At 53.3% G+C, this 115,343-nt stretch carries 102 protein-coding genes and 3 pseudogenes (2 of these 105 cut by a window edge); 76 read left to right on the top strand and 29 right to left on the bottom strand.

What is annotated here, in order from left to right:
- From JOE25_RS10325 to JOE25_RS10315, 3 genes are all read right to left on the bottom strand, one after another.
- Positions 1–1,272 carry the 5' portion of an APC family permease gene (locus tag JOE25_RS10325; RefSeq protein ID WP_209634811.1) on the bottom strand. Its footprint begins 222 nt before the window's first position, so only the first 1,272 of its 1,494 coding nucleotides appear in the window; the start codon lies at positions 1,270–1,272; the stop codon falls past the left edge of the window.
- A gap of 132 nt (positions 1,273–1,404) precedes the next feature.
- Positions 1,405–2,589, bottom strand: a complete 1,185-nt coding sequence (locus JOE25_RS10320; RefSeq protein WP_209634808.1) for an anaerobic sulfatase maturase — start codon at positions 2,587–2,589, stop codon at positions 1,405–1,407.
- Positions 2,586–4,298, bottom strand: a complete 1,713-nt coding sequence (locus tag JOE25_RS10315) for an arylsulfatase (RefSeq protein ID WP_209635289.1) — start codon at positions 4,296–4,298, stop codon at positions 2,586–2,588. Before JOE25_RS10315 ends, JOE25_RS10320 begins: the two co-directional genes overlap by 4 nt.
- A 567-nt stretch (positions 4,299–4,865) precedes the next feature.
- Here JOE25_RS10315 and JOE25_RS10310 point away from each other — a divergent pair.
- From JOE25_RS10310 to JOE25_RS10295, 4 genes are all read left to right on the top strand, one after another.
- Positions 4,866–5,513, top strand: a complete 648-nt coding sequence (locus tag JOE25_RS10310; protein WP_209634805.1) for a LuxR C-terminal-related transcriptional regulator — start codon at positions 4,866–4,868, stop codon at positions 5,511–5,513.
- 145 nt (positions 5,514–5,658) lie between these two features.
- Positions 5,659–6,831: an MFS transporter gene (locus tag JOE25_RS10305; RefSeq protein ID WP_209634802.1), complete on the top strand. Its 1,173-nt coding sequence runs from the start codon at positions 5,659–5,661 to the stop codon at positions 6,829–6,831.
- 13 nt (positions 6,832–6,844) lie between these two features.
- Complete coding sequence (locus tag JOE25_RS10300; protein WP_209634800.1) at positions 6,845–7,957, top strand: class II histone deacetylase; 1,113 nt, start codon at positions 6,845–6,847, stop codon at positions 7,955–7,957.
- A gap of 98 nt (positions 7,958–8,055) precedes the next feature.
- Positions 8,056–8,862 carry an alpha/beta hydrolase gene (locus JOE25_RS10295; protein ID WP_209634797.1) on the top strand — a complete coding sequence of 269 codons (807 nt, stop codon included), beginning with the start codon at positions 8,056–8,058 and terminating at the stop codon, positions 8,860–8,862.
- A 41-nt stretch (positions 8,863–8,903) separates the two neighbouring features.
- Here JOE25_RS10295 and JOE25_RS10290 read toward each other — a convergent pair whose 3' ends face one another.
- The 3 genes from JOE25_RS10290 to JOE25_RS10280 form a co-directional block, all read right to left on the bottom strand.
- Positions 8,904–9,269: a cupin domain-containing protein gene (locus JOE25_RS10290; RefSeq protein ID WP_209634794.1), complete on the bottom strand. Its 366-nt coding sequence runs from the start codon at positions 9,267–9,269 to the stop codon at positions 8,904–8,906.
- Between the two features lie 21 nt (positions 9,270–9,290).
- Positions 9,291–10,592, bottom strand: coding sequence for an FAD-binding oxidoreductase (locus JOE25_RS10285; RefSeq protein WP_209634791.1), 1,302 nt, complete (start codon positions 10,590–10,592; stop codon positions 9,291–9,293).
- A 101-nt stretch (positions 10,593–10,693) separates the two neighbouring features.
- Positions 10,694–11,452, bottom strand: a complete 759-nt coding sequence (locus tag JOE25_RS10280; protein ID WP_209634787.1) for a response regulator transcription factor — start codon at positions 11,450–11,452, stop codon at positions 10,694–10,696.
- A gap of 265 nt (positions 11,453–11,717) precedes the next feature.
- Between JOE25_RS10280 and JOE25_RS10275 the strand changes: the two genes are divergently transcribed.
- On the top strand, positions 11,718–12,845 hold the full coding sequence (locus tag JOE25_RS10275; RefSeq protein ID WP_209634784.1) for an iron-containing alcohol dehydrogenase: 1,128 nt from the start codon (positions 11,718–11,720) through the stop codon (positions 12,843–12,845).
- Positions 12,846–12,978: 133 nt separating this feature from the next.
- On the opposite strand, the gene JOE25_RS10270 is transcribed toward JOE25_RS10275, so the two are convergent.
- On the bottom strand, positions 12,979–13,908 hold the full coding sequence (locus JOE25_RS10270) for a LysR family transcriptional regulator (protein ID WP_209634781.1): 930 nt from the start codon (positions 13,906–13,908) through the stop codon (positions 12,979–12,981).
- 133 nt (positions 13,909–14,041) lie between these two features.
- Between JOE25_RS10270 and JOE25_RS10265 the strand changes: the two genes are divergently transcribed.
- From JOE25_RS10265 to JOE25_RS10250, 4 genes are all read left to right on the top strand, one after another.
- Complete coding sequence (locus tag JOE25_RS10265; protein ID WP_209634776.1) at positions 14,042–15,382, top strand: aspartate aminotransferase family protein; 1,341 nt, start codon at positions 14,042–14,044, stop codon at positions 15,380–15,382.
- A gap of 12 nt (positions 15,383–15,394) precedes the next feature.
- Positions 15,395–16,903: a CoA-acylating methylmalonate-semialdehyde dehydrogenase gene (locus tag JOE25_RS10260; protein ID WP_209634773.1), complete on the top strand. Its 1,509-nt coding sequence runs from the start codon at positions 15,395–15,397 to the stop codon at positions 16,901–16,903.
- Positions 16,904–17,067: 164 nt separating this feature from the next.
- Positions 17,068–18,444, top strand: coding sequence for an APC family permease (locus JOE25_RS10255; RefSeq protein ID WP_209634770.1), 1,377 nt, complete (start codon positions 17,068–17,070; stop codon positions 18,442–18,444).
- A 2-nt stretch (positions 18,445–18,446) separates the two neighbouring features.
- Positions 18,447–19,556, top strand: coding sequence for a P1 family peptidase (locus JOE25_RS10250; RefSeq protein ID WP_209634768.1), 1,110 nt, complete (start codon positions 18,447–18,449; stop codon positions 19,554–19,556).
- A 102-nt stretch (positions 19,557–19,658) separates the two neighbouring features.
- Here the strand turns inward: JOE25_RS10250 and JOE25_RS10245 are convergent, their stop codons facing one another.
- From JOE25_RS10245 to JOE25_RS10210, 8 genes are all read right to left on the bottom strand, one after another.
- Positions 19,659–20,909 carry a phospholipase D-like domain-containing protein gene (locus JOE25_RS10245; RefSeq protein ID WP_209634765.1) on the bottom strand — a complete coding sequence of 417 codons (1,251 nt, stop codon included), beginning with the start codon at positions 20,907–20,909 and terminating at the stop codon, positions 19,659–19,661.
- Positions 20,902–21,552, bottom strand: coding sequence for a MotA/TolQ/ExbB proton channel family protein (locus tag JOE25_RS10240; RefSeq protein WP_209634762.1), 651 nt, complete (start codon positions 21,550–21,552; stop codon positions 20,902–20,904). Before JOE25_RS10240 ends, JOE25_RS10245 begins: the two co-directional genes overlap by 8 nt.
- 77 nt (positions 21,553–21,629) lie before the next feature.
- The gene (locus JOE25_RS10235) at positions 21,630–23,876 is read right to left on the bottom strand and encodes a TonB-dependent receptor (protein ID WP_209634759.1); all 2,247 of its coding nucleotides are present in this window, start codon (positions 23,874–23,876) and stop codon (positions 21,630–21,632) included.
- A gap of 39 nt (positions 23,877–23,915) precedes the next feature.
- The gene (locus tag JOE25_RS10230; RefSeq protein ID WP_209634757.1) at positions 23,916–24,656 is read right to left on the bottom strand and encodes an energy transducer TonB; all 741 of its coding nucleotides are present in this window, start codon (positions 24,654–24,656) and stop codon (positions 23,916–23,918) included.
- A 1-nt stretch (position 24,657) separates the two neighbouring features.
- The gene (locus JOE25_RS10225) at positions 24,658–25,065 is read right to left on the bottom strand and encodes a biopolymer transporter ExbD (protein WP_209634754.1); all 408 of its coding nucleotides are present in this window, start codon (positions 25,063–25,065) and stop codon (positions 24,658–24,660) included.
- Between the two features lie 333 nt (positions 25,066–25,398).
- Entirely contained in the window at positions 25,399–26,319 is a 921-nt protein-coding gene (locus tag JOE25_RS10220) for a L,D-transpeptidase family protein (RefSeq protein ID WP_209634751.1), read from the bottom strand.
- A gap of 297 nt (positions 26,320–26,616) precedes the next feature.
- A complete protein-coding gene (locus JOE25_RS10215; RefSeq protein ID WP_209634749.1) occupies positions 26,617–27,495 on the bottom strand; it encodes a helix-turn-helix domain-containing protein in 879 nt (292 codons plus the stop codon).
- Positions 27,496–27,512: 17 nt separating this feature from the next.
- Complete coding sequence (locus tag JOE25_RS10210; RefSeq protein ID WP_209634747.1) at positions 27,513–27,899, bottom strand: hypothetical protein; 387 nt, start codon at positions 27,897–27,899, stop codon at positions 27,513–27,515.
- A 116-nt stretch (positions 27,900–28,015) separates the two neighbouring features.
- Between JOE25_RS10210 and JOE25_RS10205 the strand changes: the two genes are divergently transcribed.
- The gene (locus JOE25_RS10205; protein WP_245209817.1) at positions 28,016–28,834 is read left to right on the top strand and encodes a helix-turn-helix transcriptional regulator; all 819 of its coding nucleotides are present in this window, start codon (positions 28,016–28,018) and stop codon (positions 28,832–28,834) included.
- Positions 28,835–29,157: 323 nt separating this feature from the next.
- Positions 29,158–30,177, top strand: coding sequence for a YncE family protein (locus JOE25_RS10200; protein ID WP_245209838.1), 1,020 nt, complete (start codon positions 29,158–29,160; stop codon positions 30,175–30,177).
- A gap of 34 nt (positions 30,178–30,211) precedes the next feature.
- Here the strand turns inward: JOE25_RS10200 and JOE25_RS10195 are convergent, their stop codons facing one another.
- The 3 genes and pseudogenes from JOE25_RS10195 to JOE25_RS10185 form a co-directional block, all read right to left on the bottom strand.
- Positions 30,212–30,511 carry a helix-turn-helix transcriptional regulator gene (locus tag JOE25_RS10195; protein ID WP_209634740.1) on the bottom strand — a complete coding sequence of 100 codons (300 nt, stop codon included), beginning with the start codon at positions 30,509–30,511 and terminating at the stop codon, positions 30,212–30,214.
- A 3-nt stretch (positions 30,512–30,514) separates the two neighbouring features.
- Positions 30,515–30,865: pseudogene (locus JOE25_RS10190) on the bottom strand (type II toxin-antitoxin system RelE/ParE family toxin).
- 101 nt (positions 30,866–30,966) lie between these two features.
- Positions 30,967–31,281 (bottom strand): hypothetical protein, encoded by a 315-nt coding sequence (locus tag JOE25_RS10185; RefSeq protein ID WP_209634737.1) that lies wholly within the window; start codon positions 31,279–31,281, stop codon positions 30,967–30,969.
- Between the two features lie 258 nt (positions 31,282–31,539).
- On the opposite strand from JOE25_RS10185, the gene JOE25_RS10180 reads away from it, so the two are divergent.
- From JOE25_RS10180 to yjiA, 11 genes are all read left to right on the top strand, one after another.
- Entirely contained in the window at positions 31,540–32,919 is a 1,380-nt protein-coding gene (locus tag JOE25_RS10180; protein WP_209634734.1) for a glutamine synthetase family protein, read from the top strand.
- A 91-nt stretch (positions 32,920–33,010) separates the two neighbouring features.
- Positions 33,011–33,469, top strand: a complete 459-nt coding sequence (locus tag JOE25_RS10175; RefSeq protein WP_209634732.1) for a GNAT family N-acetyltransferase — start codon at positions 33,011–33,013, stop codon at positions 33,467–33,469.
- A 95-nt stretch (positions 33,470–33,564) separates the two neighbouring features.
- Positions 33,565–34,275, top strand: coding sequence for a trehalose-6-phosphate synthase (locus tag JOE25_RS10170; protein WP_209634729.1), 711 nt, complete (start codon positions 33,565–33,567; stop codon positions 34,273–34,275).
- A 530-nt stretch (positions 34,276–34,805) separates the two neighbouring features.
- Positions 34,806–36,527, top strand: coding sequence for an ABC transporter permease subunit (locus JOE25_RS10165; RefSeq protein WP_245209816.1), 1,722 nt, complete (start codon positions 34,806–34,808; stop codon positions 36,525–36,527).
- Between the two features lie 11 nt (positions 36,528–36,538).
- Positions 36,539–37,330, top strand: a complete 792-nt coding sequence (locus JOE25_RS10160) for an ABC transporter ATP-binding protein (RefSeq protein WP_209634710.1) — start codon at positions 36,539–36,541, stop codon at positions 37,328–37,330.
- Positions 37,331–38,005: 675 nt separating this feature from the next.
- Positions 38,006–38,788: an ABC transporter ATP-binding protein gene (locus JOE25_RS10155; RefSeq protein WP_209634707.1), complete on the top strand. Its 783-nt coding sequence runs from the start codon at positions 38,006–38,008 to the stop codon at positions 38,786–38,788.
- Between the two features lie 113 nt (positions 38,789–38,901).
- Positions 38,902–39,594 (top strand): MgtC/SapB family protein, encoded by a 693-nt coding sequence (locus tag JOE25_RS10150; RefSeq protein WP_209634702.1) that lies wholly within the window; start codon positions 38,902–38,904, stop codon positions 39,592–39,594.
- A 59-nt stretch (positions 39,595–39,653) separates the two neighbouring features.
- Positions 39,654–40,538, top strand: coding sequence for a LysR family transcriptional regulator (locus JOE25_RS10145; RefSeq protein ID WP_209634699.1), 885 nt, complete (start codon positions 39,654–39,656; stop codon positions 40,536–40,538).
- 380 nt (positions 40,539–40,918) lie between these two features.
- Entirely contained in the window at positions 40,919–43,099 is a 2,181-nt protein-coding gene (locus JOE25_RS10140; protein ID WP_209634696.1) for a carbon starvation CstA family protein, read from the top strand.
- A gap of 264 nt (positions 43,100–43,363) precedes the next feature.
- Positions 43,364–43,567 (top strand): YbdD/YjiX family protein, encoded by a 204-nt coding sequence (locus tag JOE25_RS10135; protein WP_004953088.1) that lies wholly within the window; start codon positions 43,364–43,366, stop codon positions 43,565–43,567.
- 15 nt (positions 43,568–43,582) lie between these two features.
- Positions 43,583–44,545, top strand: a complete 963-nt coding sequence (yjiA, locus tag JOE25_RS10130; protein ID WP_209634694.1) for a GTPase — start codon at positions 43,583–43,585, stop codon at positions 44,543–44,545.
- 50 nt (positions 44,546–44,595) lie between these two features.
- Here the strand turns inward: yjiA and JOE25_RS10125 are convergent, their stop codons facing one another.
- On the bottom strand, positions 44,596–45,618 hold the full coding sequence (locus JOE25_RS10125; RefSeq protein ID WP_209634691.1) for a LacI family DNA-binding transcriptional regulator: 1,023 nt from the start codon (positions 45,616–45,618) through the stop codon (positions 44,596–44,598).
- A gap of 285 nt (positions 45,619–45,903) precedes the next feature.
- On the opposite strand from JOE25_RS10125, the gene ascF reads away from it, so the two are divergent.
- The 4 genes from ascF to JOE25_RS10105 all read left to right on the top strand — a co-directional run bounded on the left by ascF (position 45,904) and on the right by JOE25_RS10105 (position 50,864).
- Positions 45,904–47,355 (top strand): PTS cellobiose/arbutin/salicin transporter subunit IIBC, encoded by a 1,452-nt coding sequence (gene ascF, locus JOE25_RS10120; protein WP_209634689.1) that lies wholly within the window; start codon positions 45,904–45,906, stop codon positions 47,353–47,355.
- A 27-nt stretch (positions 47,356–47,382) separates the two neighbouring features.
- On the top strand, positions 47,383–48,813 hold the full coding sequence (locus JOE25_RS10115) for a 6-phospho-beta-glucosidase (RefSeq protein WP_209634686.1): 1,431 nt from the start codon (positions 47,383–47,385) through the stop codon (positions 48,811–48,813).
- 345 nt (positions 48,814–49,158) lie between these two features.
- On the top strand, positions 49,159–49,491 hold the full coding sequence (locus tag JOE25_RS10110) for a hypothetical protein (protein ID WP_245209815.1): 333 nt from the start codon (positions 49,159–49,161) through the stop codon (positions 49,489–49,491).
- A gap of 254 nt (positions 49,492–49,745) precedes the next feature.
- Entirely contained in the window at positions 49,746–50,864 is a 1,119-nt protein-coding gene (locus JOE25_RS10105) for an HNH endonuclease signature motif containing protein (protein ID WP_209634682.1), read from the top strand.
- Between the two features lie 224 nt (positions 50,865–51,088).
- Here the strand turns inward: JOE25_RS10105 and JOE25_RS10100 are convergent, their stop codons facing one another.
- The gene (locus JOE25_RS10100; protein ID WP_012005022.1) at positions 51,089–51,724 is read right to left on the bottom strand and encodes a carbonic anhydrase; all 636 of its coding nucleotides are present in this window, start codon (positions 51,722–51,724) and stop codon (positions 51,089–51,091) included.
- Between the two features lie 332 nt (positions 51,725–52,056).
- On the opposite strand from JOE25_RS10100, the gene JOE25_RS10095 reads away from it, so the two are divergent.
- The 5 genes and pseudogenes from JOE25_RS10095 to JOE25_RS10075 all read left to right on the top strand — a co-directional run bounded on the left by JOE25_RS10095 (position 52,057) and on the right by JOE25_RS10075 (position 58,093).
- On the top strand, positions 52,057–53,028 hold the full coding sequence (locus tag JOE25_RS10095) for a phosphoethanolamine transferase (RefSeq protein WP_209634679.1): 972 nt from the start codon (positions 52,057–52,059) through the stop codon (positions 53,026–53,028).
- A gap of 171 nt (positions 53,029–53,199) precedes the next feature.
- The gene (locus JOE25_RS10090) at positions 53,200–54,108 is read left to right on the top strand and encodes a WYL domain-containing protein (RefSeq protein WP_209634677.1); all 909 of its coding nucleotides are present in this window, start codon (positions 53,200–53,202) and stop codon (positions 54,106–54,108) included.
- Between the two features lie 3 nt (positions 54,109–54,111).
- The gene (locus JOE25_RS10085; RefSeq protein ID WP_050946000.1) at positions 54,112–54,957 is read left to right on the top strand and encodes a hypothetical protein; all 846 of its coding nucleotides are present in this window, start codon (positions 54,112–54,114) and stop codon (positions 54,955–54,957) included.
- Positions 54,957–56,408 (top strand): hypothetical protein, encoded by a 1,452-nt coding sequence (locus tag JOE25_RS10080; protein WP_209634674.1) that lies wholly within the window; start codon positions 54,957–54,959, stop codon positions 56,406–56,408. Before JOE25_RS10085 ends, JOE25_RS10080 begins: the two co-directional genes overlap by 1 nt.
- Before the next feature lie 39 nt (positions 56,409–56,447).
- A pseudogene (locus JOE25_RS10075) lies at positions 56,448–58,093 on the top strand (hypothetical protein).
- A 160-nt stretch (positions 58,094–58,253) separates the two neighbouring features.
- Here JOE25_RS10075 and JOE25_RS10070 read toward each other — a convergent pair.
- A complete protein-coding gene (locus JOE25_RS10070) occupies positions 58,254–59,060 on the bottom strand; it encodes a S24 family peptidase (RefSeq protein ID WP_209634671.1) in 807 nt (268 codons plus the stop codon).
- Positions 59,061–59,222: 162 nt separating this feature from the next.
- Here JOE25_RS10070 and JOE25_RS10065 point away from each other — a divergent pair, with 162 nt between their 5' ends.
- From JOE25_RS10065 to JOE25_RS09845, 45 genes and pseudogenes are all read left to right on the top strand, one after another.
- On the top strand, positions 59,223–59,450 hold the full coding sequence (locus JOE25_RS10065; RefSeq protein WP_209635283.1) for a helix-turn-helix transcriptional regulator: 228 nt from the start codon (positions 59,223–59,225) through the stop codon (positions 59,448–59,450).
- Between the two features lie 5 nt (positions 59,451–59,455).
- On the top strand, positions 59,456–61,441 hold the full coding sequence (locus JOE25_RS10060) for a transposase domain-containing protein (protein WP_245209814.1): 1,986 nt from the start codon (positions 59,456–59,458) through the stop codon (positions 61,439–61,441).
- 12 nt (positions 61,442–61,453) lie between these two features.
- The gene (locus JOE25_RS10055; protein WP_209634669.1) at positions 61,454–62,410 is read left to right on the top strand and encodes an AAA family ATPase; all 957 of its coding nucleotides are present in this window, start codon (positions 61,454–61,456) and stop codon (positions 62,408–62,410) included.
- Positions 62,407–62,604, top strand: coding sequence for a hypothetical protein (locus tag JOE25_RS10050; RefSeq protein WP_142105760.1), 198 nt, complete (start codon positions 62,407–62,409; stop codon positions 62,602–62,604). The genes JOE25_RS10055 and JOE25_RS10050 overlap by 4 nt, the downstream gene beginning before the upstream one ends.
- 20 nt (positions 62,605–62,624) lie before the next feature.
- Entirely contained in the window at positions 62,625–62,819 is a 195-nt protein-coding gene (locus JOE25_RS10045; RefSeq protein ID WP_209634667.1) for a hypothetical protein, read from the top strand.
- Between the two features lie 7 nt (positions 62,820–62,826).
- On the top strand, positions 62,827–63,441 hold the full coding sequence (locus JOE25_RS10040) for a DUF3164 family protein (RefSeq protein WP_209634665.1): 615 nt from the start codon (positions 62,827–62,829) through the stop codon (positions 63,439–63,441).
- 1 nt (position 63,442) lies between these two features.
- Complete coding sequence (locus JOE25_RS10035) at positions 63,443–63,640, top strand: hypothetical protein (protein WP_245209813.1); 198 nt, start codon at positions 63,443–63,445, stop codon at positions 63,638–63,640.
- Between the two features lie 77 nt (positions 63,641–63,717).
- Positions 63,718–64,272 carry a regulatory protein GemA gene (locus JOE25_RS10030; RefSeq protein ID WP_209634662.1) on the top strand — a complete coding sequence of 185 codons (555 nt, stop codon included), beginning with the start codon at positions 63,718–63,720 and terminating at the stop codon, positions 64,270–64,272.
- The gene (locus JOE25_RS10025) at positions 64,269–64,796 is read left to right on the top strand and encodes a hypothetical protein (RefSeq protein ID WP_209634659.1); all 528 of its coding nucleotides are present in this window, start codon (positions 64,269–64,271) and stop codon (positions 64,794–64,796) included. The genes JOE25_RS10030 and JOE25_RS10025 overlap by 4 nt, the downstream gene beginning before the upstream one ends.
- Complete coding sequence (locus JOE25_RS10020) at positions 64,789–65,190, top strand: Mor transcription activator family protein (protein WP_209634656.1); 402 nt, start codon at positions 64,789–64,791, stop codon at positions 65,188–65,190. Before JOE25_RS10025 ends, JOE25_RS10020 begins: the two co-directional genes overlap by 8 nt.
- Positions 65,191–65,193: 3 nt before the next feature.
- Positions 65,194–65,709 carry a hypothetical protein gene (locus JOE25_RS10015; protein ID WP_209634654.1) on the top strand — a complete coding sequence of 172 codons (516 nt, stop codon included), beginning with the start codon at positions 65,194–65,196 and terminating at the stop codon, positions 65,707–65,709.
- Positions 65,710–65,817: 108 nt separating this feature from the next.
- On the top strand, positions 65,818–66,399 hold the full coding sequence (locus JOE25_RS10010; protein WP_209634652.1) for an N-acetylmuramidase: 582 nt from the start codon (positions 65,818–65,820) through the stop codon (positions 66,397–66,399).
- 2 nt (positions 66,400–66,401) lie between these two features.
- Positions 66,402–66,629, top strand: coding sequence for a hypothetical protein (locus JOE25_RS10005; RefSeq protein ID WP_209634647.1), 228 nt, complete (start codon positions 66,402–66,404; stop codon positions 66,627–66,629).
- Positions 66,613–66,960, top strand: a complete 348-nt coding sequence (locus JOE25_RS10000) for a hypothetical protein (RefSeq protein ID WP_209634645.1) — start codon at positions 66,613–66,615, stop codon at positions 66,958–66,960. Before JOE25_RS10005 ends, JOE25_RS10000 begins: the two co-directional genes overlap by 17 nt.
- Positions 66,948–67,553: a hypothetical protein gene (locus JOE25_RS09995; protein ID WP_209634642.1), complete on the top strand. Its 606-nt coding sequence runs from the start codon at positions 66,948–66,950 to the stop codon at positions 67,551–67,553. The genes JOE25_RS10000 and JOE25_RS09995 overlap by 13 nt, the downstream gene beginning before the upstream one ends.
- Positions 67,553–67,792 (top strand): TraR/DksA family transcriptional regulator, encoded by a 240-nt coding sequence (locus JOE25_RS09990; RefSeq protein ID WP_209634639.1) that lies wholly within the window; start codon positions 67,553–67,555, stop codon positions 67,790–67,792. Before JOE25_RS09995 ends, JOE25_RS09990 begins: the two co-directional genes overlap by 1 nt.
- On the top strand, positions 67,767–68,069 hold the full coding sequence (locus JOE25_RS09985) for a DUF2730 domain-containing protein (protein WP_209634636.1): 303 nt from the start codon (positions 67,767–67,769) through the stop codon (positions 68,067–68,069). Before JOE25_RS09990 ends, JOE25_RS09985 begins: the two co-directional genes overlap by 26 nt.
- A 10-nt stretch (positions 68,070–68,079) precedes the next feature.
- The gene (locus JOE25_RS09980; protein ID WP_209635279.1) at positions 68,080–68,367 is read left to right on the top strand and encodes an ArsR family transcriptional regulator; all 288 of its coding nucleotides are present in this window, start codon (positions 68,080–68,082) and stop codon (positions 68,365–68,367) included.
- A 2-nt stretch (positions 68,368–68,369) separates the two neighbouring features.
- Positions 68,370–68,654 (top strand): hypothetical protein, encoded by a 285-nt coding sequence (locus JOE25_RS09975; RefSeq protein ID WP_209634634.1) that lies wholly within the window; start codon positions 68,370–68,372, stop codon positions 68,652–68,654.
- The gene (locus JOE25_RS09970) at positions 68,644–69,219 is read left to right on the top strand and encodes a DUF3486 family protein (RefSeq protein ID WP_164146117.1); all 576 of its coding nucleotides are present in this window, start codon (positions 68,644–68,646) and stop codon (positions 69,217–69,219) included. Before JOE25_RS09975 ends, JOE25_RS09970 begins: the two co-directional genes overlap by 11 nt.
- Positions 69,219–70,790: a hypothetical protein gene (locus JOE25_RS09965; RefSeq protein ID WP_209634631.1), complete on the top strand. Its 1,572-nt coding sequence runs from the start codon at positions 69,219–69,221 to the stop codon at positions 70,788–70,790. Before JOE25_RS09970 ends, JOE25_RS09965 begins: the two co-directional genes overlap by 1 nt.
- A complete protein-coding gene (locus JOE25_RS09960; RefSeq protein ID WP_209634628.1) occupies positions 70,790–72,367 on the top strand; it encodes a DUF935 domain-containing protein in 1,578 nt (525 codons plus the stop codon). The genes JOE25_RS09965 and JOE25_RS09960 overlap by 1 nt, the downstream gene beginning before the upstream one ends.
- Positions 72,360–72,797, top strand: a complete 438-nt coding sequence (locus JOE25_RS09955) for a hypothetical protein (protein ID WP_245209812.1) — start codon at positions 72,360–72,362, stop codon at positions 72,795–72,797. Before JOE25_RS09960 ends, JOE25_RS09955 begins: the two co-directional genes overlap by 8 nt.
- Positions 72,790–73,632 carry a phage minor head protein gene (locus JOE25_RS09950; RefSeq protein WP_209634622.1) on the top strand — a complete coding sequence of 281 codons (843 nt, stop codon included), beginning with the start codon at positions 72,790–72,792 and terminating at the stop codon, positions 73,630–73,632. The genes JOE25_RS09955 and JOE25_RS09950 overlap by 8 nt, the downstream gene beginning before the upstream one ends.
- 212 nt (positions 73,633–73,844) lie before the next feature.
- Complete coding sequence (locus JOE25_RS09945) at positions 73,845–74,801, top strand: phage protease (protein WP_209634620.1); 957 nt, start codon at positions 73,845–73,847, stop codon at positions 74,799–74,801.
- 5 nt (positions 74,802–74,806) lie between these two features.
- A complete protein-coding gene (locus JOE25_RS09940; protein WP_209634618.1) occupies positions 74,807–75,724 on the top strand; it encodes a Mu-like prophage major head subunit gpT family protein in 918 nt (305 codons plus the stop codon).
- 77 nt (positions 75,725–75,801) lie between these two features.
- The gene (locus JOE25_RS09935; RefSeq protein WP_209634615.1) at positions 75,802–76,335 is read left to right on the top strand and encodes a hypothetical protein; all 534 of its coding nucleotides are present in this window, start codon (positions 75,802–75,804) and stop codon (positions 76,333–76,335) included.
- Positions 76,335–76,769 (top strand): DUF1320 domain-containing protein, encoded by a 435-nt coding sequence (locus JOE25_RS09930; protein ID WP_209634612.1) that lies wholly within the window; start codon positions 76,335–76,337, stop codon positions 76,767–76,769. Before JOE25_RS09935 ends, JOE25_RS09930 begins: the two co-directional genes overlap by 1 nt.
- Positions 76,769–77,311, top strand: coding sequence for a phage virion morphogenesis protein (locus JOE25_RS09925; RefSeq protein WP_209634609.1), 543 nt, complete (start codon positions 76,769–76,771; stop codon positions 77,309–77,311). The genes JOE25_RS09930 and JOE25_RS09925 overlap by 1 nt, the downstream gene beginning before the upstream one ends.
- Positions 77,308–77,928 carry a hypothetical protein gene (locus JOE25_RS09920; protein ID WP_209634605.1) on the top strand — a complete coding sequence of 207 codons (621 nt, stop codon included), beginning with the start codon at positions 77,308–77,310 and terminating at the stop codon, positions 77,926–77,928. The genes JOE25_RS09925 and JOE25_RS09920 overlap by 4 nt, the downstream gene beginning before the upstream one ends.
- Positions 77,909–78,172: a DUF2635 domain-containing protein gene (locus tag JOE25_RS09915; RefSeq protein WP_209634600.1), complete on the top strand. Its 264-nt coding sequence runs from the start codon at positions 77,909–77,911 to the stop codon at positions 78,170–78,172. The genes JOE25_RS09920 and JOE25_RS09915 overlap by 20 nt, the downstream gene beginning before the upstream one ends.
- A 3-nt stretch (positions 78,173–78,175) precedes the next feature.
- On the top strand, positions 78,176–79,645 hold the full coding sequence (locus JOE25_RS09910; protein ID WP_209634597.1) for a phage tail sheath subtilisin-like domain-containing protein: 1,470 nt from the start codon (positions 78,176–78,178) through the stop codon (positions 79,643–79,645).
- A gap of 9 nt (positions 79,646–79,654) precedes the next feature.
- Complete coding sequence (locus JOE25_RS09905; RefSeq protein WP_209634594.1) at positions 79,655–80,005, top strand: phage tail tube protein; 351 nt, start codon at positions 79,655–79,657, stop codon at positions 80,003–80,005.
- A gap of 2 nt (positions 80,006–80,007) precedes the next feature.
- Positions 80,008–80,391: a phage tail assembly protein gene (locus tag JOE25_RS09900; RefSeq protein ID WP_209634591.1), complete on the top strand. Its 384-nt coding sequence runs from the start codon at positions 80,008–80,010 to the stop codon at positions 80,389–80,391.
- Between the two features lie 98 nt (positions 80,392–80,489).
- Positions 80,490–82,262, top strand: a complete 1,773-nt coding sequence (locus JOE25_RS09895) for a phage tail tape measure protein (protein WP_209634588.1) — start codon at positions 80,490–80,492, stop codon at positions 82,260–82,262.
- Complete coding sequence (locus JOE25_RS09890; protein ID WP_209634585.1) at positions 82,262–83,521, top strand: DNA circularization N-terminal domain-containing protein; 1,260 nt, start codon at positions 82,262–82,264, stop codon at positions 83,519–83,521. Before JOE25_RS09895 ends, JOE25_RS09890 begins: the two co-directional genes overlap by 1 nt.
- The gene (locus JOE25_RS09885) at positions 83,514–84,599 is read left to right on the top strand and encodes a phage baseplate assembly protein (protein WP_209634582.1); all 1,086 of its coding nucleotides are present in this window, start codon (positions 83,514–83,516) and stop codon (positions 84,597–84,599) included. The genes JOE25_RS09890 and JOE25_RS09885 overlap by 8 nt, the downstream gene beginning before the upstream one ends.
- Positions 84,590–85,129 (top strand): phage baseplate assembly protein V, encoded by a 540-nt coding sequence (locus JOE25_RS09880; RefSeq protein ID WP_209634579.1) that lies wholly within the window; start codon positions 84,590–84,592, stop codon positions 85,127–85,129. Before JOE25_RS09885 ends, JOE25_RS09880 begins: the two co-directional genes overlap by 10 nt.
- On the top strand, positions 85,126–85,575 hold the full coding sequence (locus JOE25_RS09875; protein ID WP_209634576.1) for a phage GP46 family protein: 450 nt from the start codon (positions 85,126–85,128) through the stop codon (positions 85,573–85,575). The genes JOE25_RS09880 and JOE25_RS09875 overlap by 4 nt, the downstream gene beginning before the upstream one ends.
- The gene (locus JOE25_RS09870; RefSeq protein WP_209634573.1) at positions 85,565–86,638 is read left to right on the top strand and encodes a baseplate J/gp47 family protein; all 1,074 of its coding nucleotides are present in this window, start codon (positions 85,565–85,567) and stop codon (positions 86,636–86,638) included. Before JOE25_RS09875 ends, JOE25_RS09870 begins: the two co-directional genes overlap by 11 nt.
- On the top strand, positions 86,623–87,207 hold the full coding sequence (locus tag JOE25_RS09865; RefSeq protein ID WP_209634570.1) for a YmfQ family protein: 585 nt from the start codon (positions 86,623–86,625) through the stop codon (positions 87,205–87,207). The genes JOE25_RS09870 and JOE25_RS09865 overlap by 16 nt, the downstream gene beginning before the upstream one ends.
- Before the next feature lie 2 nt (positions 87,208–87,209).
- Positions 87,210–87,962, top strand: coding sequence for a phage tail protein (locus JOE25_RS09860; RefSeq protein ID WP_209634566.1), 753 nt, complete (start codon positions 87,210–87,212; stop codon positions 87,960–87,962).
- A complete protein-coding gene (locus tag JOE25_RS09855; RefSeq protein ID WP_209634563.1) occupies positions 87,962–88,837 on the top strand; it encodes a tail fiber assembly protein in 876 nt (291 codons plus the stop codon). Before JOE25_RS09860 ends, JOE25_RS09855 begins: the two co-directional genes overlap by 1 nt.
- Positions 88,838–88,847: 10 nt before the next feature.
- Positions 88,848–91,013, top strand: coding sequence for a tail fiber domain-containing protein (locus JOE25_RS09850; protein ID WP_209634560.1), 2,166 nt, complete (start codon positions 88,848–88,850; stop codon positions 91,011–91,013).
- Between the two features lie 96 nt (positions 91,014–91,109).
- A pseudogene (locus tag JOE25_RS09845) lies at positions 91,110–92,057 on the top strand (hypothetical protein); the annotation flags it as partial.
- 149 nt (positions 92,058–92,206) lie between these two features.
- Here JOE25_RS09845 and JOE25_RS09840 read toward each other — a convergent pair.
- The 8 genes from JOE25_RS09840 to JOE25_RS09805 form a co-directional block, all read right to left on the bottom strand.
- The gene (locus tag JOE25_RS09840) at positions 92,207–94,864 is read right to left on the bottom strand and encodes a DEAD/DEAH box helicase (protein WP_209634557.1); all 2,658 of its coding nucleotides are present in this window, start codon (positions 94,862–94,864) and stop codon (positions 92,207–92,209) included.
- On the bottom strand, positions 94,854–96,755 hold the full coding sequence (locus JOE25_RS09835; protein WP_209634554.1) for a hypothetical protein: 1,902 nt from the start codon (positions 96,753–96,755) through the stop codon (positions 94,854–94,856). The genes JOE25_RS09840 and JOE25_RS09835 overlap by 11 nt, the downstream gene beginning before the upstream one ends.
- Positions 96,752–98,140 carry a hypothetical protein gene (locus tag JOE25_RS09830; protein ID WP_209634551.1) on the bottom strand — a complete coding sequence of 463 codons (1,389 nt, stop codon included), beginning with the start codon at positions 98,138–98,140 and terminating at the stop codon, positions 96,752–96,754. The genes JOE25_RS09835 and JOE25_RS09830 overlap by 4 nt, the downstream gene beginning before the upstream one ends.
- Before the next feature lie 180 nt (positions 98,141–98,320).
- Positions 98,321–100,444 (bottom strand): ATP-dependent helicase, encoded by a 2,124-nt coding sequence (locus tag JOE25_RS09825; RefSeq protein ID WP_209634549.1) that lies wholly within the window; start codon positions 100,442–100,444, stop codon positions 98,321–98,323.
- Complete coding sequence (locus JOE25_RS09820) at positions 100,441–106,788, bottom strand: DEAD/DEAH box helicase (protein WP_209634546.1); 6,348 nt, start codon at positions 106,786–106,788, stop codon at positions 100,441–100,443. The genes JOE25_RS09825 and JOE25_RS09820 overlap by 4 nt, the downstream gene beginning before the upstream one ends.
- Positions 106,788–111,701, bottom strand: a complete 4,914-nt coding sequence (locus JOE25_RS09815) for a class I SAM-dependent DNA methyltransferase (RefSeq protein ID WP_209634543.1) — start codon at positions 111,699–111,701, stop codon at positions 106,788–106,790. Before JOE25_RS09815 ends, JOE25_RS09820 begins: the two co-directional genes overlap by 1 nt.
- Before the next feature lie 2 nt (positions 111,702–111,703).
- Entirely contained in the window at positions 111,704–114,568 is a 2,865-nt protein-coding gene (locus tag JOE25_RS09810) for a DEAD/DEAH box helicase (protein ID WP_209634539.1), read from the bottom strand.
- A gap of 223 nt (positions 114,569–114,791) precedes the next feature.
- Positions 114,792–115,343: the end of a DEAD/DEAH box helicase gene (locus JOE25_RS09805; protein WP_209634536.1), read on the bottom strand. 5,778 nt of this gene lie beyond the right edge of the window; 552 of the gene's 6,330 nt are visible here — the last part of the coding sequence; its start codon lies beyond the right edge, outside the window — the gene reads right to left on this strand; the stop codon is at positions 114,792–114,794.

The following is a 115,343-nucleotide window of genomic DNA, read 5'->3' as shown; positions in this document are numbered from 1 at the left end:
CAGCACGATGCCCACACTGGAAATGATTTGTGGCAGCGGGAACCACGGCGATTTATACGCGCGTGGCAAGTCTGGACGACGAATACGCAGGATCACCACCGAACAGGTCACCAGCAGGTAAGCCACGCCCCAGGCGCAGACCGCTGCCAGCACCAAGGGAATAATGCGATCGAGATTGCCCTGAATGGCAAAGGCGTGAATACAGGGGATCAGCACCGCCACCAAAATCCCCACCACCGGGGTTTTAAAACGCGGGTGCAGATAGGCGAAGATACGCGGCAGTGCGCCGTCCAGCGCCATGCCGTAAAGAATGCGCGGTACCGCCGCCATCAGCGTATTAATGGTGGCCGCGCCAGCCAGCAACAGCCCGACGCCCAGCCAGTATTTGCCGAACTCCCCCATTACCTGGCCGGCAAAGGCCGGGATCGCCATCGGCGTATCCAGCAGGTGAACGCCATTGGCGGCATCCACGACCACGTTTTCCACCTGATGACTGAGTGCCGCACCGTATAGCGCCATGCAAACCGCCACGCCGCACAACCCCAGCGACATTGCACGCGGGATCACACTGGCGGAACGTTTGATCTCCGGCGCCATCGGCGTGACCAGCTCACAGCCAACGAACATGAACATCGCCATGCCAATCAGGCTAAATACCGCGAACGGATCGCTCAGGCTCAACGTGCTGCCAAACCAGCCTTCCAGAGGAACCGCATGCGGCGACAGCAGCCCGGCAATGCCAAAGATCACCAGCGTGCTCCACATCGCGAAGGTCAGCACGATTTCCGCTTTGCCGAACGCCTCAATACCGAATGCGTTAAGCAACCCGAACACAATCACCAACCCAACCCCCACCATCCAGGACGCATTATGGGTTTCCATCAGGGTGTTAAGGTGTTCAAAATTCACCAGCGCCATAATGCCGGACAGAATGGTTTCTGCAGTACCGGCAAAGATATGCACGATCAGGTAGGCTGACAGCGCGCCGGTGATGGCAAAAAAGCGCCCCATGCCACAGGCGATATAATCGTATACCGAGCCGGACGTCGGCAATATCGCCGCTGCCTCGGAGAACGTGGTGAGCTGGGCCTGCATCATAATAAAAGCGATCAGCATCGCCAGCGCGAAGGTGTCGCCGCCGATACCAAAACCACTGGTGACAGTGAGGATCACCGGACTGGCCATAATCACCCCGACCGAGCTGGCCAGCGTGGTGGGGAATCCGACCTTACCCCGCTCAAGGTGGGCGTGAAGCCGCGACGACAGGTTCATGGTTATTTCCTCTTATAGTTTTATCGTTTTGCCCTGATGGTGCATTTGCAGGTTTTACGTCGCCAGTGGCGGCAATATCACTATAGAGAGGAATCGAAAATGCTGACTATCGTCCTAAAGGACGAGAGGGGCTCAAGCTGTGCTGCCGCTCACAGCACTGCGCCATTGCATGGCGCCCTGGGGGCTACGCGGGTAAGCACGCAGCGGCTCAAGCAGCGCAGAAAAGAAGGCGTAATAGCCCGCACACAGCCGGTTATAGCGATCCGCACCGATGTGCGCCGGGCAGCCGCCCTGGCAGACAGTTTTCACGCTGCAGCTCTGGCATTCGCGGCGCAGGCTTTTGACCCGGCCGAAGTCCATGGCCGTTGCCGCCGATACCGCGTCCGCGAAGGGCGTATGTTGATCGAAATGCCCCAGATAATGCTGCGCGTCCATCAGATGATCGCAGGCGTAGAGCCGACCATCCGGCTCCATCACCAAATTGCCGCCGCAGCGTTCGGCATGCACGCAGCTGGGGCTGACCTGGGTGAAGTACTGCGCGTAAACATGTTCGATGTTCATCACAAACACCTTGCCCCAATGCCTCTGTGCGCGCCAGCGACGGTAAATCGCTAGCATAAAGCGCCCCCAGTTGGCGGCGCTCAATCCGTAGCCGGCATCCGGGGCGTCACCTTCCAGCATCAGGGGCTGAAATTGCAGGTAACGTGCACCGAGCGCAACAAAATGGTCGTACATCGCCTGCGCTCGATCCACCACACCGTCATGCACCACCACCAGCAGGTTGAACGCGATGTGATGCCGATGCAGCAGCGCAATACCGCGCAGCGCATCGTCATAGCTACTGCCACCCCGCTTATCCGGACGGTGTGCGTCCTGGATCTGCCGGTCGCCGTCAAGGCTGACGCCAATAATGAAATCATGCTGTTTGAACCACCGGCACCAGGCGGCGTTCAGCAACGTGCCGTTGGTCTGAAGACTGTTGCTGATCCTAACGCCCGGTGGCGCATATTTTTGTTGCAGCGCCAGCGCTCGCTTGTAAAAACCGATACCTGCCAGCAGCGGCTCGCCCCCCTGCCAAACAAAGTTGATCTCGCGGCTGTAGCGCGGCTGGGCGGCGATATAGCGACGGATAAAATCCTCCAGCAGCCCGTCGTCCATTTTTTGCGGTCGCTCGCCCTGTCGCTGCGGGTAATAGCAATAGTTGCAGGCCAGATTACAACCAGCCCCGATAGGTTTGACCAACAGATGGAAAGGCACCGCGGCACGCGGTTCGACGGCAACCGGGATCTGCTGCGCGCGCAGCTGAGTCAGGTTCATTCTGCCGCCTGCGGCAAGGGCTTATGGGTAATGGGATCGAGGCCAATATAGTTGCCGGTTTTGCCGTCCACCCCAAGGTAATCAATCGCTTCGCCTTTGGCTTCTATCACCATGCCTTTGTCAGCGTACTCCTGGTATTCCTTACTCAGCTGCTTAACCCGCTCGGGGTTGGCGGCAGCCACATCCTGTGTTTCGAGGGGATCGTCCTGCAGATTGAACAGCCCCCAGGGTGCCATTTGCGCCGTAGGCCCGGCTTTCACCAGCCGTCGCAGCTTCCAGATGCCATCCACGTAGGCGGCCTGATTGTGCAGCTCAACGCCGTAGGTTGAGCGCGGCACGCTGTCGGCATCGCCGCTGAAATACCGCTTGAAGCTGACGCCAACCATCGGCAACGTCGGTTTTCCCTTCAGTTGCTTACGGGCATCAATACCGGCGTAGTCGTACAGCGTCGGTGCGATGTCATACACCGCCATGGGCGTTTTATCGATGCCGCCCCGGCCTTTTAACTGCGGCGCAGAGATGATGAAATCAGTATTGATCCCCCCCTGCGCGCTGGTGGTTTTATGGTAGTTAGCGTACGGCGCATTGCTGACGTTAGCCCAGTGTGGGCCGTAAGAGATAAAGGACCCTTTGCGGCCAATATTGGCGTAACTGTTATCAAACTGCTGCCAATACTCCGGCTTAGATCCGTAGTAAAAGCCGCTGGCCGGGTTAGCGCCATTGTCGGTGGCAAAAATGATCACCGTGTTTTTATCACGCCCGGTCTGTTTTAGCGTCCTTAGCACCCCACCGACCTGATCGTCCATATAGGCGATCATCGCCGCATACACCTGCATGGTTTTTGCCGCGTATTTCTGTTGCTCCGGCGTCATGTCCTGCCAGGCTTTATCGAGCGCCAACGTCGGCATGGGCGTGTTATCAGAAATGATCCCCAATGCCTTCAGCCGCTGAATGCGTTGCTGATAGGCCTGCTGGTAACCAGCATCATACTTGCCGTCAAATTTTGCGATCCAGTCGTCCGGTGCCTGCAAGGGATCGTGCGGTGCGGTGAAAGCCAGGTAGGCGAAGATAGGCTTATCCTTCGGCGTATCGCTGATCCACTGCGCCATTTGGGTAGCGTAGGCCTTGCTGGAATAGAAATCCTGTGGCAGCGAGACGCGCTTGCCGTTCAGGGTGTAGAAAGTATGGAAGGCTTCGACCGTGCCCAGCGGTTTTGCATCGTCGAAATGGCTGGTACCGCCCCCCATAAAAGCAAAAGCGCGTTCGAAACCGCGATCGGTCGGTTTCGCCCCCTCGGCATAGCCCAGGTGCCATTTACCCGCCATCATGGTGGCATAGCCAGCGTCCCGGAAACGTTCAGGCATCGTGGTCACCCGGTCGGTCAGGCGCATTTCGTAACCCGGCTGCGCCGCCGTACTTTCGTACCACCACATGCCACCCATGCCGGCCTGTTGGTTGGTGTTGCCCGTCATCAGCATCGATCGCGCCGGGGCAGACATCGGCGAAGTATAATACTGGCTCATGCGCACCCCTCGCTCGGCCAGCGCCTGCAGGTTGGGCGTGGGGATCTCACTGCCGAACGGGCTGATGTCGGAATAGCCCATATCATCCACCAGAATGATCAGCACGTTGGGGCGTTCGGCGTCTGCCGCATGTGCTATCCCCGACAATGCGCTACCCAGCGCCACCGCCAGCGTTTTCTTCTTCATCATCACCTCATCCCCTGCATTGTCATTCGGGTTGAACAACCAAACGCCTCAGCCCGAGAAAGGTCATAGTTTTTTCGTCTTATCCTTTTGCCGCCGGCTGCCGTTATCTTCAAGGCATAGCCAGAGCGGTTTTTTGCAGTGTAGGAAGCAATAGAAAAGCCTGGCTATCGTTCTTAAGAACGAGGCGCCGCAACGAAGAAGCCGAGATGTAGCACGCAGAACGCAAAACTGTCCGCGCCACGGAAAGCGCGAAAACCGCTGTAAATTCAGCGGCAAAACGTCATAAAGATTTCATTAATGTATTAATGAAACAGGCTGGAAATCGAGTGCAGGCAAGGATGAGGAGCCAAGTGGCATCTTGTTATTTATGTATTTTATTGCAATCAGGCTCACGTTGTTAATATGTTTTTATTGTGTTGCGAAATTGCTACAACTATGCTTGTATCGTTCATATTGTATACAGATGCGCGTACCGTCCCAGTACCAGAATGACATACCCAGTGAATTTAACGTTGCCGCTCATCACGCTGCGGTTTAAAGACGACGGGTAAAGGGAGGAAATGAATCATGCACACTGCACCACCTGATGCCTTTATCACTAGCTGCCTGGCCACCATCGCGCACCTGATCCCGGTGTCCGCTGGGGTATTTTATTTAGTGAATTCCGATCTGCGGCCAGATCACTATATTTTGCATGGCATTTCCGATAAAACCCACCAGCAGTATTTGAACCATTTTCAGCAGATCGATCCGCTCAAACCGGCCAATTTCCACCATCAGGATATCAATATGGTCGGGATGAGCCCGATGGCGATAGCCAATAATCGTCATTATTATCATGATTTTATGCTACCCAATGACATGCGCGACATGACCGAGATTTTTATCCGGCAACGTAAACGCATCGTCGCTGGCGTGTCGCTGATCCGCGATACCCCCTTTACTGAATTGGAGCGTGGTCGCTTGCGGGCGGTCATGCCGTTGATCGAACTGGCGACCCGCGATCTGCTGCCCGAGGGGGAAGCCCAATTACTGACGGCCAAAGAGCAAGAAATCGTGAATATGGTACGCGAAGGAGCCAGCAATAAACGCATTGCGCTGAAATTAGGCATTTCACTTTCAACCGTGAAAACCCACATGCGGAATATATTTGCCAAAACCGACGTGGTAAATCGTACCGAATTAGTCGCCAGCAGCTTTATTGCCCACGGCTAATAAATAAATCGAGTCATAGCAAGGAGTTATAGCGTTGGTCATACAACGCGTTAATTATTCGCCATCCTTGGCGCGGTGTCCGCCTGCCTAAAATCCGGCATCGCGGCTATATCTGATTCAGACTTAACCTGCGGGGATAATTATTATGTCCAGCGATTCCGTTTCTGTGCCCGCTGCCGGGGCGGCTCTCCCCTGCCCGCCACGGCTGTTGACTGCCATTATTATCTTTGCCGCCATTGCGCCGGGCATCCTGATGACAGCCCCAGCGGTAGCGGCGCAATTGGCCAGCCAATGGCACCTCACCCCAGCACAAATCGGGCATTTGTTTTCCACCGAACTGGGCGCAATGAGCCTGGCGACGCTGCCCGCCTGGTGGTGGATTGGGCGCGCTAACTGGCGCCAGATCGCGGCGCTGGCGGCAGCCGTATTTATTGCCGGGAACCTGGCCTCAGCGCTGGTCAGTGATTTTAGCCTGTTATTGGGGCTACGCTTTGTCGCTTCGTTGGCGGGCGGTACGCTGATGATCCTGTGTATCACCTGCGCCGCCGGCACCGCCAACCCCAGCCGAGTCTACGCCCTGTGGGTGCTGGGCCAACTGGTACTGGGAACCGTCGGGCTGCTGGTACTGCCGCCGCTGTTCGCCCATGTTGGCCTGATGGCGGTTTATCTGATCCTGGCAGCCATCATGCTGTGTTGCCTGCCACTGATCCGCGCCTTCCCCAGCGGGTTTCACCCGGCGCAAACCACAACCCAATCCGCAGCGATTCCGTGGATCCGTAAAGCCTTCGCCGTACTGTCCGTGCTGACCTTTTATATCAGCCTGAGCGCAGTCTGGACCTTTATCGGCAGCATCGCCGCCGCCGCCGGGCTTTCGCCGGTCAACAGCGGTCAGGTACTGGCCGCCGCCACGCTGTTTGGCATCGTCGGTGCCGGCGGTGCCGCGTTAATCAGTGCGCGCCGTAGCGGCAATGTACTGATTTGGCTGGGCTACGCGTTGTTGATCGCCGGTATTGGGCTGTTGTTCAGGGAACCCCTATTGCTGCGTTTTGCTGCGGCCGCCGTGCTGTTCAAGTTCACTTGGACCTTTGTACTGCCGTTTATTTTGGCCCGCGTTGCCGGCCTGGATAACAACGGCAAACTCATGAACAACATCAATCTGGTGATTGGCGGTGGTATGGCGATAGGCCCAACGCTGGCCGGTTATCTGATCGAATCTTTCGGTGGCTTCGACGCACTGTTGGTCGGCGCACTGGGCAGTGCGCTGCTGTCGCTGCTGTTGATTTTGTTGGCTTCACAGCGCGTTCGCCGCGCCGTTTAACAGGAGTAAAAAGGTGAAAAGAAAAACCGGTTTCTTGTTTGATGAACGCTGTTTCTGGCACAGCACCGGCCTGCACGCCACCACGCTACCGGTTGGCGGTTGGGTACAACCCCCCTCGGGGGCGGGCCATGCCGAATCGCCGGAAACCAAACGGCGCATGAAAAACCTGATGGACGTGTCAGGTCTGTCGCGCCAGCTCACCCTGCTGAGCGCGGAACTGGCGTCGGATGAAGACCTGCTGCGCATTCATCCGGCCCACTATTTACAACGCTTCAAACAGTTAAGCGACAACGGCGGCGGCATGCTGGGTGAGGAGGCGCCGCTCGGCCCCGGCAGTTACGAGATCGCCAAGTTGTCCGCCGGGCTAGCCTGCGCGGCAGTCGAGGCGGTGCTGCAGGGCGATCTGGACAACGCCTACGCACTGTCACGCCCACCGGGCCACCACTGTCTGCCGGATCAGTCGATGGGCTTTTGCTTTTTGGCCAATATCCCCATAGCCATAGAACGTGCCAAAGCGAAATACGGTCTGGGCAAGGTGGCGGTGCTCGACTGGGACGTTCATCACGGCAATGGTACCCAGCATATCTACTGGCAGCGGGATGACGTGTTAACGCTGTCGCTGCACCAGGATGGTTGCTTCCCTGCAGGATACTCCGGTGAGCAGGATCGCGGGGCCGGTGCGGGCGAAGGCTATAACATCAATATTCCGTTGCTGGCCGGGGCCGGTGACGACGGTTATCTGCATGCCATGCGCCAAATTGTCATTCCGGCACTGGAACAATTCCAACCAGAAATGATCATTGTCGCCTGCGGTTACGATGCTAATGCCCTCGATCCGCTGGCGCGTATGCAGCTGCACAGCGACAGTTTCCGTCACATGACGGCGTTGGTGCAGGACGCCGCCGATCGCCTGTGCGGTGGCAAATTGGTGATGGTACATGAAGGCGGTTATGCCGAATCCTACGTCCCCTTCTGCGGCCTGGCGGTGATGGAAGAGCTCAGCGGTATCCGTACCGAGGTACAGGATCCCCTGCTGGCCTTTATCCAACAACAGCAGCCGCGTGAAGCCTTCAACCAGTTCCAGCGCCAGGCTATCGATCGCCTGGCACAGCAATTCATTCGCTAATCGCCTCGGGGCGCAGCATCTTGCGCCCCTACCAATTCCTCGCTTTGCCGCTACGCTCAATAGGGTTTCCGTTTATCCCTACCGATGAGAAAAATAATATGTCTGAACAGAAAATTACCTTTATCAAAGGTGTCCAGGGCGATATCGCGGTACATGATTGGGGCCATGACCGGCCGCGCTTTCTGGCGCTGTTGGTACACGGTTACGGTGAGCATCTCGGTCGCTATCAGTACGTCGCGCGCACGCTGGAGGCGCAAGGTGCGCGAGTCTTTGGCCCCGACCACATTGGCCACGGTTTGTCGCAGGGTGAGCGCGTATTAATTGAAGATTATGACGCCGTCGTCGACGACGTTCACCACGTGGCGGCACATTTCCAGCAATGGCATCCGGGGGTACCCCTGGTGATTATTGGCCATTCCATGGGCGGCATGATCGCCACCCGCTACGTTCAACGCTATGGTGATAACGTGCGTGCGCTGGTGCTTTCCGGCCCGTTGATTGGCGAAAGAACCCAGATTTCCGATCTGCTGAATTTACCGAAGATCCCGGACACGCCACTTGATACCGCGACGCTGTCGCGCGATCCGGCCGTCGGCGTTGCCTACCAGGCCGACCCGCTGGTGTGGCACGGCCCATTCAAACGCCCGACGCTGCATGGCATGCAGCACATGCTGGCCAAAATCAACGCAGGGCCGGGCTTTGGTGCCTTGCCCACGTTATGGATACACGGTGATGATGACCGGCTGGTGCTCATGGCGCAGTCGCAAACCGCCATCAACATGCTGAAGGGCAACGATTTTGAATCTATGGTGAACCCAGGTGGGCGTCATGAGAGCTTTAACGAAACCAACAAAGATCAGATCCTGAGGCGGATCGGCAGTTTTATTGAGCGGGTGCTGGGATAAGCGGTTTCCCCTCTCCTGCAGGAGAGGGGATTACAATAGGATCAGCCTTCGACAATGGCCAGATAGTGTTTTACAAAACGATCGGAGGTGATTTCCCAGCGAACCGGCGTGCCCTTCTCGACAAACCACGAGTCACCAGCCTGGTACTGCACAGATTTACCGGTGTTCTCATCAGTCAGCGTGGCCGTGCCTTCCCATACGGTGGCATGTTCGGCGAACGGGTATTCCATCACGAAGGTACCGCGCGTACAGCTAAAAATGCCGCAGTTCAGGTTATCGGTTGGCTCACCGAAAATAGTCGCGACGCCCACGTTCGGCTCCCCGGCGATCACTTTGGCACCCAGGTTGCTGACGCTGCCAATTTCCAGCAATTCAGGCAGCGGTTGCTTAAGCAGTAATGGTTTCATGTCTCTCTCCTCTCATAAGAATTAACGGCGGCCTTTCCAGTAGCCGGATGTCTGGTGCCAAACTTTGCCGGCAGTGGTCATCACCCGCCGCAGTTTGTCCTTGCCGAAGATATTGACGTGCGGAATCGAACTCATCAGATCGTAACGATCCGATCCTTCGCTCATGCCCTCCGCCAGCACCTTGCAGACGATATGACTCGGCGTGACGCCAAAGCCGGAGTAACCCTGTACGTAGAACACGTTATCGTGCTGTGGCAAGGTACCAATCTGCGGGAACAGGTTGGCGCTACAGCACAGCGGGCCGCCCCAGGCCAGGTCGATTTTGACGTCATGCAGATAGGGGAACACCTTCAACATCAGATTACGGTTCCAGGCTTTGAGATCTGCCGGAATGTATTCGATCAACCGGGTCGCACTGCCGAACAGCAGCCGGTTTTCATTGGTCACCCGGTAGTAGTCGATCACCGGGCGAATATCGCTGTAGGCGCCGCGGATCGGGCTGATCTGCCGGATCAACGCGTCAGGGAGCGGTTCGGTCGCCAATTGGAAAGCATAGGTATTGATGGTTTTGTTGTAGATGAACGGCTCCATGCCGTTGAGAAAACCGTTGCAGGCCCACAGCATCTTATTGGCGCGTACCGATCCCATGGCGGTGCGTACCTTAATGCGCGAACCGTACTCCACGCCCAGCACGCTGCTGTTCTCGAAAATTTTCACACCGTAGTCGCTCAGCGCTTTGGCCTCGCCCAGCAGCAGGTTAAGTGAATGCACATGCCCACCGCCCATGTGTTTCAACGCGCAGGTATAAGCGTCCGATCCCACCACCTGCTTCACTTCCGCACCGGTATAAAGTTCGATCTCTTCGTCAGGCGATACCGCTTTAAATTCCTTCAGCCAGCTGCGCAGGGTTTTTTCCTGGCGCGCGTTGCTGCCGAGGTAGCCGTAGCCAAAGCAAAAATCGGCGTCGATTTGGTATTTTTTGATGCGTTCGCGAATAATCCCGGCGCCGAGGTTGCTGATTTTAAAGATGGTTTCCAGCCCGGCAGGACCGACGTGGCGTTTGATCTTTTCCAGGTCATGGCCGATCCCCGCCATCACCTGCCCACCGTTGCGGCCGGTGCCACCGTAGCCCAGATGACGTCCTTCAAGAATGGCGATATTGGTGATGCCCCGCTCCGCCAGCTCCAGGGCAGTATTAATGCCGGAGAAGCCGCCACCGATAATGACGACGTCAACGTCCAGATCTTCTTCCAACGTCGGGAAGCGCAGATCGTACTTTTTGGTTGCCGCGTAGTAGGTTAAGGATTCGATATTATTATTCACTGCCGCACTCCCGATGACCTTGGCTCTATCATCGGATTATCGGCAAGCGACCCGGCGGCCACCATATCCCCTTAGGGACATTCGCAACAAATAATTAACACTCAGGCGCTGCGACGCAGCGGGGTGGCTAACAGCAAGCTGAACAGTTCAGCCTGTGAGCCGATATTCAGCTTGCTGTAGATGTTCTTGCGGTGATTTTTCACCGTGCCCAAGCTAATAAACAGCCGGTCGGCAATCTGCTGTGAGCCGCAACCCTCAAGGATCAGATCCACAATCTCGCGTTCGCGGGGCGTCAGCAGATAACGCGCCTGCACGGCCTTGTCCATTACCTTTTCCGGCGTAGCGGGGGCGGCAATCACTTCCCCATGCAGACGAGCGACGCTTTTCAATAGCGTCAGCGCATCGCGTAAATCCGCCAGTTGGGGGGAGCGTACCCCGACCGATTGACGCGCCGACCCGAAGAACACCCCCAGCCCGCGTTCCGCCGTCAGGGGCAGCAGCACGCCAGCTTCGTCATGCCAGCCGGTCTTGCGGTAAAAATTACGGTAATAATCAGTATGGTAGAAACCGCAGGGCGCGAGCTGGCGCAGCGTTAGCACGTCGCCCCCAGCGCCGCCGTTCAGCGCCTGATAAAACGGATCCTGGAGATAGGCGCCCTGTTGGTAAAGTTGGTTAACCGCGTCGCTGTTTTCCTTCTCGGTTTTTATCAGGCAGCGCGGCGCCTGGCCGCGTTCAAAGGCGTAGACAATGGCATTATCAAAAGCGAAAAAGCCTTCCAGCCAGGCCAACAAGCCAGGATAAAAGCCTGGGGTCGCCACCGCGTCGATCACCGCTGATAATCGTTCGACCTGAATAGTCATCTCTGCCCGCCATCATTAATAAATTAACAATCACTGTGCTCCGGCTTCATCCTGGCCTGCTTGTTATAAAAAACACTCAATGGCGCCAAATGCAATCCCTGAATTGTTTACATGTTAAACAAATCACACCTTCGCAAGATTATTGCGCCCTGCCACAATCATGCTGGGTTAACATATTAATGGAATGTCATTCAGGCAGTGAAAAGCAGTGGTTCGGCCGCTGAGGCTGGCTTATGCTGTGGTTTTCGTGTGCCAAGGAGAGACTATGACAACCAGCCTGACGATCGCCAACCGCCATACCTGGTTCGGCCACGGCAGTATCAGCCAACTGATCCCGCTACTGAACGCAGAACCGCAGCCGACGCTGCTGTTTAGCTGCCGCTCATTCCTCAATGGCGCGGTGTATTCTTCGCTGGCGGACACGTTGACGCCGCTGCTTATCGGCACTGAGATCGTCAGCCACGAGGCGTCACCGCACGAGATCGACGCCTGGGTAGCGCGCTGGCGCGGCAAGGCTCAGCGGGTGGTGGCGATCGGCGGCGGCAGCGTGCTGGATGCCGCCAAGGCCTTTGCCGCCCTGGTTGAGCACCCACTGCCAACCCTGCGCTATATGGAAAAAGTCGGCGACACTAAAATCAGTGGGGCCACCTTGCCGCTGATTGCCATCCCGACCACGGCCGGTACCGGCAGCGAAGTCACCCAGAATGCGGTCATCACAGATACCCAGTTCAGTAAGGTGAAAGCCTCGCTGCGGCATAACAATTTTGTCCCTCATACCGCTATTCTGGACCCGCAACTGCTACAGGGTGCGCCGGATAAGGTCCTGGCTTACTGCGCCATCGATGCCTTCACCCATTTGTTCGAGGCCTACCTGTCCAAAACCGCCAATGCCATGACGCGAGAGATGTCACTGACCGGTATCCGCCACTTCCTGCAAGCCTGGCCCAGGCTCAACCGCAGCGATCAGGCACGTGAGGACATCATGCAGGCTTCCTACTTAGGTGGGCTGACGCTGAGTGCCGCAGGACTGGGTGTGATCCACGGTATTGCAGGTGAAATTGGCGCATTGCGCGATTATCACCACGGACAGGTCTGCGGCCGTCTGCTGCTGCCTTTCCTCGAGCTGCTGGCTCAAAGTGAACAACCGCAGCAGCGGGCACTGATGGCCGACCTCGCCACTCGCCTGTTCCCCGAACAACATGACAGCCCGGAACGCTACCTGATCGACTTCATTACCCGCAACGCCATCGCCACGTTTTGGCAGGACGATCTGCCCCTGTCCGCCGACGAACTGGCCGTGACGCTGGCTAAATCCAACAGCAAGAACGCGCTGATCGACTACAGTGCGCCGCAGCGTCAGCTGATGATCGAAGGCGCATTCCGCGTCGAATGATTATAGAATGAGATCAACGTAATAGCGGGGGATCGGAAATGGGTATCATCAGCTGGATTTTCACCGGCATCGCGATTGGCATACTGGTCGGTGTGCTGCTCAAAATTTTCAGCAAGAAGAAAGATCAGTAACATCAAGCTGTTCCATGAGCCGCCAGCAGGCACTCGTGGAACAGCTTCACGACCCGTTGCGGGCTGGGTGAACGCCGTAATACGCTGGAATACTCACAGTGGTAACAGAACAGCGACGGTTTGATCGCCCGCATCATATTCTGCGCGACAAAAAATGCCGCATAGTGGTCGGGAAGAAAACCGACGTACTTGCCGGAAAGGATCAGCGTCGCGATCGACTCCTGAGCAAATCCGGTCGCTTTACGCTGCAAATGCTGTTGCAGGCTCAGCTCCATATTCGGTGAATGGTAGCCTAAACCGGCAAAGGCATAATGGTGCAACAGATCCCAATTCAGCGTTTCATGATTAACAGAAAATAATTCATGCTGCGCACCACAATATAAGAACATCCTCTCATTAAATAACGAACTATAAGATAAACTTTCTGCACTACGGTGCATGGGAATAATACCCACCTGGAATTGGCCATCAATAACGCCACGCTCAATGGTATTTATTGGTTCCACATACATTTGCAAAGACACGTCCGGTGCCTGCTCGCTAAATAACGCAATCGCCCGGCCGATGTGTGCCTGAGGATTACTGACGGTGTGATCAAATATCGCCACATGCAGTTGCCCCCCCAAACGCTGGTGCACATCATCCACCCCACGGCGGAAAGCTTCGGTCGCCGCCAAGAGATTGATGGTTTCCTGATAAATCAACAGCCCTTCGTCAGTGACTGCAAACCCCTCACGCCCGCGATGGCAGAGCGTCAGCCCCAAACGCTGCTCCAGATCCTTGATATGCTTGCTGATGGTCGACAGGCTGATATTCAGTTCCAGCTCAGCCGCACTCATGCCGCCGCAGTCAACCACGGCCTTAAACACTCGCAGCAACCGTAAATCCATATCCGCTAACTGCCCCAAAAGTGCGCGCTTTTTTACTTGCATAAAACCTTAAGTAAGTTTCGATATATGATTATTCACATTAGTGAAGAAGCAGAACATAGTCAATTTCAAGCAACAATTCATTAACACGAAAGATAATTTAATAAACCTACCTATTCTCCCCCCGGAGGGAAAAATGGCTGATTTAAATCACCCTGAAAATAAGCCCGAACGTGAATGGTTAGAAGCACATTGGATGCCGTTTACCGGTAACCGTAATTTTAAAGCCAACCCGCGAATCATCAGCCACGCTGAAGGCGTTTATTATACCAGCCAGGATGGGCGTAAAATCTTTGACGGTTTATCCGGGTTATGGTGCTGCGGATTAGGTCATGGCCGTCAGGAAATAGCCGACGCGGCCTATAAACAACTTTCCCAACTGGATTACTCCCCGGCATTCCAATTCGGCCATGCCTTATCATTCGAGTTGGCGAATAAAATTAAAGCCATGACACCGGCCGGGCTGGATTATGTCTTTTTCACCGGCTCCGGCTCCGAAGCGGCAGACACGTCATTAAAAATGGCGCGGGCCTATTGGCGAGCCAAAGGTCAGGCAGGAAAAACCTGCTTTATCGGCCGCGAAAAAGGCTATCACGGCGTCAACTTTGGCGGGATTGCCGTGGGCGGGATTGCCGGTAACCGCAAAGCCTTTGGCACCAGTGCCGAGGCAGACCACCTGCCGCATACCTTGCTGGCGGAAAACGCCTTTTCGCGCGGGATGCCTGCGCAAGGTGCCGATCTGGCAGAAGAACTGAACCGGATCATCGCGCTGCGTGATGCGTCGACCATCGCTGCCGTCATTATCGAACCCTTTTCCGGTTCCGCTGGCGTTATTGTCCCCCCGGTCGGCTATCTGCAACGTATCCGTGAGATCTGCACCCAACACAATATTCTGCTGATCTTTGACGAAGTGATCACCGCCTTCGGTCGTTGCGGCGCCTTGACCGGCGCTGAAGCCTTCGGTGTCACGCCAGATATGATGAATATCGCCAAACAGGTGACCAACGGTGCGCAACCCATGGGCGCAGTCGTGGTTCGCCCAGAGATTTATCAGGCCTTTATGGCCACCGATGACCCCGAGTATTTGCTCGAATTCCCGCACGGCTACACCTATTCCGCCCACCCGGTTAGCTGTGCCGTCGGGTTGGCGACGCTGGATATCATTGAGCGCGAGCAGATGATTGAGCGGGTTCAGGCGCTGACGCCGTATTTTGAGCAGGCCGTGCACGGATTGCAAAGCTGCCGCCACGTTACCGACATTCGCAATTTTGGCCTGGCGGCGGGCATCACGCTGGCGGCACGACCGGGCGAAGCGGCACGCAGGCCGTATGAAGTGGCGATGCGCTGTTGGGAAAGTGGGTTTTATGTCCGCTACGGCGGCGACACCCTGCAACTGGCACCGCCGTTTATCAGCAGCGAAGCGCAGATTGATTCGTTAATCAACGCCTTGGGCGACGCCATCAACGCCACAGAATAAGGAACGAATACCATGCCAATTGCACATTGGATCAACGGCCAGTCCGCCACTGGCGGTACTCGCAGCCAACCGGTCTTCGATCCGGCGACCGGGCTGTCACATCAGGCGGTCTTGCTGGCTGACCGCGCCACCGTGGAAAGTGCCATAGACGCCGCCGAACGGGCCTATCCAGCCTGGCGAGATACACCGCCGTTGAAGCGTGCCAGGATCATGATTCGTCTTAAAGCGCTGCTGGAACAGCACGCCGATCACATCTGCCAACTGATTACCGCCGAACACGGCAAAGTCCTCAGCGACGCCATGGGAGAACTCCAACGCGGGATCGAAAATATTGAGTACGCCAGCTATGCGCCGGAACTGCTAAAAGGCGAACACAGCAAGGACGCCGGACCGGGTATCGACAGCTGGAGTGAGTTTCAGCCGCTGGGTGTGGTGGCCGGTATCACCCCCTTTAACTTCCCGGCGATGGTCCCCTTGTGGATGTGGCCAATGGCCGTGGTATGCGGCAACACCTTTGTATTGAAGCCGTCAGAACGCGTGCCTTCCTCCACGCTGTATATCGCTCAACTGGCATCGGAGGCCGGCTTACCCCCCGGCGTACTGAATCTGGTCAACGGCGACCGCGAAGCCGTAGACACTCTGCTGCACGATCCACGCGTTAAGGCGGTGAGCTTTGTCGGCTCCACGCCCGTGGCTGAACACATCTATCACACCGGCTGTGGCCAGAATAAGCGGGTACAGGCGTTGGGCGGCGCGAAAAACCACGCTGTAGTGTTGCCGGATGCTGACATCGCCGGTAGCGTCAGCGCACTGATGGGCGCGGCATTCGGCTCCTGTGGGCAACGTTGCATGGCAATCCCGCTGGTTGTCGCGGTGGGGGATGATACCGCCGACGCCCTGATCGCCGGCTTGCAACAGCAAATGGCCAACATGCGAATTGGCGCGGGTAATGATAACCGCAACGATATGGGGCCTTTGGTTACCCAGCAACATTTTCAAAAGGTAAAAAGCTACATCGATCAGGGTGTTGAAGAAGGCGCCCGCCTGGTAGTCGACGGCCGTGAACTGAAGGTACAAGGCGACAACGGGCAATTGAGCCAGGGGTATTTCCTTGGCCCAACGCTGTTTGACCACGTGCAACCGGGGATGCGGATTTATCAGGAGGAGATCTTCGGCCCCGTGTTAGGCGTTGTGCGGGTCGGCTCATTGAAAGACGCGATGGCAATGATTGACGCCCATGAATACGGTAACGGCACCTGTCTGTTCACCCGTGACGGCGAGGCGGCGCGTTACTTCTCCAGCCATATTCAGGTCGGCATGGTGGGGATCAACGTTGCACTTCCGGTACCGGTGGCGTACCACTCATTTGGGGGCTGGAAACGTTCACTGTTTGGCGACTTACACGCTTACGGCCCGGATGCCGTCAGGTTTTACACCAAGCGCAAAACCATTACCCAGCGCTGGCCTTCGTCCCATGACGCCCAATATGCCAGCTTCAGCTTCCCGTCCGGGCAAGGGTAATTTCATTATAGAAATAACGATATTACAGGGGCGAAGACATTCGCCCTCTTTTTCCACGCGTTCCATTTAATCAAGCCCGGGCGACGACATGCCATCGCAATGATCTACTGCATGAATCGCCGCCCGCAACATCACTCACTTACGCGTTGTTCATGGGGTATTGAATGAAAGAGCCCACACCAGAACATAAATTCAAAGGCAATCTCAGCGTCCTCGACGTGGTGATGATCACTGCCTCCGGCGTCACACCGGCCAGCTCTATCTTTGTCATTGCCCCACTGGCGATTGCCAGCGCCGGCAGCGGTGCCTTTATTTCATTCCTGATCGCCGCCTTTATCGCCGCCACCATTGCATTGTGCTACGCCGAGCTGGGCGCAGCGCACCCCAGCGCAGGCGGCGAATACAGCATCATCAAGCGGCTGTTCGGCACCCTATGTGGGCTCCAAACTTACCTGTTTATCCTCAGCGCCGCGCTGTTTGTCCCGGCAGTGCTGGCCACTGGCGCGGTGCCCTATTTAAATACCGCACTGGGCACGCAATTTGACGCCTCTACGGCAGGTATGATCACCATCCTGATCGGCGGTGCCTGCGCCATTTTCAATATCAAGGCCAATGCCCTGCTGACCGGCACCTTTCTGGTGGTCGAGATCGCGGTGTTGGGCTTAATCGCCTGGCTGGGATTCAGCAATCCGCACCAAAGCGCAGACATACTCACCGCACCGGTGATACTCAACCCCGAAGGGGGGCTGTCGCCGGTCTCCGTGCCGTTGATCGTCACCATGGTTGGCGTCGCGCTGTTTTCCTACAACGGCTATGGCGCGGCGGTATACATGGCAGAGGACATGCGTGAACAGGGCAAACCGATGGCGACCGCCATCATGTTAACGCTGGTCATCGTGGTGCTGGTCGAATTGCTGCCCTTCACCGCGCTGTTGATCGGCGCACCGTCTTTGGTTGAAATGGCCAAACAGGCGGATCCCGTCGGCTACGTGGTCAGCCAGTTGGGCGGGCCGACGCTGGCGCGGGTGGTCAGCGGGGCAATTTATCTCTCCGTGTTTAACGCCATCATCGCCATCGTGGCACAGTTCAGCCGGATGATGTTCTCCAGTGGGCGTGATGGTTTCTGGCTACCGCAGATAAACCGGGCACTGAAAAAGATCCACCCGCGTTTTGGTACCCCGTGGATCGCCACCCTGCTGTTCGGCATTCCCTCCGCGCTACTGGCCTTTTGCTCCAACCTCGGCGATCTGACCTCCTTTACCGTGATCCTGCTGTTGCTGGTGTACATCATCATGGCCATCGCCGCGCTGATCAGCCGCCGCCGTGTGCATTTCCATCACCCGTACCTGATGCCACTGTGGCCATTGCCGGTAGTGATTGCACTGCTTGGCTGCCTGTACGTGCTGTGGACAATTTTGATCGCCAGCAGCCTGAAAGACTTTATTATCATTGCCGGTATCCTCTGTTTTGGCCTGGTGCTGAGTTACATGCACACCCGTCAAACCGTCCCGCTCGTAGAACCCTCAATTGAAGGAGAATAACCATGTCGCAGCGCGCTCAGGATTTGGGCATTAAGATCGGCCACGGCGTTGCCGGCCCGCTGAACGCCATTACCGATGTGCCCGGCGTCCGCGTTGGCCACGCCAGCCTCCACGCCGATCTGGCCGACGGCCGCAGCGTGCGCACCGGCGTTACGGTGATTGAACCCCGTGCCGGCCAGGCCCGGCAATCCCCCTGCTTTGCCGGTGTGCATGTCCTCAACGGCAACGGTGACGCCACGGGGCTGGAATGGATCCGCGAAGCCGGTCTGCTCACCAGCCCAATTGCCTTCACCAATACCCACAGCGTCGGGGTAGTGCGTGACAGCCTGATTGCCCTGGAACGCGAAGCCCTGCCCGCCGGCGACAATGCGGTGTACTGGAATATGCCGGTAGTGATGGAAACCTTCGACGGCCTGCTCAACGACATTAACGGATTTCACGTCAAGCCGGAGCACGTACGGCAGGCACTGCAAGCGGCGCACAGCGGATTACCTCAGGAAGGTGCGGTCGGTGGCGGCAGCGGCATGATTTGTCATGAGTTCAAAGGGGGAAGCGGTACGGCATCCCGTCGCCTGCCCGCCGATAGCGGGGGTTGGACGGTGGGTGCCATCGTGCAGGCCAACCACGGCAAACGCGCGTCGCTGCTAGTGGGCGGATACCCGGTGGGTCGCCATCTTGGGCATATTCACTCGCCATTCACGCCGCAACTGCCACATCCCGGCATGGGATCGATCGTTGTTACGCTCGCGACCGATGCGCCGTTGTTGCCGCACCAATGTACACGACTGGCCCAGCGTGCCAGCATCGGCATTGCCCGCACCGGCGGCGGCACCGAAGACTCCAGCGGCGATATCTTTATCGCTTTCGCCACGGGCAACGACGGGCTGCCGCCTGCCGACTACGCCAACAAAGGGGCATTCACCACCCCACTGCGCATGGTCAATAACGATTACATTTCTGAGTTGTTTGAGGCAGCGGCGGAGGCGGTGGAAGAAGCGATTATCAACGCCCTGCTGGCGGCCGATACCGTTTCGGGCAATGGCCACCGGGCAGAAGGGTTGAGCGCGGAGCAATTGCTGACGGCATTGGAAGAAAGCGGCTGGCGGAAATAAGGCCAGAGGCACTGCATACTGCGCCCAATGCCAGAATCAAAGCGTTAAATCGGGCCTACCCTGGTCGACCCGATTTAACACGACGTGAGCCGGTCCGCAATCTCAGGACTCGCCGCCCGGTTTAGGCGTCGGATAGTCATAATCCAGCTTAAGCGGTTCGGCGTAAACGCTGTTCCACAGCTGGCTGTAGAGCTTATCCACGCGCTGGCTCATCAGCGGGTTGTGCAACACCAGTTCCAGATTACGCGAGTTATCCAAATAACCGCCGGTCCAGTTGCTGGTGCCGATCCACGCCGTTTCCCCATCGATGGTCATGATCTTGCTGTGGATCACCCGTGCAAACGGAATGAACCCGCTGCTTGCCGGGGGGATCGTGACGATCTTTATCTGCACATTCGGCACCACGGACAAACTTTTCAGCCAGGCAATATCCGGTTTTTTGGTGTTCCAGTTGGCGACCATCAGCTCGATCTTCACGCCGCGTGCAGCGGCGCTGCGCAGGGCGTTGTCGATCACGGCATAGTAAGGCCGGCTGCGCTCCGGGCCATAGGACAGCGGCGCATAATCCATCACCTGCACCCGAACCTGCTGCTTGGCGGTCGCCAACAGGCGCGGCAGCTCAACCTGCGAGTCAATCACGCCAGCCGGATTGTAAGCGCGTGGGCTGGCAACCAAATAGTTGCCCTGCGGCGTGTCGGCATTGGGCTGGTACGGCAGTGGTGGCACCGGTTTATCCGCGGCCAACAAGGCCTGTGCTTGCCAGTCCTGCTCGAAGATCGCCTGGATTTGCCCAACAACCCCGGCATCGCTGATGCGCAATCCCGTTTCGTGGATATGCGCCAGCGCCCGCCAGTCAAAGTTTTGGCTGCCGACAAATGCCTGTTCACCGTCCACCAGCAGGTATTTAGCATGCAAAATACCGCCGCTTAGGCGCTGATAAGGGATAATGCGCAGTTCCAGGTTCGGGATCGCCTTAAGCTGCTCCAGCGTCTCAGGGGTGGAAATGCGAATGCCCTTCTCTTCCATCAGAAAACGGATTTTCACCCCGCGTTCGCCCGCGGCTTTCAGGTGCTGTAATACACCGTCCAACAACGATCCCTGTTCATTCGCCACGTAGAACTGGCCCAGATCGATACGGGTTTTCGCCGCATCAAACATCTGCTGCCACACTTGCGCAGTGTTGCGCAGGTCATCTGCCTGCAACGCAGTTTCTACCGGCGCGGTATACACCAGCTCGTAGCCGGGGATCTCAAAACGTGCCGCCGCACTCTGGCTCAACATCAACAGACAGCTACCCCATAACGCAGTGTAAAGGCGGCCCAGCGGCCGCCGTGGTTGACGACCATTAGGCATAGCGTGGTGCCTCACTGTCAACCCATTGCTCACGGCTGCCGTTTTCCGGGCGGCTGGTCGGCGCACCGGCGCGGATCAACAGCACTTTCAACAGTTCGTTTATCCGTTCCATGCGGCTTTGCAGATAGTTGTTCCCGACCAGGCACAGCAGCGCGATGGCGATACCCAGCCCGGTCGCATACAACGCGGTGCCCATGCCGGCAGAAACCAGGCTCGGCTCAGACACGCCAGAGGCAGCCAGCGCCTTAAAGGTTTCGATAATCCCCATGACCGTGCCCAACAGCCCCAACAACGGTGCGGCCGTCACGATGGTTTCCAGCAGCCACAGGCCACGCGCCATCAGTGGTTTACTCAACAGGTACTGCGCGTCGATCAGATCGCCGATCGCCTCACGGTCGCCGGCACGGTGCTTTTGCTCCAACACCGGTGAAATCACCGCCAGCGGCAGGCTGTTGCGTTGGGTCAGTTCATCCGGCAAATCGGCGGTGCGACGCACGTCCAGCGTCAGCGCCTGCTCCAGCCGACGCGCCTGACGTTGGGTGTAAGCGAAATACAGCGCACGCTCGACAATGATCACCAGCGCAATCGCCAGTGCGGCATACATCACGTAGAAAATAATGTCGTGTAACAGGTTGGCATTCATCGCTCAGTCCTCTTGTTCATCGTCCTTCACGCTGCGGCCTTGTCGGCCACAACCTGAAGGACATGACGTTTAATTAGTTAAAAGGTGGCTTCCAGCGAGACGCTGAAGGTACGTTCTTCCCCGACGTTGTAGTACGGCGTGCTGGCCCTCACACCGCCATAAGGCGCTGCGTTAAAGGTGGTGGTACGCACCGACGTCAGGTACTCCTTGTCAAACAGGTTGCTGATACCAAAGCGCAATGCCGCGCTCTTGACGATCTTTTTGTCCACCGGCAGATGCACGCCCGCAGCCAGATCGAATACCGTGCGGCCGCCGATCTTCTCGTCATTGGTCAGGTCGCCATAGAAGGAACCGACGTATTTGCCACTGACGCTGCTGTAGTACAAACCGTCGTCATAACCCAGCGTCATGTTAAGCAGGTTTTTCGGTACGTTCGGCACCTCTTTGCCGCTGGTTGGCAGCGGCAGACCGCCGTTGCTGACAATGTCGCTCTTCTGCTTGGACTCGGTGTAAGTGTAAGAGGTGTAGTAGTTGAAGTTATGCGGCAATTGGCCGCTCCACTCCAGCTCCAGCCCTTTGTTCTCTACGTTGCCGATGTTCATCATCTCGTAGTCGCCCGCCGGGTTGGTGGTAGAGATCTGGCGATCGCTGTAGCGCATGTAGAACAACGTGGCACTCATCAACATGTCTTGCCGCTCGAAGCGCCAGCCCAACTCATGGTTCCAGCTCAGTTCCGGCTTGGTGCTGATCGAATCCCCCACGTTGTACAACACGTAGTTTGGCGGGGTACGCATGTTACGCGTCAGGTTATAGAACACCTGGTTTTCCGGGTTCAGTTTGTAGCTGGCGCTGAAGTTCGGCAGGAATTCATGGTATCTGGCATCGCGCTTTTCCGGCACGTTATACAGGCTGCCTTTATTGTCCCCATTGCGTTCAACGTACTGATAGGCCAGCCCGCCGACGAAGGTCAAGTCCGGCGTAGCAAACCAGGTATCCTGCAGCCACACTTTCTGTGCTGGCGTGATGGTGTACTGGTTACGCCCCTGCACGGTTTTGCCGTTGGCATCCTTCACCTGATCGGAACCGCCCGGTTTACCCGAAATTTGCTCCGGGTTGCCGTCGTCCTTGATGCCGATAAAGGGTTGGGTCTGTGACTGACGCGCACGTTCATACCAGTAGCCGATATCCAGGCTGTGCTGATCGTTGATGTCCCACTTCAGCTTGGTGGTGATACCCGGGCGCCAGGTCTGGGTCCATGACGGGCGGTAATAGGTGTTGGATTTCAGATTGCTGAGATCGTACTGGCCGGCCTTATCTGAGGTGTTGGACAGCACGGAAGCGGTTTGCCCGTTGAAGCTGCCGCCGTTACCCCAGTAATAATAAGGTTGTACCGTCAACGCCAGGTTGTCACGCAGTTGCAGTTTCTGGGTGAACGACAGGGTGAAGGTATCAAACGGGTTACGGTTGAGTTTGTAGTACTTGTTCAACTGGCCCTTACTGTTGTACTCCGGTGTGGCAGAGTAGTCGTTGGCATAACGGCCGTCCTTGTCAAACTGCGCCTTGCTCAGGGTGTTGTAGTTGATGTTATTCTGGCGGTTGTACTTCATCACCAAGTTGCTGCTGTTGCCATTGCCGTCTTCGTACAGCGAACTCATCTCAAACTTGTCGGAATAGTTGCGCCCTTCACCGCGCCACTTTTTCGCTTCGGTGTGCGAGTAAGAGAGCCAGTTGCTGAAGCCGTTGTACTCACCGGTCTCCAGACGCGCAAAGGTTTTGCTCAGGTTGTTGCTGCCCAGCGTCTGTTTGACAAAACCGCCAAAGTCCTTCGACGGACGGCGCGTCACCATCCCGATGTTGCCGCCGCTGGAGCCGATATGCGGGCCATCAACTTCTGAGGACCCCTGGGTAACGAATATCTCTTCCAGGTTCTCCGAATCGCCCAGCAAGTTCGGGTACACCGCATAGTTACCGGAGTCGTTGATCGGGATACCGTCCATCGACAGACCGATTTGATCGGAGTTCATACCCCGCATGGTGTAATCGACGCCGCTCAGGCCGCTGGCGTCGTTACTGTTGACGTTCAAGCCGGGGGTATATTTCAATTTGTCGATGGCGTTGGCCGCCGCCGGCATTTTATCCATGGCTTCTTTGGTGACGGTGGAACGTGACTTGGCGCTGTCGTCCTGCACCATCATGCCACCGCCCAGCGACTGCCCTTTTACACTGATGGTACCGACGTCGGTCGAGTCCGCCGCCAGCACCGCGCCCGGCAACATCGCCGACATCACTGCCAGATAAATCCCAGAACGATTAAAAGATTTCATTGTTTCCATCCCATAAAGATCAAACTGTTATGCCAGGCGTCAAGGCGCCTGATAATTGAACGTGGCTGAAAATCGTTTTGTTGTTTGCCCGTTGAAAGCGTCGCTTGGAAACGGCTTCACCTGGCTGATGCTTTGCAGGCTGCTCAGCGCCGCACGGTTGAGCAGCATGCTGGAGGCCTTATTCGTGATGCCGGACGAGAGCACTCGGCCGCTGCGGTCAACCTCCAGCCACACCTCTACGTTGCCTTGAGGCCGTTCGAGAGAGGCCTGCCGTCCGCTGGGGTAGCGCTTACGCTGTTCCAGTTCGTGGCGTAGTGCCTGCAGGTACCCGTTTTCGATCGCCTGGGTGTTCACCTTTGGCGCGGCCGGGGCGACCGGAGCGGGTACTGCCGCCGGTTTGCTGACGAATGCTCTTGGCGCGGCAGGTGCTGCGACAGGTTTGGTCTTCTCCACCGGTTTGGCTTTTTCTTTCACCGGTTTCGGTTTCGGCTGCGGTTTTGGCACCGGCTTAGCCTCGATAATCGGCTCTGGGGCCGGCACGACCGGTTCAGGAATAGGTTCCGGCTCTGGTAGCGGGGGTTCGGGTTGTGGCGGCGTTTCCACCGGGGGTTCCGGCTGTGTCTGAGGCTCCGGCTCGACCAAGGCCAGCTCCATGGCAGTTTCGTCATAGCGTGGCTGAATTTTCAGTGCCGCCTGCTGGCTGGCGAACAGCACACAACCCGCGACGATCAGTGCCGGTAACCAGCTGAAAAGGTGACGTGAACGATAAAGCAGATACATGTCACAGCTTCCGTGTGGCGATAGAGACGGAGTAGAAGCCGCCCTGACGCAGGTTATCCATCACCGCCACCAGCCGTTCCACCGCCACGCCTTTGTCACTGTTGACGATAATGGTGGTGGTCTGGTTTTCCTGCTGCTGTTGCTTCAGCGTGCTGACCAGCGCGCTCAGTGCGACCGGTTGGCCGTCGAGCTGCAATTGATCCTCTGCGCCCAGCGTGATGATCGCCTTCTTCTGCGGTTTCAATTGCTGCGCACTGCCGGCGGACGGCAGTTGGGTCTTCAGCCCAAGGGCCGGGATCACGTTCAGGCTAATCAACACAAAAAACACCAGCAAAAACATCATCACGTCGATCATCGGGATCAATTCGATGTGCGCCTTGTTCTTTTTCGGCTCGTTCCAGTTACGCATGGCACTCCCTCCCAAAAGCAAAGCAGCCAATATAGAGAGCCTATGTTTACCTTTTGTTACGCTTGTGTGATCTTATTTTCACAGCACACATATTTTGAGAGAATTCTTTCAACCGGGAATGGGTCAGAGGGGTTATATAACGTATTAATCAGCGATGATTTTTAATGGAATAATAACGAAGTGGCCATTTCTGGACGCGATGACCAAGGTGGATGGGTTGTGATTATTATGACAATTTACCGCATGGCCTCCTGCCGTATTGTCTCCCCAGAAGCGTTTTTAAGCCAAAAAAAAAGACGCCCGAGGGCGCCTTTCTCACAGCGATTCAATCAATCAGTTCACTTTAACCGGCATACCGGAACGTGCTTTGATCGCCGCATCCACTGCGCTCTGGTTAACCGCAGGATCCATCATCACTTTGCCCACAGGCGCAGAGATGGTCAACGGCACAGGGTCTTTCGACTTCAGCTGTTCTTCGTTAGCAGAAAGTGGGTTATGCACTTCAATGTAACGGGAACCGTCTGGTTCAACGCTGGCTTTGATCGGCTCATTGATGAACTGCACGCGCGTACCAACCGGCACGTTTTCGAACAGGAACTTGATGTCATCAGCACGCAGACGCACACAGCCGTGGCTCACGCGCAGACCGATACCGAAGTTGGCGTTGGTGCCGTGGATCGCATACAGACGACCGACGTACAGCGCATACAGGCCCATTGGGTTGTCCGGGCCGGCAGGGAATACCGCAGGCAGGATCTCGCCATCCGCGGCATATTCTGCGCGCATCTTGGCAGTTGGCGTCCAGGTTGGGCCGTCTTTCTTACGCTGCACCGTGGTAGTCCAGTTCAACGGGGTGTCTTTACCCAGTTGGCCGATACCAATCGGCAGCACGATCACCGTGTTGGTGCCTTTTGGGTAGTAGTACAGACGCATCTCTGCGCTGTTGATGATGATGCCTTCACGCGGTGCGTCCGGCAGGATCAACTGTTGTGGAATAGTCAGTGTACTGCCGGCCTTCGGCAGGAAGGGATCCACACCTGGGTTGGCTTCCAGCATGTTGCTCAGGCCCATCTGGTATTGAGCGGCAAAGCTCTCCAGCGGCAACTTGCTGTCTTCCGGTACGGTGATTTGGATGTTTTCACCCACCAGACGACTGTCTTTGGCAGGCAAAGGATAGACAACGGCGAAGGCAGCTTGGCTGAATACCACCAGTGCCGTAAACAGGGTTAGTAACGCGCGAATGCTCATTTTCATCTTCGTGTTGGTTGTGGCCACTGGCAATTATAGATATAGGTTAACTCGGCCCTCTGTACCCAAAGAAATTCTGGTTGCGGCCCAGCGGCAAATGCGCGAATGCTCGGACGCTTACTCAGGTAAGTGGACGAGCTGTACGCACACAGCCAACAACGCTGCAGTTTGAAAGGCATAGGGTATATGACCGGATGCGCATTATATGTGCACATCAACCTAAGTGTGAAACATTACCGGCGCAATATCGAACTTTTTTGTAACCTGGTGCAGCACGAAGGGGCATTTGTGTGAAAACCGCCGCTAAAGTGCGGCGGCTGGCGGTGAGATACGACGAATAGGAATCAGATATTCGCAGCGGATCGCCGCGCCATCTGCGTTACAAATGCCGCTCGGCATGGAATAAAACCGCTCGATATCCTGTCCTGGCCGCCGTATCGCTTTCATCATGGGGATCGCGGTGTCATACAGGCGGGCGACAAAGTTTTGTAACTCTTCAACTTGCCCCTGATAAGTAAAGCTGGCGTAGTCGCCCTGCTCGATCAGTACCCTTTCGCCCTCGGCTCGCTCGTCCGCCAGCGCCAGAGTATAAGCCATCCGTTGCCCGCCGCGCTGTCGGCTGTCGGCCTCCAGGCTGGTAAGGCCGTATACCACTGTTGAGGTTTCGGCTTCCTTCGGCATCATCTGACGCCAGGCGTGCTGACGCAGCGCGTTTTTCGAATGCAGCAGCTGCCCCAGCGTACAACTGCGGTGCTGAGTACAGCCAATCAATTGCATCGCCGGTAACGTAATGATCTCCGCCTGCGGCAATGGCGCATCCATCGGCCGCAGTGGAGGCTGCATCCCCTGCCCTGACCAGTCCGCACTGCGACGATAACAGGCCGGTGGCATGCCAAACTGCTTTTTGAAACAGCGGGTGAAGGTCTGCTGGGAATCAAACTGATACTTGTCGGCGATAAAGGCCACGCCGTGGCTGGTCAGCCGCAGTTCACGTGCGGCGGCGGTCAGCCTCCTGCGCCGGGCGTAAGTCCCCAGAATTTCGCCGGTTAACGCTTTAAATAACCGTTGCAGGTGCCATTTGGAATAGCCTGACTTAGTGGCAATGTCGTCCAGTGACAATGGCTGCTCAAGGTTTTGCTCGATCCAGGCAAGCAGTGCCGTAATAACCTGTTGTTGATACATCGCCCCCCCTTATTGCGTCATTGCGTCAGCAAACGTTGCGCCAGTTCATGAGCCAGATGCTCGCTGGCAACCACCTGTACCGGGTAGCCCCAGAAACGGCTGGCGAAATCGACAAATTCTTCCGCAGCCTTCCGCCGCACGTCGTCCGGCTCAATCAGCACCATGCCCTTCACCCAGCGGGCCAGCGCCTCACGGTGATCGCGCTTCCAGAGTGCGATTTGGGTGCGCTCATCACGATCGTGCTCGTCGTTCTGATCCATACGCCGGTCGCACAACAGCACGAAGGGCTGCTCGCGCTGCAATAAGCGGCTGAACTCGGCAAACTCGGCAGCGGTGTCGTGCGGTTGTCCTGCCGTTGGCTGACGCATCCACACCAGCGGGAAGGTGGCGGAGTCTAATGACATGGCGTGTCTCCTGAGAGTGCTAAAACGAGCGCTTACTTTATCGACCGGGGTGCTAGACCACATTGCACAATCAGGACATAATGTTTTTCAATTCCGCCAAATTGAGAATTATTCTCATGACCTTTATCACCGAACCGCGTGTCGATATCGATCAGGTCCCGCGCGCCATTTTTGCCGTGCAGGGCTCCACCATTGGCAAAGATTGGGAGATCACCCATCACCGGCACCGCAAGGCACAGCTGATTTATACGGTGCGCGGCATGATCCGTTGCGAGGTGGAAAACGGCCTGTGGCTGGTACCGCCACAGTGTGCGCTATGGATGCCCAGCAATGTGCTGCATAACGCCCAGGGGGCCAGTGCCAGCGAATGCTACTGCCTGTTTGTCGATCAGGATGCTATCGCAGGATTGCCAACCCACTGCTGTACGCTGGCGGTGTCCCCACTCCTGCGTGAACTGCTGTTCCAGGCTAGCGGGTTCGAACAGTTGTACGACCAACAGGGCCCGGAAGGACGATTAGCCAGCGTATTGTTGGATCAACTCGTCAAAGCACCGGTTGAGAACCTGCACCTGCCGGTTTCCAACGACGCGCGCATTCGCCAGTTAACGGAGCGCCTGCTGGCCAACCCGGCGGACAAGGCAACCCTCGGCCAATGGGCGCAGCGTATCGGCATGAGCGAACGTTCGCTCAACCGCACTTTGCAACAGCAAATGGGCATGAGTTTTGGCCACTGGCGGCGACAACTGCACGTGGTGCTGGCGCTACAACGGCTGACCCAGGGCGACAGCGTGCAACGGGTGGCGCTGGATCTGGGCTACGAAAGCGCCAGCGGTTTTGTCACCATGTTCCGCAAAGCGGTTGGCAAGCCACCGGCGCGTTATTTGGCAGAGAAAAACGCGGCGGATCGGGCACAGGGCGCCGGGATCGTCATGTAATGCACAGCAGTATGGCAATTGAAGTGCCCGAGGCAGTCGGGCCCTTGCCAGCAACCCCCTCCGGCCCTCCACACTGTGATTTTCACTCAACTCCAGATTGAAATAACTCCCATTCTCAATAAATAATGATTACTATTCGCAAACATAAAAGACCCGGTGCGCCACGACGCGACCGGCAGGACTTTACCTTCAATTCGATGATGAGCTTTCTTGGTCCCAGAGCAACGGCCCTGTGACGATAGGCTTTTTAACTCCATGGAGAGGTTATGAACTCTGCAACAACTCGCAACCGTCGTTTCGGCGGACGTACAGCTTTCCCACTGATGCTTCTCACTTCAATGCTGTTCTCCGCCCCGCTGTTCGCGCAGGGTGAGCCAGAACTGCTGCGCAAACCCGTCGGCAAAGGCGCCTATGAAATGGTGTACAGCCAGGGCGAGAACGCGCTGTATCTGGCCACGTCGCAAAGCCGTAAGCTGGATAAAGGCGGCGTGGTGTATCGTTTGGATCCGCAGACGCTGGACATCACCCAGATTATTCACAACGATATCAAGCCGTTCGGCGCAGCCATTAACAGCAAAACCGATACGCTGTTCTTCGGCAACACCGTCAATAACTCGGTAACCGCCATCGACGGCAAAACCGGTGAAGTGAAAGGCCGCCTGGTGCTGGATGCGCGTAAACGCTCCGAGACGGTAAAACCGCTGGCGCCACGTGAGCTGGTCGCTGATGCCACCACCGATACCCTGTACATCACCGGGCTGGGTGAATCCAGCGTGGTGTGGGTGGTGGACGGTAAAGACCTGACGCTGCGCACCACCATCACCGAAACCGGTAAATACGGTACCGGCCTGGCGCTGGACGCTGCCGCAAACCGCCTGTATGTGACCAACGCCGACGGCGAACTGGTGACCATCGACACCAAAACCAACAAAATTGTCAGTCGCAAGAAGCTCGATGAGTCCAAAGAGCACTTCTTCCTGAACATCAGCCTGGATCCAGCCAGCCACCGTGCCTTTATTACCGATTCCAAGCAGGCACAGGTATTGGTTGTCGATACCCGCGACGGCAACGTTCTGAGCAAAATTGACGTGCCGGAATCCCTGGCCGTGCTGTTCAACCCGGCACGTAATGAAGTCTACGTGACCCATCGGCAGGCCGGTGAAGTCAGCGTGATCGACGCCAAGAGCTACAAGCTGCTGCAAACCATCAAAACGCCAACCCACCCGAACAGCCTGGCGCTGTCACCGGATGGCCAAACGCTGTACGTCAGCGTTAAGCAAGCTTCCAGCCGCGAAAAAGAAGCGTCCGCACCGGACGACGTGATCCGTATTGCGTTGAAATAAAAACATCAGGGCGCCCAGGCGCCCTTTTTATAGGTTAAACCCTAAACCCAACATGCTTGCCATCTGGCAGTTCGATATCCAGTCGCAACGTCCCCCCCATGGCTTCTACATAACGTTTTAAGGTGGAAATCTTCAGCTCATTACCACGCTGCTCGATCGCCGCGACGGAGGGTTGTGAGATACCAAGACTATTCGCCAACGCCTGCTGCGAAATATTCAGCGTTTCACGCAACTCGTACAAACGCGTCTCCAGCAGCATCTCTTCTGCCATTTCCTCAATCCGTTGCCTGCTCTCTGGGGTACGCGAAGCTAGCATGTCTTTTAATGTACCCATTGGTTACTCCTCAAAATTAAGATTCAAATGCTGGGTAAATTGCGCATCTGCAATAGGTAGCATGACTTTGTAAAACCGTTTCTCATTGCCTGTCTTGTCGCCCGCACACAAAACGATAGCCTTACGTTTCGGATCAAATGCAAAGAAAGCACGAATTGGCCGCCCCCGATGCTGAATCCGCAACTCTTTCATATTGGGATACAGTGACCCCTTCAGCGAGTCGACAAACGGACGTGATAGATTGGGGCCACTCCGTTCGAGCATCACCAGTGCAGCAAGAACCTTCTCTTACGCAGGTTCATCTTGCGATGTAAACCATCGTTCGAACTCTTCCGTTGTTATTACCGTCCACATGGCATTCCCTTTTTATAGGCTACGGTCTATAAAAAAGATATAGACTATAATCTATAAACACAACGCCATTGCTGAATTTTTAGCCATTGATAGCCAAATTGCTACACCTTACCCAGCAGCCCGTCAGCTTCCTGAACCACCGCTTTTTTGGTTGCACGTTGGTAAAGGCACAGCGCTTTGCCCGCTTTGTTATGCATAAAAGGCTGCGGGTATCGGCCGGTGATCAGCAGTGCGGAGTAACCGACGTCGTCGCCGTAATGAATAATGTTGCCGGCGGCTTTGGCGCCTGTTAACCCACTGGCCTTCAGGCAGGCCGTTTGCAATGCTTTGTCGCCGTTGGCCCAGGCGGCTTCGGACGACGCCGTCGCGTTGAAGGCCGTAATGGCGGCGACAAACACAATAAAGACTCTGAACATGGATATCTCTCCTGAATAAGGGGGTCACCCGCAGTATATGCAGCCATTTATTATTCAGCCATCAGACCCAAGCCGATTATTTACAGCTTTTTTATTCCAGACATAAATAACGTTACGGCGTTTTTACAGACAGTTTTCAGGGGCACGGATAACATCATTACATCGCCGATATGGCCTCACGAGACGGATGCCTCATGTGTTTATCCCCTGCCCTGATGATGATTTCCCCCACTGTTTTTATTAAATCCGGGGGCCACCATGTATTCTAATATTATTGGCTTTAACCCGTTGCTGGCGGAAATACCTGCCTCGCAGGCGCGTTCATTCCGCAAAGACGTCGAGCAGTATTTACAGCGTTATCCAGATACCGAACACGTCGATATTTATCTTAACGATCTGAACGGCCAATTCCGTGGCAAGCGGCTGCCGGTCGCCGAATTGTTCGCGCTGGATAAGGGCTGTTATTTCCCGCTGTCGATCTACGCCATGGATCTTGCTGGCCAGGTGATTGAAGAAAGCGGGCTGGGCCAGCAGGCGGGCGAACCCGACCGGCTGTGCCTGCCGGTACCCGGCACGCTACGGCCCTGTGCCCGCGATCCGCAGCACCACGCACAACTGCTGCTAACCATGAAAAATACCGACGGCGACGCCTGCGAACTTGAACCGCGCGTGGTGCTGCAACAGGTACTCAAACGTCTGCAGGCCAAGGGGTATTACCCTGTGGTCGCGGCAGAGTTGGAGTTTTATCTGCATGACCCGCTGCAACAGCCTGCTGGCGCCAGCCAGTGCCCAACGCAGAGTTTTTCTGTCGATGCACCAGAGCGCCACCATGCGCTGCTCAATGACATCGAACATCAGGCCCGATTACAAGCGCTGCCGCTAACCGGCATCGTCGCCGAGGCGGCCTCCGGCCAATATGAGCTGAACCTGCACCACAGCGCACGAGTGCTGGAAGCCTGCGACCAGGTGCTGGCGTTGAAGCGCCTCACCCGCCAGATAGCAGAGAAACACCATCAGCACGCCTGCTTTATGGCAAAACCCTGCGCGCAGGCAGCGGGCAGCGGTTTGCATTTTCATATCAGCCTGCAGGACGAACAGGGCAACAATCTGCTGGCCAGCGCGCCGGGCGCGCTGAGTACCACCATGACGCAGGTGATAGCCGGGATGCTGGCGCTAATGCCGGCTTCAATGGCGATACTCGCGCCAAACATCAACGCGTTTCGTCGTTTCCGTCCGGGCATGCATGTGCCATTACGCGCGTCATGGGGGCACAACAACCGCACGGTAGCGTTGCGCCTGCCCTGTGCCGACAGTGCCAACCAACGCATCGAATACCGGCTTGCCGGTGCCGACGCCAACCCTTATCTGGCGGTAGCGGTAATGCTGAGCGGCATGCTGTACGGGCTGGAACATGCGCTGCCACTGCCCCCGCCAGCCTGTGGCAACGGTTATGAAAATGACGACGCGGCAGTGCTGCCGCTCAGCCAGCAGGAAGCGTTGACCCTATTCCAACAATGTCCGGGGCTGCGCGACAGCCTTGGTCCGGCATTTACTGCGCTGTGGCACACCTGCAAGACCGCAGAACTGCGCCGCTTTGAAGGGCAGGTCACCGCAGCGGAAGTGAGCTGGATGCTTTAACGGCATGCTGCGCCCACGTTAGCCGGGATATCCCCAATGAACCACCATGCCGTCGGCTTAAACACGACGTGTACCGGGAAAGAGGACCACCATGAAATATCAGCAATATTCCGCATTGGCTGAAAATACCGAACAACCCATCGTGTTAGATCATGGGCACGTATTTATCTGGCATAAAGGCGCTTTTCATATCAGCACCGATCGCCAGCGGCTGGACATGGATTTTATTCATCGTTTTCTCAGCCATTCACATTGGGCGCAGGATATCGACCGCACTACGCTGGAAAACGCCCTTCGCCACAGCCTGTGTTTTGGCCTGTACCGCAAAAACCGTCAGCTCGGCTTTGCCCGATTGATCACAGACCACGCCACCTTCGCCTACCTGAGCGATGTGTTCATCACCGCCGAATACCGCGGCAATGGGCTGGGCTTGTGGCTGGTGCAAAGTTGCCTGGACCACCCGTTGATGGCCGGATTGCGCCGCATCATGCTCTATACCAGCCAGGCGCCTTGGCTGTATGCCCGGGCGGGTCTTGAGCCTGTCAACTAGCCGGACCGGGTGTGGACGCTTACCCGGCCTGATATCTATCAGCAACCCGGCACGCTTCACACCGCCCCGTCCGTACACTAAACAAGGAACGCACCATGTCTCGTTTGGTTTTGATCTCGAATAAACAGTGTGACAGCAAGGATCTGGCCTGCGCCACCCAGGCCTTATCGCCTGACACCACCAGTGATGACAGTCAAGGGTTGTGGCTGGGCTGGAACGGCGACGTGCAAAATTTTGGCGCAGCAACGCGCCGCCCGATCAGCTATCAGCACCGCAGCGGCTATGAACAGGTGACCTTTCCGCTGTCTACCGAGGAGTTTCACTTTCACTATCAGGGCTACTATCACGATGGCCTGTGGCCGGTGTTCCACAACCGCCCGGAGAAGGCGCATTTCACGCCGGAGAACTACTGCGCATACCGACAACTCAACCAGCATTTCGCCGATATAGCCTGCGAATATGTGTGCCCAAACGACATCATCTGCATTGATGATTACCAACTGCTGCCCTGCGGCCAGGCGCTGAAAGAACAGGGGTTGCTGAACCCCTGCGCATTTTTCTTCCATTTACCCTTCCCGTCAGCGACGTTGCTCAGGCAGATCCCCGAGCATCACGGTTTAATCGAGTCGCTGCTTTTCTACGATCTGATCGGCTTTCAGGCACTCGACGATCGCAACAACTTCCTCAATTATCTGGCCAACGACTATCCGGTAGAAATGCTGCCCGATGACCAGTGGCAGGTTAACGGGCACATCTTCACTGCTGGCATCTTCCCGGCCGGGATTAACACCCGAAAACTCTATTAATCTTTGCCTTCCGCGGCGTACTGGCTTTTCGTGAAAGCCACCTTCCATTCTGCGTATATACCGCTGAGATGAATATCAGCGGTATACCCGTCACTTATATTTAATTAATGAATACATCCGTTATAAAATGAATTTTCATCCTGTTACATATATATTATAAAAATATACGACACTCAATTGATTTCCATTAACTAAAAACCTTACCCTCTCCCTGTATTTTTCCATCAAGGGAGGGCCAATGGACGATGACATATTTAATGTCAGCCTAACGCTATTGAGTATCTTTCAGTAATGCCCTCTACGCTGCATTCTGAAAGAAGCAGAATGCGGCAGATACTCGGTTTTTCATCGATGGCATCCTGCTATGCCAATGATTTAAAACTGATAAATTGCCCATCAAACGCCCCAAAAGCGGATCGTCCACGATTAAAAAAACACAATAAAAATGGCTACAGCCGTCTTTCTCTCCCAGCAATGGCGTATTCACCATGTCAAAAACCGGATTTTTGGGAAAATAAAGGGTCTGCATTATGCAAAATAACCAGGGTATATCTATTTTTAAGAAGTACTATTTAAACGACATTATCGTCATCGCCATCGGGATGTTATTTATAGCCTTCTTCATCCGAGCCTGGGGTGATATGCACAGTGGATTTAATGAGAAGAATACCCCGGCAATGAGTCTCGATGCCTGGAACCTTTTTTATTATTCGCTGAGAACCAGCATGCGTTTTATCATCGGCATGGCCTGGTCATTACTGTTTTCTATCGTCTTTGCGGTACTGGCAGCCCGCTATGTCCCCCTCCGCCGGGTGATCCTGCCCTTCGTCAACTTTATGGAGTCAGTCCCCCTGGTGGGTTTCTTAACCTTCACCACGGTGTATTTCCTCAATCTCTATCCGCACAGCGTAATGGGATTGGAATGTACCGCCATCTTTGCGGTATTCACCGGCCAGGCCTGGAACATGATGTTAACGCTGTATCAGACATTACGCATCATTCCGCATGAGTTGGATGAGGCCGCACGCAGCTTTAATTACAACCCATGGCAGCGCTTCTGGCGACTGGAGTTTATTTATTCGGTCCCAGGACTGCTATGGAATGCCATGGTCTCGCAATCCGCCGCTTGGTTTGCCTTGGTCGCGTCTGAAGCGATCCCGGTTGGCGATCGTTCTATTGCATTGCCCGGCGTAGGTTCCTATATCGCCGAGGCGCTGGCGCAACAGAACATTCAGGCCATCTTGTTTGCAGTGATCGCCTTGGCTGCCAACATTGTCGTATTGGATCAACTGATTTTCCGTCCGCTGGTACGTTATACCTCGCGCTTCAAATACGAAGACGTTACCGCCACTCAGGCGGAAGGCGGCTCATGGTTTTACAACTGCCTGACTTTCTCTTATGTCGGAGCGGCATTCAGCGGAACGCTGCGTGTACTGGCAGATCTCTGGCTGTTCAAATTACCGCGGGTTTGGTATGCGCTGGGTTTACATCATCTGTTTCGTATTGTCGCCAAAGGCAATTGGCTGTGGCGCAGTCTCTGGTATCTCGCGGTGGTGATGGCTTGCGTTTGGTTTGGCTATCAACTGTGGGAATACTTCCCTAAACAGTATTTCAGCATGCTGCCAGAGTGGATGCTGTTGACCACGGCACGCGTCGTGACGGCCATGCTGTTAAGCATCGTCATTTTCACACCGCTGGGGGTGTGGATTGGCATGAATCCACGACGGGTGAAGTTCTTTCAACCGATCATCCAGATCCTGGCGGCCATCCCGCCCAATATTTTCTATCCGCTGATCGCTGCCTTCATCGCTATTTATCATCAGGATCTCGGCTGGTGGGCCATTCCCATGATCATGTTGGGCACACAGTGGTACGTGCTATTTAACGTAATAGCTGGCGTATCGGCCATCCCTACGCAGATTACCGAAGTCAGCAAAACCTTTCGCCTACGAAACGTCAACTGGTGGCGTTATTACATGCTGCCGGCGATTTTCCCCTACATCGTAACAGGCATCATTTCCGCCGCCGGTGGGGCCTGGAATAGTGCGATTGCTGCTGAGGTGATTCAGTGGGGTAGCACCACCCTCAGTACGACCGGTTTGGGCGCATTCATTTCTGTGGTGACTGATGCAGGCAAAAACCCAGAATCCGCATTGGGTTGTACCGCCATGATCGCGCTGGTGGCGCTGTGCATCATTTTCGTCTGGCAGCCACTGTACCGACTGGCAGAAACCAAATTCAAATACGATTGATGAGGTAAGACATGGAAACTCAAAACGTTATTCTCCAGGCTACGCAGGTGACTAAAACCTTCATCGGTGAAAATGGCCGGCCAAAAACCGTGTTGAAGAAGGTTAACCTGACCGTTCATGAGGGAGAGTTTGTCACTATCCTGGGCCAGTCCGGCTCGGGGAAATCCACCCTGCTGCGCATATTGGCCGGGTTACTCTTCCCCGACAGTGGAACAGTCAGCCTGGAAAACGTCCCTCTCAAAGGCCCGGATGAAAGTATCAGTATGGTATTTCAATCATATGCACTTTATCCCTGGCTAACCGTTTACGACAACATCGCTTTTGGCCTACTGGCACAGAGTTTGCCCCCACAAGCGATCGCTGAAAAAATCGGAGGACTAATGAAGTTGATTGGCCTGACAGGCTATGAACAAGCCAGGCCACGTGAACTGTCCGGCGGTATGCGCCAACGCGTCGGCTTTGCCCGGGCGTTGGCCGTGGAGCCCAAAGTATTGTTGCTGGATGAGCCATTCTCTTCTCTCGACATTTTTACCGCGCTTAAACTGCGTCAGGATCTCATGGCGCTGTGGATAGCAAAAAGAATCAGCACTCGCGCCATGGTGATGGTGACGCATGACGTTGAAGAAGCGGTGATGATGTCCAACCGGGTGATCATCCTGGATGCATCCCGTCGACAAATAGCCGATCAATTCACCATCACTGTCCCGCCCCCACAGCGCAATCGGCAAAATATGCGTCTTATTACTGAAGAGATTACGGACTGCCTGTATAAAAAAATCGCGGTATCGCAAGCGTCATCGTAATCCGCCATGTTTATCACTGGCTCAGGATGGGATGATGTACCTACGCTGAGGCTTTGCAATTACTCGTAAACAAGCATGAGGGGGAACACATCAAATCGGTTCCCCATAATAATCCTGAACAACGCTGCCATTATTATTTCCAATTCCGTTTACCTACGGTTTATATTTCAAATAATTGATGGCAATATTCATTTATGAACCAATCTGGTTTACATCCCGTTTAAACAAAACAGGTTCCCTCTCATGCATTAATATTAAATTACATTTTGATTAGACAAAACGACTTCGCATCATTGAACAATGCACGCTATTACGGTTATTATCCTCCCATGAAAAATAACGAGGAAATTATATGGACGGCGACGGTTCGTTGTTTAATGGTTTGTTGAATTTACTGAAGGACCAGGAGCAATAGTCATCATATTGCGTCCTGAAAGTGTCAGGATGTGAGTCCGTTACACCCCTTTTCGCTTTTCCCTTCGGTTTTTTGCTTAAGCGTTCCTGGCTCTGCAGGATGCTTATGCCCTGTCAGCACCCCATAAAACGCCTTTTTTATTAACAGTCCGACAAGCGGTCCGGCATGTTTTCGCCTGCAATTATGGCATTCATGTTCACACCCCATTTGCGGGCAATATTCTATGCACATACTTTTTAATAGATTAAAAAGGGTATTTCATGATCAATAGAAAAAGTCTGCTAACGCTCAATAACGTCAGCAAGAGTTTTCAGCTTGCCGGAAAGAAAAGTCATTTAGTCTTGAGTGAAATAAACTTTAAGATTTACGATAATGAAATCGTCAGTATATTGGGCAAGTCCGGTTCGGGAAAATCTACCCTGTTGCGCATTATTTCCGGTCTCATCAAGCCAGATTTAGGCACCGTCATGATCGGAGAAAAAAAGGTTTCGGGGCCTAATCCACAGATCAATATGGTATTCCAGACCTTTGCCATTTTCCCTTGGCTGACCGTTGACCAAAATATCGCTTTCGGCCTGCAGGCTCAGGATCTCCCGCAGCAAGTGATCGAAACCCAGACCCTGAAAATGTTGGGTCTGGTCGGCCTGACCCCCTATCGCGACGCTTACCCACGAGAACTTTCCGGCGGTATGCGCCAACGTGTGGGTTTTGCCCGTGCGCTGGCGGTAGAACCCATGTTGCTACTGTTGGATGAGCCCTTTTCTTCGCTGGATATTTTTACCGGCGAAAATCTGCGTCGCGATCTGCTGCGGATCTGGATGACTCGGCAAATAAAAACCCGCTCTATGGTGTTGGTAACTCACAGCGTAGAGGAGGCGGTGATGATGTCGGACCGCATTGTCCTGTTAGGATCTGAACCCGGCACCCTTAAAGGCTATTACCACATCAGGTTACGTCGCGAAGAGAGAACCCGCCAAGGAATGCAAGCACTGACAGAGGAAATCAGTGAGGCACTCAGCCAGCAAATCGCCAGCGCACATTAACCGGAAACCGCGGCTTGGCAGGTGTCCTGCCTGCCGTATTAACTACCTGTTTATCAAGAATTACCCCCCGATGGGTGGTTCATGATAAGCGGATAATACATTGAGTATTTATCATGCATTTCATTCATACATTACTGACGCTGTTTACTGCGTCCGGGCTAGGTGCCGTCATTGGCTACGAAAGGCAATTCCGCCAGCGCACCGCAGGGTTGCGCACCAATACCCTGGTGGCAACCAGCGCGGCAATCTTCGTACATCTGGCTATGACGATTGACGGCAGCGGCGGCGCGGTACGGGTTATTTCCTATGTGGTTTCTGGCGTTGGCTTTCTCGGCGCCGGGGCAATCATGAAAGAAGGAATGAATATCCGAGGTTTGAATACCGCAGCCACACTGTGGGGTTCCGCCGCGGTCGGTGCCTGTGCCGGCTGCGCCCTGTATGGCGATGCGCTGGCTGCCACCCTGTATGTATTGGCAGCCAATACCTTGTTGCGCCCTATCGTCAATATGGTGAATAAGCAGCCGTTCAACGACGTTAACGGTGAGTCCACCTACCAAATCTGCGTGATCGCCTTCGAACACGAACAGCGCGATGCCTTGGCCAAATTCAAAAAGGTGCTACAGGCAGAAAGTTGCTTCATCTCGCATCTGGATATTGAGCCCTTCGGTGATGACGACGTAGAAATTACCGCCACGCTGATGCCTGCTTCCGTCACCACCCTGGTGCTAGACCGGACCATTAATAAATTGCTGGGCGACAGCATGATGAAACAGGCCTACTACAGCCGCATCGCCGGCTCCGGTTAACGCAGGACAGGGTCTTTTCCTCCTTGCCATGCCTTATTCTCCGAATAGAGAGATTTACCATGAAGAATATGCCGAAATTTTCTCATCTGACTATTTTCAAAGAAATTGTTACCTGCGGAAGTTTACTTGAAACGTCAAAAAAACTGGGCATTTCACAGCCTACGCTTAGCCGTATAATCAAAGAACTGGAAGCGAACATTGGCTCTCGCCTGCTGGAGCGCAGCAACCGCGGCGTACGCCTGACTGTGGTTGGAGAGGTCTTCTATCAAAAGATAGATCGGGTCACTAATCAACTGAGAAATGCGATTGATGAACTGCGGGGAATGAGCAGTTCGGGGGAGAAATACCTGCGGTTGGGTATGAGCATTGACCCCTTGTTGTGTTATCTCGGGGAGGCGATCGACAGCTTTAACCAACGCTACCCTCACACCAGAGTGACCCTGGTTGAAGACTCGCCAGAGGGGCTGATTGCTAAACTCAGAAACAGCGAGCTGGATTTGGTGCTATGCAGCCTGAGCAACAACACTACCTGCGCAGACTTGGCCATCCAGGCGCTCACCCGCGAACATTTCTCCCTCTATCAAAACGGGGATAAAGCGACGGCCACGCTGCCGCTAGCCGAAGCCAAATGGGTGGTACCGCGTTCATGTTCAGTAGGCCACGCCACCATTAAGGACATCGCCAGCCAGTACACACCGAACGGGAACATCGTGGAGACCGATTCCTTTTTGGCTACCTGGTGTCTGGTCAAACAACAGGGCTATCTTGCACTGCTAAGCGACCGGGTTGTCGCGCAATATGCGCCACAGTTGAACCTGAAAAAGATGCCCGCGGAAGAGATCGACATCAGTGCACAATTTTATATCTTCACCCGCAATGAGCCGGTAATGTCCCCACTCAATACCGCATTCATCGATATCCTGCAGGCCATACAACCCGCCTGAAAGACTCAGCCCACTGACGCTCTGTGTTCATCTCGTTGTCGTCGGTGGCGCCCAACCGCTCACCCCTGTTTTTTGACCGCTTACTGCCCCTATAGCACCGCTGACTGAAATTCGCATGTCTTCCCCAGCCCCAACCCGCAATGATGAGCTGTTCCTAAACTCGTCATACTTCAAGTTGCATCATTGTTGGCTACGATTGCTCACCCGTATCACTTACTTATGTAAGCTCATCGGGCCTCACTCCCTTGCCGCCTCGATGCCACTCGAATTATTTAGAGTTCATACCCGACCGTTATCCGCACCCAGGCCGCATGCCTGAAACATCTTATAAGCGGATTAACTCACTCATTTTTTTGCAGATTTTAACTAAGGACATCTCAATGAACCGAGAGGGGATTTTAAAACACATACCCTGGATGCTGCTGGGGATACTCGGCGCGTCCTGCCTGGGCGTAGTGGCACTGCGCCGCGGTGAACACATCAGCGCCTTGTGGATCATCGTCGCTTCGGTGGCGGTGTATCTGGTGGCATACCGTTATTACAGCCTGTACATCGCCACCAAGGTGATGAAGCTGGACGCCTTCCGTGCGACGCCGGCCGTGGTCAACAACGACGGCCTGAACTACGTCCCGACCAACAAGAACGTGCTGTTCGGCCACCACTTCGCCGCCATTGCCGGTGCCGGCCCGCTGGTCGGCCCGGTGCTCGCTGCGCAGGTCGGCTACCTGCCCGGCACGCTGTGGCTGCTGGGTGGCGTGGTGCTGGCGGGGGCGGTGCAGGACTTTATGGTGCTGTTCATCTCCTCACGCCGCAACGGCGCATCGCTCGGCGAGATCATCAAAAAGGAAATGGGCCCGGTGCCGGGCACCATCGCGCTGTTTGGCTGCTTCCTGATTATGATCATCATCCTGGCGGTGCTGGCCCTGATCGTGGTGAAAGCGCTGGCGGAAAGCCCATGGGGCGTATTCACCGTCTGCGCCACCGTGCCAATTGCCCTGTTTATGGGTGTTTATATGCGCTTCCTGCGCCCGGGTCGGGTGGGTGAAGTGTCGGTCATTGGTATCGTGCTGCTGGTGGCATCCATCTGGTTCGGCGGCGTCATCGCCCATGACCCGTACTGGGGCCCGGCGCTGACCTTTAAAGACACCACCATCACCTTTACGCTGATTGGTTATGCGTTCGTTTCCGCCCTGCTGCCGGTATGGCTGATCCTGGCACCGCGCGACTATCTGGCGACCTTCCTGAAAATTGGCGTGATCGTCGGGCTGGCGATTGGCATCGTGATCCTCAACCCTGAGCTGAAAATGCCGGCGGTAACCCAGTTTATCGACGGCACTGGCCCGGTGTGGAAAGGCTCGGTGTTCCCGTTCCTGTTCATTACCATCGCCTGTGGCGCCGTGTCCGGCTTCCATGCGCTGATCGCCTCCGGCACCACGCCAAAGCTGTTGGCCAATGAGAAAGACGCACGCTTTATCGGTTACGGCGCGATGCTGATGGAATCCTTCGTTGCCATCATGGCACTGGTTGCCGCTTCCATCATCGAACCTGGCCTGTACTTCGCCATGAACACCCCACCGGCAGCACTGGGCATCACCATGCCAGACCTGCACCGTTTGGGGACCGAAGATGCGCCGATGATCATGGCGTCACTGCGTGATGTGAGTGCCCATGCGGCAGCGACCGTCAGTTCCTGGGGCTTTGTCATCAGCCCGGAACAGATCCTGCAGACCGCCAAAGACATTGGCGAACCTTCCATACTGAACCGCGCCGGTGGCGCGCCAACGCTGGCAGTAGGTATCGCCCACGTGTTCCACCAGATCATCCCTGGTGCCAACATGGGCTTCTGGTACCACTTCGGTATTCTGTTTGAAGCGCTGTTCATCCTGACCGCACTGGACGCAGGTACCCGTTCCGGCCGCTTTATGCTGCAGGACTTGCTGGGCAACTTTGCGCCATTCCTGAAAAAAACCGACTCACTGGTGGCCGGGATTGTCGGCACCGCGGGCTGCGTCGGCCTGTGGGGTTACCTGCTGTATCAAGGGGTGGTCGATCCGCTCGGCGGCGTGAAGAGCCTGTGGCCGCTGTTCGGCATCTCCAACCAGATGTTGGCTGCCGTCGCCTTGGTGCTGGGCACCGTAGTATTGATTAAGATGAAGCGCACCCAATACATTTGGGTCACCGTGCTACCGGCGGTGTGGCTGCTGATTTGTACCACCTACGCGCTGGGCCTGAAGCTGTTCAGCGACAACCCGCAGCTGGAAGGTTTCTTCTTCCAGGCCGGTGAGTACAAGCGCAAAATCGCCGAAGGCGGTGCCGAGCTGACCGCCCAGCAGGTGGCAAACATGAACCATATCGTGGTGAACAACTACACCAACGCCGGGCTGAGCATTCTGTTCCTGCTGGTGGTGTACAGCATCATCTTCTACGGGGTGAAAACCGCCATGGCGGCGCACAAAAACCCGAACCGCAGCGACCAGGAAACACCGTACGTGCCGGTGCCTGAAGAAGCGCCTTCCAGCGGCGTAACTGAGGGGGACGTCAAAGTTTCACCGCAGCACTGATGTGATTTAACGGATACCCTGCATAATGAAAGTTAAGTAGTAGCCAATGGATTTCGAGCCGCAGCAAGGCGGCAAATGAGCGACAAATCGGTAGGGAACCGATTTGAACAGCGTTTGCGCTGGCCCAAAGGGTGAGCCTCAGGGATGAGGCTCATTAATCCCCAGGAGCTTACTCAAGTAAGTGACTGGGGTTCGTGAATGAAGCCAACACCGCTGCGGTTCGAAAGACGAAGGGTATGCAGGGTAATTTTTGGGAGAAGGTTTATGTTCGGTAATCTCGGCCAGGCGGGTAAATATCTCGGGCAGGCGGCGCGCATGTTGGTCGGCGTGCCTGACTACGATACCTACGTCCAGCATATGAAAGACAACCACCCGGACAAACCGGTGATGACCTATAAAGAGTTTTTCCGCGAACGCCAGCAGGCCCGCTACGGTGGGGACGGTAAAGGCGGTATGCGCTGTTGTTAGTTAAAAGGATCCGCAATGAAACCCATCGCAGTCACCATTCTGACCGGCTTTTTGGGTGCCGGTAAAACCACCCTGCTCCGCCATATTCTCAACGCCGAACACGGCTACAAGATTGCGGTGATTGAAAACGAATTCGGCGAAGTGCCGATCGACAACGCGCTGATTGGCGACCGCGCCAGCCGCATCACTACCCTGAGCAACGGCTGCATCTGCTGCAGCAAATCCAACGAGCTGGCAGACGCACTGCTCGACTTGCTGGACGGCGTAGACAGCGGCCAACTGGCGTTCGACCGACTGATCATCGAATGCACCGGCATGGCCGATCCCGGCCCGATCACCCAGACCTTTTTCTCGCACGAGATCCTCTGCGAACGCTTCCTGCTGGACGGCATCATCACCCTGGTGGACGCCGCACACGCCGATCAACAACTCAGCCAGTTCAGCATCGCGCAGGCACAGGTAGGCTACGCCGACCGCATTCTGCTGACCAAAACCGACGTGGCACCGGACTGCGAAGCGCTGATACAACGCCTACAGCAGATGAATGCCCGCGCACCGGTGTATAAAGTGACGCACGGCGATATCGACCTAAGCGTGCTGTTCGACATCGAAGGCTTTGTGCTGAACGACAAGCTGAACCTGACGCCACCTGCCCCACTGTTCCGCCGCATTCCGCAGGCGCAAAACAACATTCAGTCGATCGTGGTGTATCACGACCAGCCGCTGGAGCTGATGCAGATATCCGAAGTGATGGAGGGCCTGCTGCTGGAATACGCCGACAGCCTGCTGCGTTATAAGGGGATTTTGTCGATCAAGGACGAACCGCGCCGCCTGCTGTTCCAGGGCGTGCAACGGCTGTATAACGCCGACTGGGATCGCGAGTGGCTGCCAGAGGAAGAGCGCCGCAGCACCCTGGTGTTTATCGGTGTGGATTTGCCGGAGGAGACGATCCGCCAGCGGTTTGCCGACCTGGCATAACCTTAAGTTCATCAGGCTGCGCCTTTGCCCGCGCAGCCCATTTCTGCCCCTTACCCCTTCTGAAAATACGGCCCCGCCGCTACCGAATCCCGCAGGATCAGGCTCGCCGGGAAGGCCGGGCGCTTGCTCAGCTCGCCGCCGTCCAGCATCGACACCAGGCGGTTGATGGTTTCCTTGATCATGTCGGTCACTGGCATTTTCATGCTGGAGAGCGAGGGAATGGTATAAGGCGCCAGCGGGATGTCATCAAAACCTATCACCGACACGGCGGACGGCACCGGGATTTGGCACTCTGTCAGCCGCTTGATGGCGCCGATGGCCATCTCGTCGTTGCTGGCAACAATGGCGCTGAACGTGTAGCCGCTAGCCAGCAGCGCATCGACCGCCGCCATGCCGCTTTGCGCATTCCACTTGCCTTCGACAATCAGAGCGCTATCGACCGCGATACCCTGCTCCGCCAACGCGGCTTTATAGCCGGAAAGCCGCTCCAGCCCGGTGGGTGAATCCAGCGAACCGGTGATAAAGGCAATATCGCGATGCCCCTGTTCGATCAGGTGACTGACCGCCGTCGCACTGGTGGCGTGCTGATCGCTGAAAATGCAGTAGCTGTCGTTCAGCCTTAACCGGCGATTGATGACCAGAATCGGCTGTTTATGCTGGGAAATGATCGCGTCCATCTCCGCAATCGACAGAAAGCGCGGGTAGATGATCACGCCGTCACAGCGCAGATCCAGCAGGAATTGAATGGCGGCCTTTTCCTCTTCGGCGGTGTGCTTGCCGTCCGCCAGGATCAGTTGGCGGCCGTGCTCTTCCATGATGCGCGCCGACTGAAACATCAGCTCGCTGAAGTAGTTGCCGCTGTACAGCGTGTTGGTGACCACCAGCCCGATGGTCTGGGTGGTTTTGGTGGCGAGATTGCGCGCCAGCAGGTTGGGCCGATAGCCGGTCTCGGCAATGGCTTTCTCTACCTGTTCGCGCTTTTCCGGGCCGACATAGCCGCTGCCGGACAGCACGCGGGACACCGTCGCTTTCGACACGCCCGCCCTTTTAGCCACCTCAAGTATTGTTGCCATCTCTGCGCCGTCAAAATCCAGGGTTCAGCGCAGTCTACCCAAGACGCCCCCCGTTTGAAATCTTTTCACGCCTGCCGCTGCCGTCCCCTTCGGCCTTAAAGTGACCAGGTTCACGAAACGAAAAACCCAAAAATCATAATTCTTGCCAGATCAAAAACAGATCAGCATGATTTTGTGAAACCGGTTTCTTATGGGCGTTTCATTGAGATGGAACGGCGGATCGCCCAGGCAGTAAAAGTGAGCCTTTGGGCAATCCGAATTCATATCTGAAGAGACGACAACCTTATGCCGAAGAACTACGCAGAGATCTCACCCGCCATCGTGAATGCGTTGGGCGGTCTCAGCAACATCGACGCCGTTACGCACTGCATGACCCGCTTGCGATTCGTGGTGAAAGACAAGGCGCTGATCGACACGCCAAAGCTCAAAGCGATTAGCGGCGTGATGGGCGTGGTGCACAGCGGCGAGCAGTGCCAGGTGATCATCGGTAACGAGGTGTCAAAAGCCTATCAAGCGGTGTTGGCGCTCGGCCTGCCGGGCAACGCCCCCGCCGCCGTGCCGGCAAAGCGCAAAATTACCCTGAAAGGCATCGGCGCCGGCATTCTCGACGCGCTGGTGGGCACCATGTCGCCGTTGATCCCCGCCATTATCGGCGGTTCGATGGTGAAACTGCTGGCAATGATGCTGGATATGGCCGGGGTGTTCGACAAAGGCTCGTCGACGCTGGTGATACTGAACGTGATTGGCGATGGGGCGTTCTTCTTCCTGCCGGTGATGGTGGCGGCCTCTGCTGCCCTTAAATTCAAAACCAACATGTCGCTGGCGATCGCCATTGCCGGTGTGCTGTTGCACCCTAATTTTATCGACCTGATGGCCAAGGCGGCGCAGGGCCAGGCGGTGGAGTTCGCTTACATTCCGGTGACGGCGGTGAAATACACCTACACGGTGATCCCCGCGCTGGTGATGACCTGGATTTTGTCGTATATCGAGCGCTGGGTAGACCGCATCACCCCGGCGGTGACCAAAAACTTCCTTAAGCCGATGCTGATTGTGCTGATCGCCGCGCCGATCGCGATTGTGTTGATTGGCCCGCTCGGCATCTGGATCGGCAGCGGTATTTCGGCGCTGGTGTACACCGTACATGGCTATTTGGGCTGGCTTTCCGTCGCCATTATGGGGGCGATCTGGCCGCTGCTGGTGATGACCGGCATGCACCGCGTCTTCACCCCGACCATTATTCAGACCATCGCCGAAACCGGCAAAGAGGGCATGGTGATGCCGTCAGAGATTGGCGCCAACCTGTCGCTCGGCGGTTCTTCGCTAGCGGTGGCGTTCAAAACCAAGAACCGCGAACTGCGCCAGACCGCCTTGGCCGCGGCCGCCTCCGCCATTGTGGCGGGCATTTCCGAACCGGCGCTGTACGGCGTGGCGGTGCGGCTTAAACGCCCGCTGATCGCCAGCCTGATCAGCGGCTTTGTCTGCGGTGCCGTCGCCGGTATCGGCGGGCTCGCCAGCCATTCGATGGCGTCGCCCGGCCTGTTCACCAGCGTGCAGTTCTTCGACCCGACGAACCCGATGAGCATTGTCTGGGTCGGCGGCGTGATGGTGCTGGCCGTGGTGCTGTCGTTCGTGCTCACGCTGCTTTTGGGCTTCGAAGACATCCCGGAAAGCGAAGCAACCCAAACCGCGCCCCCGGCCCCCGCGACGAATCCCGTTAACGCCGCGAATACCCAATAGAACACTATTTAAGTTATAGAGGATTTCATGTCTGATTCAACATTCCCGCAAGGGTTTTTATGGGGCGGCGCCCTGGCCGCCAACCAGTCGGAGGGGGGTTATCGCGAGGGCGGCAAAGGGCTGACCACGGTTGACATGATCCCGCATGGCCCCAACCGCATGCCGGTGAAGCTGGGCCTGGAGAAGCGCTTTAGCCTGCGCGAAGACGAGTTTTATCCCAGCCACGACGCCATTGATTTTTACCATCGCTACCGCGACGACATTGCGCTGATGGCGGAGATGGGCTTCACCGTGTTCCGCACCTCCATCGCCTGGAGCCGGATTTACCCGAACGGCGATGAGCTGACGCCTAACCCGGAAGGCATCGCCTTCTACCGCAGCCTGTTCGAAGAGTGCCGTAAATACGGCATCGAGCCGCTGGTGACCCTGTGCCATTTCGACGTGCCGATGCACCTGGTGACCGAATACGGCTCCTGGCGCAACCGCAAGATGGTGGAATTTTTCACCCGTTATGCCCGCACCTGCTTTGAAGCCTTCGACGGGCTAGTGAAGTATTGGCTCACCTTCAACGAGATCAACATTGTACTGCACAGCCCGTTCTCCGGCGCAGGATTGGTGTTTGAAGCAGGTGAGAACCCCGAGCAAGTAAAATACCAGGCCATACACCACGAACTGGTGGCCAGCGCGCTGGCGACCCGCATCGCGCATGAGGTGAACCCCGCCAACCAGGTGGGCTGCATGCTGGCCGGTGGCAACTTCTACCCCTGGTCCAGCAAGCCGGAAGACGTGTGGGCCGCGCTGGAGAAAGACCGTGAGAACCTGTTCTTTATCGACGTGCAGGCCCGCGGTGCCTACCCTGCTTACTCTGCCCGGGTGTTCCGCGAGAAAGGCGTGAGCATCGTAATGGAGGAAGGCGACGCCGAGATCCTGAAGAACACCGTCGATTTTGTCTCCTTCAGCTATTACGCCTCGCGCTGCGCGTCTGCCGACATGAACGACAACAACAGCAGCGCCGCCAACGTGGTGAAATCCCTGACCAACCCGCATATTCCGCGCAGCGACTGGGGCTGGGGCATCGACCCGCTGGGTTTGCGCATCACCATGAACATGATGTACGACCGTTACCAAAAGCCGCTGTTCCTGGTGGAAAACGGCCTGGGCGCCCACGACGAGTTCAATGCCGCAGGCGAGATTGAGGACGATTACCGCATCAGCTACCTGCGGGAACATATCCGCGCCATGGCCGACGCCATCGCCGACGGCGTGCCGGTGATCGGCTACACCACCTGGGGCTGCATTGATCTGGTGGCGGCATCGACCGGGGAAATGAGCAAGCGCTACGGCTTTGTTTACGTCGATCGCGACGACAGCGGCAACGGCACCCTTGCGCGGACTCGGAAGAAATCATTCTGGTGGTACAAGAAGGTGATTGCCAGTAATGGGGCGGATTTGGGGTGATGGATTTGGCGGCGGCAAGGGCCGCTAATGGCGATTGTTGCGAGCCGCATTCCAGATTGAGTAGTAAGCCCCTGTAATTCTGTACAGGCTATTTTTTCGCCTTTTTGTCAGCGCTATAGTCTCCCGGCTGCGGCACAATCCGCAGCCGGAGTTAGCGTTCCGAATCCCCCAACCCTGTTCGAATATGGTATAAATTCGGGCATGCCGATGCGCACCCAAACAATGGTGGCTCGGGTGGTGCTTCCTCCGGGAAGGCCGGGATCCGTTGGGGCCGGTTACGCTAACACCGCTCGAGCTACCACCCCGAGTTTAGCGTCTCTTCTGGTAGCGGTATTTCTCCCCCCAATGGAAATGACCGATATGGAAAACACCTCCTCAACGAACACATCTGAAACAGCGCCAAGCACCCTTACCCTCTATCGCGAATTGTTCAATCAGCTCGATCTCAGCACCTTAGACGCAACACAACTCTTAGACCTTGCCGCCCTCTCCGCCGAACAGGCCGAAGGGCTCTGCCACGGCCTGATGCTGTTAGGCGACCTCATGCAAAAGAACCCGCAGCCCGACGACACCCAGTGGGAACAGCTAAATCACTACCTCAACGCAACGGCTCACTTAGTACCGGCATTGTGCAACCTCTATGGCCGTGCACTGCGCGAGATGGAGTGCCAGAGCTGATAAGTTAAAATAAAAGCCAAAACAAATAATAAGAACGGTATTAGTTTTGTACCGTTCTTATCACTCCGATAAATCTCATAGATCTGACTGACACATCACGATAAACACATTCACGAAGGTAGGCATTTTCCCCACGGCCTGGCATAGTTAACGCATTCGATAAATCGATGAGTTAACTGCTGGATAACGATGCATGGCCGCTGGCAGTACGCAAACGCATTGATCAGAATCCGTTCTGCAATGAGGGGAATGTTTTGGCTATAAAGATCGCAATGTTATCTTCGAAAGAGGCTGTTTTAAAAGCTATCGAAGAATATAACAACCAAGGTTATGATGATTTCCTTAAGAAAAATAAAATTGAAAAAATAAGAACACACAAGGTCCGTTATAATAAATCCCTGTACGACATTAATGGGATAGCCACCGCAGCTTATATTCTCCAAATTGGTGAACCATCAGATAAAGTAAAATTCAGTGTTAATCTAGAAACGGTCATCCAAGCATTTAAAAAACTTGGCTTCGAGGTAATTGAAACACCGCATCCTCTGGAGAAATTAGAGAAAGGTGAACTTTACAAACGTAAAGACCTCCACGACCTCTACGGCGGGCAAGAGCAAGGCGGAATATCGACACCTAAAGAATTCCCCGTGATCTTCATTTTCACCGGCGAGGCTGGCGAAACGCATGGGTACAAAGACGGATGGTCTAACGACGACCACTTCTCCTACACGGGAGAGGGGCAGAAAGGTGACATGGCGTTTACCAACGGTAATAAACATATCCGAGACCATAAAGATAATGGTAGGGATATACTTTTATTTGAATATAATAAAAAACGTACGGGCGTAAAATTTATTGGATTGTTTGAGTGCGATTCATGGAATTACACCCAATGTCTAGATACCGAAAAAAACATGAGGCAAGGGATAGTTTTTAATTTATTCCGAGTATCTTCTGCTCAAGACGTAGACAATGACACCACTACATCAGAAGTAGACCAAAAGAAAGAAACGCTCGAGCAGCTACGCGCCAAGGCCATAAAATCATCCATGATGACGAGCCGGCGCAAAGAGAGCGATAGCAAACAATCTTGGTTCGAACGCAGCGAAGACGTGAAAAAATACGTACTTCAACGCGCCAATGGCATCTGTGAATCCTGCGAGCAACCCGCACCGTTCCAGAAAAAGAATGGCGATCCTTATCTAGAACCTCACCACACAAAACGCCTCGCCGATGAAGGCCCCGATCACCCGCAGTGGGTTGGCGCCATCTGCCCTACCTGCCACCGCCGGATCCACAGTGGTGCTGATGGAAAAGCGCTGAACCAGACTTTAATGGTGAAGTTGGAGCTGAAAGAAGCGAATTTTAAATAGCCATTGTTTAAAAACTATTTGAGTAGAAGTGTTCGAGGATGGTGTTTAAAGAGAGGGGTCTAGAAAAGGATCATCTGTTCCCCACATCATCCTCTGCCCGCGCTTTGCTAATGAAAACATTATTAAGATCGAGGTGTGCTAATCAACGGGGAGCAAGTAACTACCCCATAAAAAATCCACGCCGAAGCGTGGATTCAATTTCATAGCCAAGACCAGGTATCACGTTATTCGAAATGAACGGCGGGGTTATCCGCCAGTGACACGAAATTCTTCGTATTTTTATCCAGCGTGCGGATCTCGCCACTTTCGATGTCGTAAACCCAGCCGTGCAAGCGCAGGCCGTTGTTGCGCAGGCCCACGGCAACGGACGGGTGAGTCTTAATGTTATTTAGCTGGGCGATGACGTTCTCTTCGACCATAGCATTAACTTTGTCGATTTCGTTATCCCAGGTTTTCTTCTCTACCACCGCTTTGGCCGCGTCCGCGTAGTGCAGCCAGTGGGCTACAGCAGGCATCGGGTCAAGGCACTGACAAGAGGCTATCGCCTTCATGGCGCCGCAGTTCGAGTGCCCGCAAATCACGATATCCGTGACGCCCAGTGCCACTACCGCGTATTCGATGGTCGCCGACACCCCGCCCGGTTCCGGGCCAAAGGAAGGAACGATGTTGCCTGCGTTACGGATAACGAAAAGCTGCCCCGGATCTTGCTGAGTCACAAGCTCGGGCACCAGGCGGCTGTCAGAACACGAAATAAAAAGCGCTTTAGGGTTCTGGCTGGAGGCAAGGCTGCGGAAGAGTTCCTTACGCTGAGGGAAAATCTCTTTCTGGAAGCTGAGGAAACCTTCAATGATATGTTGCATAACACGCTCTCTGGATCGGTAGTATCGATAACATGATAATCATCACTCCCGGTTAGTCCAGCATCTCTTTGGCGGAAATGAACAAGAAGCAACTGCACAACGGCCTGCAAAAGTGGCAATGACGAGATCCGGCAATCCGTTGATGGAAAAACGCCTCCGTCACGCGGAGCATCTACAGTTTTCTGGTGATATTCTTCGTTGCTTCTGCGTTCTGGTCCCCACTCAGACAGGGACGGCTGCTCAGCAGTGGATTACCCGAGGTACGCTTTGTTCATGACATCTATACGTCTTACCTAGTAGTACGTGACAACAATCAGTACTTCGCCAGAATCATGACCACGGGCAGTGTCTGGAAGCCAGTCTCTTTACAGGGTCAGCATAAAACCTACATTCTGGTTATCGGGGAAAGCGTACGCCGCGATTATCTGCATGCCTTCGGGGGAAAGTATCTCAACACGCCATGGCTTGATAATACCCCAGCCACGCTGTTTACCCATTATATCTCTGCCGGGCCGTCTACCATGCTTTCCCTGACCAACACACCGGCCCGTAGTCAGGGCAATGTGACCGAACTGAATAACAATATCGTTACGCTCGCTTCACGCGCCGGATTTGAAACCTGGTGGATTTCAAATCAGGGCAGGAAAGGTCATTTTGACTCACCCGTGGCATTAATAGGAGAAACTGCAGACCATCCTTATTTTACTAAATCAGCCAGCTCTGATGACAGGACGTATTCCCCGGATGATCAGTTGTTGCCGCAACTTAAAACCGCACTGAAACAGGGCGATGGAAAAAAATTCATCGTACTGCACCTGATGGGGTCACATCCGCAGGCCTGTATGAGAACACGAGATCAGTATGATATCGATGCGGGTGCCAAAGAAATATCATGCTATATCAAATCCATCGCTATGACTGACAAGCTGCTGGGACAGATCCATGACATGGCAGAGCATCACGGCGGCGACTGGTCCATGATGTATTTTTCGGATCACGGACTGTCATACATCAACAAAGACAAGGCAAATGCTTACTTAACGCACGGAGATAAAACCCGCGAGAATTACGACGTGCCATTTTTCACCGTCGACAGAAATCAAACAGAAAGAGTTATCATCCCGGTACAACACAGCGGCTTACGTTTTCTGGAAACATTTTCAGAATGGATGAAAATTAGCGACCCGTCGATTGCCCGTTGCGATGAGTCGCTCTCCGATGTGGACTACACACCTTCCAATCAGGTCATTAATTTTAAAGGACAATTTGTCAATTATGATGGATTGTCCGCAGAGAGCAATTAGTCTCATGTTTACCGGGTTGCATCGGGTGCAACATTGATGCATGAAATTTTTAAGAAAAACTGTTTTTGTGCCAATATAGAAAGAGGAGGCTCTCCATTTTTCTGTCACTTACTGACATAACCTGTCAGTAAGTAAGATTACCATCAGGGAAAAGCTATCAAGGGAAGACTTATGAGCGGGCATGAAGTCATGGTACAGAGAATAACCGTCATTATCTCAGAACTTTATCAATACGGTTTTGTGTCTCGCCAAAAGTTGATGAACGAATTCAAAATCAGCGAACGCACCTTGTATCGGGATCTTAACCGTTTGGGCGATCGTATTATCCATAATGGCGATGGTATTTACAGACTGGCACCTGCTTATGCCAAACCTCAATCACTAAAAGAACTACAAAACCTCGTCCGTATTTTAGGTATGGAAGCGTTATTTCCCGCAAAAAAACTCTTCTCCCAGCCTGATTTAACGTCGTTAAGTATCCGTTCTCTACCGAGTGATCCTGAGGCTCAGAGAGTACTTGAGAATAACTTTAGTCTGTTTGATAAAGCGATTCGCGAAAACAACATTTGCGAATTTCACTATAAAGACAAACTCCGTACCGTTGCCCCTTATAAGCTCATTAACATAAAAGGTGTCTGGTATCTCGGTGCTGTGGATAGAGGAAATGTGAAGGGTTATCAGCTCAGTAAAATTCGCTGGCTGAATCTTACTCCCGTACATTTTACGCCAGAGCTGTATATAACTCAGTACTTTGCTGAAGAAGATGATGTCTGGTTTTCTCTGAATAAGCAGACGGTACACGTCAAAATCGCAGCCGAGGTTAGCTACTACTTTCAGCGCCGCAACTTATTACCTGCGCAGAAATTAATACGACAAGAATCAAACGGTGATTTGATTGTGCAAACCGAAATGGCGCACGAAAACCAGCTCTTCCCTCTATTACGATACTGGTTACCCAATCTCATTATTATTTCCCCTATTAGCCTGCAACATCGTTTTCAGCAGAAGCTCAATCAACAGATGGCTGAAATGGAAACAAAATACGGCATGGCTATTTTTGACGACATGCAACAGGAGTAAATCATGCTACGCGGTTCAGAAAGAAAAGAAGCATTAGCCAGTCTCACCCGAGCAACTAACCAATATGAAGCACAGGCAAAAGATACTCAGGAGGAGATCACTGCGCTCTTTTTGCTGCGCCAAAAGTGCAGTAAAAATTTGATTACTCGTGGTGAAAGCTTTGTAAACCGACTGGCGAATAAACCCAAAGAATTTGATAAATCCTGGAGCGAACTGAAAGCGGAAATTGCTGAGTTCGATAACGTCGTCGAAAAACTGGAAGAAGAATACCGAACATCACACGTTGGTAAAGGGACCGCTGCCGCAGGGGTTGCTGTCGGAGCGGGAGTCGCAGCATTTGCCCCTACGGCAGCACTGGCCATTGCTACGACTTTTGGTACGGCCTCGACCGGGACAGCCATTGCAACTTTAAGCGGCGCGGCGGCAACGAATGCTGCACTGGCATGGCTTGGTGGTGGTGCGCTTGCAGCGGGTGGTGGAGGCATGTCTGCAGGAGGCGCATTGCTGGCGTTAGCAGGTCCAGTCGGTTGGGGAATTGGCGCAGTAGGCATTGCAGGTGGCACCTTACTGGCTCGTCGTAAGAATGGAAAAATCATTGACGAAGCTCAGCGCGAAGATCGTCAGGTTCGCGCCAAAACCAGCGAATTGAGAGTGATGGAACGCGGAGCTCAGGAACTGAAGGTGTTAACGTCAGAGCATTATCATGGCACTGAAAGCATCGTCGATGCACTGGAAAAGACCGCGCCGCGAGACTATAGCCAGTTCAATGCGCATCAGAAAGATCAGCTAGGGGCGTTGATTAACCATATCAATGCGTTATCAAAATTGATCAACAAGAAAATCCAGTAATGAACAGTTTAAATAGTCATGATGCGGTCGGCGATCAGGTTATCGGCAGTGCGGTTGATGCCCTCAATCAGGCCCGCATCAAAGATGAATGGCTTAAGTTGGCGCAGCAGGATAGCGCCTTTTCTTTCGCTGGCGAACAGATGCAGAAGGTGCGTGATTTTATTGCGTCACCTAATAACATTCTGGGTTCGATGAGTACCAAGCACGGTGAGATTGCTGAACAACTTGAGGTGGGCGTGCGCAATGCACGCCAGGCGATCGATAAAGGATTGGTTGATGAGTCGGCTTTAGGTGCAACATTTAACGGGGTGGGTCGCACCGCCCCTGCGGACTACAAGATTGATGGTATTGAAGTACAGTCAAAATTTATAAACGGCATTAATAACAATCTAACGCATGTCCTGAAGCACATGGAAACCTATCCCGACTTCACAAAGGGTGAGCCGTTTTACCATATCCCGAAAGATACCTGGCAGACCATCCAGGACGTCATTGACGGGAAGCCGGTAGAGGGATTGAGCGAAAAAACATTACAGGCTATTAAGGATAAAGTTGCCGATATTGAAAGCGCGACGGGGCGACCATTTGCCGATGTCGTGCGCCCAGGTGTTTCCGATTACAAAGACGTTCAATGGGGGAAAATCGACGAAACACTTGATAAGCATGATCAGGAATTAGGTAAGCAGAACGAGACTAAAAAAGCTGAAATTATCGAGGATCACCAGCCTTCGCTGAACGAAGCGATGCGGGCGACAGTTATGGGGGCAGCTTTCGGGGGCGCTTTTGCTCTCGGAACGGGGATATACCGCAAGTACCGTGACGGTAAAAATATTTTTTGTGGTGAGTTCGATACACAAGACTGGCAGGACGTGGGGCTGGATACGCTAAAAGGTGCAGCCATTGGAGGTGTATCCGCTGGAGCGATTTATACCCTTACCAACTATGCCTCGATGGGAGCACCATTCGCCAGCGCACTTGTCACCGCCGCCAAGGGGGTTGGAAGCCTTGCCTTATCTTACCAGCAGGGTGAAATAGATCTTGATGAGTTTACCGAGCTCGGGCTCATTGTTTGTGCCGAGTCCGCCATTGTTGGTGCAATGGCCATTGCAGGCCAAGCGTTAATCCCTGTTCCTGTGCTGGGAGCAGTGATTGGCTCTATCTCCGGGAAGTTCATGGTCACCGTAGCCAAAAATTTGGACAGCAAAGCCCGCCAGGCTCTGCAAGCCAGAATGGACCATTTTACTCTTCGCTTGAATGACATTGAGCGGCAGGCACTCAAGCGCATCTTGTCCGAATTCACGGCATTAGGTGAACTGACAGCAGCAGCTTTCAATGTTGAAAATAACCGTAAATTACTCGAGGCGAGCATTACACTTGCTCAGGCCTATGGAGTAGAGAAAAACAAAATCATTAAAAATGCGGATGATTTGGACGCCTTTATGATGGCGTGATGCCGGGATGAAACGGTTAAAAAAAGGATAAAAATAATAATGCTACAGATAATTGGTGTATTAATTCTTCTGGTTATAGGGTTTGTTATTATTAAAACGTTATTTCGGGCATCGCTCAATATTCTGGGTGTGGTATTAGGTCTAGGGGTACTGATTGTAGCAGGACCACCGCTATTAGCAGGTTATATTGTGGAGCACATATCTTTGCGCTTCGCCTACGCTGGTCGTTGGGTGTTCCACTGGTCATTTCTGGCATGATCATTAGCTTTATGTGGGGGCTTGACGGCAAACATATCGCCTATGAAGCCCATACCTTTGACTCAATGAAGTTCATTTTAACTGCCGCATTTGCTGGAGGCCTGCTAGCGCTGCCCGTGCAAACCAGAGCAATTCTGAGAAATGGGCTTACATCAGCCGACATTGCCAGGAAAATTAATGAGTATTATTGCTGTTTCTATACTTCTTATTTTTTGATGACCTGTTCTGCTGCAACTCCATTTATCGCATGGCAATACAATATCTCATCTTCGCTAATGTGGTGGGCTGGTTTGCTTTACTGGATAGCAGCCTTGCTGACGCAGTTCTATGCGGCAAATCAGATTCAGGAACTCAAGAAATTAGCGATTGCTATCAACGAAGGATTGAAGGAACAAAAAGCAATCAATAGCCGAGGATGGCTGGCAGAGCTAAAACAAGGAAGTAACCTCTCAGCAGAATTAATCGAAAGTATTTATCTGAAGCTGGTCTCGCAATATATTTTGCAGGGCGATACGCGTGAACAAGAATTGGCGGGCGAAAACTGGTTATTGAATGATGCCTGGTATGAAACAAAAATGGCTGAATTCAATGAACGATTAAACAGCAAGCTAACTCACTCTTCCGATGAGCTGAAAAGCCTTTTCGCCAATCGACTAAATTTACCTTCCGCTGCAAACGATGATCTCCTGAATCGTTATCTCGATTGTGGGAGTTATTATTCGTTTTCAGACGGACGAAAATTTGTCTCATTCCACTATGTAGATGAACTTTGTACCTGCACATCATGCGGTTTGAGTGATATTAGAAGTGTGAATGGTACTGAGCACGTAAACCATGAATGGTATTGCTCTGATGTCTGTCGGGAAACTGAAAAACTATGTCTGGAAATCCATGAGAGACCACAGGCTGAGTTTATTTCCAGCGCAGCGATGAATGGCCTGATACTCATGACGTTGCCAGAAGTCTGGAATACCAATGAAAAAATGTTTGCTACGGGTGGACAAGGACATGGTTTTGCAGCTGAACGAGGAAATCATCTGGTCGACAAAGCACGTCTGAAAGACTCACATATTCTCGGTGACGACAATGCAAAAAATGGAGCAGATAGGCTGGTTAATGGTACTGAGATCCAAACAAAGTATTGTGCGACTGCAGCGCGCAGCGTAGGGGCGGGTTTTGATGGGCAGAATGGTCAGTATCGTTACTATGACAGTAACGGCACACCGATGCAGCTTGAAGTGCCTAAAGACCAGTATGCAAAAGCACTTGAAACTATGCAGAACAAAATTCGCGATGGCAAAGTGCCAGGGGTTAACGATCCTGTTGAAGCGACAAAACTGGTGCGTCAGGGCCATTGTTATGGGTCAGTAAGAATGATAAAGGGAAATAAGGGAATTGGCGGAAATTTTCGGGAACAAGTGGGATAGCAAACCCATATGGCTCAAGGAATTGCGGAAGTGAGTCGCGCTGTTAGAGCAAAAAAAACAGCAAGAACAAAAATGAGAAAACAAATGCAGATCGAATTAGTTGACCACTTAATTTGATAAAGGCGAAGACCTGCATAAGTTCGTTTAAAAGGTGTTTAAATCAGTCACCAATGTCCTTTGCAATGTTCACGACTTGTCCGATAACTTGGAGGTTATGCATCGAATCAGGTTTGATTTCTAGGGGCTTATATGATGAGTTGTCGCTAATCAGTAACCATGAGCCATCAAGTAGAACCTGAATTCTTTTGACCCACAGCATATCCTCTTGACGAATAACATAAATATTACCGTCAGTAGGTCTGGTTTTAGCTGTATTGATCAGTAGTGTATTGTTATTGCTGATCGTCGGTTCCATCGAATCACCTTTAGCCCAAACAACAACTAGCTCACCTTCCTTAAAACCTCTGTATCTCATCCACTTGCGTCGAAACGCTAAATGGCGACAAGGCTCAGTTCCTGTATCTCCAACAGTACCATGACCAGCAGAAACCTGAACTCTATAACCTGGTATTAAGGCGAACTCATCCAGGAAATCGGTGAACGTATATTCATTGCTACTGGCATTCGGCGCATTCTCAGAGCTTGAAGGCTCATGAGCTAGCTCACCTTTGCTTTCAGTCTGTAGGCGTAATAGTTCACGTATAGCGGCTATAGGTAACGTAGATGCATGATACTCCGTCGCTTTCGTCCCTTTCCTTTTCCGCTTTAACAAAGGCCTATCCATAGTGGCTTTTTCTAAAAGGTCTCGCGCCCGTCTGGCCGTTGTTGGAACGTCAGGCAGGCCAGCGACATCCTGAGCACTAACCCAAGGTGCCCGCAATTTTTCGCTAAGCTCTACCTCTGGCGTCCTTTTCTCGCCGCCAGAAAGGGACGTTACGTCCTTTTCTTTGTTCTCTGTCTCTTTCATAGCTTGAGCCTTGTCACGTAAGGGGTGAATACTTAATAAACAAAAGAGACGAAACGGACGTATTAATGTTGACTTGCGTCCTTTTTGTCTCTATCGTCTTATTACTAGGTATTAACATATGGAGTTATTACAGTGATTAACTCGCTAGCATCGCAGAAAAGTGTGTCCGATGGAAGTGATTGGCATCGAGCTGACATCATCGCGGCGTTAAGAAAACGCGGTACTTCTTTGGCAAGAGTCTCAAGGGACGCAGGATTAAACTCCAGAACACTCAATAATGCGTTAGATCGTCCATGGCCGAAGGGGGAAAGATTGATTGCAGAAGCCATCGGCGTTGTTCCCGCACTTATCTGGCCAAGTCGTTATCTCAGCAAAGTGAATATGGGGTGATAGCAATGGAATGGTTTAGTGCTAACGAATTGGCTGGCATGACTGGTATGCCATCAACGCCGAGAAGAGCAAGAGACACATTGGAACGCTTGGTGCAGGCCAAACCGGAGCTGAGCAGAAAGCGCGAAGGCTCAAAGGCATTGGAATATCATTTTAGCTGCCTCCCTACTCATACCCGTGCCGCGGTAATGAAGCAAACCGGCATTATAAAAATTGGCAATAAGTCTTATGAAATTAAGAGGGATAAACAGGATTCATACTGCCGTGAAGTCCTTTGGCACCATTGGGAGTCTGCGACTGAAAAGCAGCGGTTGGCTGCCCAGAAAAAGACCGAAGCAATTCAGGCCGTTGCCGCACTGGTTGATACCGGCATTGATGTAGTTACCGCGTTTGATGCCGTGGCCGAGACTCACGATACCTCCGTTGCATCTGTACGGCGCTGGTACTACACCGCCCGTAAGTTTGCCCGTGAAGACTGGATGGTGGCACTGCTGGGCCAATACGGCAAAAGTATTGAAACCCGCCGTAAGAAAGAAGCTGATTGTGATCAGGAGGCTTGGGATTTCTTCCTGGCTGATTTCCTGCGCCCTGAGCGCCCGGCATTGCGCACAGCCTATGGGCGCTTGGTTGAGACTGCCCAGGCTCGTGCATGGGCTATCCCAAGCCTGTCTTCCATCCGTCGCAAGCTGGAACGCGAGGTTCCTGTTGAGCAGCGCGTACTGCTGCGCGAAGGGGAACATGCCGCCATGCGTCTGTTCCCTTCCCAAGAGCGTACCGTTGCCGACTTGACGGCCATGGAGTGGGTGAACGGTGATGGCTATCAACACAACGTATTCGTGCGCTGGTTCAATGGTGAAGTGATCCGCCCTAAGACCTGGATTTGGCAGGATGTTAAAACCCGAAAAATCCTGGCATGGCGTACCGACGTCAGCGAGAACAGCGACTCAATACGTTTGTCCCTTTCCGACATGATTGAGCGTTTTGGTATCCCTCGCAAACTGACAATCGATAACACGATGGCAGCAGCGAACAAATGGACTACGGGCGGCGTTCCTAACCGTTACCGCTTTAAAATCAAAGAGGACGACCCGAAAGGGATTATTCCTTTGCTGGGTATCGATCTGCATTGGACAAGCGTGTTGTTTGGGCGCGGCCATGGGCAGGCGAAGCCGGTAGAACGCGCCTTCTCTCACGGTGGTCTCGGTGAAACCGTCGATAAACACCCGGCGCTGGCCGGTGCTCACACAGGCCCCAGCCCGATGGATAAGCCGGACAATTACGGTGACCGGGTGATTGATGCAGAGGACTTTCTGAAGGTATTGGCCGAGGGGATCGCGTTTTGGAACCGTCAGCCTAACCGTAATACCGAGATGTGCCGGGGCATTCTGTCGTTTGATCAGGCGTTCGAGGAAAGCTACCAGCAAGCCACTATTCGCAAGGCGACACCAGAACAACGTCGTTTGCTGCTGTTACCAGCCGAAGCGGTTCGCATCAGCGAGTCAGGCACCTTTGTGATGGACGCTGGCGGTAAGGTTCAGGCCCGCAAAAACCGTTACTTCAGCGAGCGCCTGTTGGGCGTCAAGCCGAATAAGGTTGTAGTGCGTTTCGACCCGCAGAACCTACATCAGAGCGTCCTGTGTTACACGCTGGATGGTCGTTTTATCTGCGAGGCAACCTGTATAGAGAAAACCGGCTTTGGCGATACCCAGGCGGCTCGTGAGCACAATCGCAACCGTACCCAGTTTGTTAAACGCACCAAAGAAGCTGCCGCAGCCGCCAAGCGCATGTCAGCGCTGGAAGCCGCCGAGCTTATGCCAGAAACCGTACCGCCAGCCCCGCCAGAATCCAGGGTGGTCGAAATCCTGCGCCCTGTAGGTAACACCATGCGGCGGCAGATTGTGGAGGAACAGATTGAAGACGACGAAACCGAAGACGCCTTTAGCAATGCAATCAGCCACCTATATAACGAATTTCAGAATAAACAGATTTAATGGAGAAATATAATGACCAATGTAATTGAATTAGAACAACAGCAAGAACGAATTATTGAAGTCCGCAATGCTATTCGCTCTACCGTCGAAAACTCGGACATCACGTATGCATCCGTTGCCCGTGAAGTGGGTATCTCTCCAGGGGCGATATCACAGTTCATCAGTGGCGAATATCGCGGCGACAATAACAAGGTTGCTACCAATTTAAGCGTGTGGCTGGAAAACCGTCGTCGTCGCACCACCGAAATGCCCGTTGCGCCGGACTTCATCCCTACGCGTACCGTGAAGCAAATCTGGGATGCGCTGCAATACGCGCAACTGGCGCAGTGCATCGCCGTGATTTACGGCAACTCTGGCGTGGGTAAAACCCGTGCGCTCCAGCAGTTTGCCGCCACCCGGCCCAACGTATGGCTGATTACTGTATCCCCGTCCCGCTCCAGTCTCAGCGAGTGCCTGTATGAGCTGGCGCTGGAATTGGGTATTGGCGATGCACCTCGCCGTTCTGGCCAGTTAGGCCGTGCTATCCGCCGTAAACTGCGTGGTACCAACGGTGTAGTGCTGGTCGATGAAGCCGACCACCTGGATTATTCCGTGCTGGAAGAATTGCGCATCTTGCAGGAAGAAACCGGTGTGGGTCTGGCGTTAGTGGGTAACCATCAGATTTATGGAAAACTCACGGGTGGTAACAGCCGCAATATGGACTTTGCGCGTCTTTTCAGTCGTATAGCTAAAAAGGTATCCATCCTGAAAACCAAGAAGGCCGATGTGGAAGCCATCGCCGATGCGTGGGCGTTGGATAATAAGCCTGAACGGGAATTGATCCACGCGTTAGCCGAGAAACCTGGTGCATTGCGTACCATTTCCCACACGCTCCGCCTGGCGGCAATGTTCGCCCATGGCAGCAATGAAAAACTCAGTGAAAAGCATATACGCGCCGCTGTTAAAGATCTGGAAGGAGTCTCCGTATGATTAACCCGACCAAGTTGGTAAACGCACTGGGCTGGCTGCAACGCCGCAATGTCGAGATCAAGCATGTGAACGTCAACCGCTCACAGCCAATCGTTGAAGTGATGGCACCAGACGCTGACCTGAAGCGTAAGGCCCACAACTATCATTCTGTTTCTGCCGCCACAATTCAGGGCTGCGTTATTTACTGGAGATAATTATGACTAAATAGAAGTTTATGGAAATGAAAGTATCTTTTTTTGTTACCGATGCTGGCCAAATTAAGCAAGAAATTGATGTGAGCTATGCACAGGGAACGAATACAAAAGAATTCCAGGATGCTTACATGGCTGGTTTTCCAGAAAGCCAAAGAAAACTTGTTGATGCCGTGGTTAAAAAACTTGGCGGAAAAAAATTAAAACGTATTCACTGAGGTAATTATGAATAAAGAAATTGAACAAACCGGTTACCGTACAAACGCCCAGGGCCACCTGGTACCTGAAAACTTGATCCGCCCGGTCGATAAGCTGCGCGACGACGTTGTTTTGGGCATTGTCGATGCTGCAAGAGTCGTGCGTCAGGCCATGGCCGACTTCAAAGTTGCATCCATGCAGCAAATTGGCGATTTTATCGACCTGTCCTCACAGGAGTACGGTGTGGAATACGGTGGCACTAAGGGTAACGTTACCTTGCCGAGCTTTGATGGTCAGTTCAAAATCCTCCGCGCTGTTGGTGACCACCGCGTTTTCGATGAGCGAATTCAGGCGGCGAAAAAGCTGATTGATGAGTGTGTTATCAAGTGGTCTGACGGTGCGAGCGACAACCTGAAAGCACTGGTTGACCATGCTTTTCGTGTCAACAAGCAAGGCCGGATTGATGTTAACGAGGTGCTGAGCCTGCGCCAGATTGATATTGATGATTCTCGCTGGCAGGAAGCGATGGATGCTATCGCCGACTCCATCCAAGTGACGGGCACCAGTCAGTACCTGCGAATTTACGAGCGCCAACCCAACGGCAAATATGTGCAAATCAGCCTGGATATCGCGGGGGTTTAATATGCAGCCAATCAGCGCCAAAGAATTTAATCGAGAGCATAAGGCTGGGACGGTTTTCCGTTATCAACCCGATAGGGAAATATGTTTTATTTTGGTGAAAACCCTGGGGGCAGCGCGAGACTTTAAAAAGTCTGGCACTGTCGTAGAAATTAATAAAGCTCCGTATTTCGTTAAAGTTACTGCGCTGACCGCAGCTTAACTATCACCTTTGCAATTTATTGGCGTAGTCGCGCCGGGGCGCGCTTACGCCAAAATCTGATATAGAGAGGTGTTTTTATGAATAAGCCGCAATTAATCAGGCTGATTCATGTGGCCAAAGGCAAGTTAAAAATGGACGATGATACCTATCGGGTATTATTGGGTAATACTGCCAATGGGAAAACCAGTTGCAGTAAAATGACCCATGCCGAATTGGTGAGCGTTTATTCCGAATTGCAGCAACGCGGGTTTAAACGCTCGTTTAAGAAGACTCCACCACGCGTTAAACCCAATTCAAAAGGCAACCCACGTGTTGAGGAAATTTCTAAAATTCGCGCCATCTGGTTCGTCATGTTCCGCCATGGTTTTGTTGGTAGCGACAGCGAGCTGGCATTGAATGCCTATGTGAAGCGCATGACCTCCCAGCTCAATAAGGGCGTAGGTGTTGATGAGGTGGGCTGGCTTGATGGCTGGTTGGCATTCCGGGTGCTGGAGTGCATTAAACAGTGGCACATCCGCTTAATGCTGGAATCCATGCTGGCCCGGCATAAACCTTATCCAGCAAACCCGCGAACGGGTTTCGAGTCACGGGAATATGACGTTATTGTTGATGCCTATGAGGACAGCTTATGAAAATTGCCCGTTGTCCAGTGTGTCACTCCGACCTGCATCTTGACGCATTGCTGGAAGATGACGCAGGTCGTGAATTGCTGGCTGTTCTGACCAAACTGCCCGGCGCGGCAGCGAAGGCTATGGTGGCGTATATCGGCCTTTTTCGCGCGGAGAAATCGAACCTGTCTAACTCTCGCGCGGTAAAGCTGGTTAAAGAAGTGCTGGAGCAGCATCACCCCAGCCGCGTTCTGACCCATGCATTGAGTGAGACCGTCGAACGCATCCGATCCAAACGCCATAACGGCGACAAAAAACCGTTGAACAATCACCGTTATCTGCTCGAGGTGTACCGCACATCCGAACAGATATTTGCACAGACCAGCAATGTCGCGGCCCGTGAACGGGATGAAAGCAGTCGTGTAACCGATCATGACCGCAACCGTGATGACTACCTGGCTCAGATGCAGCGTATGGGCCAGGACGTCTCTAAATTGCCTGGTGGCCCGGAATGGCTTGAGCGTACTCAAGGGGGTAAAAATGGGTGACAACCTTGATTTATTTGATGATGCGCAAGACGATAGCTTACTCAGTCATCTTGATGATGCAGGCGAAGGTACTCGTTTCCCTGCGCTTTTGGCTGATCTTAACGTGCTGCTCCGTACAGAGTTAGTCAGGTTGGGCTATGATCCGCGTCACTCGCTTGAGCTTGTTGTTGCCATTAGCAAACAGATTGGCGGCATGCAGGTATATTTTCCGCGAGGTCAGGCGTTAGAATACCTTGTTCGTGACATGCATATCTGGCGTGACTTCACGGGTGCTAACGTGCCTGAGCTGGTTGATCGCTACCACGTAACCTATAAAACGGTGTATAAAGCCATCAAGAGAATGAGACGATTGGAATTGAAAAAACATCAGTACAGTTTATTTGACAGGGAATAATGTATGAAACTTATTGGTAATCTATTGTGTGTAGTTTTCTTGGTTTGGGTCGCATCTTTTTTCGTTAAATCTGAGAAAAGGCATCTTCCATCCAACGAAGTGTTAATCTCCCAATTTGATAAAATGGGTGTATTTGATAAGGGAGATTGGGAGAAGGGAAATGTTGTGGATGGTGTGCAGGTATATACCGCCAGCACATCTGACAATATTCTTAAAAGCTCATGGCTTCTCGGTGTGAGACAGGCTGGGGTGATTTCAATATCAGATATTAACGACCCGGCATTTGAAGGGGTTTCCGCATTAGGCTTATGCTATAAGCTCGTGAAGGGTGTTATTGCGCGTGACAAAAAAGAGGATTTTGAGATTGTTGCGAATGCTTTTAAGTGGGCTGCATCTTCGAAGCCTGTTGACAATACTTATCGTGACACTGAAATAATAGATGGATATAAATTCGAAGTGCAGATGGGAAGAGTGGGTTCAAATCTAAGTTCTTACGCCTGCTCAATCAAAGAAAAATAATATGATGTAAAGTATCAATGAAGCCGGTTAATCCGGCTTTTTTTATGCCTGTCGCACAATGGAATTCTACTGATTACGTTATCCAGTCAGACTTCCAGAGGTGCAAATGTGAGCCAATTCATCCCCACCCCAGCGTTTAATCACGCAATTGCTTTTGTCCTTGGCAAAGAAGGCGGTTATGTCAATGACCCCACCGACAAGGGCGGCGAAACCAAATACGGTATTTCCGATAAGCGTGACGGTATTGCTGATGGCATGACCGATGTCGATGGCGACGGTAAGCCTGATACCCGTATTAAAGATTTAACCCTCACACAAGCCAGTCAGATTTATTTCCGCGACTATTGGTACCCCTCCTATTGCCCGGATTGGCCTGATGGTATTTCGCTGCTGGTCTTCGATTCTGCTGTCCAGCACGGTGTCAAAAAAGCCATTTCCTTGTTACAGGATGCGGTGGGTGTTACAGCGGATGGCATCGTTGGCCCTAAGACTACCGTCGCCGTTATCAGTGCTGATCCGGAATGGCTTCTCGCTCGCTATCTGTTGCGCCGTGCTCGCTACTACGCCGACATCATCAAGGCCAATCCCTCCCAGGCTAAATACCTTAACGGTTGGTTCAACCGCCTGGACAGCGTGACCAATGTCGCCTGGGAAGTTGTTGGCGGTTCTGTCTCCGTGGCGCGGAGTTAATCATGGGTAAAGGCTGGGATGCGTCATTCCTCCATGGTCAGCGTGATCGCCTTAAAAAAGAGGTGCTTCACCGCATGGCCGGTGGCCCAAAGCCTACCCCGGTGGATTACCGGGGTTGTGATGGGACTCATGCCAGCTTTTACAAAAGAGGCTGGGAATCAGTTGGCCCCAGAGATATCGCCTGGGAATGCCAGCGTTACAAGGAAAAACACCATGTTAAAACTCATTAGTTCGCCTTGGTCAGTGTTGGTACTACTGGCCCTCTCAATGGGGCTATGCGCTTCCCTGGATAAACTTGCCTTTGGGCTGTGGTGGTGGGTGTTCGCTGGTACCGTCGTTTGGGTTTTGGCGGTCATGCAAAATCTGGGGCACTACTTCTTTTCTCTCTTTCTGTCGTGCCTCTTTGGCGGTATCGGCGGGATGTTGGTTAGCCTGGGCACAGTTTCAGCCTATAGCTGTATCGGCTGGGTGGGTCTTCCTCTGTCGCTACTGTCGGTAGTTACCGCATTCATGGCGCTGTACCAGCTTAAACAACGGGGAATGCTCAATTGGATCCGATAACGATTTCAACCCTCGCAGGGGTTTTGATGAAGGCTGGGCCTTCCGTTCTGCGCTCTGTCGGTAGCTGGTTCGGCGGTGACGCGGCAAAAGCGGCGGATTCCGTGGCCGGGATTGTCGAAACTGTCAACAGCGCCGTCAATCCGCAAGACCAGCAACGGGTGTTGGAGCAAAAGCTGGCGCAGTTGCCACCGGAACAGCTCGTCAAGTTAGAGGGGCTGAAGGTGCAGTTGGAGCAGTTCCAGCTTGAGCGAGACAAAGCGCACCTGGCAGACCAGCAGGCGGCGCACCACGAACAACAGGAAACCATCCGCAACGGCGATGATTCAGTGGATGAGTATGTGCGTCGGACCCGACCGTTGATGGCCCGGTTGTCGCTCTACAGCTCCGTTATCTATGTCCTGCTGATGGCAGTCGGCCAGCAAGCGGCCGCCATCGCTACGGCGATGGGCCACGCCATGACCATGCCAGAGCCGGATTGGGATATTGCCCTAATGCTGGCCACACCTGCACTCGGCTATCTCGGGTTCCGCACGCTGGACGGGTTCGCCCGCTACAGCAAATCCAGTAAACATAAGCTCCCGGTGGTCAAGTAATGGCTGATGCTTTTGACCGCGCCAGCGAGCTGGAGATGGGTGAGCGTGAACGGGCGTTAAATGCCCATGTAAACCGCGTTAAAGAGGCCTCTGTTGATTACGGATATTGCAATGACTGTGGGGCCGACATTCCCGCCCAGCGGCTGGCGCTGTTACCTGATGCCGTTTGCTGTGTGACCTGTCAGGAAATCAGAGAATTACAGGAGGCCCAGCGTGGATTGGGAAGTCGTCAAAGGTAACTGGGCCATTATCTGGGCGCTGTTTATGTCGGGTATCAACGTGATCCAGTTGTTGCTCGCAAAGACCTATGTGAAGCGCGAGGAACTGGATACGTTCCGCGCCCGTATGCAGTCAATGGAAAACACTATTGCAGGATTACCCAGCCAGAAAGACCTGCACCAGTTGCAGCTTGAAATGAGTCATTTGCGCGGTGATCTGCGCGAACTCGGCCCGGCCATTCGCCAGGTGAAACACGTCAGCGATCTCCTGCTGGAAAATGAATTAAAGGATAAGTGAGGCCATGGCCATGCGAGAAATTCTTGATAGTGATCAGCGGCTGGTCATCCTGCGTTCCTTACTGGAATGCGGTGACAGCGCGAACGAATCGGTATTGCAAACCTGCCTTGAGGCGTATGGCCATAGCGCATCCCGCGATGTGGTACGCACGCATCTGGCCTGGCTGGCGGAGCAGCGTCTTGTCAGTCTGCGTGATGTAGCCGGTTGTTATGTCGCGACGGTCACCGGGCGCGGCGACGATGTGGCCAACGGCCGGGCCATCGTGCCTGGTGTCAAAAAGCCACGGGCGCGGGGGTAACTATGGCCAAGACCAAACCTTACACCGCCGCCGTGCGGACGTTCCTGGATGAACTGGCGACGTTCTTTGTCGCCTCTGAAATCGAACGCGATGTGTTAAAGCCCTTCTTAGAAAAGGAAATGGGTAAACCCTACAGCGAGATCGTGGAGCAAGGTTACCTTGCGCAGGTGCTGAGGGATAACCCGGGGTCTGACCGTGCCTGGAAGGCATTGCAGCGTGTCATCATCAAACGCCGCAAAGGCATGCTTGCGGCGCTTGAGCGCGAAAGGAGCCAGCATGGCCGATGAAAAGCCGACCCGTGGCCGTCCGTCAAAGATTGACCTGTTGCCGGAAGGCATACGCGATGCCCTTCACGGGATGTTGCGTGACAAGCGTCACACCCAGGAACAAATACGCGAGGCTATCAACGAGCTGATTGACCAGCATGAACTGCCGGACGATATGCAGCTCAGCCGCACGGGCCTGAACCGCTACGCCAGCCGGATGGAGGCCATCGGCTCTAAAATCCGTGCCTCCCGCGAGATGGCGGAAATCTGGGCCGCTAAGTTGGGTACCGCGCCGACGTCAGACGTCGGCAAGTTGTTGATGGAGTTTGTGAAAACCCTGGCGTTTGAAACCTCGATGTCACTGGCAGAGGAGGAAGGCACCGTGGAACCAAAAGCGCTGGGCCAGCTAGCTCTGGTAGCGCAGCGCATTGAGGCAGCGCAGATGGTCAGCCATAAGCGCGAGAAAGAAATTCGCCAGGCATTTGCCGAAGAAATCGCAGCCACAACGGAAAAAATAGTTTCACAGGCAGGATTGTCCGCAGATAAAGCAGCGGATATCAAACGCCAGATACTGGGGATCGTGTGATGTTACTAGCCAGTTTAAACGCCATTACAGCGAGCATTACCGGTGGGGAGGACTTTGATGAAAATGAAGTCCTCCTTGGTTATCAGCGGCGTTGGATCGCCGATGACTCACCGTTGAAAATTGCGGAGAAATCGCGCCGTACCGGTATCACCTGGGCGGAAGCCGCTGACGGTGCGCTTACCGCAGCCAAAGCAAAATCGTCCGGTGGCACCAACCACTTCTATGTTGGCTCCAATAAAGAGATGGCGCGTGAGTTTATCGATGCGGCGGCAATGTGGGCCAAAGCCTATGACCTGGCAGCGGCAGACGTTTGCGAAGAAGTCCTGGTGGACGATGACAAGGACATTCTGACCTTTGTCATTTACTTTGCCAGCGGGTTCAAGGTTCAGGCGTTATCCAGTAACCCCAGCAACTTGCGCGGTATGCAAGGTAACGTGACTATCGACGAGGCAGCTTTCCATGAGCGCCTGGCGGAAGTCCTCAAGGCGGCGCTGGCGCTCACCATGTGGGGGGCGAAAGTCCGTCTTATCAGTACCCATAACGGTACGGATAACCTCTTCAATGAGTTGATCCAGGACAGCCGCGCCGGGAAAAAACGCTACTCCGTCCACACCATCACGCTGGACGATGCCTGCCGCGATGGCCTGTACAAGCGTATCTGCCAGGTAAAAAAACGGGAGTGGAGCCAGGCCGCCGAAGACCAGTGGAAAACCGACCTGCTACGCGATACGGCCACACAAGATGACGCCCTGGAGGAATATTATTGCGTACCTAAAAACGGTAGCGGCACCTACCTGCCACGGTCCGTTCGCGAACGTGCAGCCTGTGGTACTGGCCCCGTTCTGCGCTTTAGCGGTACTGCCGAGTTCAATGCCTTGCCTGAGTCTCTGCGGGCGTTGGAGATGCAGGAGTGGCTGGAACAGACGCTTTTACCGGAACTCAACCTCTTGCCGACGCACCTGCGCCATGCGCTGGGGGAAGACTTTGCACGCAACGGTGACCTGACGGTGTTCGCACCTATCACCGTTAACGATGACACCACCCGCACGGTACCGTTCCTGGTCGAGCTGGCCAATGTGCCATTTAAGCAGCAAGAGCAGGCGCTGTACTTTATTTGTGATCGGTTGCCGCGCCGTGACGGGATCAAGCTCGATGCACGGGGTAATGGCCAGTACCTGGCTGAGCAAGCAGCCTACCGCTATGGCAGTGAAGTAGAACAGGTGATGTTGTCGGTTCCGCACTACCGCGAGAATATGCCGCGCTTTAAAGCCGCTTTTGAAGATGACGAGTTAATCCTTCCGAAGCACGAAGATGTGATCAATGACCTGGGCGCGATCCAGATGTTACGCGGCGTACCCGGCATTGACGACAGCCGCACTACTGGCAGCGATGGCAGAAAACGTCACGGCGATGCCGCAATAGCGATTTTTCTGGCCTATCTGGCCAGCAAAGAGGACTGCCGCCGCTATGAGCTGCATCGTCTCAACAAACCTGAACGGCCGGAAGACCGTGATGAACGCCGCCAGGTGCGAACCACCCGTGGGCTGAAGAATCAGCGAGGGCTACTGTAATGTTAAATAAGCTGACCGGTACCATCCGTAACCTGTTCAATCCGGCGACTGGCGAGAAAGTCACAGTCAAAGCGGAGGCTCTTCAGGAAGAACAGACCCGTGCCCGTGCTACTGGTACTCGCCGGGCCAATGCCGGTATCAGTGTGGCCAGCACCGTCACACCAAAGCGCCTGGCCGGTGTACTGCGCAATGCGGCCGACGGCAACGCGCTGGATTATTTCATCCTGGCCGAAGAGATGGAAGAGCGAGACCTCCACTACTCCAGTGTGCTGCGCACCCGCAAGCTCACCGTGGCCGGTATCGTTCCGACGGTAGAAGCCGCCAGCGACGACGCCCGCGATGTTGAGTTGGCGGATGCCGTTCGGGTGATGATTGAGCGGCCGCAAATCCCTGAGCTACTGTTTGATCTGCTTGATGGCCTGGGAAAAGGTATCGGGGTAGTAGAAATTCTGTGGGATACCTCAACGGTGCCGTGGATGCCGCGTGACTATTCCTGGGTAGATCCACGTTTTCTCAAGATGGACGCCGACACCTTGCGTCAGGTGCATGTGCTAACCGAGGCGGAGCCATTCAACGGCGAACCGCTGTCTGCGTATAAATACTTAATCCATCAGCCTCGCCTGAAGTCCGGCCTGCCGCTGCGTAACGGTCTGGCACGTCTGGTGGCTGTGATGTACATGCTGAAATCCTTCACCGTGCGGGACTGGTGGGCGTTCGGTGAGAAGTTTGGTTTGCCGATCACCATCGGCAAATATGGCAATAACGCCAGCGCTGAAGATATCCAAACCCTGATTGACGCTATCGCGTCTCTGGCTTCCGATGCAGGGTGCGCTATTCCCTCCACCATGCAGGTGGACATGGTTGAGACGGCCAGCCGCCAGGGCGGTGGTGATCTGTTCAAAGGCATGGCCGAATGGTGTGACGCCCAGACCAGCAAGGCGGTGCTGGGTCAGACGATGACCACCGACAACGGCAGCAGCCAGAGTCAGGCTAACGTGCATGACCGGGTGCGTATGGATATCGCCAAGTGGGATGCACGCCAACTGGAGAACACGCTTAACGAGTTCCTGGTGCGTCCGTTCATCATGCTGAACTATGGCCCCCAGGCGAATTACCCGAAAGTCTGCCTGCGTATCAATGAGCCGGAAGACCTGAAGGCCATGGTGGATGCGATTGTCCCCCTGATTGACCGGGGCATGAAAATCCAGGCGTCGTCATTGCGTGATAAGTTTGGCCTGGATGAACCGGAGGCCGGTTCCGATATCCTTCAACCTGTGGGCAACCAGAGCGGTTACGCTATGCTGCCTGCCCTCAACCGCGAACGCCTGGCGCTGAATCGCCAGTCTGCACCGGATGACATTGACCAACTGACCGCCGAAGGGATCGGCGACTGGCAACGCGTTGGCACCGCCTTCACCAATCCGGTACTGGCGCTGGTTAACGAGGTCAGCAGCTACGAAGAATTTCTGGCCCGTTTACCAGAGTTGCAAGCCAGCCTGGATGCCAGTGAGTTTATCGACGGCCTGACCCAGCTTTGTTTCCAGGCTCGGGGTATGGGGGATGTAAGTGATGTCTGAGACAATCAGCAAAGCCCAATGCGAAAAAATCGCCGATGATTTACAACGGGTATTTTGTCACGTTCAGTTTAATTACCAGGGCACGGAGATTTCGATTGTTCGTGAGCATGTCAGTGAAAGCCGGTCACACCTGGTTGTGTACTTTGACAATAAACACTGTCCAGGCTGGGGGTGGAAAGATAGCGAGCAGTTCAACCCGCTGACCGGCTTATTCTGGAGCCAGAGAAAGCGCAAGCTCTACCCCGCTAAACGGGTAGCAGAGATTGAAAAGCAGATGGGTAAGCGTAAGGCGAAGGAATACTTCCCGCAGCTTCATGATTCATTTTGTTATTCGGTACCGTATTTCTCCAGTTCACTTAGCCTGGTACGGCAGTTTAAAAAGGTAGCGGGATTGACCCTCTTGAGTCAGGAGGGGGCAGATCATGGTTGATAAAGTTCCCGATATCATCCCCAAAGAGGCGTTAGCCTGGTTCAAGGCCAAAACGCTCAAGCCCGGATTTGACTACCGTGACGTTTGGCTGGAGGAGCACGGTGCAGCCTTTACCGTAGCCAAGATGACCCAGCTCGATCTGCTCAGTGACGTGAAGGCGTTGGTGACCCAGGCCCTGGCCGATGGTCAGACCTTCCGCGACTTCCAGAAGGTGCTGGAGCCGCTACTGGTCAAGCGCGGTTGGTGGGGGGTACGTGAGATGGATGACCCGTTAACCGGCGAGACCCGCACCGTGCAGCTCGGCAGTGAGGGCCGCTTGCGTACCATCTACAATACCAATATGCGCACCGCCCGCAGCGCGGGCCAGTGGCAGCGCATCGAACGCACCAAGCGGGCAATGCCGTATTTGCTTTACACGCTGGGGCCATCCAGAGAGCACCGTGTTGATCACCTCCAGTGGGCTAATATCTGTTTACCTGTGGATCACCCATTTTGGCTCACGCACATGGGGCCGAACGGCTGGGGGTGTAAATGTGGCACTCGCCAGGTCAGCAAGTACGAGTATGACCAGATGGTGCAGGGCGGCGTGACGGACACCGCACCAGTGTATGACAGCAACGGTCAGCCTACCGGCCAGGTGACCCGTTCGAAGGTGCCGTTAAAGACCCAGGCACCGCCGGTCAAAAATACGAAGTGGCTCAACAAGCGCACCGGTGAAGAAGAGCTTGTTCCCGAAGGCATCGACCCTGGCTGGAACTACAATCCCGGTATCAGTCGCACTGCTGCACTGGAGCGCCAGCTCCAGGCCAAGCAGCAGGCATTCGACACCCAGTAGTCGCTGGGCTGTTCGGCATCCCAAAACCGCCGTGGTGACGTTATCGTGGCTTGTGGTACGATGGCGCGTAGAAAATTTGTTAAACGTTTCTGCGCGCTTTTAAACGTGTTTTAAACACGGTTCCATCCCTCATTTAGAGGGAAAGCGGTTAATCCGCCTTTCTCCCCCATTAGCATCACACTGTCTGCATGATTTCTAATGCGGATTGACCCATGCCTGTAAATACCCTGGCGCTCTGTTTCGAGCTGCCGTTTGATTCGGTTGATAACAAACTGCCAGAGTGGATACCCATACTGCCAATTGGTGTGTTTACGGGCCGCGATGGCCGCTCTTGGGTTAACAATGCCCCGGAGGCAGTGATTGCCAAATCACTGACCGGCACGTTCATCCCTTTCGACATTGAGCACGCGACGGAAGTCAAAGGCCCGAAAGGTGAACCGGCTCCGGCACTGGCCTGGATTGAAGACCTCAAGATTGACGGTGCCTGGATCATGGCGAAAGTTAGCTGGAATGCTGACGGTGCCAAGTTGGTTCAGGGCCGCTCATACCGTTATTACAGCCCTGCATTTCATTTCAATAGCGAAGGTCAGGTAACCAGACTGTCTAGCTCTGGCCTGACCAATAAACCCAATTTAGATATGCCTGCCCTTAACTCGGAGAGAACCGATATGACAATGCCTGCTGAAATTGCAGCCGCGTTGGGCCTGGGTGCAGACGCCACCGTTGAAAGTGGTGTCACTGCCATCCAGGGCCTGAAGAACGCAGAACAAGTGGCACTGAACCGTGCGCAGACTCCCGACCTGACCGCCTTTGTGCCGAAGGATACTTACCAGTTAGCGCTGAACCGCGCCGAGACCGCTGAAGGCAAGTTGAATGACCAGGCGGTTAAAGACGCTGAGGCCCTGGTCGATGCCGCCATTGCCTCGGGCAAGGTGGCCCCGGCCAACCGCGATATGTACCTGGCCACCTGCCGCAGCGAAGAAGGCCGCAAGCAGTTTGGCGAGTTCGCCCAAGCCGCGCCGGTGATTGTTAATACCGACCCGGCCAAGAAGGTACTGGGTAAAAAAGACAAGCAGGAACTGTCCGAGACCGAGGTGGCCATGTGCCGCTCTATGGGTCTCACCGAAGCGGAGTTCCTGGCCGCCAAACCTAAAGCCACTGAGGAATAACCGCAATGCCAACCCCTAATGCAGAGATTTTGCACGCCCTTACCACCTCATTGAGCGCCGCGTTTACCACCGGGCTGGCCGGTGTCACACCGCAATACCTGCGTATTGCCACTGAAGTGCCAAGTGGTTCGGCGTCGAATACCTACGGCTGGTTGACGGATTTGCCAGGCATTAAAGAGTGGGTCAGTGACCGTCAGCTCGCTGTACTGAGCCAGCAGGGTTACACCATCAGCAATAAGACCTGGGAAAGCTCCATCCGCGTGAAGCGGGAAAACATTGAAGACGATCAGATTGGCCAATATAGCGTTATTGCCAGGGCATTCGGCCGTCAGGTCAGCGAGTTCCCGGACACGCTCAGCTTCCCGTTGTTGGTTGCAGGCTTCAATACGCTGTGCTTTGACGGGCAAAACTTCTTCGACACCGATCACCCGATGGCTGGGGGCACCTACAGCAACATCGTAGGCACTGGTGCGGAAGCCGGTGAACCGTGGTTCCTGATTGATGAGTCTCAAGTGCTGAAACCCATCCTGTATCAGAACCGCCGTCCGTTTAAGTTCGTCTCACTGGATGACCTCAACAGCGAGCATACGTTCCTGAATAACGAGTTCCTGTATGGCGTTGATGGACGTTGCAACGTTGGGTTTGGTTTCTGGCAGACCGCCGTGGGTTCTCGCTTGCCACTGACCGTAGCGAACTACGAGAAAGCCGTGGAAGCCCTCCAGGGGATGCAGCGTTCAGACGGAACACCACTGGGCATTCGTCCAACCACGCTGGTTGTAGGCCGTAAAAACCGCGCTCCGGCGAAGAAAATTATCGATGCCATGCTGGTCGATGGTGGTGACTCCAACATCTATTACCAGGATGTGGACATCCTGAACAGCCCGTTCATCGTGACGCCTGCTGCGCCACCGTCTGGCGGTTAAGCCTTCTTTAAGCGTTGTTATCCCTTCTTTATCGGGTGTTTAACCACCCGATAAAGTCACCCAAAGAGGATGGAACAGTGAGTGAACAATCAAACAAAGTGCAGTCGCAGCAAGACAGCAAGGCTGATAAGAAAAAAGGCAAAACTGCTGAAGCGCCGGTTATTGCGCCAGCTCTTACGGGACACTATCAGTCACTTATCCAGCCCGGTGCGGCACCGCAACCGGATGCGGCAGCACCTCAGCTAACCGGCAGCGATACCATCGTGACCCTGAGTGTTTCCGGTTCTCAACTGGATGACGAGTCACGCAATAAGATCCAGGCCATTAAGTCCGCCATTCTGGGCCAAGAAGAGACTGAAAAGCCTGCGAGTGTTGAAGTGTTGCTGGTGCAGGCGGTTTCAGCCAACGGCTTTTACCGCGCCGGACAGTTCTGGCCACAAGAAGGCGTCCATGCGTTCGTCTGCGATGACCCGGACAGTGATAACGCCGAGCGCGCGGCCAACATAGTTGCGCCATTCATCAGCGCAGCGACAGCCGAGCGGCTGAAGGCTGAGCCGAACCTCCGGGTCACAGTAGTAGAAACCGTCGTCACTGACGCCGAGGGGGAATAATGGGATACGCCACCCGTGAAGATTTGATGGTTGCAGACGGTGATTACGTTTGGAATAACGCCATCAAAAAGGGAACCGACCAGCTCGATGAGGCCGCTATCACCCAGGCGCTGGAGGATACGGACGAGGAAATCAATTCGTTACTGTCGCGCCGGTACAAGCTGCCGCTAGAAACTGCGGTTCCCCGCATTCTGATCCGGGTGGCGGTATCCATTGCTTTTTATTGGTTGGCTGACCGCGATAACCAGGCGACTGAGCTGGTGCGCAAACGCTATGAGGATGCCATCAAAACGCTGAAAGAGATCGCCAGTGGCCAGCGTGACCTGGGCTTGCCGACGTTAGAACAACCGACTGAAGGCAACAGCGGCAAGGTCATCATGACCGGCGAGAACACGCGCCTGTTTACCCGCAATAGTTTGAAGGGCGTGCTCTGATGGGGATCCAGGTCGAATTCCTGGGGGCTGGGAAGCTCAACGATATCAAACGCGCCATGGAGAAGCTGGCAGATAGCAGTCTGCGCAGCGAGTTGCTGGAGAGCATAGGTGCAGTGGCGGAGTCCCAGACCCGCCGCCGCATTAGCGATGAGAAGCAATCCCCAACAGGCCAGGCCTGGGACACGTGGTCAGACGGTTACGCCAAAACTCGCCAGGGAAACCAGAGCCTGTTGCAAGGCAACGGTGACCTGCTCGATAGCGTGACCTATGTCACCGAACGTAACCAGGTGCGTGTGGGTACACCGTTGCCGTATGGGCGCACTCACCAGGACGGCTTCAGCGGCAGCGTGTCTATCAATGCACACCAGCGCTTGATTAAACAGGCGTTTGGTCGGGCGCTCAAACATCCGGTGTGGCAGTCCGTGAAGGCTCATACCCGGATGATGGATATTCCACAGCGTGAATGGCTGGGCCTGTCAGCCCAGAACAGTGACGAGCTGATGCATATCATCGGCGACTTTTGGAAAGAGGTATTGCCGTGAGTGAAGAACGCCCAAGCCTGGTTACCCTCGGCAGCACAGTTGCCGCCGCTGAGCGGATTGTCGCCTGGCTGCAACAAGATCTGGAAGGTGACAACCCTGACCAGGTGCGCAAGGTTGAGCGACATATTGGCCAGTTCAACACCCCCGATGAGGTTAAGCGGCACCTGTCTGACCGCAACGGTTCCATACGCGTAGCTGCGTTGCGGGTGCGGGATATCCGGCATGAAGCCGGTGGCACCGTGGGGCTGGTCACCTGGGTAGCCTACGTGATGGCTACCAATTCTTGGGGGTATGGCCGTGACCTGCGTGCTGAGGTAATGACCGGCAAGGTGTGCCGCCGCCTGGCTCAACCGACTGCGGCTAAGGGTATGGGCGCGGAGCGCAAGGCATCCGACATTTCCGCCGACAACATCTACAGCGGCAGCCTGGATGACCTGGGCGTGACCATGTGGGCGGTGATGTGGAATCAGGAATTTAAGCTCGACGAAGAAACGGATATCAGTGTGTTACCTGATTTCCTCCGTCTGGGGATGACCGCAACACCAAACGGCGGCGTCCCTGTTATTGAAGCCGTTATCCCCGTGAGAGGACAGGATGATGAAGACCAAGAACCTTAAGCCCAAAGGTGACGTGCATGTGCGCAAGCCAGACGGCACCTACCTGGCCACCGAGGGGGAAAGCCTTTCGCTGTCTGCCTACTGGTTGCGCCGTATTGCCGAAGGTGATGTGGCCGTAAGCGACCTCACCACGCCGCAATCCGAGGGCAATGTTGCCGTGAGCGACGCTGCTCCCCCGAAGACCGAAGCGGCCCCTGTAGAACAGGCAGCAGCGGCACCCAAATCCACCAAGACGGAGAAGTAAATAATGCCAATCCCTAATGATGTTCGGGTGCCGCTGGTGTACATCGAGATCGACAACTCGATGGCGCTCGACAGCGCGCCGGCACAACAACATAAAATCTTGGTCATTGGCCAGCAGTTGGCCAACGGCAGCGCCGCCCCCCTGACGCAGAACCGCATCACCAGCGACAGCACCGCCGATAACCTGTATGGCCGTGGCTCCATGCTGGCGGAGATGCTCAAGACCCTGCGTAAAGGTAACAGTTACACCGAGACCTGGGCTATGGGGATCGGCGACATTGCTGCGGGAAAATCAGCCAGTAGCGAACTGGTCGTAACGGGGTCAGCAACGGCTGCCGGTACGCTGGCCCTGTTGGTGTGTGGCGTCACCGTTCAGGTTGGCGTCAACGCAGCGGCGACTGCTGCCACCGTAGCCACCGCCATTGTTGCTGCTGTCAACGCTGTGGCCACCTTGCCGGTCACGGCTGCGGTGAAAGAAGATGAGACCGGCACTGTGGTGTTAACCGCGAAAGGGACAGGCCTGACCACCAATGACCTGGATGTGCGCGTCAACTACTATGTCGGTGAACAGACCCCGGCCGGGCTGGGTGTAGCAATCTCAGCATTCACGGGCGGTACCGGTACCCCGGATATGGCGGCGATCATTGCCTCCCTGGGCGATGAATGGTTCAACCATATTGTGTGTCCGTTCAACGATGTAGCCAGCCTGAACACCTTGCGTGACGAGCTGCTAAACCGTTGGGGGCCGATGCGTATGGTCGAGGCGATTGCCTACACTGCCGTGCGCGGCACTCATGCGCAGACCGGCACATGGGGTAATACCCGCAATGACTTCCTGATCACCTCGCTTGGCACCAACCTGGCACCGCAACCGGCTTACCTGTGGGCGGCGGCCTATGCGGGTATTGCGGCGTATCATCTGGCGATTGACCCGGCGCGGCCACTCCAGACCCTGGCACTGCCTGGCATCCTGCCACCCGCCAAAGAGGTGCGCTGGGATATGGTTGAGCGCAACCTCCATCTGTTTGATGGTGTGGCCACCCATTACGTCAATGCCGGTGGCAGCGTCTGCATTGAGCGGGAGATCACCACCTATCGGGTAAACAGTTTTGGGGATGCGGATACCTCTTACCTGGATATCACGTCACCGGCGACGTTGGGCCACATCCGCTACGTCATCAAGAACCGGTTCACCAACCGTTACCCACGCCACAAGCTGGCTGACGATGATGCGTTGGACACGCTGGAGCCGGGTCAACCTGTCATGACACCAAAGCTTTGCACCCAGGAGCTGTTGGATATCTTCATCACCGAGCTGGAGCCTGCCGGACTGGTGGAAGATTTTGACGACTACAAAGCCACGCTTTCTGTGACCCGTGACACCAGTGACCGCAACCGGCTGAACTTCATCATTCACCCGAACATTATCAACCAGCTCCGCGTTCTGGCGGGTCTGATCCAGTTCAAGCTCTAAGGGGGCAACATGATTTTAGGCTCAGCAGCCATTCGCGTGAATGGCCGGGAAATCAAGACCAAGGGAACCTCAACGCTAAACCCTGGTGGGTATGCCCGCACGATGCACAGCGGTGGCGGCAAGAACTGGGGCTATTCGCGCAAGATTACCAACCCGTCGATCCAGATGACCATCGCGGCCGCAGAGGATATGGACGTGATTGAAATCGGCAACATGGAGAACGTTACCGTGATGTTCGAAGGTGACAACGGTCTGAGCTACATGATGACCGGCGCGGCCGCAGAGAACCCGGCCACGCTGGCGGAAGACAACGGCCAAATTGAGGTGACGTTCATCGGCACCAAGTGCGTGAAGGTATAACCATGGCCAAGATGACAGTGACATTGATCTACGGCCTGGTCACCGGCAAAGGCTCACCGGATGAAACCACCCATATGGACGTGGAGCTGCGCGAGTTGACCACCCAGGATGTGGTGGAATCTCAGTTGGCCTCTGAACGGATAGTTCTGGCTGATAACGGCAAGGCTGTAGCCTACTGCTCCGAGGTCATGATGGGGCTGGAGATGCTACGCCGCCAAATTGCCGCGATCGGTAGTATTCCAGGCCCGCTGAGTCTGAAGCAGATTTACCAGCTTCACCCCGAAGATCTGAAGCTGCTAACCAAACGGGCGGATGATATTGACGGTCTACTGACAGAGGTTAGCCAGCGGGGGCGAACTGATGCCGCTGGCGACGGCGCTCAGTAACTTACTCGTCAACCTTTCCGCGCGGTTCAGCGTGTCTTACCTGGAACAGTTGCCATTGCGGCAACTGTTCCGCATCACAGCTCAGTTGAGGAAGCAGCATGGCAAAGCGCCTTGATACCGAAATCATCATCAACCTGGCGGGTAACCTGACGGCTAAGGCCCGCCAGTACGGTGCCAACATGTCAGAGTTCGCCCAGCGCAATCAGCGCGCCATGTCTGTCGTCAAAGCCACGAGCGAGGCTGCTGGTCGTGGGCTTGATCAGTTGGGTAACCGCTATACAGCGGCTATTGCCGGGTTTGCTGGGGGGGCCATGCTGCGCGAGTTTACTCAGGTTGATCGCCGTATGACGATGATGGGGATTGCCGCAGAGAAAACCCGCGTAGAAATGGCCGCCATGCTGAGCGGCATGCAAGACTCCTCTATCAAATTCAAGGTCGATGACAGTGAGGTTGTTAGCGCAGTAGAGAAAGTGGCCACGGTTACTGGTGAAATTGATTTTGGTTATAAAAATCGCGACATAATGGCTGCATCTATCGCTGCATCTGGTGGCTCGGGTGAGTCCATTGGCGCATTGTTTTCGCAATTTACTAAGTTCCAGTTACAAACGCAGCAACAGACCTTACAGGCGATGGATACGCTGAATAAGCTGGGTAAGGAAGGTGCATTCGAGCTAAAAGATATTGCTGAAAAAGGGGTTAGAGCCTTCTCGATGTACTCGGCAGCAGGTGGTCGTGGAGTTTCTGGGGTAAAAGATGTTGGCGTAGTGCTGGAGTCAGCCATTGATGCGACTGGAGACCGCGACACGGCAGCAACAGCGACTGAAAACCTCATTCGTGACCTGCAAAAACCAAATACAGTCAAAGAGCTAAAAAGAAATGGCATAAATGTATTTGGTAAGGATGGGTTGATGCGCGAGCTACCCGTTCTACTCGCCGAGTTGGCAAGAAAGTCAGGCAGTAAAGGTGCTGCGGCTCAGAATGCCCGCTTGCTGGGCGCAGGGTTTAACCAAGACAGTATCCTACTTATCAGCAGTGTCACATCGGGTAAAGGCGCAGAGAACCTCAAGCGATATCAAGCTGTGGTCGGAGATGGCACCGGCATCATGAATGATGCGGCTTATGCGGCCAAAGATTTCACCTCAGCAATGCAAAGCCTCAATAACGTCTGGAACAAGTTCTCCACTAACCAACTGGCTAAGCCGGTGCAAGAGCTGGCTGACGCGCTTAACTCTGTTGACCAGGACACCGTCCAAAATTGGTTAGAGATTGGCAAAAACGTGGCCATCGCCACGGGGGGGCTGTTGGTGGCTCGCAAGGCATTCCAGATTGGTAAAGGCACCTATGACTTTTTGCGTCCCGGAAAGAAAGGTATCCCGTCCGGTATCGCCGATGTGTTTGGTTCCGGGGTTATGCCGGTGTATGTCACTAACATGCCTGGTGGCGGTATGGGTGGAAGTGATCTCCCTGGTCTTCCTGACGGTAAGGAAAAGCCCAAAAGCAATACGGGTGGATTAGTCGGAATGGCCGTAAACACCGCAACTGAAATCGCGTCATTAGTCCCATTCCCCAAAAACGACGAGGAGCGAGCGGCGCTACTAAAGCGAGCCAAGGAAAATGCCGACCGTTCAACCATGTGGGACGATGTTAAAAACTGGTTTACGTCAGCCCCGACCTATCAAGACCCGTCCCCCTGGGCGTCGTTACAGCCTCAGAACCAAATGGGCAGTTACCCGATGGTACCGCCTCAGCTCCAGGGCAAGATTGAGGTGTCCGTTAAGGATGACCGGGTACAGGTGACCAGCGTCAAAATCAATACACCGGGCGTGACGATGAGCGCACAAACCGGCATCAGTAATGTGGAGCAGGATTAATGGCCGCAATCAAGTGGGAAGAACTGCGCGATGCCTCTTTTCGCGGCGTTCCCTTCTATTTCGTTGATGTGGAAGGCACTGGTGGCCGTCGCGCGATCCCCCATGCCTACCCCAAAAAGGAAGTGGGTTGGACGGAAGACCACGGGGCCGTTCTGACCCAGCAACAGATTAACGGCATCCTGCTGGGGAACGATTATCAGGCACAGTTCAATCGCCTGCTGGCGGCACTGAACACACCGGGGCCGGGTGAACTGGTACACCCCTGGTTTGGGGTGCAGCAGGTTCAGGCGGGGAAAGTCACCCACAAGCTCAGCACTGAAGAAGGCGGCATTGCCTATGTCTCCTTCGAGGTATTCGAGGCAGGTGAGCAGCTTTTCCCGACCCAGCAGGAAGACACCACAGCCACCACGCTCAGCGCAGCCGATAGCGTCAAAGCGGCGCTGGCCAACGGCGACTACTTTGCCGCGCTGGACGGCGTTGGCAACATGGTGGACACCTTGCTGGATGACCTGCAGGGCTTTGTCATCAACCTGCCGACGTTGCCGAATGCGTTGAATGAGTGGATGGACAGGCTCAACCGCTTCAAAGACCTGGCAGGTATCATTGTGGCCTCACCTGGCGAGTTGGTCCGGGATGTGACCAACCTCATCAGCGATGTGAAAGACCTGGTGACTGAAGCTCCCTGGGCGCTTCAGGTCTATGACCAATTGCAGGATAAATGGGACGGTGAACGCGCGGCCCAGGCAGCGACCAAATCCCTGGCTGATAATATCGCGGTCAATGTGGATACCGGCTTTGCCAGCAGCGTCACGCGTTCTTCCACTATCGAGGTCTCTGATGCCATGCAGACCAATATCGATGACTTCCGCCAACTGGTGATCGTCGCCTCCCTGGTGGCTAAAGCGGAGACGGTGGCCACCGCAACCTTCGAAACCAGCCAGGAAGCCCAGAGCACCGGCGATGAGTTGGCCGAACGTTTGGGCGAACAGGCCATTGATGCCGTGGAGTCCGGCCAGCGAGACCTGTGGCGCTCGCTGCGGGATCTGCGCTTTGCCGTGGTCAATGACGTGCGTATTCGCAGCGTCCAGTTGCCGGAGCTGCGCCGCGTGTCACCCCGGCAGACCACGCCGGTGATGTTGCTGGCCTGGCGTGAAACTGGTGATGCCGAACAGCGTGATGAGCTGGTGACTCGTAACCGTCTCCGCTATCCGGCGTTTATCCTGCCGGTTCAGGTGATTGAGGTGGTCGGTGATGAGTGAAGAATTAACCCTGAATGTTGACGGGAAAATCTGGGGTGGCTGGACGGATATGACCATCAACCGTTCTCTGGAGAGCGTAGCTGGTGAGTTTGATCTCACCATCACCGCGCGATGGTCTGCCGCCGCACCACGCGCTATCAAGCCGGGTATGGCCTGTGTGGTCAACATCGGCAGTGATCGCGTGCTGACCGGATACATTGATGATTTCATTCCCAGCTATGACGCTGAGAACGTGGCAATACGTGTGTTGGGCCGTGACAAGACCGGCGACCTGGTCGACAGCTCCGTGGTGGATAAATCCGGCCAGTGGCGCGGCCAGAAGCTGGAGACCCTCGCCGCTACCCTCTGCAAGCCCTACGGTATCGAGGTCATCAACGAGACCGACACCGGCGAGGCCTTTAGCGGTATCACACTGGAGCAAGGCGAAACCGTGTTTGAGCTGCTGGACAGACTGGCCAAACAGCGTGGTGTGTTGGTTACTTCCGACGCCTGGGGGCGACTGGTTATTACTCGTGCCTCAACCCAACGCGCCGGTGTGGCGCTGGTGCTGGGCGATAATATCCTGGCGGCGCGTGGCCGCTTCAGTTGGCAGGGCCGCGCCAGCCAGTACATTGTCAAAGGCTCGGCTGCTGCTGGCGGTACCACCTGGGATGACCAGCCGACGAAAGTGATCGGCGGCCGCCAGGTGGTGGTGACCGACAGTGAGATCACCCGCTACCGTCCGAAAATCCTGGTCAACGAGGATAATCTGACGGTGGGTGGTGCCAGTGCACGCGGCGAATGGTACAAGGCCCGGATGCAAGGCGAAGCCAACACCACCGAGATCACCGTTTCTGGCTGGCGGGAGAACGGCGAGACCGGCCCCTTATGGCAGCTCAATCGCCTGGTGGTTGTGAAGGATGCCATACAGCAACTGGATGTGACCTGGCTGATTAAAACCGTGTCATTCATGGAGGGGGATTCCGGCCGCGTCACCATACTGTCGTTGGTACCACCGGAGTCTATGGATATCCCGGCAGAAAAAGCCAAGGGCAAGAAAGGCAAGAAAAAGGCAACTGTGGGGGCAACATGGGACTGAAAGAAGGCAATGTCGCGCGCTCTATCGGTGCCATCGGCCGCCGCCTGCGCCTGATGGTTGACCGTGCCGTGGTACGTATCGTGACCGACAGCCTGGGACGGCAGAACCTTCAGGTGCAAAGCCTGGCAGATGAGACCAACGACGACGTGGAACGCTTCCAGAACTATGGCATGTCATCGGTGCCGCCAGTGGGGTCTGAGGCCATTGTAGTCGCGGTGGGTGGTCGCCGTTCCGGCCTAGTGGCCATCGCCGTCGAGGACAAGAAATCCCGACCCAAAGGGCTAGACCCCGGCGACGTTTGCCTGTATCACAGTGAGGGCCACACCATCACCCTCAAGAAAGACGGTGTAATAGAAATAAGGGGGAAGACGGTTAATCTGGTCGCTGAAGAGTCCTGTGACATTGTGAGTAAACTCATTAATGTCACCGGTAAAGTCATCTTCAGTGAAGATATAACGGTTGGGGAGAAAAGTTTCCTTGACCATATTCATAGGGATGGCGACGGTGCTAATACAACGAAACCGTTATGACCATCAAAGTAAATTGGCATTTGCCCGCCTGTGGCGATATTGAGATAGAACACAATGGCCTTTCGCTTGACGAGGGCCTTGTTTCTTTAGTGCTGATTTGCTTATTCACCGATGTCCGCGCAGACATTAGCGACGAGCTACCCGACGGTACCGATGACCGTCGCGGCTGGCCCGGCGACTCTTTCAGTGATTTCCCCTGGGGTTCCAAACTCTGGTTAATTGACCGCGAAAAGCTCACTGAAGAAATTCGGCTACGTGCGGAAAATTACGCCACCCTATCATTGCAACCTTTATTACGTTACGGCTACGCCCGTAGCGCTCAGGTTATTGCCACCATACCCCGTATAAATTGGCTGGCGCTCAGTATTGTACTGACCCGCCCCGATAAAACCGCACTCACCGTAGAAATAAAGAAACGCTGGGAGGCGATGGAAAATGCCCTTTAATGTACCGACAACACGCCAGATTATTCGCACCGGCATTCAGGACTTGGAAGTTGAATTAAATCAACAGGTACCGATTGTCGGTGTAGAGCGGGCGTTAAATATCGCCTTTAGTGGCGCTCTCCGCGATGTCTACGATTATCAGACCTGGATAGTGAATCAAATCATCCCGTCTGATAAATCCGATGACGACACCATTATTGATACCGCCCGCAACGAGGGCGTTATTCGTAAAGCGGCGCAGTACGCGGCTGGCCCGGTGATATTCACCGGGAACAATACGTTGCCGCTGGACACAGAAATGCAGACGCAGGACGGCATCCGCTGCCACGTCATCGCCACAGAGTCCCCTTCCGCTGGCAAGGTGCGCGTCACCGTCCAGGCGGATGAGGTCGGCACACGTGGCAACCTGAAGAGTGGCGACGTGCTCACGTTGATTTCCCCGGTGCCGGGTGTCAACAGCGACGGTGTGGTTGCAGCCGAAGGCGTATCCGGTGGCGCTGATATCGAGACCATCAGTGAACTACTGGCCCGTCTGTTGTATCGCAAGCGCAATCCGCCCGTCGGTGGTGCGCTGCATGATTTCGTCATCTGGGCGACGGAAACAGCGGGCGTGAGCCGCGCCTGGGCGTTCGATGGTTGGCACGGCATCGGTACCGTGGGGCTGGCCTGGGTCTATGACCAACGGGGTGACATTATCCCGACAGAGACCGACAGAACGGTGATGCAAGCCTATCTGTTTCGCCATCAAGACCCGGCCACCGGTACCTGGGTGGGGAAGCCTGGCGGTGTCGAGGTATGGGCCATTCCGCTGACCATAAAGCCGCTGGACATGACGGTGCGCCTGGTGCCGGACACAGCAGCCACGCGCCGCGCCGTGATGCTCAGCCTGAACGCCTTGTTCCGCTCGCTGTCACCGGGTGAAACGCTGCTGCTGTCATCCATCCGCACGGCTATTGGTGCAGCGACCGGTGTGTCGGACTATGACCTGAATCTGACCACTAACCAGCCCAGCCAAAACTACGAGCTGAACACCCTGGGGGCCGTCACATGGCGCATAGTCTAGATGAATGGCACGACGTGCTTCAGCAACTCATGCCGCGAGGTAAAGCCTGGCCACGCGACCAGACCGCCGCGTTAACGTCCCTTCTCAGGGGCTTTAGCGGGCGTTTAAACACGGTGGAAACGAACGCTGACCTGTTAATTAAAGAGATGCGCCCGGAGACCACCGAACTGTTGCTGGAAGAATGGGAGGACTATCTGGGCTTGCCGGATTGTAATGCCATTCCCGATGGCTTTGAGCGCCGCCGCGACGCCGTGGTGGAAAAATACCACCGTAAAGCTGGCCTGGCCTCCTGGCAAATTGAGCAGGCCGTAAAAGATGCGCTGGGATTTACCGTCCAGGTCACGGAAATATTACCGCACCATGTGATGCGCAATATTATGTACCCGATTCATTCCCATAAATACCGTTTCATTATGCAGGTGACCGTCACCGATATGCCGATGATCCGGTTTAAAAGTATCAGTAATGTCCTGACGCCATTAATCAATTATCAGGCACAAATCCTGGAATGTTTTCTGCGCCGCTACCGCCTAGCGGGTCACGATTATGATTTTTTATACGAGGTGTAATTATGTATCACTTGGATAACGCATCCAGCGTGCCTGATATGCCGCCAGTTAAATCGGTGCTCTTTACCGGCCGCCGATTTTTTACCGAAGGTGGTGACGGTGTACAACCAAGTTATCCAGGCGCGGACTGGTTCAATATTATTCAGATGGAAATGCTGAATGTCCTGGCACTGGCCAATATTACCCCGGACAAATCGCAATTCGACCAGTTCGCCAGGGCCATTCGCACTTTCTCATCTGACTACATGCTACCACCAGGAATTCCGTTGGCCTGGCCTGGTGCCGCCGCTCCCAACGGCTTTGCGTTGATGTTGGGGCAGAGCTTTAACATGGCGGCTTACCCGCGCCTGGCACAAGCCTATCCAGGCGGCATTATCCCAGACATGCGCGGGCTATCGATAAAATTCTTGCCTGCCTCTGGGCGTTCTCTTCTGTCGTACGAGGCCGATGGCATTAAATCACATGGGCACGGCATCACCATCAACAGCACTGACCTGGGCACCAAGCAGACCAGCGACGATAACGAACACTTCCATCAGGGCGGCGTTGCAGCCCCTGGCACAGTCTGGGGCGATTTTTATACCGGCACGGATAACACAGGCAACTACACCAAAAACAATACCAGTACAGCCCCGGCGCACCATCACACCGTCTACATCGGGCCGCACGCGCATACCGCCTGGATTGCCACCACCGGCAATGCGGAAAATACCGTCAAAAACATCGCCTTTAACGCCATCGTGAGGTTAGCGTAATGTCATTTTCATTTTCTTCATCACCCCAGGCCTTGTGGATTTATCAATATGATGCCGACGGCGCTTATATGGGGTCCGTATTTATGCATATTCCGGCCAATATGGGATTACCCGCCAGCACCACATCCATTCCCTGCGAACCCAATAAGGGGGAGACCGGCGTATTTAATGGCGAGTCCTGGCATTACGTTAATGATATTCGCGGGACGCAATACTGGAATGAGCGCGGCCAGGGGTTTGTTATTTCCAGCCTGCAAGAGTCATTGCCAGAGTGGGCTATTACCCTTGAGCCACCCGCAGCGGCAATAGACTGCGTTTTATTGTTCAACCATGGCCAATGGCAGCAGGTTGAAGATAAAACCGGCCAGGCGTTCTACGAGAGCAATGGCAATAAGCACATCGTGCCTGATGCCTACTATACCATGCCGGAGGGGTGCACCTTTGTTGCCCCGCCAGATGCCAAACCGACGTTCGTGGTGCAGTGGAACGGCACCGAATGGGTTTACGTCAAAGACCTGCGTGGGCAGCTCGCTTACCGCACCGACACCAAAGAGCCGATGTCCATCACTGAGGTAGGGCCGCTGTCAGAAGGCTATACGTTGTTAGCTCCCGGCCGCTTTGAGCAATGGGATGGCAAGCGCTGGGTGAAAGATGATTTCGCCGAACGATGCTATTACGCCGATCAGACCGAACGGCAGAAAGCCAAGCTACTGGCTACCGCCACCGAGCAAATCGCAGTGCTGACCTATGCCATCGAGAAAGGCATGGCCACTGACAGCGAAAAATCCAAGCTGACACAGTGGGAAGAATACCGCCTGAAGCTGAACCGCGTGGCTACCGCGAGCACCGACATCACCTGGCCAGAGAAGCCGTAAGGGAGGCGTAATGTTTCATTTAGACAACACCAGTGGCGTGCCTGACATGCCGGAACCCAAAGAGCCAATGAGCAATACCCCGCGTTGGTTCGGCGAAAGTATCCAGCAAGGCGGTATCAGTTGGCCGGGTGCTGACTGGTTCAACATCGTTCAGGCCGAAATGTTATCCATATTGGGTATGGCTAATATTAACCCTGAGAAATCATCCTTTAATCAGATGGCGTCAGCCATTCAAAAAGTCACGGATGACTCTGTTACCCTCCCTCAGGGGGGCAGAGTACAGTCTGCCATTCTCTACATCACCCCTCAGATGTTTGGGGCTAAAGGAGACTACAACCCACTAACAGATACCGGTCACAATGATACTGCGGCCTTTAAAATGGCTATTTACGTTGCTAATCAACTTGGTGGCCGTTGTGTACATGTCCCTGGCGGCTTTAAATACCTTGTTGATGAAGACCTTAACATTGGTGGTGAAAATTACTATGGGAGTGATGGCGTAGCCCTGTTCGGGGAAGGTGTAGACAATACAACGCTTTATTCCCGTATAAAGACGCCCGGTGCTGCTTGCATATCTATTCGCGGTGGGTCTGGTACGAATACCCCACGTGGGGTATTCAATATGACCCTTAGACCCGCACAAGGGTCTAACCGGCAAGGTATCGGCATCGACCTTGAGGGGTGCTGCTTCGCCCAGGTCAATAACGTGAACGTCAGGTTCTTTGACACTAACGTCCAGCTCCACAATAAACACGCCGGGTCATTTACTGAGTTCAATCGCTTCTCTAACATGCGAATTGACCGTGGTAATAAGAATATCTCTTATCTGACGACCAGTGGAGATAACTCATTCCACGGAAATTCCTGGGACAATATCCAAAATCAGATATTGGATTATAACGACGGGTTCTGCGCTGAGTCGCGAAACGGCGGTTATCTTCATATTTACAACAACTATTTTGGTATCAATTTCTTTGGCTCAACCAATGGCAGCCCAGCTTACGCCATTACCATGACCAAGTGCACATGCGACTATAGCTGGTCGAACATGACGTTTGAGGGCGATGTCACCCTGCGATCAACCGATGACAGTTGGTGGCATTGCTGGGGGGTCTTTGCAGGATATAATGGCGTTCTACGTTATGATTGCTCAACGCCCCCGCGGCTTTCAGTTCCTGCCTCCTTTATTTTCGATAATGCGTCTTCGATTTCAAGCCTTGGAAATTTCGCAGATCCAGAATTGAACCAATGTTATCCGCAGATTCTCGATATGAACTGGGCTAACCGGGCATTAAGCGGCTCATATCCCGGTATCATTCGAGTCAGGAGCGCCTCAAGCGGGGCCAATTCACTGGGGTTCGTTAATGGAGAAGGTGACACGGCTGGTTTCCGGTTTGGCTCGGTACCGGAAGGCGGACGCCTGCAAAATTTCATTACAAAGTGGACGCTTAACACGCTGGGGACCGTTTTATCTGGACACAATCCTTTTGGTTCCCTCTACTTCAATGCCAAAAATACTGCTGATGGTTCGCTGGGGCGTATATTTTTCAACACAACGACACTCAGCCCAGGCACTGACAACACTATGTCGAGTGGTAACCCTGGGCAGCGATGGTCTCAGGTGTATGCAGCCAACGGCTCAATCAGTTTGTCAGATGCGACGAGAAAAACTGACCCTCGAAATGTCACCGATCAAGAGAACGCGGCGTTCTATGAGGTTGCCCAGCTACCCTGGGTATGGCAATGGTTGGCCAGATATGCTGTAGAAGGCGATGATGCCCGATTGCACTCCGGCCCGACAGTTCAAGCAGCCATTGAAGTTATGGGCAAGCATGGGTTGAACTGGACGGATTACGCCTGTTACTGCTACGACTCATGGCAAGAGCAAGAAGAGATTATTAGAGAGTGGGAGGCTAAGCCTGCTGTTTATCGAACGATTCGCGCCCGGCCAGCAGTGATAGAGAATGGTGTTGTTCTCGAACCTGAAGTGCCTGAACGCGAAATCCTTGTTTCTGAGGCTGAGGAGGCAGGCAGTGAAGTCGTTCAGGAATATCAGCCCGCAGGGGGCGAGTATTCCTTCCGTAAGGAAGAGTTGTTGTTCTGGATCACCAGGGCCACTATCGCCAAACAAAAGGAAATTGAGGAGCGCTTGGCGCGACTAGAAGCACACGCATAACCCGACCCTCTTACACACTATCCACGTAGTATGATAAACAAAGGCGATTCTAATTTTATATGAATCGCTTTTTCATTTTTCGCGACGCGCAACAGCCATCTTACCTATACCCAAGCCCAGAATATTACTAAGTTTGGCACATTCGAATCCATTACTTACGATCTTGCAGAAGGGTCTATTGTCAGCCTTGCTGCAGGCGGGATCAGCTTTGGCCTGACGGCTTCTATTTTCTATCTCAATACCGGTGATCGTAAGGCCGCGCTACAAATAGCTGCGATTCAGGCAGGGAAAACCTTTGCCCGTACGCTGACAGTTTATGTGACGGTTCAGCAGTTACACCGCATTGGCGCCGTTCAGGGGTTGCTTAAAAATATTGATTTCGCGGCAGCCAGCCCAACTGTAAGGAATGCGCTTCAGCAGGGAGTCGGAGCCAATAACCTGAACTCTTTGAATAAAATGATGCGTGGTACTCTTGTAACCTCTTTTGCGTTGGTCGCCGTGACCACTGGACCGGATATGATCAAGATGATACGTGGTCATATTTCTGGAGCTCAGTTTATAAAAAATCTGGCTGTAACCTCTTCCAGCGTGGCAGGAGGAGCTATTGGTTCCATTGCTGGCGGAGTAATGCTTAGCCCATTAGGTCCGTTTGGCGCTTTAGCTGGGCGCGCAGCAGGCGGCTTACTAGGTGGGATAATTGCCACAGCTATTTCCAGAAAAATTGCTGGTGCTCTGGTTGAAGACGATCGGGTTAAAGTGCTGACGCTCATTCAGGAGCAAGTAACATGGCTTGTGACAAACCTCATGCTTACAGAGCATGAACTTGCAAACCTTAACGCGAATCTGGCAACTGTGATCGACCAAAAAACGCTGGAGATCATCTTCGCTGCTAAAGAGCAAGGCCGTGCGACAGCCAATATGTTGATCAAGCCGCTGGTAGTCAGTGTGGTTAAGCAAAGGCCGATTCTAACCTATGGCCATGCGCAAATTAGCGAGATAGTTGATCAACTGGAGACGGCAGCGCCGATTTCTGCTGCTGCATGACCGAAATAATATAGGGACAAATTTTTAAGACAATATAGCGGCTCGGCCAGTGTGTAGTGGCTCCAGCCACTACACACTGGCCCCCTTCTTTGATAATCCGTTGATATACGAGGGTGATTACCGCATGTGTGGTAATCACCTAGAGTAAATCACTGCAGATCAAACCTTGCTGGATAAGGATCTTCTTTATCCTTGTCCTTACAAGGCTGTCGTAGCCATCGTTGCCAATCCTGAGTGTCCTCCTGCAGATCAATTGCACTATCGAAATCCTGGGGTTCACAACTGTCAAGCTTCTCTTCAACACTATGTTTATGGCGAATAAATGATGCCAACTGATCCTGGTCAAATGAACCTTCAAGGTAAGGATAATTTATTATCATCTCGGCTTCTCCCTGGACCTTGAGCATGGTATTGATACGGCCAAAGAGGCGGTCAACTCTCCCATTCCGCTGTTCATTATCACCAGGCGTCCAGGCAATGCCGTAATGGTGCACCTGATGACATTGAAGATGGAGGTTCACACCTTCCTGCAATACTGAAGTCGCTACCAAGACATTCGGGAAGAAGGGCGAGTTAAATCCGCGAATCAAGCGTTCACGGTTGTGGGATTGCCCGCTAGCGTACCAGCCAGGGCTGTTCAGGCTGGTAAACTCGCGCCAGCTGTACTGATTACTATCCAGCTTCTGACCAACAATTTTCACGCATAGTGTTTCGAAAGTTTCGATAGCAGCCACAAAGTAACGCTGCATCAGCGATCTCTTCAGCTTGGGGGTCACCCACTCAACAAAATGCTCATAGCGCTGCTGAACTTCGCTCTTTTGAGGTTCACGCCTGAACTCAGTAAACCAGCAATAGAGCTCAATCATCACCGGGCTGGCAAACAGGTAACCAGTGCGCAGATAGTTGGCAAAGTTTTCAATGATTGCCATGCCGTTAGGCTGGTCGAGCCATTTTATCAGTTGCTCTTTTGCCGGTTGCGGGAGCTCATTGAACATCAGTCCCCAAGCGGTAGGTAATGCCTTGGTATATTCAATCCCCGCCGCTAATGGGGTTTGCGACCACCGGGCATCGCGCGCGGCATCACCATAGCTGTCGCGCTGACGTTCACCAGACTCTTTTCGGTAATGATAACGATAGGTACCAGTTGTGCCGTCCAGTGCAGGTTCCAGAAACAGAGAGAAAAGACTGTCCGGGCGGCGGAAACGCAAACTGACGTTGGCACAGTCAGTGCGGCGCAGGCCGGTTTTCTTCGTTACAAACAACTCCGCTATTTTACTGGAAAGCTTCAGCTCATTATCTGCTTCGGGTTCATCTGCCGCGCTATCTTCTTGCATATGCTCTTCCAGATCCGGCTCCCCGCTGGATTTTCCCGATAAAAGATCAACGAAGGTTTCCCGCGACCAACCCGATTCTCGCCATTTTTCCCGTGCATCAGCGGGTAGATGCCAGACATCCATCAACCGCTTAGCCATCATTTCGTCATAACGGGCGTTGATGCGCTGGGTAATTTCGCGCACCGACGGAATGCGGCGCACAAAGACCAGATGCTTTCTGCTGTGTAGCGGCTGCAACTGCTCGAATGGATCGCTGGTAACGCAGGCATCCACCAGCGCATCGTATTTCGGGTGATCCGGAAAGCGTTGATAGATATCGTTAAACTGCCGGGTAAGCCTGTTGAGCAGAGAAGAATCCGGGGCTTGGTTGAAGTCGTTATGGGTTTGTTCTTCTTCATCGCCACCATTGTCCCGCTCACTGGCTGTGCTACCCGTTGATTCAAACCCTTCAAGATAGCCATAGAGCATACGTCTGCCGCCACCCGACTTTTTCTCTTTATCCAGCTGGACAACCAGTTGTTTCTGATAAAGAGCAAAGAACAGCTCTGCATCCAGCCGGTCAGTAAAGTTGGAAACGCTGGCGCGCTCATGACGATACTCATATTTGCTGTGACTGCCCTCCCTGCCCTGCATTTTTCGCAGGCGACGGATGGCAAAATCATTCATCAGAGCGCTGACATCATCCACTGCGTACCGCTTTGGCAAGTCACTGAAGTAGCTAAAAATGTCATAAATATTTCGCGGTGATGAGTGATTGGGGGTTCCCGTCAACAGTAGTACGTTGCTACCCAGCCGATCCTGCGCATCACCAAAGAAGGCCTGAGCGGCAGCAGCGCGCTGTGAGCCGCTTCGGTTACGAAAGTAGTGCGCCTCATCAATGATAATTAAGTCAAAGCCTCCTTTTCCCAGAGCTTGCTTAATCTGCTGACGATACGACGCGCCATAGGCTTCTGCAGCGTTCAGAGCATCTTCTTTTTCAGACTGGGGCACCAGGCCGCTTAATGAGTGGATGGTAGTGAGGTAGAAATGGTGTGCCTTTTTCTCCACAGCTTCCGCCAGATCTGCCAGCCTGCCTTGAATTTGCGGAGCATATTTTTCCTTCCCCTCTGCTGAGGTAAACGCATTATTCGCTGCCCGGTAGTGCTTCTGGGTGAAGGTGCCGAATTCCTTTTCCCAGTTGTCGCAGAGCGTCCTGTTAGGTGCCATCACCAGAATGCGCGCATCGGGTTTTGCCTCCCATAACAGCAGCATTATACCCATCGCCTGATAGGTCTTGCCCATGCCGACTTCATCGGCGAGAAGCGCCAGTCGTTGTTTACTCAGCAAATTCCACAATCCAGCCACACCCTCAGCCTGCTTCGCCGCCATGCTGGACGCACCGGATTGATACTGCCAGTGCATATCAGTCGCATCGAAATTCATCACGGCTGAAACCTCAACCGGGGTAATGATCTGTTTTAACTTATTCGCCATAACTACAGTCTTCCCTGATGGCAGCGAGATAACGCAGGCTAGCGGCATCGCTAGTTAGAGGTGGAATGGCAACCTGTAGAGACTCCCACAAGTGCGCTGCGACAAATATGGCTTCAGCCCCCTGTTTGCGTCGGATACTTTTAACACGCTTTATTGCCAGAGCTGCCAGACTATTAACTTCCTGCGCCAGGAACCAGTTAAATACCGGATGGGTTGGTTGCTTCACCCGCTCTCTGGCTATTTCTGCCAGTTCCTGCAGACAGCCAGGTTCGCTGAACAGACGACGATAAAGCAGGGTGCCATCTTCCACCTCTACCAGCCAGTTGCGACGCTGTTGGATGGCCTGAAACAGGCGGAAATAGCTGGTGACTTCTAATCTAATGATTTCTGCCTCTACCTCACTTTGCACTTCGTCTTGCGCCCCAACGCCCCGCAGCATAAGGCGATCGCTCAAACCGGGATCTGCAGAACTCAGATAACTGTTAAGCAGCTCATCGAGCGATGTAAAGCTCAGCGCGCGCCGGTGTTCAGTACCAGTTTCGACGATCATACCCTGCCAGTCTGTTTTTCCTGCTCTACGCAGGGTATAAAAAGGGTTATCCAACACGGCATCGCTCTTCAATACTGCCAATTGCTGTGGTGACTTCAGAACTTGACCATTAGCTTTCCATACCAGTTCATTCGACCCATTGATACCCGGCAGTATCAAGTGGTAACCCGACTCTGGCTTGCCACTGAACCATTGCCCGACAATCTGATATTCGCAGCGGGTCCAGTCAAAAATAACGGTGAGATCGAAAGGAGGGAGTTCGCCCAGCTCCAGCACCTCTTCCTTCAACAATACTTCACTGGCGAAATCCTCCTCATTAACATCATCCCATTCTTTGCCGCAAATCGTGATGTTACGAGAGACCGGATGCACAATTCCCGCTTCTACATTCCAGTTTTTCTCCATGAGGCTGCTGCAACCGGGAGAAGTGAAATTCCAGGACCCCACTGCCAGTTGCGTGCTTTTGCTGCTTTTCGCCAGCCAGAGCTTGGCATGGGTCATCAACGCACGATCGTCTTTGGGAGCAGGCGAGTCGTGAAGGGTCAGCGCTTTACTTGTTATTAGCTCCTGAATACTTTCACTCCAGCGAGTGCGTATATAGTTTCCTTCGACCAAGTCAGGAACTAATTCTACGCGTAATTCCGGCCCTAACCTGCCAATAAAACCTGCCAGATCCGCAGCAAGATAAGGTGACCAGACGCTCAGCGTTTTCAACTCAACACCCTGTTTCAGGGTATCCAGCAGCGTGGCGCCAGCCAGACTGTGAATAAATGACCAGCCATGATCATCGCCAAGAAACTTACGGCGTATGGGGAAGAACGCTTCTTTATTCAAACTGTTGTCGATAGAGGTAAAAAACTGTTTTACCTGTTGGTACTGGGTATTACTGGCAACGCAACGAAAAACTGCTGCTTCCTGATTTCGCCCCCATCCACTCAGCGTAAGGTTGGCACTGCCCGCCCCCACAATAATCTTTCTGTTGTGATCTTCGAGATAAAACACTTTCGGGTGAAACAGACCGCGATCCTTGTCCAGATAAGAGTCTTCGCCTTGAGCCAGCCTACGCACCGAAACTGGATACACCGCTATCGAGGTTCTTTTCGGCTTATCTTTCGCCATCATGTGCGGATCGCAATAAATGCGGAAATCAATGCCGCTCTCGTCCAGCGCTCGTTGCAGGCCTTCATAGTCCATACGACTCGCAGGCACATCCATTCCCAGTACAGCAGGTAGCACCCAAGTCTCAACAAAAGAGATATCCAGATTAAAGGTGGTAAGCCAAACGCGCTTTAGATCGCCCATTTCAGCAATCTGCTTTTTAAAAGTTTCTAGCAGTTTCATGCCGCGCTTCCCCATAAGCCATTCAGCATGTGCCTGAACTGTGGCAAATAGTAACGGTTTACCCAGTCGCTATTCCGGCGTTCTTCACGAAGCGAATACAGCGGCACTTGCAACACAATCTCGTCGCCTTCCAGCATTAGCCACGGAAATTGTCCTCGAGCTTCCATTAGCTTGTGATGATAGGCCAGCAGACCCCGTACCTGTTCTTCCAGCAATGTCTCGCTGGCCAGCGTTAATAACTGCTGAAAACGTCTAGCGGGAGTTCCGGAAAGGGAGGAAAGTAGTGCACCATTTTGTTGAAGCTGAGCCGCCATTTGAGGCAGATGTAGTTCCGTGAGACCGCGCGACTGCCAGAATTGACGGAACTCTGCCAGTGTTTGACTACCCTGTCGGCGTAGACCAGAAAACATCAGATCGATCAACGACAAAAACGGCTCAGCCTGGCAGATATTCTGTAACGCCATAAGATCGTTTTCATTCATTTCAGGCACGCTTTTAGCCTGTTGTACGGCTCGTTTGAAAACCTCAGCGACTGTGAGCTCCGGTTCGTCCGAACGTTCACGTTCCTGCTCAAGTACCAGATAAATCGCCCCAGCCGCGTGTTTATCCAAACCTGTTCTTTGCAGCCAGAATTCACGGGAGTAATCACCCACCATTTTGGGGTCGCGGAATGCCGTCACATAAGCCTTTTTAAGGCTGGCAGGAATGTCTTCGTAAACCGGGCTGAGATCGCGCTTATGTGATACCTGCATTAGTGACTGCAAGTGGGTCAGAGCCGCTTCACGTAATTTATTCAGCTCTGGCACATGCTGGATAAATGCCTCTGCAGCCTGCCACACAGGCTTATTACCCGGCAGATCGTAGCGGTAATCAGTAGTGAAAAACTGCATATTCATCATTGGCGATTTGTAGCGCCCATTGGTGCCAAGCGCAATCTGATTGGTCAGCAGCTCACTGCCCTTCTCATGACCAAAATGTAACGGAGGATTTTTGTCTGCGGCATTCCATCTTGGCCTGGCTTTATTAATACCCTGCACACCGGTGAGCGTGACGCCCCTTTTTTCAGCCGCCAGCATGGAGTAGATATAGATATTTTCAAGATGGATCAGACAGGCTGCTCTGAACTCGCGCGCCTGCTTTTTATGATAGAGGCTTTTCATCGCGCCAGCAGTTTGCTGCTTGTCATCTGCCAGCAGCTGGCGCAGTACGCTGTGATGCATCAGATTCAGCGTGTATTGCCGCACATCATTTGCGATAGAAGTAATACGGCTATGAAAAATGTCCTGTCCCCAGGACGACCAGATGACTAATTGCCCAAGCGGATCAACATTCAATTCACCTGTTAGCGAGTCATCGTATTCAGTCAGAAATTTTTCTATGTACATTTCGTTGCGTCAGTCCTTTATGCCCACAGGGCTAACAACACGCAATTTGTGCACTGCGAAAGCCCTTCCATGTGCCACTTGATTTCCTAATCCTTACCAAATCAGCAAATCAGTGGCCGATATTGATTAGGGCTAAAATGCAGATAACCAGAAGCTGTAGCTTCTGGTTATCTGGTTGTGTTACTCGCTTTCAGGCTCCAGTAAGAAACTAGGTTTACCGTATGATGAAACAAATAATCCTTTTACTGCACGTGTTGCTGCCACGTGAAGCAATGCTCGTTCATTGAACAACGCATCACGTTTCTCTACAGGATCATCTGAAGTTATTGCTTTCACCTCAGGTACAACACCATCGTTAATCCCGGCAAGGAAGACATACTGGAACTCAAGTCCTTTGATGCGATGCATCGTTGCCATACGCACCCCAGAACGTTGATCAGTATCACCGCTGTCCTGGCCTAAAGAATAAGTTTCAATTCCAGCATCATCTAACGCAGAAGCATAACGGTCATAGGCGTGCTTGGTACGGGCCGTTATACAAATATCCTGGGAACGCACATTATTAGCCAGTAACGCCTGAATCTGTTTAACGATGGTGCCTGCTTCTTCTTTAAAATCGGTAGCATGCGTTATGGTTGGTAAATCACCATGCAGCAATGACAGATAATCATTGCTGGCATCTGCTTCACCATCCAGGTTATCTACCTTAACTCCAGTCAACAACCCAACGGCAAACCGACGAGTTTCTTCGGTTGTACGGTAGTTAATTTTTAGTTTCTTACTTCGGCGACCACGGACATTAATGCCACATTGCCCCAGGACAACCTTATTGCGATAGATCCTCTGATGCCCATCACCGACAATAAACAGATCATTAGGTGACTCAGGTACCAGACTACGAATTAGAGTAAAGGCCGGAGCACCAATATCCTGGGCTTCATCGACCACAATGCTGCTATAAGGTAACTGAACCTGTTTTTCTTTAAACAGGACAATCGCTTCATGCATCGCATCCCCCATTTCACGCAATTTTGCGCGTGCCATTTGGGAACGAAACTCTTCAAATACAGGCCATATTTTGGCTCGCTGAATACGCGACAATGCCGTTCCTCGCCCTAGCCGACTCACTTTAAGGTAGTCTTCACGACTGTAGACCGCATTGGGTTGCACTACCCGAGCCCATTCTTCCGCGTAAAAATTATCAGTTAAACCGAGCTCTGCTGGGGCTTGCTGCAAGGCATAACTCCAGCATTTACGTCGACCTTCATCGCTTTCATAAACTACACGGAAATCATAACCATGCCGTTTAAGTTGTTCACTCATCCAGGCATCAATATTAATAACTTCGATGCGAGCCATCTCTTCACGAGAACAAAGACGCTGTAAATTGGCGCGAATATCTGCAGCAAGGTTACGAGTAAAAGTCGTAAACAGAATTTTCTTGCCAGGTTGATCACCCAAACGTTGAGCAAGCCATCTTGCACGATGCATAGCGACTACTGTTTTCCCTGTACCTGCTCCACCCAATACACGAACAGGTCCGGTCGCTGGATTTTCTACCAACTTACGCTGGCTGGGGTGCAAAAAGATTCGCCATTTTTCTAGTGGTGCATTAAGCATTTGGAGCAGTTCTTGCTCATTTTCCACTACATGGAATCGACGCTTACTGCGTTCAATAGCTTCGATGAAGTCGTTAGTATCGACAGGCACATCTTTGCGGTCGTTAAACTCTTCAAGAACCTCTTGGTAATCCAATCCTTCAGACAACCAATGAAGCGGCTCCCAGGCCTCTGCAGGCATAACGTTTTCAAGCTGGTTAAGCCCATCGACATCCGTAAGAACCATAACCTGATCGATAAATACAGGAGGAACACCTAGTGCCAGGATCTGATCTGCTGAATATGCAGCAAACAGCTTAGATTTATCAGGTGCAACAGGTTCAGGCACAGCCTTGATATAACTAATATCAATAACCTGAATCGCCCCAGTTAATGGGTGAATCGAACAGTCATGACGGCGCGCCCATTCATAGGCTTCGTCATGCTTGTCCACCCACATCAGCATATATATCGCACCTTGTTCTGGTTTAAGCACGATACCGCGATAAGTTTGATCAATGCGTACCGAATGGACATTGGCACTTCGAGCATCGTGAATCTTTTCGTAGTTCAGCCCATTACTGGTGGGATCCTGGCGAAACTTAGAAATAAACTCCTGAACTTTCTTCTGCTGCGCTTTTGGGATACGAGCAAACGCCCCCAAAAAGCCATCAGAAAGTGCCACTTTTGGCGACTGAACCGTCATTTATCACCTCCTGACAGATGTTGTAAGGTTTCTTCGCTGATTGGGCCTAAAACGACCTGCCAGCCATTTGTTGTGAAATGAGAAGCGAAGTTCTCATCTTCGAAAATGATGACCTGTTTCCGTTCAGGCCATGCAAGATCGGCTTCTGCAATAATCTCACCCAGATCGTTTTGTAAGGCGTAGCCAGGAACAGGTGCTCCAAAGTCATGAGCCTGAAGCAAAGCAATTTCTTCACTGGTGAGTAATTCAAACTCAATAATTTCTGCCCAACTAGCATCTGACTGCACTTCTTGAGCTGCTTCTATCGGCACAACTACTAATTTTTCTTGTGGCTGGTGTATTGCTTTACGACTGGTAAACGACATATCAGGCAAAAATTGCAGCAGGTTCACCAAGCGCCAGAAACCATAAAATCCAGCTTCATAACCGCTATCCTCTGAATGGCGGTCATCAAAACAGAGATGTAGTCGTAATGCCTCACACAGCTGATCAGCAGTTGGCGTGATCTTGAGATAGCTCTGAAGCAGTACTGATGCCAACTCAATAAATGGTTGAGATGAACCGCAACTGTCCAGAAGCCCGCCAAAAACAAAGGGTTCGTCGGGTAAAATCTGCTTCTGACGTACAGGTGAGGCATTTTCCTGCATTTCATAAGCATATTTTTGCTGGACACTAGGCTCTTGCGAACGCTTAACGTCCAGCCATACCCAGGCATGTGCAGCAGCCAGCTTTTTCCAAAGCGTGGTTTTTTGCTCAGGCTCTGCCAGATAATCAAGTAACAAATCGAAGCTGTTCCTGTCCTGAACGGAAGTATGTAAGGTAACGAAATTGACATCATGGAATCGGTTATAAATCGTAGGCTGTTTCATTGCCGGATTATGCCCAAGACCAAGTACATCCTGCAGATGCTTACACCCAGCCTCATTAAGGTCACGCCAACCGATAGTCCAGACATGATAATGACCACTATCTTTAATTGCTTGACGTTTTTGTACGTCGTCAGACACACAGTCTTTATGGAATGCATAACCATCGAGGAAAATCGCGACTGGCTTTATATCTGCTGGTTGTGCAATAGGGTAAAGAACAAAATCAGGGCGTGATGGAATACCCACCCCCTCTTTAACCCCTAAATCTACCTGTGCTTTTAAATGCCAACTGGACGAAGACTCCGCTCGGGTGTTGATAACCCAGCCTGCGCTTTGGTGCGCGTAGCTGCGGCTAACAACCAGGCTTTTTTGCTCCTGTAAGCAGCTGATAAATCGCTTCTCAAGCTCAGACCCCATCATTGCGTCGAGCGAAATACTATTGATGGTTTTAATTTGGCGAATTTTATCGCTGGCTTTAAGAATTTGCGCCAACAGTACGCGCGACTGGTCACGTGAAACAAACTTCATGCGCCCGCGGTCACGATAGGCGTATACACAACGGTAACAGCCATCTTTGCTGGTATCGTGATTACAGCTACATTCCACTAATGCCTGATATGCCTGCTGCAACAATTTCAGCAGGTTGTCTGGCGTTCTCATCAACTCTTTTAGAGAGCCAGTTCCTCCCGGCACCGTATCGTAGATAACCAGATATTGCCGCCAGGATTCCCCCTCGTTTTCAGGTTCGCGATACACAACTCCCTTAAGGTGATCAACATTCCCCTTGAAGTAATGTTTCAACCCAAGCTGGATGGCAGCAGCAAGTGACGACTCAACAATACGGTCATTACTGTAACTGGTTACAGGTAATAAAATACGCAGCGCTTCGGATTCCAGCTGGCGATAAAGATAGAGATAATCTTCAAACTTCGCTTTTTCTGGCTCGCTTCGGTATTTACAGCTCAGGTCATGGTCCTTTCGCGGATCATTGTTACGCGGGCGTTTTACCATCCCACAGCTCAGGCAAACCTGGAAACCAGTACGTCGCTTTTTGTCACCCGCAATCATCAACTCGCTGGCATCATCAGCCATCTTGCCGAAGTTAATATCGCGCAGAGTCACTTTACTCAAGAACTCAAAGCCAAACGGGACTTCGCCTTCGTCAATGGCATAGGCCGCCGTGACATCCTGAGGTTCATAACTCACCAGTAACTGCCGCTGGAAGAAAGTCGGTTCGCGGCTATCACTTTCATCGCTGATTTGGCTATCGCGTGCACTGGCACGAGCATAGACCTGACGCAATTTCAGTAAGGTCGTTTTCTGCCCTGCATCAGCCCAAACAGGCGTGCCACATTTTGGACAGTACTTATGCTGGTCACCCGTTTGATCGATATTTTCGCTGTAGTTGCAGTGGCTACATATCCGCCAGTTTTCAGGCTTCGAGACGTTAAGATCGATTTGTTCGATCTCTACTTTATGCCCACCAGCATAAAAGTTATTCAAGGGGGCTAGCTCTGCCAGCGCTGTGGCGGCAGGGCGTTCATACTCGTAGGTTGTATTGTGGAATTCACGTTCTTGCCCCCCTTCTTTACGCCTCCACAAAACAGAACGTAAAGTCACACCGGCTTCCGGGAAAGCATAGTTCGGCAGCAGGCCTTCATCAGTGAGGAAGTTCAGGGTCTGCTTGTCGTTTATTTGACGAATCAGTGACTGCAATGCTGAACGCTCAGAAGTCAGTTCACGCAAATCAGCTTCGTAATTTTGATCCTGAGGCGCCGCTCTCAACTTCTCAATGCTGTATTTCAACTTATCAATACGTGCACGCAGTGACTTGCGATCTTCGAGTAATTGCGCAAGTGCAGTATCTATTCTTTGTTCAAGCGAACGGTAGCCTTGCTCACCAGTGAGGTAATGGGTCAGTTGCAGCAGGGTATCCGCTTCAAGCTGCGGGAAAATCCCGGCAAAACGTTCAGCAATTGCCACACGATGTTCCTGCACATAGCGCAGGAAATTGTATGGGAAACCGCCCTTACGCCCAGTATCCAATTCATCGAGCATCTGCTTCACATTTTTACTGATTGCGGATTCCGGCACACCCGTTTTTACCCAGTTATCCAGGCAAAACGCGGCGAGTTGTCGTTCGAGAATCGCCACTGCATTGAGAAATACACCGGGAGCCTGAACCTGCCCTTGCATCATCTCCAGCGGTTCTTCAAAGAAGAACTGGTCGTGCGGATTCCCTTCGGCAACAGTAATGTTTAATGCATTGCCGTCTTTACGACCGGCACGTCCGATACGCTGTAAATAGTTAGCCTGAGCCGGGGGTACGGAACAAAGCAGAACCGAAGAAAGATCGCCAACATCGATCCCCATCTCCAGCGTAGGGGTCGCTGATAATAAATTGATGTTCCAGGGCTTAGTGCCGCGATAGAAGGATTTTTCTGTCGCCTCGCGATCCTCACGGTTAAGTAAGCCGGTGTGCTCAGCTCCCATGACGCGAGCAATATCCATATTGTCCCAACGCAGCGTCGGCTTGCTATCAGTAATCTGGTAGCGACCTTCATCACAGCGCAGTGACATACAAGGAGCATTTTCCCATAGCCACGCCTGTTCAGTTGGAGCGCGAACGATTTCCCGGCAGCACGTGCAGCTAAGTTGAGTGACATCGCGGCTGACGACCAGTGCCGAAGTACTCAACCCCCAGGCTTCACGACCTTTGGTATCGAAAGATGTCACCATTCCTGCACGTTGCAGCGCCGTATAAAGCAGCCGCAATATCGTTTCCGAAGTACTACTGATGAAAATATTATCGCCGCTGTTTAATGAGCGCGTTAACCAACGCTGATACCAGCTTGGGTTGTCTTTAGATCCGATAAGACGGTGAAAGCCGGTGATTTTTTCAAATGAGGCGTAAACAGGTTTACGCGTTTTCGGGCCGATAGATGGCATGTAGCGTGATGTACGCTCTTTTTGCGTCATCATAAAGGTCGTGCCATCCCGCCGATAACTTTCAAATGCCGGATGCATCACCGCACCAGCATGGCGCTGATACCACAAAATCCCTAAAGCCAGATGTGTGACTTGTTCAACCGTCACACCATTCATCAGGTCACCCAACTCTTCGCAAAGCTGCTGATGTAACGCTTTGATAGCCGGGTTAAGTCGTTCAGTGTCCACGCCAGTAGCAGCAAAACCCGTGGTTTCTAACGTTCGCCCGATACTGGCGCGAAGGGTAAACTCGCTCCACACCTCCCAGTCGAGACGTAACCGAACTAACTCAGGGAGATCCGAGTTTTCAGTAAGTTGGCCTTCGATTTTTAACGTCTGATAATCGTTTAGCCACTGCATATTTGGCGCGATGAAATTCGCCACAAAATGTGCGTCATCGGTCGAGGACTCACGTGTTTGCTGGCAAACCTTCTGGGCGAACTCGTCAAGCCGTAAGGTTTCACCCACATTGAGTAAACGGGCAATCTGCCCACGCACCATTAATGGCCACGTGCGGGCAGTAAAGAAACTTGCGCGGTGGGCTGCGTCTTGTACGGAGTCTGAAAAAGTGATCAGCTTTTTATGTTCGTTAAACTTACTGCCATAGAGCTGATGGATCATCACCGCCGATAAGCTAGCCGCTCTAGAACCGAGGATCGAGATGCCATTTTTGCTGTTGCAATAAGGGCATTCATTGGCGAATTCAAGCTGGTCTTTACGCTCTTTGAGCATGTCAGGGATCAGTACACGCACCATTTCGCTATACCCACAGTGCCCGCACTGCACGTTGGTTTGCTTATTCAGTTTCAGGCAAGCCGGGCATAATTTTTGATGCATACCGCTAACGGCTTTTTCACTCTTATCCGGGAAGGCCAGCACAATCGAGCGGCCCTTTTCAAAGAACTGGCGATAAATCCCATCAAGATCGGTTTCCAGTTGCACATTTTGCCCGTGGCGCATACTCACCCAACCGGTGGCATGGCAGTCACGGCAGTGGATGACCGGCAGGTGATGTTCTCTGTCTTCAACAGTCAGGTCATCGGCAAAAACCAGTTGCGGTGTTTTTGAAACGCTGGCCACCAGGCGGCGCATTTCACGTAACCATAATTGTGAACGCAGCTGTACAAAGGGTAAGACCGGACGTGGTTTACCTGCTGCAATTCGCTGCTGATGGTCGCCTGGGTTTTCCGGTACTTCCAGCCTGGCCTGAGCAATCAGCGCCAGAATACTTTGCAACACCAGAGCAGCGTGTTCCGGGCTTTCAGAAAGCATGACCTGTAAGTTTTCAAGGCACTCCTGTTCGGAAAGAATACCGCCCTGCAAATCACGCAGTAACACATGCAATACGCTGTGACGACGCAGCATTTCACCGAGCGCGACGCGTTTTTCACGCCCGTTATCGTCTTCCAGATTCTCAGGAAGACGCAATGTACTTTCCGGGAACCAAAGAGGTATTTGCCCGTTTATATAGTCAACTGGCGTGGCATAACGATGAGGTTCAAGCGCCGTTTTATCTTCTGGCACGGGATACTGACTGTTAGTAATTTCAAAGCCTTGCAGGTACTCGGCTGCGCTATAACGATCTTCACGGATCACCGCAGCATCAGTGAACTGCTGATCAAAAATAGTTTGCGCGTAATCCAGCAATTGCCCGAGTTCATCCCCCACTGTCGCGGAAGTGCCAACACAAGCAAAACGTCCGTTATCGACACCGACATGGTATTTAAGGCGGCGCACCAGACAGGCCAAATCGGAGCCTTGCGCACCATCAAAAGTATGCAGTTCATCCACTACCAGATAGCGCAACATACCGGGCTTATTGTGCCGCCATAGCTTTTGGTCGCCGGGGCGCATCAGCAGGTAGTCGAGCATTTTATAGTTAGTCAGCAGGATATCTGGCGGGCTGTCGCGCAGCGTATGCTTGCAGGTAATCACCTTATCGGCGGACATTTTTTTGCTTGGGTGTTCTTCGCTATCACCCACAAACAAACCGACGGTAACCTTACCGTGCAGACGTGGATCGCCACTGATAGTTTGAGCAAAACGGCTGGCCTGATCGGTTGCCAGGGCGTTCATCGGGTAAATAGCTATCGCTTTCACCCCGGTACCCGGTGTTCCTGCACAGTAGTTAAGCAGCGGGAACATAAAGCATTCTGTCTTACCGGAACCCGTGCCAGTTGCCACTAATGTGGGCTGAGGCTCAGCACGGCCTAACCGTTCAAAAGCCTGGGCCTGGTGGGCGTGCGGTGGGAATGGCAGCGACAGATTGGGGAAGAAATCCAGCGGCAAGGTACTCTTTCGGAACGGCAGCTGAGCGGAGAGATACGGCCCTTTCAATAACGCTTCCGGCTGGCGCAGAAACGCCTCAAGCATATTGATATCTTCGTTCTCTTCGCCATTGAAGAGTGGGCTATTGAGCGGAAAGGCCGCCCGTAAAAACTCGGCTACGCTGTCGGCAACCTGCCGACTGACAACGGAAGGCAGCATCAGATGCTCTCCTTATCATTTTCAAAGAATGCCCAGGCAACTTTATAGTCGTCTTCGCGGTCTGGTTTGATAAACGGTGCCTGCCAGGTCACGGTGCGGCGCTCGCCTTCATCGTTGCGGGTGTAGTCATCAAAGGTGACGCTAACAGTGCCAGTTTGCAGGTGTTTAACATCGTCCCAGCCGATAGCCAATTCCTCGCCATCTCCGCCCTTCCAGTCCGGGCTATCCACAGAGAACCTATAACCATTTTTCAGGTCGGCTTTACGCGCGATGCGCGGCAGGCCAACGCCCACCAGCCCTTTGCTTGGAGTAAAAATAATGCGCCCCATTTGATCGTACCAGGTGTCGGCTTCGTACTGACGCATCACCGGGAATTGTACGCGGTAGATAGTCAGCAACTCTTCGAGTGTCAACCCTAGCGCCTGAGCGATAAGCACATCGATTTCAACCAGCGCCTGACGGCGGGAGTAATCAGTACGTAACGCACAGTTGCGCTGCCATTCAGGAGTCAGATTGGTGAAGAAATCCTGTGGAAGCTGCGGGAGATTGCGGCTCCAATGTTGGGTACTGAAATGTGGCGTAAAGCAAGATAACCAGAGGTCACTGAAATAATTACTTACGGACATTAATGTTAATCCGCGCCCAAGTAATTCATCACGATTACAAGACGAGATTATTGGCATTAATTTTAATAATTCATCTCTGAAATTTGATTTTCCTGTGCTTTTTACCCAAAAATCAAACGCGACAGATAATGAACTTGTTGTAAATAACACCAAACTACTAATACTCTTAAAGACTGCGGAGAAGCAACCGTCAATATGGGCAATTGAAGGCGGGAGTAATGTAGGAATTAATGTTCTTTCGCCAGATTGACTCAGCATTTTTCTAGCCACATAGCGATAATAATCCGTCACCTTTCTCGGTTCATCTTCACCAAGCTCAGTCCAGGTTACTCGTGGCGTACGTTTGGCATACTCCTGCGCATCACATGCTGGAATGTAGTTGGTACGTGGCAAGTAGTCGTCAGGTAGAGTTAGCAGATCGAGGCAGTCGTAGTGTCCTTTCTCGGTGCAAATCTCTCTTGGTGATTTATAAAGTGGTGTTCCGACATAAAAGTGCGGACCGGATAAAATCCATTGTGTAGCATCTTTAGGAAACTGGGTCTGACGTTTGGTTGTTCCATCAGCTTGAGCATAAGTCTCATCAAACATTACGGTGGAAAAATACTGTCCTTGCAGATCCCCCAAACGCTTCGGCTGCTTAGCGAATTTCTCAAGCACGGAAATTAAGGGTTCTGCATGAAGTGCCGGTAGTCGAGCCTCAAGCGCTGACGTACCTTCCTCATCATAAAGGCTGGCAAAAAGAGAAAGCCGCTCGTACCCAATGTGTAACACTCGACGTTGATGCCCTGACTCATTCCAGGAACCTGTTTCATCATCCTTAATCCCTCCAACCTCTCCTGAGCCATCATGTTCAATGCATAGATCGATAGTCTTGGCAGAAAATAGATTAGCTATATTGATAAATCCAATATGTTCAATTGCCAAAGAAGAGTAAATATTGATGCTGAATTTAACCCTGTGCCCAATAGGGAACAAAATCCTTTGGTTCTGGAATTGAAAATGCGCCCTTAACCTCGGATAAACCGCCGCACGCAACTGGCCGCCTTTCGGATCATCATAAACACCTTCAGGGTGCAAGAAGCCTGCAACCCCTTTTTCTGCGCCCAAACGCCACGCCTGCGGCAAGAAACATTTGTACAGGTTGGTCTGCACACCTCGCAGCACCGGGTAGTTCTGCTGCGCATTAAGGAAGTTCTGCATCCCTTCACAACCTTCGTACTCGCTGCGCCAGGCATCTTCCAGCATAGGGATTTGATTAAAGGTTTGCTCGCGCAGAGTTACCAGCTTCGATGCACTCAGTTTACGCAGCACAAACTCTGGCTCGAAGTCACCCAGCACGCCCGCTTCCTGCCATTCCACTTTCAGCCACGGTGGGTTACCCAGCATCAGGTCAAAACCGCCGCGTTCGGCAAACAGATCGCTAAATTCTAAATCCCAGTGGAAGAAGCGGTGTTGTTTGCGCAAAACATCAACCACTTTCAGGCGCGGTAAATGGCGGAATAAGACATCAGTTTTCAGGCGACCCGTGCCGGAGAAAAGTGATGCTTCTTCACGAATACTTTCTTCTGAATCAAACAAACCGGCAATGATGTTTGGCTCGGTTGCGGTGACTTCTTCCGTCACCACAATACCGTCGAGCAGGGTCTCCAGATCAAACAGCCAGTCGCTGCGATCCGGCAGTTCATCAGCTTTATCAATCGGCCAGAACCACAGCGCGCACCAGTAGTCCATTACCCAGCGCAGTTTTTGATAGTCGCTATTGTCCTGCTGGCGTTTGCTGAACGTCTCGTCTTTGCTGCGCATGCTGGAGTGCAATTGCGCATCGGCAGGCAACGGCCAGACTGCATAGCCATCCGCGGTGGCTTCGCGCTCGGCTTTAAGCTGCTGACGATACGCGTTCCACAACGCTTCTACTTTGCCGCTGATACGCTGCAAATCATTAATTTCATGAGGCTCAAAGCTTGCGGTAAACCCTTTACGCCAGGCATCTAACAGCTTGTAAGCATCCAGGTAACGCTGCTTAACCGTTTTATCGCTGTAGTTTGCCATGCCGCCATCCGGCAGCAGGAAGTGGAAAATCTGTTTTTCCTCACGCGGCGTATTCATTGCCAGCTCAGCAGGTTCACTGTTCAGCCAGCTTGGGTCTTTAGCCTTTTTGTAAGTCAGTTCGCTCTTGTTAAATACCTGGCGACGGGTACCAACCAGCGAGTTACCGCAGTGCAACTGGTAACCGAACCATGGAACAAAGGTGTCACCGCTAATGGCGTTCAACCACAGGGAAACCTCCGCCAGTTCAACCGCCACCGGGTTTAAGTCAACGCCGAAGACATTGTTATCCGCGATGTACATTTTCACCCGTTGTAATTCCTGGGTGTACTGATCCTGCGGAATGCGTCGCCCTTCCGCCTGCTGTTTGTGGAACAGATAAGCTTCTGCTAACTGGTTGATGGCTTCGTTAAGGAACGCCGCACTTCCCATTGCCGGTTCGCAAACGGTGAGTTTTAAAATGGCATCGGCTTTGGCGTGCGGATCGGCTATCGGCTCAATCTGCTCTTTAAACAGTTCTTTGAGCGCGTATTTTACCAATGAGCGAGTCAGCACTTCCGGGGTGTAGTAAGACGCCGATTTCTCACGGTCACGACCAGCCATGCGGTAGATAAAGCTGCCCCGACGGTGAATACGCAGGCTGCCGTCTTTCTCGTAAACCTTTTCGTCCTCATGGTATTTCTTGATCTCATCCTCACTGACGAAGTAGCCAGTTTCCAGCTCGTTAAACTCTTCCCCGGCTTTTTTCACTTCATAGAGATCGTGACTGGCAAAAAAACCACGATAGGAGAGCAGCGCTTCATACACCGCACCTAACTGGTTGATCCCTAACTGGCGATAAGAAATACGCCCGCGACGCGCAAAGCGCCCTTTGCCTGGACGGCTAAGGGACATCGCCTGAATAACCTGTTGCAGCGTTTCGTTACGGAACACGACACGGTTCAAATAAGACGTGTTTTCTGTCGCAAAAAGATGGCTTTCAAGACGAGGTATTTTGAACTGGTTGTTGTGGACGCTGATCTGTTCGCCGCTGATCCAGTCGCTCTGGATCTTCTCGCCGCCTTTGTAGCCCTCACGCACCAGCTTAAACAGCATATTCAGGCTGTCATGCAGGTAGCGGCCATTTCTGTCCTCTTCGCTGGTAAGCGGGATCATTTCCAGGTCACGCAGGGTTTCCAGGCTGTAGCCTTGCAGATAAGTCCGCGCCTGCATTGGCGCATAACCCAGTTCCGGGCGAGCTTCGATATAAAACAGAAACAGCAGGCGGTACATATAGCGCAGGCATTCGCGGCTGAGATCTTCCGGGTTAACGGCACGGTTACCCGTATAGTTCGCCAGCCCGCGTTCGATGAGGTAGCGCATCGCTTCGTTGCCGAGTAGTTCGATACTTTCACGCAGCGCATATTTCAGATCTTCGGACACACCAAACGCATGTTTGTGGGAATTGTCATCCAATGAATCGAGGTAAGGCGCGCCGCTGCCAGGCATGAGCGAATCTTTGTGCAGTAACACCGCCGTCGCTTTCAGCGTTTCCGTTTCACGGCGGCTTAAAATTTCTTCAAAATCAAAACGCAGCAGGCGGTTTTGCGCCCACTTGGTGCGGTCAAGCAGCAACAACTGGCTGTTGCCGAGCAGCAAGAAAAAACGCGGTGGTTCCGGCTGGGTAAAGACTTCTGTCGAAATCAGATCCTGCCAGGAACGGTATTCACCACGGGCATTTTTACGCAGATTATCACGGTGCTTTTTATCTACATCAGCCGGGAACTGAGCCTTCAGCAAGGATAACGCCAGGGGATCGAGCGTCCCCTCTTCCACATCGTGGGCTTCAACAATCCATAACCACGGGCTGCCATCAGCGCTGTTATAACGCGCCAGCACAGGAAGAGGAGAACCGTCCTCCAGAACCTGAGTTTGCGGATTCAGCTCATAGCCTAAGGCCTGCATCAGTGGCTGCCAGCGGCTGCGTTGGTCCGCCAGTCGTTGCGGGATCTGGCGCTGCTTTTCCTGTTCAGCTAACTGGCGGAAGAAGGCTGTCGCCAGGCTATTCAGCTGATTCCAGGGTGCCCGGTAACCCGGCGTAAAATCTTCGTCCTTTTCTCTGGCAGCACGTTCTACTTCGCGAGCGGCATTTTCCTGTTCGTTCCACGGCTCCAGAGCTTCGCGGATATCGCTGGTAAATACTTCGCCCAGATAATGGTTGGAGTAAAATTCGTTTTCGTTATTAATACCGACCAGCGCCATGATTAACCCTCCGCTCCGGTGATCACAGCAATGACCTGAATGTAGGGTTCTTTTTCTGTGGTCATCGTGTCCTCAATCCATTCGATATAGCTGTTAAAGTTGTGTTCAATTTCACGCTGGCGCTGCTCTTTTCGACTCTGTTTAACGGATTCTTGCTGTTTGTTTTCGGCAAAATCCAGTTCCAGCTGGCTTATCTGACGCCCTTTGAGTTTCTCCAGCTTTATCAGATGTTCATTGAGCTGCTTATTAATTTTGTCTTCAAACGCCTGACGATCATGCGCAAAAACATCGCGAGCATGGGCAATCGCTTTTTCCAGTAGCTGCTGCTGGCGCTGATGGTTGCGTTGCTCACCACCAGCATTGGTCAGCCTTCTGCCTAGCTGCGGGTTGTTTGCCAGGAATTCAGCAAACGGCAAACTCCCGGTTAACTGCTCAAGATTAAAACTCACCACCAGCCATGAATTCACCATCGGGTGGGATTTACGATTCGGGAACAAGCCAGAGAGAATAAAATGGTCTTCATCCGGCGAAAATAAATGCGGCAGGCGAATTACCGGGGCCTGATGACGACCAAAAGCAGACTGCATTTTGTCATCTAACCACTGCACCACCGGGTTGATTTGCCAGAGATAATGAATATCTGGCCATGCGTGTTGCTCCCCACGGGAACGGATAATGGAATCAGTGATAACTTTTTTATCTTGGCTTAGGTAAAGCTGGCCATTTTCCGGGGTGATTTCTGGAGGAAGCTGATTAAAGCGTCGGCGCAACTCTTCCGGGGCCACCAGCGACAAGGTGTTATCAGGCAAGGTTTCAAATTGAATAGGTTGGCCACTGGCCTTCAGATAACCCAGGGCTTTTTCACAGTAGGTTTGTTCATCAGCGAAGAGGCTGGTATCCGTGGCCGTTAGTGACTGAATGTCGTAGGAAACCACATTACTCAGTTCGCTGAATAAATCGTGTTCAGCACTTTCACCGACGTTACTGTTCAATAGCTCATCAAAGAGGCTGGCACCGTTATCGCTACCTTGCATCATGTAGCCTGCGACCTGCTCTTCTTCCTCTTCCTGGGTAAACTTACCCGTGAACTCTGAACTGTCACCGATATTTTTCTGCGCTTGCTCATCTTTGTTGATCAGCACTTGCAGAACGCGCATATCGCCATTGATTTGCGGCTCATTCGCCTCAGTTAACAGGTAACGAATTTGTGGAACGTGCTTTTGGCCGTAGCGGTCGATACGCCCGTTACGTTGCTGGAATACCATCAACGACCAGGGAATATCGAAGTGAACCATTTTGTGGCTAAGGTGGTGCAAGTTGATACCTTCCGATGCCACATCAGAGCAAATCAGCAAACGCAATGGTGACTGTTGTTTACCGAAGGCTTCAACAGTTTCCATCAGCACGGTATCACCCTGGTCTCCACGTAATGTAGCGACTTGCTCTGGTTTGATTTTGAGATCAGCAAGCAGTTGCTGGTGCAAGAATTCCAGCGTTTTTATGCTCTCGGTAAAGATCACCAGGCGATCGTCAGTATTATTCGCTTTCCATTTGAGATCGTTGCGGATGGTTTCTAGCAATAGCTGGTATTTGCTGAACTGACTGGCATCAACATTATTCAACGCCAATAACAAAGAGTGCAGTTCATTAATTTGGCTCTGGCTATTAACTTCTTTGCGGCTTTCCAGGCGTTTCAAACGATTCGCGACGACGCTGGCACAAGCCATAGGGCTTGAGAACAGCGCTTTCTCCAGCGTGATTTTGAACAAACGACCTTTGTTTGCTGAAGTATCTTCATCGTCGTCATCGCGGAATTTACTTTCCAGAAGACGGCGGTAAACCTCTTCTTCTGCGGATGTCGCTTCTCGTTGAAGCTCCTTGATTTCACGCTCAGGGAATTCGCCAGCCATTTGGTCTTTCACGTCTTTCTTGAAGCGGCGCACAACCAAATTTTTATCCGCGAAATCTGCGTACTCATACTCTTTAGGATTAGCAATCGCAGTGGGATCAAGCATGTTCATCAGGCTGGCAAAACTTTCAGCTTTACCATCGTGAGGGGTCGCAGAGAGCATAATTAACGTATCGCTTCGCCCGGCCAACAATTTCGCCAGTTTGCTACGTAATGAACTGGTGCCACGCTCGGCTACGTTATGGGCTTCATCAATAACGATAATATCCCACCAGGCATTTTCGAGATGGTGACGATATTCAATGTCTTGTTTCAGGGTATCGATGGAAATAATCGTTTTATCGAAATAGTGAAACGGGTTGTGGTTCGTGGGGATACGGTTGCGTACTTTTTGCAAACCTGCAGAATCAAGACGGGTAAGAGGAATCGCAAAACGGCTCCAGAACTCTTTCTGAAACTGAGTAAGCATGGACTTGACTGCCAACACCAGGATACGTTTCCCACGCCCACGGCGGATTAATTCAGAAACCAAAATTCCCGCTTCGAGTGTTTTGCCAAGGCCTACCGCATCGGCAATCAAAATTCTCTGGCGTGGCTGCGCCAGCGCCATCCGCGTTGGATCAAGCTGGAAAGGCATCGAATCCATCGCCGCGTTATGGCCGAAGTGAACCAAATTATCTGTCGGCACTCGCTGGCGAAGCTGGCTTTCGATATAAAGTTGTGACGCCTGATAGTTGGCGGAGTCGTCCTCTACCAGCTTAGTTTTTGCAGGATCCAGTATTTCTATATTTTCTTCCAACCCTGTCAGAAACAACCCTTCTTTACCGCGTACCAGTTCCGAAATGCCGTCACAAATAAGCAAGTGACCACCATCACCGCTGTTGTCTGCGCGACGAATACGCCACTCTGCGTCACGAATGACTACCCGCATTCCGGGTGCATAATTTTGTTCGTTCATCGGTTTTTCTGTCTGTTGTAGCAGCAATGCAAATCGGCGGTTTATCGGCACCAGCACGGCATACTGCGATAAAAAAGAGGGAGTTAAAGAGTATCACGATGACTGATTAATGTGATGGCTTAATGGGAGACATCTCGCAATAATTTAGTTTATTTATTAACCAGAGACATGAGAATAGTGCGCTTCGTCAACCCCCTGCCCTGAACAGGCAGGGGGCCTTCAATTACCCGACAATGATGTAGCTTCGCAGACCATTATCTGGAGCGATGAGATTTGCCCTACTGGAAGCGACTATTTCGACTTGCCGGGAAGGATGCTCTTCGAAGTCAAAGAATGAATCTCCCTGGCAGCGCCAGTAGCCAAGTCCCATATCCAGCAGTAGATAACCTTCACTACCATCTTTGAATGACACAGTTAACTCGCGGCCATGGTCAGTCGTTCGGTTATCACCAACAAACCATGAAATATTCCCTGACCAGGCAGGGCCCAGATATCCTTCTTCCAGCAATGTTCTCAACACCTGCTCCCTGTCTTGCTCGTTGAGCCAAGCGTTAAACAATGAGTCATGTTGACGCGAACTGTAGTCGAGCTTTTTCACCGATATCGAGAGTGCCGCTCGTTCTGCCATTCCTTGTTCGACCAATTCAGTCAAAAGTTCGGCCAGCAGACGTGCAGTGAAAGGACTATTCACATAACGATCGCTATATTGTACCTGAGCTATTTCACGTTTTTCGGCGAAAGCACGCTTCCAGAATGGGTGCTGATTACTTATAAG

This window comes from Serratia sp. PL17 (genome assembly GCF_017832355.1).
Taxonomy (GTDB): domain Bacteria; phylum Pseudomonadota; class Gammaproteobacteria; order Enterobacterales; family Enterobacteriaceae; genus Serratia.
This window is presented reverse-complemented; position numbering and strand designations above follow the sequence as displayed.

Coding starts and splice junctions, on each gene's coding strand:
- JOE25_RS10320 (WP_209634808.1), bottom strand. CDS start 2,589: ATGAACCTGACTCAGCTGCGCGCGCAGCAGATCCCGGTTGCCGTCGAA.
- JOE25_RS10315 (WP_209635289.1), bottom strand. CDS start 4,298: ATGAAGAAGAAAACGCTGGCGGTGGCGCTGGGTAGCGCATTGTCGGGG.
- JOE25_RS10310 (WP_209634805.1), top strand. CDS start 4,866: ATGCACACTGCACCACCTGATGCCTTTATCACTAGCTGCCTGGCCACC.
- JOE25_RS10305 (WP_209634802.1), top strand. CDS start 5,659: ATGTCCAGCGATTCCGTTTCTGTGCCCGCTGCCGGGGCGGCTCTCCCC.
- JOE25_RS10295 (WP_209634797.1), top strand. CDS start 8,056: ATGTCTGAACAGAAAATTACCTTTATCAAAGGTGTCCAGGGCGATATC.
- JOE25_RS10290 (WP_209634794.1), bottom strand. CDS start 9,269: ATGAAACCATTACTGCTTAAGCAACCGCTGCCTGAATTGCTGGAAATT.
- JOE25_RS10280 (WP_209634787.1), bottom strand. CDS start 11,452: ATGACTATTCAGGTCGAACGATTATCAGCGGTGATCGACGCGGTGGCG.
- JOE25_RS10275 (WP_209634784.1), top strand. CDS start 11,718: ATGACAACCAGCCTGACGATCGCCAACCGCCATACCTGGTTCGGCCAC.
- JOE25_RS10270 (WP_209634781.1), bottom strand. CDS start 13,908: ATGCAAGTAAAAAAGCGCGCACTTTTGGGGCAGTTAGCGGATATGGAT.
- JOE25_RS10265 (WP_209634776.1), top strand. CDS start 14,042: ATGGCTGATTTAAATCACCCTGAAAATAAGCCCGAACGTGAATGGTTA.
- JOE25_RS10260 (WP_209634773.1), top strand. CDS start 15,395: ATGCCAATTGCACATTGGATCAACGGCCAGTCCGCCACTGGCGGTACT.
- JOE25_RS10255 (WP_209634770.1), top strand. CDS start 17,068: ATGAAAGAGCCCACACCAGAACATAAATTCAAAGGCAATCTCAGCGTC.
- JOE25_RS10250 (WP_209634768.1), top strand. CDS start 18,447: ATGTCGCAGCGCGCTCAGGATTTGGGCATTAAGATCGGCCACGGCGTT.
- JOE25_RS10245 (WP_209634765.1), bottom strand. CDS start 20,909: ATGCCTAATGGTCGTCAACCACGGCGGCCGCTGGGCCGCCTTTACACT.
- JOE25_RS10240 (WP_209634762.1), bottom strand. CDS start 21,552: ATGAATGCCAACCTGTTACACGACATTATTTTCTACGTGATGTATGCC.
- JOE25_RS10235 (WP_209634759.1), bottom strand. CDS start 23,876: ATGAAATCTTTTAATCGTTCTGGGATTTATCTGGCAGTGATGTCGGCG.
- JOE25_RS10230 (WP_209634757.1), bottom strand. CDS start 24,656: ATGTATCTGCTTTATCGTTCACGTCACCTTTTCAGCTGGTTACCGGCA.
- JOE25_RS10225 (WP_209634754.1), bottom strand. CDS start 25,065: ATGCGTAACTGGAACGAGCCGAAAAAGAACAAGGCGCACATCGAATTG.
- JOE25_RS10220 (WP_209634751.1), bottom strand. CDS start 26,319: ATGAAAATGAGCATTCGCGCGTTACTAACCCTGTTTACGGCACTGGTG.
- JOE25_RS10215 (WP_209634749.1), bottom strand. CDS start 27,495: ATGTATCAACAACAGGTTATTACGGCACTGCTTGCCTGGATCGAGCAA.
- JOE25_RS10210 (WP_209634747.1), bottom strand. CDS start 27,899: ATGTCATTAGACTCCGCCACCTTCCCGCTGGTGTGGATGCGTCAGCCA.
- JOE25_RS10205 (WP_245209817.1), top strand. CDS start 28,016: ATGACCTTTATCACCGAACCGCGTGTCGATATCGATCAGGTCCCGCGC.
- JOE25_RS10200 (WP_245209838.1), top strand. CDS start 29,158: ATGCTTCTCACTTCAATGCTGTTCTCCGCCCCGCTGTTCGCGCAGGGT.
- JOE25_RS10195 (WP_209634740.1), bottom strand. CDS start 30,511: ATGGGTACATTAAAAGACATGCTAGCTTCGCGTACCCCAGAGAGCAGG.
- JOE25_RS10185 (WP_209634737.1), bottom strand. CDS start 31,281: ATGTTCAGAGTCTTTATTGTGTTTGTCGCCGCCATTACGGCCTTCAAC.
- JOE25_RS10180 (WP_209634734.1), top strand. CDS start 31,540: ATGTATTCTAATATTATTGGCTTTAACCCGTTGCTGGCGGAAATACCT.
- JOE25_RS10175 (WP_209634732.1), top strand. CDS start 33,011: ATGAAATATCAGCAATATTCCGCATTGGCTGAAAATACCGAACAACCC.
- JOE25_RS10170 (WP_209634729.1), top strand. CDS start 33,565: ATGTCTCGTTTGGTTTTGATCTCGAATAAACAGTGTGACAGCAAGGAT.
- JOE25_RS10165 (WP_245209816.1), top strand. CDS start 34,806: ATGCAAAATAACCAGGGTATATCTATTTTTAAGAAGTACTATTTAAAC.
- JOE25_RS10160 (WP_209634710.1), top strand. CDS start 36,539: ATGGAAACTCAAAACGTTATTCTCCAGGCTACGCAGGTGACTAAAACC.
- JOE25_RS10155 (WP_209634707.1), top strand. CDS start 38,006: ATGATCAATAGAAAAAGTCTGCTAACGCTCAATAACGTCAGCAAGAGT.
- JOE25_RS10150 (WP_209634702.1), top strand. CDS start 38,902: ATGCATTTCATTCATACATTACTGACGCTGTTTACTGCGTCCGGGCTA.
- JOE25_RS10145 (WP_209634699.1), top strand. CDS start 39,654: ATGAAGAATATGCCGAAATTTTCTCATCTGACTATTTTCAAAGAAATT.
- JOE25_RS10140 (WP_209634696.1), top strand. CDS start 40,919: ATGAACCGAGAGGGGATTTTAAAACACATACCCTGGATGCTGCTGGGG.
- JOE25_RS10135 (WP_004953088.1), top strand. CDS start 43,364: ATGTTCGGTAATCTCGGCCAGGCGGGTAAATATCTCGGGCAGGCGGCG.
- yjiA (WP_209634694.1), top strand. CDS start 43,583: ATGAAACCCATCGCAGTCACCATTCTGACCGGCTTTTTGGGTGCCGGT.
- JOE25_RS10125 (WP_209634691.1), bottom strand. CDS start 45,618: ATGGCAACAATACTTGAGGTGGCTAAAAGGGCGGGCGTGTCGAAAGCG.
- ascF (WP_209634689.1), top strand. CDS start 45,904: ATGCCGAAGAACTACGCAGAGATCTCACCCGCCATCGTGAATGCGTTG.
- JOE25_RS10115 (WP_209634686.1), top strand. CDS start 47,383: ATGTCTGATTCAACATTCCCGCAAGGGTTTTTATGGGGCGGCGCCCTG.
- JOE25_RS10110 (WP_245209815.1), top strand. CDS start 49,159: ATGGAAATGACCGATATGGAAAACACCTCCTCAACGAACACATCTGAA.
- JOE25_RS10100 (WP_012005022.1), bottom strand. CDS start 51,724: ATGCAACATATCATTGAAGGTTTCCTCAGCTTCCAGAAAGAGATTTTC.
- JOE25_RS10095 (WP_209634679.1), top strand. CDS start 52,057: ATGACCACGGGCAGTGTCTGGAAGCCAGTCTCTTTACAGGGTCAGCAT.
- JOE25_RS10090 (WP_209634677.1), top strand. CDS start 53,200: ATGAGCGGGCATGAAGTCATGGTACAGAGAATAACCGTCATTATCTCA.
- JOE25_RS10085 (WP_050946000.1), top strand. CDS start 54,112: ATGCTACGCGGTTCAGAAAGAAAAGAAGCATTAGCCAGTCTCACCCGA.
- JOE25_RS10080 (WP_209634674.1), top strand. CDS start 54,957: ATGAACAGTTTAAATAGTCATGATGCGGTCGGCGATCAGGTTATCGGC.
- JOE25_RS10070 (WP_209634671.1), bottom strand. CDS start 59,060: ATGAAAGAGACAGAGAACAAAGAAAAGGACGTAACGTCCCTTTCTGGC.
- JOE25_RS10060 (WP_245209814.1), top strand. CDS start 59,456: ATGGAATGGTTTAGTGCTAACGAATTGGCTGGCATGACTGGTATGCCA.
- JOE25_RS10055 (WP_209634669.1), top strand. CDS start 61,454: ATGACCAATGTAATTGAATTAGAACAACAGCAAGAACGAATTATTGAA.
- JOE25_RS10050 (WP_142105760.1), top strand. CDS start 62,407: ATGATTAACCCGACCAAGTTGGTAAACGCACTGGGCTGGCTGCAACGC.
- JOE25_RS10045 (WP_209634667.1), top strand. CDS start 62,625: ATGGAAATGAAAGTATCTTTTTTTGTTACCGATGCTGGCCAAATTAAG.
- JOE25_RS10040 (WP_209634665.1), top strand. CDS start 62,827: ATGAATAAAGAAATTGAACAAACCGGTTACCGTACAAACGCCCAGGGC.
- JOE25_RS10035 (WP_245209813.1), top strand. CDS start 63,443: ATGCAGCCAATCAGCGCCAAAGAATTTAATCGAGAGCATAAGGCTGGG.
- JOE25_RS10030 (WP_209634662.1), top strand. CDS start 63,718: ATGAATAAGCCGCAATTAATCAGGCTGATTCATGTGGCCAAAGGCAAG.
- JOE25_RS10025 (WP_209634659.1), top strand. CDS start 64,269: ATGAAAATTGCCCGTTGTCCAGTGTGTCACTCCGACCTGCATCTTGAC.
- JOE25_RS10020 (WP_209634656.1), top strand. CDS start 64,789: ATGGGTGACAACCTTGATTTATTTGATGATGCGCAAGACGATAGCTTA.
- JOE25_RS10015 (WP_209634654.1), top strand. CDS start 65,194: ATGAAACTTATTGGTAATCTATTGTGTGTAGTTTTCTTGGTTTGGGTC.
- JOE25_RS10005 (WP_209634647.1), top strand. CDS start 66,402: ATGGGTAAAGGCTGGGATGCGTCATTCCTCCATGGTCAGCGTGATCGC.
- JOE25_RS10000 (WP_209634645.1), top strand. CDS start 66,613: ATGTTAAAACTCATTAGTTCGCCTTGGTCAGTGTTGGTACTACTGGCC.
- JOE25_RS09990 (WP_209634639.1), top strand. CDS start 67,553: ATGGCTGATGCTTTTGACCGCGCCAGCGAGCTGGAGATGGGTGAGCGT.
- JOE25_RS09980 (WP_209635279.1), top strand. CDS start 68,080: ATGCGAGAAATTCTTGATAGTGATCAGCGGCTGGTCATCCTGCGTTCC.
- JOE25_RS09975 (WP_209634634.1), top strand. CDS start 68,370: ATGGCCAAGACCAAACCTTACACCGCCGCCGTGCGGACGTTCCTGGAT.
- JOE25_RS09970 (WP_164146117.1), top strand. CDS start 68,644: ATGGCCGATGAAAAGCCGACCCGTGGCCGTCCGTCAAAGATTGACCTG.
- JOE25_RS09965 (WP_209634631.1), top strand. CDS start 69,219: ATGTTACTAGCCAGTTTAAACGCCATTACAGCGAGCATTACCGGTGGG.
- JOE25_RS09960 (WP_209634628.1), top strand. CDS start 70,790: ATGTTAAATAAGCTGACCGGTACCATCCGTAACCTGTTCAATCCGGCG.
- JOE25_RS09955 (WP_245209812.1), top strand. CDS start 72,360: ATGTCTGAGACAATCAGCAAAGCCCAATGCGAAAAAATCGCCGATGAT.
- JOE25_RS09950 (WP_209634622.1), top strand. CDS start 72,790: ATGGTTGATAAAGTTCCCGATATCATCCCCAAAGAGGCGTTAGCCTGG.
- JOE25_RS09945 (WP_209634620.1), top strand. CDS start 73,845: ATGCCTGTAAATACCCTGGCGCTCTGTTTCGAGCTGCCGTTTGATTCG.
- JOE25_RS09940 (WP_209634618.1), top strand. CDS start 74,807: ATGCCAACCCCTAATGCAGAGATTTTGCACGCCCTTACCACCTCATTG.
- JOE25_RS09930 (WP_209634612.1), top strand. CDS start 76,335: ATGGGATACGCCACCCGTGAAGATTTGATGGTTGCAGACGGTGATTAC.
- JOE25_RS09925 (WP_209634609.1), top strand. CDS start 76,769: ATGGGGATCCAGGTCGAATTCCTGGGGGCTGGGAAGCTCAACGATATC.
- JOE25_RS09915 (WP_209634600.1), top strand. CDS start 77,909: ATGAAGACCAAGAACCTTAAGCCCAAAGGTGACGTGCATGTGCGCAAG.
- JOE25_RS09910 (WP_209634597.1), top strand. CDS start 78,176: ATGCCAATCCCTAATGATGTTCGGGTGCCGCTGGTGTACATCGAGATC.
- JOE25_RS09905 (WP_209634594.1), top strand. CDS start 79,655: ATGATTTTAGGCTCAGCAGCCATTCGCGTGAATGGCCGGGAAATCAAG.
- JOE25_RS09900 (WP_209634591.1), top strand. CDS start 80,008: ATGGCCAAGATGACAGTGACATTGATCTACGGCCTGGTCACCGGCAAA.
- JOE25_RS09895 (WP_209634588.1), top strand. CDS start 80,490: ATGGCAAAGCGCCTTGATACCGAAATCATCATCAACCTGGCGGGTAAC.
- JOE25_RS09890 (WP_209634585.1), top strand. CDS start 82,262: ATGGCCGCAATCAAGTGGGAAGAACTGCGCGATGCCTCTTTTCGCGGC.
- JOE25_RS09885 (WP_209634582.1), top strand. CDS start 83,514: ATGAGTGAAGAATTAACCCTGAATGTTGACGGGAAAATCTGGGGTGGC.
- JOE25_RS09880 (WP_209634579.1), top strand. CDS start 84,590: ATGGGACTGAAAGAAGGCAATGTCGCGCGCTCTATCGGTGCCATCGGC.
- JOE25_RS09875 (WP_209634576.1), top strand. CDS start 85,126: ATGACCATCAAAGTAAATTGGCATTTGCCCGCCTGTGGCGATATTGAG.
- JOE25_RS09870 (WP_209634573.1), top strand. CDS start 85,565: ATGCCCTTTAATGTACCGACAACACGCCAGATTATTCGCACCGGCATT.
- JOE25_RS09865 (WP_209634570.1), top strand. CDS start 86,623: ATGGCGCATAGTCTAGATGAATGGCACGACGTGCTTCAGCAACTCATG.
- JOE25_RS09860 (WP_209634566.1), top strand. CDS start 87,210: ATGTATCACTTGGATAACGCATCCAGCGTGCCTGATATGCCGCCAGTT.
- JOE25_RS09855 (WP_209634563.1), top strand. CDS start 87,962: ATGTCATTTTCATTTTCTTCATCACCCCAGGCCTTGTGGATTTATCAA.
- JOE25_RS09850 (WP_209634560.1), top strand. CDS start 88,848: ATGTTTCATTTAGACAACACCAGTGGCGTGCCTGACATGCCGGAACCC.
- JOE25_RS09840 (WP_209634557.1), bottom strand. CDS start 94,864: ATGGCGAATAAGTTAAAACAGATCATTACCCCGGTTGAGGTTTCAGCC.
- JOE25_RS09835 (WP_209634554.1), bottom strand. CDS start 96,755: ATGAAACTGCTAGAAACTTTTAAAAAGCAGATTGCTGAAATGGGCGAT.
- JOE25_RS09830 (WP_209634551.1), bottom strand. CDS start 98,140: ATGTACATAGAAAAATTTCTGACTGAATACGATGACTCGCTAACAGGT.
- JOE25_RS09825 (WP_209634549.1), bottom strand. CDS start 100,444: ATGACGGTTCAGTCGCCAAAAGTGGCACTTTCTGATGGCTTTTTGGGG.
- JOE25_RS09820 (WP_209634546.1), bottom strand. CDS start 106,788: ATGCTGCCTTCCGTTGTCAGTCGGCAGGTTGCCGACAGCGTAGCCGAG.
- JOE25_RS09815 (WP_209634543.1), bottom strand. CDS start 111,701: ATGGCGCTGGTCGGTATTAATAACGAAAACGAATTTTACTCCAACCAT.
- JOE25_RS09810 (WP_209634539.1), bottom strand. CDS start 114,568: ATGAACGAACAAAATTATGCACCCGGAATGCGGGTAGTCATTCGTGAC.